General features: G+C 71.5%; 91 protein-coding genes and 4 pseudogenes (2 of these 95 running past the window's edge). 54 read left to right on the top strand and 41 right to left on the bottom strand.

Annotation, left to right across the window (positions count from 1 at the left end; all coding sequences use genetic code 11):
• A protein-coding gene (locus tag ACMATS_RS01820; RefSeq protein WP_390780614.1) for a PAS domain S-box protein crosses the window boundary here: on the bottom strand, nt 1-312 show its 5' end (the start). It extends 1,602 nt beyond the left edge of the window; 312 of the gene's 1,914 nt are visible here — the first part of the coding sequence; it begins with the start codon at nt 310-312; its stop codon lies beyond the left edge, outside the window.
• A gap of 283 nt (nt 313-595) precedes the next feature.
• On the opposite strand from ACMATS_RS01820, the gene ACMATS_RS01815 reads away from it, so the two are divergent.
• Nucleotides 596-1,288: a CBS domain-containing protein gene (locus tag ACMATS_RS01815; protein ID WP_391151895.1), complete on the top strand. Its 693-nt coding sequence runs from the start codon at nt 596-598 to the stop codon at nt 1,286-1,288.
• A gap of 93 nt (nt 1,289-1,381) precedes the next feature.
• Nucleotides 1,382-2,269, top strand: coding sequence for a universal stress protein (locus tag ACMATS_RS01810; RefSeq protein ID WP_414166601.1), 888 nt, complete (start codon nt 1,382-1,384; stop codon nt 2,267-2,269).
• Between the two features lie 79 nt (nt 2,270-2,348).
• Here ACMATS_RS01810 and ACMATS_RS01805 read toward each other — a convergent pair whose 3' ends face one another.
• The 4 genes from ACMATS_RS01805 to ACMATS_RS01790 all read right to left on the bottom strand — a co-directional run bounded on the left by ACMATS_RS01805 (nt 2,349) and on the right by ACMATS_RS01790 (nt 5,993).
• Complete coding sequence (locus tag ACMATS_RS01805) at nt 2,349-2,780, bottom strand: hypothetical protein (RefSeq protein ID WP_414166600.1); 432 nt, start codon at nt 2,778-2,780, stop codon at nt 2,349-2,351.
• A gap of 27 nt (nt 2,781-2,807) precedes the next feature.
• Nucleotides 2,808-4,559, bottom strand: coding sequence for a cytochrome c oxidase subunit I (gene ctaD / locus ACMATS_RS01800; protein WP_414166599.1), 1,752 nt, complete (start codon nt 4,557-4,559; stop codon nt 2,808-2,810).
• 102 nt (nt 4,560-4,661) lie between these two features.
• A complete protein-coding gene (locus ACMATS_RS01795; protein WP_414166598.1) occupies nt 4,662-5,312 on the bottom strand; it encodes a vitamin K epoxide reductase family protein in 651 nt (216 codons plus the stop codon).
• Between the two features lie 75 nt (nt 5,313-5,387).
• Nucleotides 5,388-5,993, bottom strand: coding sequence for a hypothetical protein (locus ACMATS_RS01790; protein ID WP_414166597.1), 606 nt, complete (start codon nt 5,991-5,993; stop codon nt 5,388-5,390).
• Between the two features lie 395 nt (nt 5,994-6,388).
• Here ACMATS_RS01790 and ACMATS_RS01785 point away from each other — a divergent pair, with 395 nt between their 5' ends.
• Complete coding sequence (locus tag ACMATS_RS01785; protein WP_414166596.1) at nt 6,389-6,820, top strand: pyridoxamine 5'-phosphate oxidase family protein; 432 nt, start codon at nt 6,389-6,391, stop codon at nt 6,818-6,820.
• 28 nt (nt 6,821-6,848) lie between these two features.
• A complete protein-coding gene (ppk2, locus tag ACMATS_RS01780) occupies nt 6,849-7,670 on the top strand; it encodes a polyphosphate kinase 2 (protein WP_414166595.1) in 822 nt (273 codons plus the stop codon).
• Between the two features lie 34 nt (nt 7,671-7,704).
• Here ppk2 and ACMATS_RS01775 read toward each other — a convergent pair whose 3' ends face one another.
• Both ACMATS_RS01775 and ACMATS_RS01770 read right to left on the bottom strand, forming a co-directional pair.
• A complete protein-coding gene (locus tag ACMATS_RS01775) occupies nt 7,705-8,544 on the bottom strand; it encodes a universal stress protein (RefSeq protein WP_414166594.1) in 840 nt (279 codons plus the stop codon).
• Between the two features lie 124 nt (nt 8,545-8,668).
• On the bottom strand, nt 8,669-9,094 hold the full coding sequence (locus ACMATS_RS01770) for a cyclic nucleotide-binding domain-containing protein (protein WP_390780623.1): 426 nt from the start codon (nt 9,092-9,094) through the stop codon (nt 8,669-8,671).
• 256 nt (nt 9,095-9,350) lie between these two features.
• On the opposite strand from ACMATS_RS01770, the gene ACMATS_RS01765 reads away from it, so the two are divergent.
• The gene (locus tag ACMATS_RS01765) at nt 9,351-11,084 is read left to right on the top strand and encodes a GAF domain-containing protein (RefSeq protein ID WP_414166593.1); all 1,734 of its coding nucleotides are present in this window, start codon (nt 9,351-9,353) and stop codon (nt 11,082-11,084) included.
• Between the two features lie 241 nt (nt 11,085-11,325).
• Here ACMATS_RS01765 and ACMATS_RS01760 read toward each other — a convergent pair whose 3' ends face one another.
• On the bottom strand, nt 11,326-12,045 hold the full coding sequence (locus ACMATS_RS01760) for a response regulator (RefSeq protein ID WP_390780625.1): 720 nt from the start codon (nt 12,043-12,045) through the stop codon (nt 11,326-11,328).
• 218 nt (nt 12,046-12,263) lie between these two features.
• Between ACMATS_RS01760 and ACMATS_RS01755 the strand changes: the two genes are divergently transcribed.
• The 3 genes from ACMATS_RS01755 (at nt 12,264) to pflA (ending at nt 16,398) form a co-directional block, all read left to right on the top strand.
• Nucleotides 12,264-13,166, top strand: coding sequence for a universal stress protein (locus ACMATS_RS01755; protein ID WP_414166592.1), 903 nt, complete (start codon nt 12,264-12,266; stop codon nt 13,164-13,166).
• 191 nt (nt 13,167-13,357) lie between these two features.
• Nucleotides 13,358-15,619, top strand: coding sequence for a formate C-acetyltransferase (gene pflB / locus ACMATS_RS01750; RefSeq protein WP_414166591.1), 2,262 nt, complete (start codon nt 13,358-13,360; stop codon nt 15,617-15,619).
• The gene (pflA, locus tag ACMATS_RS01745) at nt 15,616-16,398 is read left to right on the top strand and encodes a pyruvate formate-lyase-activating protein (protein WP_414166590.1); all 783 of its coding nucleotides are present in this window, start codon (nt 15,616-15,618) and stop codon (nt 16,396-16,398) included. Before pflB ends, pflA begins: the two co-directional genes overlap by 4 nt.
• 27 nt (nt 16,399-16,425) lie before the next feature.
• Here the strand turns inward: pflA and ACMATS_RS01740 are convergent, their stop codons facing one another.
• On the bottom strand, nt 16,426-17,043 hold the full coding sequence (locus ACMATS_RS01740; RefSeq protein WP_414166589.1) for a CBS domain-containing protein: 618 nt from the start codon (nt 17,041-17,043) through the stop codon (nt 16,426-16,428).
• Between the two features lie 309 nt (nt 17,044-17,352).
• Here ACMATS_RS01740 and adhE point away from each other — a divergent pair, with 309 nt between their 5' ends.
• Nucleotides 17,353-20,007, top strand: a complete 2,655-nt coding sequence (gene adhE, locus ACMATS_RS01735; protein WP_414166588.1) for a bifunctional acetaldehyde-CoA/alcohol dehydrogenase — start codon at nt 17,353-17,355, stop codon at nt 20,005-20,007.
• Nucleotides 20,008-20,083: 76 nt separating this feature from the next.
• On the opposite strand, the gene ACMATS_RS01730 is transcribed toward adhE, so the two are convergent.
• Nucleotides 20,084-21,043 (bottom strand): Acg family FMN-binding oxidoreductase, encoded by a 960-nt coding sequence (locus ACMATS_RS01730; protein ID WP_414166587.1) that lies wholly within the window; start codon nt 21,041-21,043, stop codon nt 20,084-20,086.
• A gap of 254 nt (nt 21,044-21,297) precedes the next feature.
• Between ACMATS_RS01730 and ACMATS_RS01725 the strand changes: the two genes are divergently transcribed.
• The 5 genes from ACMATS_RS01725 to ACMATS_RS01705 all read left to right on the top strand — a co-directional run bounded on the left by ACMATS_RS01725 (nt 21,298) and on the right by ACMATS_RS01705 (nt 27,113).
• Nucleotides 21,298-22,023 (top strand): response regulator, encoded by a 726-nt coding sequence (locus tag ACMATS_RS01725; RefSeq protein ID WP_414166586.1) that lies wholly within the window; start codon nt 21,298-21,300, stop codon nt 22,021-22,023.
• Nucleotides 22,024-22,351: 328 nt separating this feature from the next.
• Nucleotides 22,352-23,575 carry an arginine deiminase gene (locus ACMATS_RS01720; RefSeq protein ID WP_414166585.1) on the top strand — a complete coding sequence of 408 codons (1,224 nt, stop codon included), beginning with the start codon at nt 22,352-22,354 and terminating at the stop codon, nt 23,573-23,575.
• Nucleotides 23,576-23,614: 39 nt separating this feature from the next.
• On the top strand, nt 23,615-24,616 hold the full coding sequence (gene argF, locus ACMATS_RS01715; protein WP_391151870.1) for an ornithine carbamoyltransferase: 1,002 nt from the start codon (nt 23,615-23,617) through the stop codon (nt 24,614-24,616).
• Nucleotides 24,617-24,639: 23 nt separating this feature from the next.
• Nucleotides 24,640-25,593, top strand: a complete 954-nt coding sequence (gene arcC, locus ACMATS_RS01710; protein ID WP_414166584.1) for a carbamate kinase — start codon at nt 24,640-24,642, stop codon at nt 25,591-25,593.
• Nucleotides 25,590-27,113: a YfcC family protein gene (locus ACMATS_RS01705; protein ID WP_390780636.1), complete on the top strand. Its 1,524-nt coding sequence runs from the start codon at nt 25,590-25,592 to the stop codon at nt 27,111-27,113. Before arcC ends, ACMATS_RS01705 begins: the two co-directional genes overlap by 4 nt.
• Before the next feature lie 64 nt (nt 27,114-27,177).
• On the opposite strand, the gene ACMATS_RS01700 is transcribed toward ACMATS_RS01705, so the two are convergent.
• The 5 genes from ACMATS_RS01700 to ACMATS_RS01680 all read right to left on the bottom strand — a co-directional run bounded on the left by ACMATS_RS01700 (nt 27,178) and on the right by ACMATS_RS01680 (nt 33,580).
• Nucleotides 27,178-27,897 carry a DsbA family protein gene (locus tag ACMATS_RS01700; protein WP_414166583.1) on the bottom strand — a complete coding sequence of 240 codons (720 nt, stop codon included), beginning with the start codon at nt 27,895-27,897 and terminating at the stop codon, nt 27,178-27,180.
• Complete coding sequence (hemG, locus tag ACMATS_RS01695; protein ID WP_414166582.1) at nt 27,894-29,282, bottom strand: protoporphyrinogen oxidase; 1,389 nt, start codon at nt 29,280-29,282, stop codon at nt 27,894-27,896. Before hemG ends, ACMATS_RS01700 begins: the two co-directional genes overlap by 4 nt.
• 62 nt (nt 29,283-29,344) lie before the next feature.
• Nucleotides 29,345-29,794 (bottom strand): hypothetical protein, encoded by a 450-nt coding sequence (locus ACMATS_RS01690; RefSeq protein ID WP_391151867.1) that lies wholly within the window; start codon nt 29,792-29,794, stop codon nt 29,345-29,347.
• Nucleotides 29,791-32,367 carry a multicopper oxidase domain-containing protein gene (locus ACMATS_RS01685; protein WP_414166581.1) on the bottom strand — a complete coding sequence of 859 codons (2,577 nt, stop codon included), beginning with the start codon at nt 32,365-32,367 and terminating at the stop codon, nt 29,791-29,793. Before ACMATS_RS01685 ends, ACMATS_RS01690 begins: the two co-directional genes overlap by 4 nt.
• A 16-nt stretch (nt 32,368-32,383) precedes the next feature.
• Nucleotides 32,384-33,580: a TIGR04053 family radical SAM/SPASM domain-containing protein gene (locus tag ACMATS_RS01680; protein WP_414166580.1), complete on the bottom strand. Its 1,197-nt coding sequence runs from the start codon at nt 33,578-33,580 to the stop codon at nt 32,384-32,386.
• Between the two features lie 330 nt (nt 33,581-33,910).
• Between ACMATS_RS01680 and ACMATS_RS01675 the strand changes: the two genes are divergently transcribed.
• The 5 genes from ACMATS_RS01675 to ACMATS_RS01655 all read left to right on the top strand — a co-directional run bounded on the left by ACMATS_RS01675 (nt 33,911) and on the right by ACMATS_RS01655 (nt 41,376).
• Nucleotides 33,911-37,618: a nitrate reductase subunit alpha gene (locus ACMATS_RS01675; protein WP_414166579.1), complete on the top strand. Its 3,708-nt coding sequence runs from the start codon at nt 33,911-33,913 to the stop codon at nt 37,616-37,618.
• A 1-nt stretch (nt 37,619) separates the two neighbouring features.
• Nucleotides 37,620-39,131 carry a nitrate reductase subunit beta gene (gene narH / locus ACMATS_RS01670; protein WP_414166578.1) on the top strand — a complete coding sequence of 504 codons (1,512 nt, stop codon included), beginning with the start codon at nt 37,620-37,622 and terminating at the stop codon, nt 39,129-39,131.
• Nucleotides 39,128-39,802 carry a nitrate reductase molybdenum cofactor assembly chaperone gene (narJ, locus tag ACMATS_RS01665; protein WP_414166577.1) on the top strand — a complete coding sequence of 225 codons (675 nt, stop codon included), beginning with the start codon at nt 39,128-39,130 and terminating at the stop codon, nt 39,800-39,802. Before narH (ACMATS_RS01670) ends, narJ (ACMATS_RS01665) begins: the two co-directional genes overlap by 4 nt.
• Nucleotides 39,799-40,491, top strand: coding sequence for a respiratory nitrate reductase subunit gamma (gene narI, locus ACMATS_RS01660; protein WP_414166576.1), 693 nt, complete (start codon nt 39,799-39,801; stop codon nt 40,489-40,491). Before narJ (ACMATS_RS01665) ends, narI (ACMATS_RS01660) begins: the two co-directional genes overlap by 4 nt.
• Before the next feature lie 126 nt (nt 40,492-40,617).
• Entirely contained in the window at nt 40,618-41,376 is a 759-nt protein-coding gene (locus ACMATS_RS01655; RefSeq protein ID WP_390780643.1) for an SDR family NAD(P)-dependent oxidoreductase, read from the top strand.
• A gap of 57 nt (nt 41,377-41,433) precedes the next feature.
• Here the strand turns inward: ACMATS_RS01655 and ACMATS_RS01650 are convergent, their stop codons facing one another.
• Genes ACMATS_RS01650 through ACMATS_RS01640 form a run of 3 tightly spaced genes read right to left on the bottom strand, consistent with a single transcriptional unit; the run spans nt 41,434 to nt 43,932 of the window.
• Entirely contained in the window at nt 41,434-41,748 is a 315-nt protein-coding gene (locus ACMATS_RS01650; protein ID WP_414166575.1) for a FeoC-like transcriptional regulator, read from the bottom strand.
• The gene (feoB, locus tag ACMATS_RS01645) at nt 41,742-43,703 is read right to left on the bottom strand and encodes a ferrous iron transport protein B (RefSeq protein ID WP_414166574.1); all 1,962 of its coding nucleotides are present in this window, start codon (nt 43,701-43,703) and stop codon (nt 41,742-41,744) included. Before feoB ends, ACMATS_RS01650 begins: the two co-directional genes overlap by 7 nt.
• A complete protein-coding gene (locus ACMATS_RS01640) occupies nt 43,696-43,932 on the bottom strand; it encodes a FeoA family protein (RefSeq protein ID WP_414166573.1) in 237 nt (78 codons plus the stop codon). Before ACMATS_RS01640 ends, feoB begins: the two co-directional genes overlap by 8 nt.
• 356 nt (nt 43,933-44,288) lie before the next feature.
• Here ACMATS_RS01640 and ACMATS_RS01635 point away from each other — a divergent pair, with 356 nt between their 5' ends.
• From ACMATS_RS01635 to narI (ACMATS_RS01615), 5 genes are all read left to right on the top strand, one after another.
• On the top strand, nt 44,289-45,473 hold the full coding sequence (locus ACMATS_RS01635; RefSeq protein WP_414170634.1) for an MFS transporter: 1,185 nt from the start codon (nt 44,289-44,291) through the stop codon (nt 45,471-45,473).
• A 153-nt stretch (nt 45,474-45,626) separates the two neighbouring features.
• The gene (locus ACMATS_RS01630; protein ID WP_414166572.1) at nt 45,627-49,334 is read left to right on the top strand and encodes a nitrate reductase subunit alpha; all 3,708 of its coding nucleotides are present in this window, start codon (nt 45,627-45,629) and stop codon (nt 49,332-49,334) included.
• Nucleotides 49,334-51,013, top strand: a complete 1,680-nt coding sequence (gene narH / locus ACMATS_RS01625; protein WP_414166571.1) for a nitrate reductase subunit beta — start codon at nt 49,334-49,336, stop codon at nt 51,011-51,013. Before ACMATS_RS01630 ends, narH (ACMATS_RS01625) begins: the two co-directional genes overlap by 1 nt.
• Nucleotides 51,010-51,636: a nitrate reductase molybdenum cofactor assembly chaperone gene (narJ, locus tag ACMATS_RS01620; protein ID WP_414166570.1), complete on the top strand. Its 627-nt coding sequence runs from the start codon at nt 51,010-51,012 to the stop codon at nt 51,634-51,636. Before narH (ACMATS_RS01625) ends, narJ (ACMATS_RS01620) begins: the two co-directional genes overlap by 4 nt.
• Nucleotides 51,636-52,376 carry a respiratory nitrate reductase subunit gamma gene (gene narI / locus ACMATS_RS01615; RefSeq protein ID WP_414166569.1) on the top strand — a complete coding sequence of 247 codons (741 nt, stop codon included), beginning with the start codon at nt 51,636-51,638 and terminating at the stop codon, nt 52,374-52,376. The genes narJ (ACMATS_RS01620) and narI (ACMATS_RS01615) overlap by 1 nt, the downstream gene beginning before the upstream one ends.
• A 22-nt stretch (nt 52,377-52,398) precedes the next feature.
• On the opposite strand, the gene ACMATS_RS01610 is transcribed toward narI (ACMATS_RS01615), so the two are convergent.
• Nucleotides 52,399-52,947, bottom strand: coding sequence for a hypothetical protein (locus ACMATS_RS01610; RefSeq protein ID WP_414166568.1), 549 nt, complete (start codon nt 52,945-52,947; stop codon nt 52,399-52,401).
• Between the two features lie 195 nt (nt 52,948-53,142).
• Here ACMATS_RS01610 and ACMATS_RS01605 point away from each other — a divergent pair, with 195 nt between their 5' ends.
• Genes ACMATS_RS01605 through ACMATS_RS01595 form a run of 3 tightly spaced genes read left to right on the top strand, consistent with a single transcriptional unit; the run spans nt 53,143 to nt 56,455 of the window.
• Entirely contained in the window at nt 53,143-54,543 is a 1,401-nt protein-coding gene (locus ACMATS_RS01605; protein WP_414166567.1) for a family 2B encapsulin nanocompartment shell protein, read from the top strand.
• Nucleotides 54,543-55,598 (top strand): family 2 encapsulin nanocompartment cargo protein terpene cyclase, encoded by a 1,056-nt coding sequence (locus tag ACMATS_RS01600; protein ID WP_414166566.1) that lies wholly within the window; start codon nt 54,543-54,545, stop codon nt 55,596-55,598. Before ACMATS_RS01605 ends, ACMATS_RS01600 begins: the two co-directional genes overlap by 1 nt.
• Complete coding sequence (locus tag ACMATS_RS01595) at nt 55,595-56,455, top strand: geranyl diphosphate 2-C-methyltransferase (RefSeq protein ID WP_390780652.1); 861 nt, start codon at nt 55,595-55,597, stop codon at nt 56,453-56,455. Before ACMATS_RS01600 ends, ACMATS_RS01595 begins: the two co-directional genes overlap by 4 nt.
• Nucleotides 56,456-56,481: 26 nt before the next feature.
• On the opposite strand, the gene ACMATS_RS01590 is transcribed toward ACMATS_RS01595, so the two are convergent.
• The 4 genes from ACMATS_RS01590 to ACMATS_RS01575 form a co-directional block, all read right to left on the bottom strand.
• Entirely contained in the window at nt 56,482-57,189 is a 708-nt protein-coding gene (locus tag ACMATS_RS01590; RefSeq protein WP_414166565.1) for a thioesterase II family protein, read from the bottom strand.
• 73 nt (nt 57,190-57,262) lie between these two features.
• Nucleotides 57,263-59,002, bottom strand: coding sequence for an amino acid adenylation domain-containing protein (locus ACMATS_RS01585; RefSeq protein WP_414166564.1), 1,740 nt, complete (start codon nt 59,000-59,002; stop codon nt 57,263-57,265).
• 22 nt (nt 59,003-59,024) lie between these two features.
• A complete protein-coding gene (locus ACMATS_RS01580; RefSeq protein WP_414166563.1) occupies nt 59,025-60,203 on the bottom strand; it encodes an FAD-dependent monooxygenase in 1,179 nt (392 codons plus the stop codon).
• The gene (locus ACMATS_RS01575; RefSeq protein ID WP_414166562.1) at nt 60,200-65,863 is read right to left on the bottom strand and encodes an amino acid adenylation domain-containing protein; all 5,664 of its coding nucleotides are present in this window, start codon (nt 65,861-65,863) and stop codon (nt 60,200-60,202) included. The genes ACMATS_RS01580 and ACMATS_RS01575 overlap by 4 nt, the downstream gene beginning before the upstream one ends.
• A 268-nt stretch (nt 65,864-66,131) precedes the next feature.
• Between ACMATS_RS01575 and ACMATS_RS01570 the strand changes: the two genes are divergently transcribed.
• The 5 genes from ACMATS_RS01570 (at nt 66,132) to ACMATS_RS01550 (ending at nt 71,518) form a co-directional block, all read left to right on the top strand.
• On the top strand, nt 66,132-66,878 hold the full coding sequence (locus tag ACMATS_RS01570; protein WP_414166561.1) for an HAD family hydrolase: 747 nt from the start codon (nt 66,132-66,134) through the stop codon (nt 66,876-66,878).
• The gene (locus ACMATS_RS01565) at nt 66,875-69,283 is read left to right on the top strand and encodes a glycoside hydrolase family 65 protein (RefSeq protein ID WP_391151852.1); all 2,409 of its coding nucleotides are present in this window, start codon (nt 66,875-66,877) and stop codon (nt 69,281-69,283) included. Before ACMATS_RS01570 ends, ACMATS_RS01565 begins: the two co-directional genes overlap by 4 nt.
• A 33-nt stretch (nt 69,284-69,316) precedes the next feature.
• The gene (locus ACMATS_RS01560; protein WP_414166560.1) at nt 69,317-70,531 is read left to right on the top strand and encodes a M20 metallopeptidase family protein; all 1,215 of its coding nucleotides are present in this window, start codon (nt 69,317-69,319) and stop codon (nt 70,529-70,531) included.
• 17 nt (nt 70,532-70,548) lie between these two features.
• A complete protein-coding gene (locus ACMATS_RS01555) occupies nt 70,549-71,061 on the top strand; it encodes an O-acetyl-ADP-ribose deacetylase (protein WP_414166559.1) in 513 nt (170 codons plus the stop codon).
• 157 nt (nt 71,062-71,218) lie between these two features.
• Nucleotides 71,219-71,518: a hypothetical protein gene (locus ACMATS_RS01550; RefSeq protein WP_414166558.1), complete on the top strand. Its 300-nt coding sequence runs from the start codon at nt 71,219-71,221 to the stop codon at nt 71,516-71,518.
• Nucleotides 71,519-71,527: 9 nt separating this feature from the next.
• Here ACMATS_RS01550 and ACMATS_RS01545 read toward each other — a convergent pair whose 3' ends face one another.
• Both ACMATS_RS01545 and ACMATS_RS01540 read right to left on the bottom strand, forming a co-directional pair.
• A complete protein-coding gene (locus ACMATS_RS01545; protein ID WP_414166557.1) occupies nt 71,528-72,643 on the bottom strand; it encodes a serine/threonine protein kinase in 1,116 nt (371 codons plus the stop codon).
• Between the two features lie 148 nt (nt 72,644-72,791).
• A pseudogene (locus ACMATS_RS01540) lies at nt 72,792-73,156 on the bottom strand (hypothetical protein); the annotation flags it as partial.
• On the opposite strand from ACMATS_RS01540, the pseudogene ACMATS_RS01535 reads away from it, so the two are divergent.
• Nucleotides 73,157-73,339: pseudogene (locus ACMATS_RS01535) on the top strand (glycoside hydrolase family 15 protein); the annotation flags it as partial.
• 25 nt (nt 73,340-73,364) lie between these two features.
• Here the strand turns inward: ACMATS_RS01535 and ACMATS_RS01530 are convergent.
• Together ACMATS_RS01530 and ACMATS_RS01525 are read right to left on the bottom strand one after the other, a co-directional pair.
• Nucleotides 73,365-73,520, bottom strand: coding sequence for a DUF6131 family protein (locus ACMATS_RS01530; protein WP_414166556.1), 156 nt, complete (start codon nt 73,518-73,520; stop codon nt 73,365-73,367).
• Nucleotides 73,521-73,665: 145 nt separating this feature from the next.
• On the bottom strand, nt 73,666-73,827 hold the full coding sequence (locus ACMATS_RS01525; RefSeq protein WP_391151849.1) for a CsbD family protein: 162 nt from the start codon (nt 73,825-73,827) through the stop codon (nt 73,666-73,668).
• Nucleotides 73,828-74,103: 276 nt separating this feature from the next.
• Between ACMATS_RS01525 and ACMATS_RS01520 the strand changes: the two genes are divergently transcribed.
• The gene (locus ACMATS_RS01520) at nt 74,104-74,910 is read left to right on the top strand and encodes a VOC family protein (RefSeq protein ID WP_414166555.1); all 807 of its coding nucleotides are present in this window, start codon (nt 74,104-74,106) and stop codon (nt 74,908-74,910) included.
• Between the two features lie 389 nt (nt 74,911-75,299).
• On the opposite strand, the pseudogene ACMATS_RS01515 reads toward ACMATS_RS01520, so the two are convergent.
• The 3 genes and pseudogenes from ACMATS_RS01515 to ACMATS_RS01505 all read right to left on the bottom strand — a co-directional run.
• Nucleotides 75,300-75,566, bottom strand: a pseudogene (locus ACMATS_RS01515) (thiamine pyrophosphate-dependent enzyme); the annotation flags it as partial.
• A 113-nt stretch (nt 75,567-75,679) separates the two neighbouring features.
• Nucleotides 75,680-76,006 (bottom strand): plasmid stabilization protein, encoded by a 327-nt coding sequence (locus ACMATS_RS01510; protein WP_390780666.1) that lies wholly within the window; start codon nt 76,004-76,006, stop codon nt 75,680-75,682.
• 122 nt (nt 76,007-76,128) lie between these two features.
• A pseudogene (locus ACMATS_RS01505) lies at nt 76,129-76,362 on the bottom strand (NADH-quinone oxidoreductase subunit D); the annotation flags it as partial.
• Between the two features lie 136 nt (nt 76,363-76,498).
• On the opposite strand from ACMATS_RS01505, the gene ACMATS_RS01500 reads away from it, so the two are divergent.
• Nucleotides 76,499-76,723: a DUF6458 family protein gene (locus ACMATS_RS01500; RefSeq protein WP_390780668.1), complete on the top strand. Its 225-nt coding sequence runs from the start codon at nt 76,499-76,501 to the stop codon at nt 76,721-76,723.
• A 34-nt stretch (nt 76,724-76,757) separates the two neighbouring features.
• Here the strand turns inward: ACMATS_RS01500 and ACMATS_RS01495 are convergent, their stop codons facing one another.
• Complete coding sequence (locus tag ACMATS_RS01495; protein ID WP_414170633.1) at nt 76,758-79,304, bottom strand: SpoIIE family protein phosphatase; 2,547 nt, start codon at nt 79,302-79,304, stop codon at nt 76,758-76,760.
• Between the two features lie 604 nt (nt 79,305-79,908).
• Here ACMATS_RS01495 and ACMATS_RS01490 point away from each other — a divergent pair.
• The 3 genes from ACMATS_RS01490 to ACMATS_RS01480 all read left to right on the top strand — a co-directional run bounded on the left by ACMATS_RS01490 (nt 79,909) and on the right by ACMATS_RS01480 (nt 84,139).
• Nucleotides 79,909-80,331: a hypothetical protein gene (locus ACMATS_RS01490; protein WP_390780669.1), complete on the top strand. Its 423-nt coding sequence runs from the start codon at nt 79,909-79,911 to the stop codon at nt 80,329-80,331.
• A gap of 112 nt (nt 80,332-80,443) precedes the next feature.
• A complete protein-coding gene (locus ACMATS_RS01485) occupies nt 80,444-81,802 on the top strand; it encodes a DUF2332 domain-containing protein (RefSeq protein WP_414166554.1) in 1,359 nt (452 codons plus the stop codon).
• A gap of 327 nt (nt 81,803-82,129) precedes the next feature.
• The gene (locus tag ACMATS_RS01480) at nt 82,130-84,139 is read left to right on the top strand and encodes a PIG-L family deacetylase (RefSeq protein ID WP_414166553.1); all 2,010 of its coding nucleotides are present in this window, start codon (nt 82,130-82,132) and stop codon (nt 84,137-84,139) included.
• A 14-nt stretch (nt 84,140-84,153) separates the two neighbouring features.
• Here ACMATS_RS01480 and ACMATS_RS01475 read toward each other — a convergent pair whose 3' ends face one another.
• Nucleotides 84,154-85,092: an NADP-dependent oxidoreductase gene (locus ACMATS_RS01475; protein WP_414166552.1), complete on the bottom strand. Its 939-nt coding sequence runs from the start codon at nt 85,090-85,092 to the stop codon at nt 84,154-84,156.
• A 159-nt stretch (nt 85,093-85,251) separates the two neighbouring features.
• On the opposite strand from ACMATS_RS01475, the gene ACMATS_RS01470 reads away from it, so the two are divergent.
• A complete protein-coding gene (locus tag ACMATS_RS01470) occupies nt 85,252-85,800 on the top strand; it encodes an RICIN domain-containing protein (protein ID WP_414166551.1) in 549 nt (182 codons plus the stop codon).
• A gap of 100 nt (nt 85,801-85,900) precedes the next feature.
• On the opposite strand, the gene ACMATS_RS01465 is transcribed toward ACMATS_RS01470, so the two are convergent.
• The 4 genes from ACMATS_RS01465 to ACMATS_RS01450 all read right to left on the bottom strand — a co-directional run bounded on the left by ACMATS_RS01465 (nt 85,901) and on the right by ACMATS_RS01450 (nt 91,754).
• The gene (locus ACMATS_RS01465; protein ID WP_414166550.1) at nt 85,901-88,768 is read right to left on the bottom strand and encodes a BTAD domain-containing putative transcriptional regulator; all 2,868 of its coding nucleotides are present in this window, start codon (nt 88,766-88,768) and stop codon (nt 85,901-85,903) included.
• A gap of 449 nt (nt 88,769-89,217) precedes the next feature.
• Entirely contained in the window at nt 89,218-90,060 is an 843-nt protein-coding gene (locus ACMATS_RS01460) for a hypothetical protein (RefSeq protein ID WP_414166549.1), read from the bottom strand.
• A 95-nt stretch (nt 90,061-90,155) separates the two neighbouring features.
• Entirely contained in the window at nt 90,156-90,557 is a 402-nt protein-coding gene (locus ACMATS_RS01455) for a hypothetical protein (RefSeq protein WP_390782169.1), read from the bottom strand.
• 237 nt (nt 90,558-90,794) lie between these two features.
• Nucleotides 90,795-91,754 (bottom strand): alpha/beta hydrolase family protein, encoded by a 960-nt coding sequence (locus ACMATS_RS01450; protein WP_414166548.1) that lies wholly within the window; start codon nt 91,752-91,754, stop codon nt 90,795-90,797.
• A 168-nt stretch (nt 91,755-91,922) separates the two neighbouring features.
• On the opposite strand from ACMATS_RS01450, the gene ACMATS_RS01445 reads away from it, so the two are divergent.
• On the top strand, nt 91,923-92,510 hold the full coding sequence (locus tag ACMATS_RS01445) for a TetR/AcrR family transcriptional regulator (protein WP_390782171.1): 588 nt from the start codon (nt 91,923-91,925) through the stop codon (nt 92,508-92,510).
• A gap of 65 nt (nt 92,511-92,575) precedes the next feature.
• Here the strand turns inward: ACMATS_RS01445 and ACMATS_RS01440 are convergent, their stop codons facing one another.
• Nucleotides 92,576-93,418 (bottom strand): SGNH/GDSL hydrolase family protein, encoded by an 843-nt coding sequence (locus tag ACMATS_RS01440; protein ID WP_414166547.1) that lies wholly within the window; start codon nt 93,416-93,418, stop codon nt 92,576-92,578.
• Between the two features lie 429 nt (nt 93,419-93,847).
• Between ACMATS_RS01440 and ACMATS_RS01435 the strand changes: the two genes are divergently transcribed.
• The 4 genes from ACMATS_RS01435 to ACMATS_RS01420 all read left to right on the top strand — a co-directional run bounded on the left by ACMATS_RS01435 (nt 93,848) and on the right by ACMATS_RS01420 (nt 98,990).
• Nucleotides 93,848-95,050, top strand: coding sequence for a hypothetical protein (locus ACMATS_RS01435; RefSeq protein WP_414166546.1), 1,203 nt, complete (start codon nt 93,848-93,850; stop codon nt 95,048-95,050).
• A 135-nt stretch (nt 95,051-95,185) separates the two neighbouring features.
• Complete coding sequence (locus tag ACMATS_RS01430; protein WP_414168012.1) at nt 95,186-96,868, top strand: IS1182 family transposase; 1,683 nt, start codon at nt 95,186-95,188, stop codon at nt 96,866-96,868.
• A gap of 199 nt (nt 96,869-97,067) precedes the next feature.
• Nucleotides 97,068-97,574, top strand: a complete 507-nt coding sequence (locus ACMATS_RS01425; protein ID WP_414166545.1) for an HD domain-containing protein — start codon at nt 97,068-97,070, stop codon at nt 97,572-97,574.
• Nucleotides 97,575-97,904: 330 nt separating this feature from the next.
• A complete protein-coding gene (locus tag ACMATS_RS01420) occupies nt 97,905-98,990 on the top strand; it encodes a hypothetical protein (protein WP_414166544.1) in 1,086 nt (361 codons plus the stop codon).
• Nucleotides 98,991-99,122: 132 nt separating this feature from the next.
• Here the strand turns inward: ACMATS_RS01420 and ACMATS_RS01415 are convergent, their stop codons facing one another.
• Complete coding sequence (locus tag ACMATS_RS01415; RefSeq protein ID WP_390782176.1) at nt 99,123-99,410, bottom strand: putative quinol monooxygenase; 288 nt, start codon at nt 99,408-99,410, stop codon at nt 99,123-99,125.
• Nucleotides 99,411-99,519: 109 nt separating this feature from the next.
• On the opposite strand from ACMATS_RS01415, the gene ACMATS_RS01410 reads away from it, so the two are divergent.
• Nucleotides 99,520-100,092 (top strand): TetR/AcrR family transcriptional regulator, encoded by a 573-nt coding sequence (locus tag ACMATS_RS01410; RefSeq protein WP_390782177.1) that lies wholly within the window; start codon nt 99,520-99,522, stop codon nt 100,090-100,092.
• Nucleotides 100,093-100,239: 147 nt separating this feature from the next.
• Here ACMATS_RS01410 and ACMATS_RS01405 read toward each other — a convergent pair whose 3' ends face one another.
• The gene (locus ACMATS_RS01405; protein WP_414166543.1) at nt 100,240-102,747 is read right to left on the bottom strand and encodes a collagenase; all 2,508 of its coding nucleotides are present in this window, start codon (nt 102,745-102,747) and stop codon (nt 100,240-100,242) included.
• Nucleotides 102,748-103,069: 322 nt separating this feature from the next.
• Complete coding sequence (locus tag ACMATS_RS01400) at nt 103,070-104,029, bottom strand: LysR family transcriptional regulator (protein WP_414166542.1); 960 nt, start codon at nt 104,027-104,029, stop codon at nt 103,070-103,072.
• A gap of 189 nt (nt 104,030-104,218) precedes the next feature.
• Between ACMATS_RS01400 and ACMATS_RS01395 the strand changes: the two genes are divergently transcribed.
• From ACMATS_RS01395 to ACMATS_RS01355, 9 genes are all read left to right on the top strand, one after another.
• Complete coding sequence (locus ACMATS_RS01395; RefSeq protein WP_414166541.1) at nt 104,219-105,592, top strand: aminopeptidase P family protein; 1,374 nt, start codon at nt 104,219-104,221, stop codon at nt 105,590-105,592.
• Between the two features lie 60 nt (nt 105,593-105,652).
• Nucleotides 105,653-106,795 (top strand): NAD(P)/FAD-dependent oxidoreductase, encoded by a 1,143-nt coding sequence (locus tag ACMATS_RS01390; RefSeq protein WP_414166540.1) that lies wholly within the window; start codon nt 105,653-105,655, stop codon nt 106,793-106,795.
• Nucleotides 106,796-106,856: 61 nt separating this feature from the next.
• Nucleotides 106,857-107,171: a (2Fe-2S)-binding protein gene (locus tag ACMATS_RS01385; RefSeq protein WP_390782182.1), complete on the top strand. Its 315-nt coding sequence runs from the start codon at nt 106,857-106,859 to the stop codon at nt 107,169-107,171.
• Complete coding sequence (locus ACMATS_RS01380) at nt 107,152-108,615, top strand: FAD-dependent oxidoreductase (RefSeq protein ID WP_414166539.1); 1,464 nt, start codon at nt 107,152-107,154, stop codon at nt 108,613-108,615. Before ACMATS_RS01385 ends, ACMATS_RS01380 begins: the two co-directional genes overlap by 20 nt.
• A 33-nt stretch (nt 108,616-108,648) precedes the next feature.
• Complete coding sequence (locus tag ACMATS_RS01375) at nt 108,649-109,557, top strand: dihydrodipicolinate synthase family protein (protein ID WP_414166538.1); 909 nt, start codon at nt 108,649-108,651, stop codon at nt 109,555-109,557.
• Nucleotides 109,558-109,593: 36 nt separating this feature from the next.
• A complete protein-coding gene (locus tag ACMATS_RS01370) occupies nt 109,594-110,598 on the top strand; it encodes a proline racemase family protein (protein WP_390782185.1) in 1,005 nt (334 codons plus the stop codon).
• Between the two features lie 2 nt (nt 110,599-110,600).
• Nucleotides 110,601-111,968: an aldehyde dehydrogenase family protein gene (locus tag ACMATS_RS01365; protein WP_390782186.1), complete on the top strand. Its 1,368-nt coding sequence runs from the start codon at nt 110,601-110,603 to the stop codon at nt 111,966-111,968.
• A 45-nt stretch (nt 111,969-112,013) separates the two neighbouring features.
• Nucleotides 112,014-112,688, top strand: coding sequence for a GntR family transcriptional regulator (locus ACMATS_RS01360; protein ID WP_391154936.1), 675 nt, complete (start codon nt 112,014-112,016; stop codon nt 112,686-112,688).
• A gap of 259 nt (nt 112,689-112,947) precedes the next feature.
• Complete coding sequence (locus tag ACMATS_RS01355; RefSeq protein ID WP_390782188.1) at nt 112,948-113,355, top strand: hypothetical protein; 408 nt, start codon at nt 112,948-112,950, stop codon at nt 113,353-113,355.
• 61 nt (nt 113,356-113,416) lie between these two features.
• Here ACMATS_RS01355 and ACMATS_RS01350 read toward each other — a convergent pair whose 3' ends face one another.
• Nucleotides 113,417-115,343, bottom strand: the 3' portion of a protein-coding gene (locus tag ACMATS_RS01350; protein ID WP_414166537.1) for an ABC transporter permease. The gene runs 614 nt beyond the window's last position; the window shows 1,927 of its 2,541 coding nt (coding positions 615-2,541); its start codon lies off the right edge, out of view; the stop codon is at nt 113,417-113,419.

Raw genomic sequence — 115,343 nt, 5'->3', positions numbered from 1 at the left:
GAACTCGTGTCCGTCCTTGCGCAGCCCGTAGAGTTCGAGTCCGGCTCCCATGGGCCGCACCTGCTTGTTGCCCGCGTAGTCCCGGCGGTGGGCCGAGTGCTGCCTCCGGAAGCGCGGGGGGACGAGGATCTCGACGGGCCGGCCGAGGAGTTCTTCGCGGCAGTAGCCGAAGACGGCCTCGGTCTGGGCGTTGACGAGCTGGATGGTTCCCGTGTCGTCCACGATGACCATGGCGTCCGGAGCCGACTCCAGCAGCCCCTGGAACCGGGCCTCGGCCGCCCCGTGTTCGTCGCGACCGCAGTTCTGTCGCATGGATGGACTCCCCTTCCGGTCAGGAGCCGATCACAGCACCGGTGCATGACCCTGGCGTATGCATGCTTGGAATCGCCTCTCGACGGTCGCGGTTGCCCGCTCTGTGGCCGAAGGAGAAGGAAGTTGAACGCGCTGTGCATGCTCTTGACCGGCTTGCGTGCCGGGCTTCGCACCGGGGCCGGGCAGTCCCCGGTGCAGGGCCCATCGGCACCTGGCCGGAACGGCCCGCCGGGACGAGCGTGAAGAGTGCCGGTGAACTCCGGCACCGCAGAGGGAGGCCGGGATGAAGGACACTCCGCGCACGGTCGGCGATGTGATGACGCAGACGGTCGTGGCGGTCAGCCGCAGCGCCGCCTACAAGGAGATCGTCAAGACGCTCGCGCAGTGGAAGGTGAGCGCCGTACCCGTGGTCGAGGGCGAAGGCCGTGTCGTCGGCATGGTCTCCGAGGCCGACCTGCTGCCCAAACAGCAGTACAAGGACCGCGACCCCTCCCGCATCGAGCAACTGCGCCACCTGGACGACCTGGTCAAGGCCGGGGCCGGGACGGCCGGGGAACTGATGAGCACCCCCGCCGTCACCCTTCGCGGGAGCGCGACCCTGGCGGAGGCCGCACGCCTGATGGCCCGCAAGGGCGTCAAACGGCTTCCCGTCGTGGACGAGGACGGGCGGCTGGCGGGCATCGTCAGCCGCAGCGACCTGCTCAGGGTCTACCTGCGCGACGACGAGGACATCGCCCGTGAGGTGCAGGACGAGATCGTGGACCACTTCTTCCGCAACTGCAGGCCCACGGCCGAGGTGACGGTGACGGAAGGGGTGGTCACCGTGTCCGGACGGCTGCCCGACGCGGCGATGGTGCCGGTCGTGGCCCGGCTGGTACGGGCCGTGGCAGGCGTCGTCGGCGTCGAACTGCGCCTCGAGGCACCCCCGGTCAAGCCCTGGGTCCCCGAACCCCCCGTCGTCGGACCGCAGTTCTGACGGCCGGTTCCGGGCCCGAAGGGCGGACGGACGGCCGTGTGCCCGGATCCCGCGTGCATCGATCGGAACGCTGCAGACCCGAAGGAGCGCACCATGCCCGAGACGGCCACTCCCCGGCAGGGCCGGGTCCTCGCCGGATACGACGGCTCCGAGCCCGCCCTGCGAGCCCTGGACCGTGCCGTCGACGAAGCCGTGCGCCGCGGCACCGGGCTGGAGATCCTGTGCGGCTGGCCCTGGGGCCGGTACCTGGTCCCCGAGTCCGTGATGCGGTGCGGTGACGGCCAGGTCCTCCACGACCAGGCCAGGTCCGCCATGAACCGGGCTGTGGTACGGGTCCACCGGCGTGCCCCCGGTCTGTCCGTGGTCCCCACCCTGACCACCGAGTCCCCCGCCCGTGCTCTCGTGCGCTCCGGGCAGTCCGCCGGCCTGACCGTGCTCGGCAGCCGCGGGTACGGCGGATTCGCCGGGCTCCTCCTGGGCTCGGTCACCCTGCGGGTGGCCGCGCACACCGCGAGCCCCCTGCTCGTCGTCCGCGACGACGTGCGGCGCATGCGGGGGACCGTGCTCGTCGGCGTCGAGTCGGACGCCGACACCGACGCCCTGCGCTTCGGCTTCGAGGAAGCGGTACGGCTCGGGGCCGACCTGCACGCGCTGCACGCCTGGCAGTACCCCGCCTCGCCCGGCAAGCAGACCCCGGGACCGCTCTTCCGCGACGACGTGCGCATCCTGGCGAAGACGGCCGAGGCCGTTCCGGAGTTCGCGGTCGCACCCCTGCGCGACGAGTACCCCGGGGTCGAGGTCCGCACCGAAGCCCTGTGCCTGGGGGCGGGCCACGCCCTGACCGAGGCGAGCAGGGAGGCGGACGTCCTCGTCATCGCCGCCCATCGCGCGAGCCGCCGCCTCGGCCTGCAACTGGGGCCGGTCACCCATGCGGTGCTGCACCACGCGCACTGCCCGGTGGCCCTCGTCCCGACCGGCTGAGACCGGCGGCGGCACGTGGTACCGAGGACGCGGGTGCCGGGACACCGGCACCCGCGATCCACCGGTGGAACACCGTTGCTCAGAGCAGGAGTTGCCGCACCAGGAACGGCGTTCCCGCAGCCGCCAGGGCCACCCCCGACAGCCCCCACGCCAGGGCGGCCCGGCGGAGCCGCCCGGACGCGGCGACCGGCGCCGCTCCGAGCAACTCCGCCCACTTCTCGGCCTCCTGCCGCTCGCCCCGCCGCAACGACCAGGCGCGCACGGAGAGGGACGACGCGGTCAGTGCCCCGACCGCGGCCACGGCCCCGACGACGCGCCACGGGGCCTGCGCGAGCAGGAGGAGCGCGAGGGCGGCGAGGGTGCCCCAGCCCGTCAGGCAGGCGAAGGCGGCGATGCGGCGGGCGGCCGGCCGGTCGTCGCCGGCCCGCAGGTCGGCCACGGCGGGCAGGTACCAGACGCAGCCGGCTGCGCCGATCACTGCGGCACTCAGGGCGAGGACGGTCCGGGACACGTGGTTCTCCTTGTTCCTCGGAGTTTCTCAGCGGGCCGACAGTTCGGTTGCGGTGACGTCCGGACGGTGCAGGTCCAGGGCCGGGGACTCGGAACGGATGCGCGGCAGGTCGGTGAAGTTGTGCCGCGGCGGCGGGCATGACGTGGCCCACTCCAGCGAACGGCCGTAACCCCAGGGGTCGTCGACCTCGACCTTCTTGCCGTACTTGGCGGTCTTCCAGATGTTGTAGAAGAACGGCAGGATCGACAGGCCCAGCAGGAAGGAGCCGATCGTGGAGATCGTGTTGAGTGCGGTGAAACCGTCCGAGGCGAGATAGTCGGCGTACCGGCGGGGCATGCCCTCGGCCCCCAGCCAGTGCTGGACGAGGAAGGTGGTGTGGAATCCCACCGTGAGCGTCCAGAACGTCACCTTCCCGAGCCGCTCGTCGAGCATTTTCCCGGTGAACTTCGGCCACCAGAAGTGGAATCCGGCGAACATCGCGTAGACCACGGTGCCGAACAGCGTGTAATGGAAGTGGGCGACGACGAAGTACGAGTCGGAGACGTGGAAGTCCATCGGCGGCGCGGCCAGGATGACGCCCGTCAGGCCGCCGAACACGAAGGTGATCAGGAATCCGGTGGCCCAGAGCATCGGGGTCTCGAAGGACAGCGAGCCCTTCCACATGGTGCCGATCCAGTTGAAGAACTTCACACCGGTCGGAACCGCGATCAGGAAGGTCATGAAGGAGAAGAACGGCAGCAGCACACCGCCCGTGACGTACATGTGGTGCGCCCACACGGTCACCGACAGACCCGCGATCGAGATGGTCGCCGCGATCAGGCCGATGTAACCGAACATCGGCTTGCGCGAGAAGACCGGGATGACCTCGGAAATGATACCGAAGAACGGCAGCGCGAGAACGTACACCTCCGGGTGCCCGAAGAACCAGAACAAGTGCTGCCACAGCAGCGCGCCGCCGTTGGCCGGGTCGAAGACGTGCGAGCCGAACTTGCGGTCCATCTCCAGCGCGAACAGCGCCGCGGCCAGCACCGGGAAGACCATCAGGATGAGCAGCGCGGTCAGCAGCACGTTCCACGTGAAGATCGGCATGCGGAACATCGTCATGCCCGGGGCCCGCATGCAGATGATGGTGGTGATGAAGTTGACGGCACCGAGGATGCTGCCGAAACCGGAGAGCGCCACGCCCATGATCCACATGTCGGCCCCGACGCCGGGGGAGTGCACGGAGTCCGACAGCGGCGCGTAGGCGAACCAGCCGAAGTCGGCGGCGCCCTGGGGCGTGAGGAAGCCGGCCGCCGCGATGAGCGACCCGAACAGGAACAGCCAGAAGGCCAGCATGTTCAGCCGGGGGAAGGCCACGTCCGGTGCGCCGATCTGCAACGGCATGAGCCAGTTGGCGAATCCGGTGAACAGCGGCATCGCGAAGAGCAGCAGCATGACCGACCCGTGCATCGTGAAAGCCTGGTTGAACTGCTCGTTCGACAGGATCTGCGTGCCGGGCCGCGCGAGTTCCGCGCGCATCAGCAGGGCCATGAGGCCGCCGATGATGAAGAAAACGAAAGCGGAGACGAGATACAGCGTGCCGATCTGCTTGTGATCGGTGGTCGTCAGCCATGCGACGGGTGTGCTGCGGGGCTTCCGCACGGCAGCCGGCCCGTTTTCCGGATGCCGCACCTCGGTCGCCTTGTCGTCTCTGTGCGTCCCGATACCGTCCACAGGCCACCAACTCCAGCTGTGCCAAAGAGAATTTCCGGGCCGGAAATCTCCGGCCCGGATCATGATCAATGGCGCGGTGCGGTCGCGGACAGGGCCGGGGGTCCCCGGCACAGGGCCGAACGGCCCGGATGTCGGCGACGAATTCCGCAGGAAAGGAACGGCGGTTCAGATCATCGACTGCCAGGCGGGCCGGAAGCGCATGGCGATGAGCAGCACGACGACCGCATACCACGTGACCGGTACCGTCCAGTGGAACTCCTGTACTCCGCGGACCCATGCGCGCGGAGCCGGAATGATGCGGTGTCCGAGACTGTGCACGAGGGAGTACCAGAACAGGGCGATGGTCACCGCCCACGTGAGGCAGCACCACAGGCACAGGGCCCCGATGGAATAGAGCGCCTGGCCCATCAGCCACATACAGAAGACGGCACCGGCGAACCCGCCCAGGTTCAGACCGATCCAGCACCAGCGGGGAAAACGGGCTCCGGCCAGCAGCGCAATGCCACCCGCGACCACGACCGCGTACGCGACCAGCCCGAACAGCGGGTTGGGCAGCCCGAACAGCGAAGCCTGATCGCTGCGCATCACGTCGGTACAGGACAGGACGGAGCCGACGTTGCAGGCGGGTTGGAACGCCGGGTCCTCGGCCAGCCTGATGCTGTCCGTCCAGATGACGGCCGAGGCGAGGAGCCCGAGGCCACCGGTGACGACCATGAGCCAGGAGAACCTCCGGCCCGCCCCGAAACGCGTCGACGGGAGCGTCCGGGGTTCTGCCGGCTGTCGGCTTCGGCTGTTGCCGGTCGTGATCCTGTTCATGGAGTCCGATCCTGCCCGCCCCGGCCCCGTCCGCCATGGGCCGAACGGACCCCGCAGGCGGAGACCGGCCCTCCGTCAGCCGCGCAACCGCCCTGACCACCGCGGCTCCACCGTCTCCCACGCCGCCTCCCAGCGGGCGTACCGCCGGCGGTTCAGCGTCCCGACGAGCGCCGCGCGGGCGCCGCAGTACGCCAGGGCCAGACCCGCGGCCGACAGGCAGGCGGCGAACCAGGCGGCCGTCAGTGCTTCGTCGCGCTGCATCGGCGGCTTCGCCGGCCTTCCCTCGCCGTCCACCCAGACCAATACCGTGTCGCCCTCGGCCGATCCTGCGGGGACGTCCGCCGTACCGGTCCGTATCGCGCTCGTCGCGTCCGTCCAGCGCACGGACGCCCGTTGCAGAGTGTCCCCGGCGGCGGAGGAGCCCTTCGCATCCGCGGTGACGTGCGCGGTGATCCGGTGCCGCTGCGCCGACTGCTCGTGCAGCGCGCGCATCTGGGAGGCGTAGACGTCCCGGGCGACCAGGGTCGGGATCGTCGGCAGAGCGAGGATCAGGAGCAGCAGGAGAGACGTGCCGAGCCACGATTGGCACCGGTCGGAACGCCGCCGCAGCGGGTTGGCCGCCCGTCGGCGGAAGCGGTGCGGAAGCGGCCGTCGTGTGCGGGGGACGCCTCGTACGTTCATCCTGTGCCTCCCTGAGCCGGACCGGACGGGCCTTGACGGGCGGGCGCGGGGTGCCGACGCGCTCTTGCGTCCGGCCGCCAGGGAGGACGGGGGAGCCGCAACCGGCGGCCGGACGCCGACCGGCCGGAGGGGCCGCACACCGTGCCTGCGCGGTCGGGTGGTTGAGGGATCGGCCGGGCGGACGCGGTTGCGGCCGTGAGCGGGAAACCTCCGGGTCGGTCGAAGCCAGCATGCCGTGCCGGACCCGGCACGAGCTGTGGCCGAGCGGCCCTTCTCCGGGACCATTGGGCCCTGGTCAGCCGGGCCTTCCCGGGCCGGCCGCCCGGGGGCCGGGTGCGAAGATCGGGGCCGGTCGGCCCTAGCCGGACCGGCGCCGACCGTGCCTGACTGGTGGCATGGCACGGATCTCCCTCCCGCACGATTCCCGGCCGGGTTCGCCGACCACGGCGGAGCTGCCCCGGCAGGAGGCGCTGAAGCTCCTCAAGGACGCACGGATCGGGCGCCTGGTCTTCAGCCACCAGGCCCTGCCCGCCATCCGGCCGGTCAACCATGTCCTCCTGGACGACCAGATCATCATCAGGACCCACACCGGCGCCGCCATGCTCGGCCCGGCCCGGGACGGGGCCGTGGTGGCGTACGAGGCCGACGAGTTCGACACCGAGACGTGCACCGGGTGGAGCGTCGTGGTCACCGGCGAGGCCCACCTGGTGCGGGACCCCGCGCTGCAGCAGCACTACCGGGCGGCGCTCGAGCCGTGGATCGGCGAGGAGATGGACCACGTGATCAGCATCAGCCTCGACATGGTCACCGGCTGCCGCATCACCTGACGCGGCGGTGGCGGAGGACGCACGGGAGGTGACGGCAGTGACCGGGGAGAAGCGGCCGGAGCGCCTGCCGCGTCCGGTCTACGAGCGCGAACTGCTGCGGCTCCAGGGCGAGCTGGTCACGCTCCAGGAGTGGGTGCGGGCCGAGGGGCGGCGGCTCGTCGTGGTCTTCGAGGGCCGCGACGCGGCGGGCAAGGGCGGTGCGATCCAGCGGGTCACCGAGCGTCTGAACCCGCGGATCGCCCGGATCGCCGCGTTGCCCGTGCCGACCGACCGGGAGCGCACGCAGTGGTACTTCCAGCGCTACACGGCCGAGCTGCCGGCCGCCGGGGAGATCGTGCTGTTCGACCGCAGCTGGTACAACCGTGCGGGCGTCGAGCGCGTCATGGGCTTCTGCACGGAGGAGGAGCACACGCGGTTCCTGCGCCAGTGCCCGGTCTTCGAGCGGCTTCTCGTCGAGGACGGGATCATGCTGCGCAAGTACTGGTTCTCGGTGAGCGATGCGGTGCAGGAGCAGCGGTTCCGCAGCAGGCTGGAGGATCCGACGCGGCGCTGGAAGCTGTCGGCGATGGACCTGGAGTCGGTCACCCGCTGGGAGGCCTACTCCCGGGCGAAGGACGAGATGTTCGCGCACACCGACATCCCCGAGGCGCCCTGGTACGTCGTCGAGGGCGACGACAAGCGTGCAGCCCGCATCAACATGATCGCTCACCTGCTCTCGACGGTTCCGTACCGGGAAGTCCCCCGGCCCGCCCTCGAACTCCCGCCTCGACCTCCCTCCACCGGGTACCGGCGGCCTTCCCGGGACCTGCAGACGCTCGTACCCGACCGGGCGGCCGAGCTGCTCCGGTGAGGCGAGCGGCACGGGAGCCGCCGGCCGCGAGGTCTCACCAGCGCGGGACGACGGCGACGGGGCAGTGCGCGTGCTGGAGCACCGTGCCGTTCACCATACCCAGCCGGGGTCCGGGGGAGCCGTGCGGGCGTGCGCCCAGCACGAGCAGGTCCGACTCCGCGGAGGCCCGGAGCAGGGCCGTGTGCGTGGGTCCCTCGACGGGGTACGTCAGCAGGGGCACGCCGGGGTGGGCCCCGGTCGCCGACCGCAGCGCCTCGTCGGCCGCGCGTTCGCGCCGCAGCCGGTCGTCGCCCCGCGGTTCACCGCTGTTGCCGGACCACGCGAACACCGTTTCCACCTCGCATCGCCGCAGTGCCGCCTCGGCGAAGGCGAAGGACACGGCCGTCTCTTCCGGATGCCGCCTGCCGAGACCCACGGTGATCCGGTGCTTCCGGCCGCGGATGTTGTCCTGGCGGCCGCGGACGACCACGGCCGGACAGTGCGCGTGGGACGCGACCGCCGTGGCCACCGGGCCCAGGAACAGCGAGCTCACACCTCCGCCCTGCCCGCGGTGTCCGACGACGGCGAGGGACGCGCTGTGCGAGGCCTCCAGCAGGGCCATGGCGGCTCCGCCCCACAGGGCTTCCGCCGTCACCTTGAGCTGGGAGGAGCGCAGTGCGGCGCGTTCGGCAGCGAGGGCGCAGACCTCCTCGGCCCGTGCCGGGGAACGTCCGGAGCGCGGACCGTCCGGGCTCGCGTGGACGATCCACAGGGACGACCCGCGGAGCACGGCTGCGTCCGCTGCCCAGTCCACCGCCTCCAGACTCGCGCGGGATCCGTCGGTCCCCACGACGACGGGAAGGTCCATTGCTGCCACCGCCTTCAGGTCTTGCACGTCCGGTTCGTTCCCACGATCCGCCGCGTCGTACGGGGATGCCAGGGACGAAGGGGCCTTGTCCCGGGGACCGTTGGCCGCCCTCCGGCCGCAACCGGTCCCGGGAGAGCGGGATATCCGTGCCTCAGCGGGCGAGCAGTCGTGTGCGGGCCGCCCGGAGACGACGGCCGATGACGGCGGCGACATGAGTCAGCAGAGCGTGGTCGAGCAGCGGGTCCTGCTCGCACAGGGCACGGATCGGAGCCGCCTCGAACTCCCAGGCCCGCACGGGGCTGGTGGCTTCGGCACCGAGGTGCCACTCGTGGGGCGGGCACAGCCACGACCAGCCGAGGAGCCCTCCAGGCCCGACGCTGTCGACGACGGCGGCCGGGCGGCCCGGCACCCGGAGGTCGAGGCGGACCGTGCCCGTGCGCACCACCCAGAACCGGTCCGCCGCGCCGTCCTCCTCGAAGATGCGCGTCCCCACGGGGAACGACACCTCGTGCGCGAGGGCCGTCAGCGCTCGCTCCTGGTCCGCCGAGAGATCGGCGAAAACCCCGGTCCTGGCCATCGTTGCGTCTCCTCCTGCCCGGTCGCCCCGCGACCACGTGCCCGGTGCCTCTCCGTCGGTCCCCAGACTCGGCCGGTGCCGGTGCCTGCGGGGAGGGCTGACCGGGCACGATGCGAGGGCGAACGGCCCTCGTCGGGTGCATCCCGGGCCCCGGTCCGCCCGCCGCCCCGCCGGGATTCGGAGATCTTGGGCATACCGGGGCGTTCCCTGCGCCGGGGCTCGGTACGGTTGCACCAGGGGGCCGTACAGGATCCGGATGCAGGTCGGAGGAGGCGCGTTGAAGAACGCCGGGCAGGAGCCGGTGCGGCTGCCGCAGCTCAAGCTGGACGAGCTGCTGGAGGAGCTGCAGGCACGGCTGAATGCGGCACGCGGTACCCGGGACCGGGTGCACAGTCTGCTGGAGGCCGTGCTCTCGGTGGGGCGCGAGCTGGACCTGGAACACGTGCTGCGGCGCATCGTGGAGGCGGCCGTGGCGCTGGTGGACGCCCAGTACGGGGCGCTGGGCGTGATCGGCCCCGACGGGCGCACGCTGTCGCAGTTCCTGACCGTGGGCCTGAGCGACGGGCAGATCAAGGCCATCGGCCCGTACCCGGAGGGGCACGGCATCCTCGGCGAGCTGATCCGGCACCCGGAACCGCTGCGTCTGCCCAAGCTCTCCGAGCACCCCTCCTCGTACGGTTTTCCGCCGAACCACCCGCCGATGCACAGCTTCCTGGGCGTGCCGATCCGGGTGCGCGACGAGGTCTTCGGCAACCTGTACCTCACCGAGAAGCGCGGCGGCGCGGACTTCGAGGACGAGGACGAGTCGGTGCTCTCGACGCTCGCCGTGGCCGCCGGCGTGGCGATCGACAACGCCCGGCTGTACGAGGAGTCCACGCGGCGCGAGCGGTGGCTGCGGGCGAGCGCCGAGGTGACCACGAGCCTGATGTCGGGCAGTCCGTCGGCGGACGTCATGGTCCTGATCGCGGAGCAGGCCATGGAGATCACGCGCGCGGAGCTGGCGACGTTCTCCCTGCCGCTGGACGACGGCTCCGCGCTGACCGTGGAGGTTGCCGTGGGCGCCAGAGCAGACGAGTTGCGCGGTCTGGTGCTGCCGGTCGACAGCTCGCTGGTGGGTGTTGCGTACAAGGCGGGGGAGCCGGCCCACAGCCGTGAGATCGGTGCGGACCCGCGCGCCGTCGCGGCGTCGCGGGTCCTCGCCGGGTTCGGCCCTGCGGTGGCCGTGCCGGTCATGTCGGGGGACACGGTGCGGGGTGTGCTCTTCCTGGTGCGCGGCAGCGGCCGGCCGGAGTTCCTGGAGCAGGAGACCGGGCCGCTGCTGACGTTCGCGGGGCAGGCGGCCCTGGCCCTGGAGCTGGCTGAGCGGCGGGCGGACGTCGAGCAGCTGGCGCTGCTGGAGGACCGTGACCGGATCGCGCGTGACCTGCACGATCTCGCCATTCAGCGACTCTTCGCCACGGGGATGACGCTGCAGAGCGCCGACCGGTTCATCGACCATGCCGAGGCGTCGGAGCGGGTCCAGCGGGCCGTCGACGACCTGGACGAGACGATCAAGATCATCAGGTCGGCGATCTTCGGCCTGCGCGCCCGGGAGGCCGCTCCCCAGCACGGCCTGCGCACCCGGGTCGTCCAGAAGACGGGAGAGGCCGGCCGGATCCTGGGCTTCGCCCCGAGCCTGCGGATGGAGGGCCTGCTGGACACGCAGGTGCCCCGTGCGGTCGCCGAGGACGCGGCCGCCGTGCTGGAGGAGGCCCTGGCCAACGTGGCCCGGCACGCGCACGCGACCTCCGTGGACGTGTCGGTCGTCAACGCCGACGGGCAGTTGGTGCTGACCGTCGCCGACAACGGTGTCGGTATACCCGGGAACGGACGGCGCAGCGGGCTGCGCAATCTCGCCGAGCGCGCCGAACAGCACGGCGGCGTGCTGGAGTTCGGCACACCGACCGGTGGCGGCACGGTCCTCACCTGGCGGATCCCGCTCACCGGCTGACCGCCCCGTAAGGGGCGTGGGGCTGTTTCTCCCCCAGCTACCTCCCCCAGCTACCGCTGGGGGTGCCCCCAGGGGGTGCCCCCAGCGGCTCCGCCGCGTGGGCGCGACCAGCCACCGTCGGCCTGCAGCCGACGCACCACCCCAGGGGTCCGGGGCGAAGCCCCGGGTGCTTCGACTGCGGGCGCGTCGTGGCCGTCGCGCCCACGCGGCGGAGCCGCATATCGAAACAGCCCCGCGCCCCTTACGGGGCGCTACCGCCCCGCCGGTGCCCGTCGCTGTCCGCCGCCCTGGCCGCTTCCGTGGCGATGACGGCTGCCTGGATACGCCGCTCCACGCCCAGTTTGGCGAGCAGCCGCGAGATGTGGTTCTTGACGGTCTTCTCCGAGAGGAAGAGCCGCTCACCGATCTGACGGTTCGTCAGCCCATCGCCGATCAGCGCGAGGATGTCGCGCTCGCGCGGGGACAGGTCGGCCAGCCGCTCGTCCTCCGGCTCGCTCTTGGCGGTCTGTTCGCCGCGCAGCGTGGTCATCAGGCGGGCCGTTGTGGCCGGATCGAGCATGGAGTGCCCGGCGGCGACCGTGCGGATGGCGGACACGAGGTCGGAGCCCTTGATCTGCTTGAGGACGTAACCGGCGGCCCCGGCCATGATGGCGTCGAGCAGTGCGTCGTCGTCGTCGAACGAGGTGAGCATCAGACAGGCCAGCTCGGGCATGCGCGACCGCAGCTCCCGGCAGACCGTGATGCCGTCGCCGTCCGGCAGCCGTACGTCCAGTACCGCGACGTCCGGCCGCAGGGCCGGACCCCGGGTGAGCGCCTGGGCGATGGTGCCCGCGTCGCCGACGACCGTGATGTCGTCCTCGGCGTCCAGCAGATCCTGGATGCCCCGCCGGACGACCTCGTGGTCGTCCAGCAGGAACACCCGGATCGGCTGCTCCGGCGAGAACGTCCTTGACTCGTCCAAGGCTCCCGGCTCCTGTCGGTTCGTTCCCGTGCCTGGTGCACGTCTCCTGCTTCCGAGGATGGGCCAAAGCAGTACAAGCCGCCATGGGCCGGTCGGCCCATCCGACGGTCCGCGCCGGCCCGCCATCGGCCCCTTCCGGCCCCTGTCGCACGTGGAGGGAGCGGCAGACGCTGCCACCGTCCCGCACCTGAAGTCCCGAGGACCCCGAGGAGACAGCCATGTCCGACGCGACCGCTTCCCGGAAGAGCCGGGTCCTGGTCGGCTTCGACGGCTCGGCACGCGCGCTGCCCGCACTGGACCGGGCGGCCGACGAGGCCGTGCGCCGCGGAACCGGGCTGGAGATCCTGTGCGGCTGGCCCTGGGGCAGACTCCCGGCTCCCGACGCGGCGACGGCACCCGGCGGGCCCTCGCTCCACCAGATGTCCCGCGCCTCCCTGGACCGGGCCGTCGCCCGGGTGCGCTCCCGCGCCGACGGCCTGTCCATCGTGCCGACGCTGACCACCGAGGCCGCCGCCCGGGCCCTGGTGCGCGCCGGGCGCACCGCCGCCCTGACCGTCGTCGGCACCCGCGGCCACGGAGGCTTCGGCGAACTGCTGCTGGGATCGGTCACCCTGCGGGTGGCGGCGCACAGCACCGGCCCCGTGCTCGTCGTCCGCGGTTCGGCGACGAACGAACGGAACTGCGTCCTGGTCGGCCTGGAGTCGGAGGCCGACCTCGGCGCGCTGCGCTTCGGCTTCGAGGAAGCCGTCCGCCGCGGCGCGACCCTGCGCGTGCTGCACGCCTGGCGCTATCCCGCGACCCCGAGCATGTGCCCTCCGGCACCGTTGGAGTGGGACGACGTGCAGCTGCTGGCGAAGTCCGCCGAGGCCGTCCCGCAGTACGCGGTCGCCGCCCTGCGCCCCGCATACCCCGGGGTCGTGGTCGACACGGTGGCCATGTGCCTGGGAGCCGGGCACGCGCTCACCGAGGCGAGCCGGACGGCCGACCTCGTCGTGGTCTCCGCCCACCGCCGCGCCCGCCGGCTCGGCCTCCAACTCGGGCCGGTCACCCACACCCTGCTGCACCACGCGCACTGCCCCGTGGCGCTCGTACCGGACGCCCCGCACAGCCCGACGGCGTGACCGGCGGGTCGAAGGTCCTTCCCGCCCCGGGACCTGCGACCCGCCGCCGGTGCTCCCGATGGGGGCCGGTCGGCGGGCTGCCGGACCCCGGCGGCCCTGTGCGCAAGACGGGGCGTGCGACGAGCATCGGCTGTGCGGACGCCGGCAACGATCGCCGCGCCCGGCGTCGCCGACGATTACGGAGACAGAAGATGACCGCAGTGGCCGAACCGACCGTGGACACCTCCGAGCAGCCCTGGCGCGGCTTCGCCGGGCAGCGCTGGCGCGAGCACGTCGACGTGCGCGACTTCATCCAGGCCAACTACACGCCCTACGAAGGCGACTCCGCCTTCCTGGCCGGCCCGACCGAGCGCACCCGGACCGTGTGGGGCAAGGTGACCGCGCTGTTTCCCGAGGAACGCCGCAAGGGCATCCTCGACGTCGACGCCGCCACGCCCTCCACCATCACCGCACACGCCCCCGGATACATCGACCGTGACCGCGAACTCGTCGTCGGTCTGCAGACCGACGCCCCGCTCAAGCGCGCGATCATGCCCAACGGCGGCCTGCGCACGGTGGAGAACGGCCTGCGCGCCTTCGGGTACGAGCCCGACCCGTTCGTCACCAAGGTCTTCGGCACCTACCGCAAGACCCACAACGACGGCGTCTTCGACGCCTACACGCCCGAGATGCGCCGGGCCCGCAAGGCCCACATCATCACCGGACTGCCCGACGCCTACGGCCGCGGCCGGATCATCGGCGACTACCGCCGCGTCGCGCTGTACGGCGTGGACCGGCTGATCGAGGCCAAGCGCGCCGAACGGGCGCTGCTCGACGGGCAGCCCTCCACCGAGTCCGTGATCCGCGACCGCGAGGAACTGGCGGAACAACTGCGCGCCCTGGACGAGCTCAAGCAGATGGCGGCCGGCTACGGCTGCGACGTCTCCCGTCCGGCCGCCACCGCCCACGAGGCCGTGCAATGGCTGTACCTGGGCTACCTCGCGGCGGTCAAGGAGCAGAACGGCGCCGCCATGTCGCTCGGCCGCACCTCGACCTTCCTCGACGTCTACCTCGAACGCGACCTGGCCGAAGGCCGGATCGACGAGGACCGCGCCCAGGAGCTCGTCGACGACTTCGTCATCAAGCTGCGCATCGTCCGCTTCCTGCGCACCCCCGAGTACGACGAGCTGTTCTCCGGCGACCCCACCTGGGTGACGGAGTCCATCGGCGGCATCGGAACCGACGGCCGCCCCCTGGTCACCCGCACCTCCTTCCGCTTCCTGCAGACCCTCTACAACCTGGGCCCGGCACCCGAGCCCAACCTCACCGTGTTCTGGTCGCCGCAGCTGCCCGACGGCTTCAAGCGCTACTGCGCCCGGGTCTCCATCGACACCAGCTCCATCCAGTACGAGTCCGACGAGCTGATGCGGCCGTGCACCGGCGACGACACCGCCATCGCCTGCTGCGTGTCGGCGATGGCGGTGGGCAAGCAGATGCAGTTCTTCGGAGCCCGCGTCAACCTCGCCAAGGCGCTGCTGTACGCGGTCAACGGCGGCCGGGACGAGATCTCGGGTGAACAAGTCGCCCCGCCCATGGCGCCGTTGGCGGGCGAGTACCTGGACTACGAAGAGCTCACGGAGGCGTACGGCCGCGTCCTCGACTGGCTTGCGGGCACGTACGTCGACGCCCTCAACGTCATCCACTTCATGCACGACAAGTACGCCTACGAACGCATCGAGATGGCGCTGCACGACCACCCGGTGCGGCGGACCATGGCCTGCGGCATCGCCGGGCTCTCCGTGGCGGCCGACAGCCTCTCGGCGGTCAAGTACGCGCGCGTGAAGGTGATCCGCGACGAGAGCGGGCTTGCGGTCGACTACGCGGTGGACGGCGACTACCCGGCGTACGGCAACAACGACGACCGGGCCGACGAATTGGCGGTCGGACTGGTCCGGTCCTTCATGGGGAAGATCCGCCGGCACCCCACCTACCGGGACGCCGAGCACACCCAGTCCGTCCTCACCATCACCTCCAACGTCGTCTACGGCAAGCACACCGGCAACACCCCCGACGGGCGGCGGACAGGGCAGCCGTTCGCCCCGGGCGCCAACCCCATGAACGGCCGGGACCGGCACGGCATGGCGGCCTCGGCCCTGTCGGTGGCCAAGCTCCCCTACGCGGCGGCCCGGGACGGCATCTCGCTGACCTCCACCATCACCCCGGCCGGCCTCGGGCGCAGCCCCGAGGACCGGGTGACGAACCTGGTGGGACTGCTGGACGGCTACATGGCCTCCGGGGGCTTCCACCTGAACGTCAACGTCCTCGACCGCGCCACCCTGGAGGACGCCATGGAACACCCGGAGAAGTACCCGGATCTGACCATCCGGGTCTCCGGATACGCCGTGAACTTCGTCCGGCTCACCCGCGAGCAGCAGCAGGACGTCATCAGCCGCACCTTCCACGGTGCCGCGTGAGCAACGTCCACGGTCACGGTCCGGTCCGGGCGACCACCGCCCGGACCGGACCGCCGGCGGGCAGGGTCCACTCCTGGGACCTGTCGACGGGCGTCGACGGTCCCGGCACCCGCTTCGTGCTGTTCACCAGCGGCTGCCCGCTGCGCTGCCTGTACTGCCAGAACCCCGACACCTGGCACATGCGCGACGGCCGACCCATGACCGCCGATGAGGTGATGGCGGAGATTGCCAAGTGCCGTGCCTTTCTGACCGCTTCGGGCGGGGGAGTGACCCTCAGCGGCGGCGAACCCCTGCTCCAGCCCGCCTTCACCGGCGAGATCCTGCGGCGGTGCAAGGAAGCCGGCCTGCACACGGCCCTGGACACCTCGGGGAACCTGGGAGCCCGCGCCGACGACGCCTTGCTCGCCGACACCGACCTCGTGCTGCTCGACATCAAGTCCTTCGACCGCACCCGCTACCGCAGGCTCACCGGCGGCAAGTTGGCACCGACCCTGCGCTTCGCTCGCCGGCTCGACGCGCTCGGGGTGCCGGTGTGGGTGCGGTACGTGCTCGTCCCCGGCCGGACCGACAAGGAGGCCGACGTCGACGGCCTGGCCGCCTTTGTGGCGGGGCTGTCCGTCGTCGAACGCGTCGACGTCCTGCCGTTCCACAAACTGGGCGCCGCCAAGTACGCGGCACTCGGCCTGCCCTTCCCCCTGCGCGACACCCCGACGCCGCAGCCGGCCCTGGTGGAGCGGGTGTGCGAGCAGTTCCGGGCGCACGGGCTCAGGGCGGACTGACGTAGACCGCGGGCGGGGAACGGGCGGTCAGCCCGCCATGCCCTCGGCGGGAACCAGCCGGTTCACCACGCCGATGACGCCGTCCACCCGCCAGGCGAGCCGGAGGGCGGCCCACACGTCCAGGCCGTGGTTCACGCGCCCGTCCAGCGTGACCACTCCGTCCGCGACGGAGACGGACACGGAGCCGGGCGGCAGGCCGAGGGCGCGGCCGAGCACCTCGTCCGTCACGTCCGCACGGATCTCCTCGTCCGTCCGCAGGAAGACCCGCAGCAGGTCGTGCCGGGTGATGATGCCGATCAGCCGGTCCTCCTCGTCCACCACGGGAAGGCGGTTGACGTGGTGGCGTTCCATGACCCGCGCGGCGTCCGAGACCCGTTGCTCGGGGTGGACGGTGACGGCGGGGGTGGACATCAGCCCCTCCACCGTCTCCGTGCCGGACCGACGACTCCCGCGCACACCGGTGGCCTGATGGCGGATCAGGTCCGCTTCGGAGACGACGCCGAGCACCTTGTCGTCGTCGTCCACCACCGGCACACCACTGACGCGACGCCCGTCGAGCAGGAGCATCAGATCCGCGAACGTGGTGTCGCGGCATGCGTGAGCGACCTCGCGCGTCATCACCTCACCGACTGTCCGGGGCTTCACGGCAGACCTTCCTTCTCGGCAATCCTCGTGCGCCGCGGCCACGCGGCGTCCCTTCCAGCTTCGCGCGCGAAGCCGGTGGACGCAGGGGCCGAGCGTCCCCGATCGGCGGACCGAAGCGCCGGGCCGGGTGGTCCACGGACGGTTGCAGGCGACGGACCACCGGGCCGTGACCGGGGACCTTCGGACCACCGGGTCCGGGGCGGGGGTGCGCAAGGCTGGGGGCGCGGGCGGTGATCGCCGAGGCGCACCGCCCGGAACAGCCGCGCCGGACGTTTCCGGTCGCGCACTTCCGACGACGGAGAGTCCCCCATGAAACGACAGGACGCCGCACGACGAGCCGCCGGCACCGCGCCCTCCGACACCGCGATCGCCGTGGACCGCCTGGTCACCAACGGGCTGAAGGCCCTGGCGGACTACGAGTCCCTCACCCAGGAGCAAGTGGACCGCATCGTCGCGAAGGCCTCGGTCGCGGCCCTCGACCAGCACACCGGTCTGGCCCGGCTGGCGGTCGAGGAGACCGGCCGGGGCGTCTTCGAGGACAAGGCCGCCAAGAACATGTTCGCCTGCGAGCACGTCACGGACAGCATGTCCCGCATGAAGACCGTGGGCGTCATCGCCCGCGACGACACCGACGGCATGATCGAGATCGCCGAACCGGTGGGCGTCGTGTGCGCGGTGACCCCGGTCACCAACCCCACCTCCACCACCGTCTTCAAGGCCCTCCTGGCGCTGAAGACCCGCAACCCCGTGGTCTTCGCCTTCCACCCCTCCGCCCAGCGCTGCAGCGCGGAGGCGGCCCGCGTCGTACGGGACGCGGCCGTTGCGGCGGGCGCACCCGAACACTGCGTGCAGTGGATCGAGACACCCTCCATCGAGGCGACCGGCGCACTCATGAACCACCCCGGCGTCGCGCTGATCCTGGCCACCGGAGGCAACAGCATGGTCAAGGCCGCCTACTCGGCGGGCAAGCCCGCCATCGGCGTCGGCGCCGGCAACGTCCCCGCCTACGTGCACCGCAGCGCCGACCTGCGCCGCGCCGTGAACGACCTGGTGCTCTCGAAGTCCTTCGACAACGGCATGATCTGCGCCTCCGAACAGGCCGTCATCCTGGACACGGAGATCTACGACAAGGCGCTCGCGGAGTTCCGCACGCTGCACGCCCACGTGGCCACCGCGGAGGAGAAGCGCAAGCTGGAGGCCTTCCTCTTCCCCGTCTCGCCGGCCGGCGCCGACGGCACCCGCGTCAACCCCGCCGTCGTGGGGCGGAGCCCGGCATGGATCGCCGAACAGGCGGGCTTCACCGTCCCCGCGGACACCTCCGTCATCCTCGCCGAGGCCGAACGCGTCGGCCCCGACGAGCCCCTCACCCGCGAGAAGCTCTGCCCGGTCCTGACCGTGCTGCGCGCAGGGTCGCAGCGCGAGGGCTTCGACCTGGCCGCCGACATGGTCGCCTTCCACGGGCAGGGCCACAGCGCGGTCATCCACACCGGCGACCCGGCCCTGGCGGAGGAGTACGGCCACCGCATGAAGACCGTGCGCGTCATCGTCAACGCCCCCTCCTCGCAAGGGGCGATCGGCGGCGTGTACAACCAGCTGCTGCCCTCGCTGACCCTGGGCTGCGGATCGTGGGGGCACACCTCGGTCTCCAACAACGTCTCCGCCGTGAACCTGCTGAACATCAAGCGGGTCAGCGCGCGGCAGAACAACCTGCAGTGGTTCAAGGTGCCGCCGAAGATCTACTTCGAGCCGCAGGCCATCCGCTACCTGGCGACCATGGCCGGCGTCCGCAGGGTCACCGTGGTCACCGACGCCACCATGACCCGCCTCGGCTACGTGGAGCGCATCAACCGTGTGCTGCAGCACCGGACCGAGCCGGTCACGGTACAGATCATCGACAACGTCGAGCCCGAGCCCAGCATCGACTCCGTCCAGCGCGGCGCCCGCCTGATGCGCGACTTCCGCCCGGACACCATCATCGCCCTGGGCGGCGGCTCGCCCATGGACGCCGCCAAGGTCATGTGGCTGCTCTACGAACAGCCGGACATCGACTTCTCCGACATGCGGCAGAAGTTCTCCGACATCCGCAAGCGCGCCTTCCGCTTCCCCGAACTCGGCAAGCGGGCACGGCTGGTGTGCATCCCCACCACCTCCGGCACCGGTGCGGAGGTCACCCCGTTCGCGGTCATCTCCGACCCGGCCACAGGCCGCAAGTACCCCCTCGCCGACTACGCGCTCACCCCGAGCGTCGCGATCGTCGACCCGCTGCTGACCAAGGACCTGCCCCCGGCCCTGGCCGCGGACAGCGGATTCGACGCCCTCACCCACGCCACCGAGGCGTATGTGTCGGTCTACGCCAACGACTTCACCGACGGCCTCGCCCTGCACGCCATCCGGCTCATCTTCGACAACCTCGAACAGGCCGTGAACGACCGGGAGGCACAGCCCACGGCGCGGGAGAAGGTGCACAACGCGAGCACCATCGCCGGCATGGCCTTCGGCAACGCCTTCCTCGGCATCGTCCACGCCATGGCCCACACCCTCGGCGCCACCTTCCACGTCGCGCACGGCCGCACCAACGCGATCCTGCTGCCGCACGTCATCCGTTACAACGGCACCGTGCCCGGCAAGCTCACCGGCTGGCCGAAGTACGAGAACTACCGGGCCCCGCAACGGTTCCAGGACATCGCCCGGATGCTGGGTCTCCCGTCGGACACCCCGGAGGAGGGGGTGGCGTCCTACGCCGCCGCGGTGGAACGGCTGCGGGACGCGGTCGGCATCGAGCCCTCCTTCCGCGCGGTCGGCATCGACGAGACCGTCTTCACCGGCGCACTGCCCCGGCAGGCCATGAACGCCTTCGAGGACCAGTGCGCCCCCGCCAACCCCCGCATGCCGATGCTCGACGACATGCAGGAGCTCATGCGGACCGCCTACTACGGAGCTCCCCGGGCGACGTCCGCGGAGTGAGACCGCCACCCTGACCGGCCGGTGGTGGCCGTCGTCCCGCACTCGACGACGGCCACCACCGGCCTTTCCCGCTCCGTCACACCGGCCTGACCCGTGCACGCGGCGTCCGCCCGCCCTCGGGCCCGTAACCGAAGCGCACCAGGAACTGCGGGTACCGGGAACGCCGCCGCATCAGGCACTCCCGGAGGTCGGGCCACTCCAGGGCCTGGTGCAGTGCGGAGGTCCGCACTCCGCGCGCGGTGGCCAGCAGGAGCATGCGTTCCAGGGCCTGCCCGGACCGGAGCCAGTCCACCGGCCGGTCGTCGGGCGTCCACAGCAGCGCCAGCTGGGCGTGGCGCTCGAAGCGCAGGGCGGGGAGGCGAGGGGTGCCGGCGGCCCCCGTGAAGTCGCGCATCGGCATCCGCCGCGCGGTGTCGCACGGGCCCAGTGCCGTGACCGGGACGCCGTAGGGCCCCGCCCCGGTCGGGACGACCCAGGCCCGGCTCTCCGCGATGCGCCACCGGTCGGCGTGGTTGCGCCGCTCGGCCTCGGCGGTCAGGCCCAGCATGGCCTTTGTCTCCACGATGCCCGGAAGGTGGACCTGGGTGCCCTCCGCACGCACGGCGGAGGCCATCTCCGCCACCACCGACTCCGCCACGGGACGGCCGGTGAACGGCATCCGGCTGGTGTGCCGCCGCGCGATGGCGTCGTACAGGGCCGGATGCCCGGAGCCGGTGCCCCGGGCGGCGGTCAGGCCTACGGTGGCGAGGAGTTCGGGGTCGTCCCCCTCCGGCAGCAGGTGCACGTCCGGTTCCCAGCCCAGGTGCGCGGCCGCCACCCGGAGGTTGAACACCGCGGCTCCCACGGAGAGGTGCAGGGCCCGCCGCACCGGGTCCGCCAGCGGCAGCGAACGCCGCAGTGCGGCACGGACCTCCACGGCGGGGGTGTCCGGATCCAGCCGGAACCGCCACGGCTGGGAATTGTGGATCGATGGCGCGGCCACCGCGGCGGAGATGAGCTTCTCGATGGCGGCGGCGTCGATGTCCGGGGCACGCATCGCGATCCTTCCTTTCTGGGCCGTGACGGCCGGTCCGGGTGCTGCTCCCCAGACTTGGCCGCCCGCGCGCGGCGGACCATGGCCCAGCGGGCCCCGGAGGCCGGGAGACCGGCCCTGATCTGCGAAGGGAGAGGGCAGGAAGGTCTCCTGGACCGGGTGCGGGGGCCGGTCGGCCCATGGTCGCGGGCCCGGCGGCGGGACAGGATGAAGCGGGTCCCGCCCCGGCGGGACGGTCAATGAGTACGGAGCACGTCATGACGGTCGACAGCACAGCAGGGACCGGCGCACAGGCGCCCGTCACGGTTTTCCTCCTCGACGACCACGAAGTGGTGCGACGAGGCATTCACGACCTGCTGTCCGCCGAGCCCGGTCTGACCGTGATCGGCGAGGCGTCCACGGCCGCGGACGCGCTCGCACGCATCCCCGCGCTGGCCCCCCGGGTCGCGGTGCTCGACGTCCGCCTGCCCGACGGCAACGGGGTGAGCGTCTGCCGTGAACTCCGTTCCCGGATGCCCGGCCTCGCCTGCCTGATCCTGACCTCCTTCGACGACGAGGAGGCCCTGCTGGACGCGATCCTGGCCGGGGCCTCCGGCTACGTCCTCAAGCAGATCAGCGGCAACGACCTCGTCGGCGCGGTCCGCGTCGTCGCCTCCGGCAAGTCCATGCTCGACCCCGGCACCACCAGCCGGCTGATGGCCCGGCTGCGCGGCGAGCACCGACGCGAGGACGAGGAACGGGACATTCCGGACCTCAGCGAGCGCGAACGGGAGATCCTGGCACTGGTGGGAGCGGGCCTGACCAACCGGGAGATCGGGCAACGGCTCTTCCTCGCCGAGAAGACGGTCAAGAACAACGTCTCCCGCCTGCTGGCCAAGCTGGGGGTGGAACGCCGGGTGCAGGCCGCCGTGATCGCCACCCGCTTGCCGGGGGCCTGCGGGAGACGGCCCGGGCATCCCGTGGTGCCCAGGCAGCGCGGCTGACACGGCGGCCGGATTCCCGGCCGCGGCTCGACGAAGAGGCGCCTCGTGCGCCTTTTCGTGCTGCTCCGTTGATGGGCCGTCACTTGTGCGGTGGGGTGCGGTCACTGGGCCGAAGGGTCCCGGCCACGTGGCTGAACAGGTCCCCCGATGGGTACCGGCCAGGCCCCCACCGGGGCCCGTTCGTCGCTCGGTTCGGGTGGTGCGGGTGTGACACGGTTCAAGTGTCAGCCGGAAACAGCCCCTTCAGGGGGCGGATTCCGGACTTCCGGAGGGCGAGCGCATCCGACGTACCGGAGCCGACGCCCGTCGCTCCCGTTCCAGGAGAGCCATGAACTTCCACGTCGATTCCGAAGCCGGCCGACTGCGTCAAGTGATCCTGCACCGGCCCGACTTGGAACTGAAGCGCCTGACCCCGACGAACAAGGACGACCTCCTCTTCGACGACGTGCTGTGGGTCAAGCGGGCCCGCGAGGAGCACGACGCATTCGCCGACACCCTGCGCGACCGCGGCGTCGAGGTCCACTACCTGGCCGATCTGCTCACCGAGACCCTGGCCGTACCGGCCGCACGCGACCTGGTCCTCGACCGCGTCTTCGACGAGCGGGACTTCGGCCCGCTGGCGACGGACCGCCTGCGCGCCGCCTTCGACGCCCTCGCGCCGGCCGAGATGGCGGCACACCTCATCGGCGGCATGACCAAGCGCGAAGCGGTGCACCGCCTCGGCGCCATCCGCAGCGTACGGCTGCACACCCTGGCACCGGACGACTTCGTCCTCGCCCCGCTGCCCAACCACCTCTTCACCCGCGACACCTCCTGCTGGGTGTACGACGGCGTGAGCGTGAACCCCATGAAGAAGCGCGCCCGCCGCCGCGAGACCGTGCACTTCGAGGCCATCTACCGGCACCACCCGCTCTTCGAGAAGCAGGAGCACCACCTGTGGTCCGGCGGCCAGGCCGACCACCCCTCCACGATCGAGGGCGGCGACGTCCTCGTCATCGGCAACGGCGCGGTCCTGGTCGGCATGAGCGAACGCACCACCCCGCAGGCCGTCGAGGCCCTGGCCCTGCGGATGTTCGCCGCCGGATCGGCACGGCGCGTCGTGGCCCTGGAGATGCCCAAGAAGCGCAGCTTCATGCACCTCGACACCGTGATGACCATGGTCAGCGGCGACACCTTCACCCAGTACGCGGGCCTGGGCATGCTGCCCTCCTGCACGATCGAGCCCGGAGCGGACGGCACCAAGCTGACCATCACCGACCACGCCCCGCAGGACATGCACCACGCCATCGCCGACGCCCTCGGACTGTCCTCGATCACCGTGCACACGGCGACCCAGGACATCCACTCCGCCGAGCGCGAGCAGTGGGACGACGGCTGCAACGTCCTCGCCGTCGAACCCGGCGTCGTCGTCGCCTACGAGCGCAACGTCACCTCCAACACCCACCTGCGCAGGAACGGCATCGAGGTCATCACCATCCGCGGCAGCGAACTCGGCCGCGGCCGCGGCGGACCGCGCTGCATGAGCTGCCCCATCGAGCGCGACGCCGTCTGAACGCCCGTTCACCGTACCGATTTTCAAGGAGAGATCACCATGGCCCTCAACCTCCGCCACCGCAGCTTCCTCAAGGAGACCGACTTCACGCCGGCCGAACTCCGCTTCCTTCTCGACCTGTCCGCCAAGCTGAAGGCCGCCCGCCACGCGGGCACCGAGCAGCAGCGGCTGCAGGGCAGGAACATCGCCCTGATCTTCGAGAAGACCTCCACCCGGACCCGCTGCGCCTTCGAGACCGCGGCCCACCAGCAGGGCGCCCACGTCACCTACCTGGAGCCGTCGGGCTCGCAGATCGGGCACAAGGAGTCCATCAAGGACACCGCACGCGTCCTCGGCCGGATGTACGACGGCATCGAATACCGCGGCAGCAGCCAGGACATCGTGGAGCAACTGGCCGACTACTCGGGCGTGCCGGTCTGGAACGGCCTGACCGACGAGTGGCACCCCACCCAGTCCCTGGCCGACGTCCTCACCATGTGGGAGCACACCGACAAGCCCCTGCACGACGTCTCCCTCGCCTACCTCGGCGACGCCCGCAACAACGTCGGCAACTCCCTGCTGATCGCAGGGGCCATGTTCGGCATGGACGTCCGCATGGTCGGCCCCGAGAGCCTGCGCAACGCACCCGACGTGGTCAAGGAGGCCCGGCGCATCGCGGAGAGCACCGGGGCCCGGATCACCCTCACCGAGAACCTCGAAGAAGGCGTCGCCGGCGCGGACTTCCTCTACACCGACGTGTGGGTGTCCATGGGCGAGCCCAAGGAGATCTGGGACGAGCGCATCACCCTGCTCAAGCCCTACCAGGTGACCTCGGAGGTGCTCGCCGCCACCGGCAACCCCCGGGTGAAGTTCCTCCACTGCCTCCCGGCCTTCCACGACGCGGAGACCACCGTCGGCGCCGAAGTCCTGGCCCGCACCGGCATGACGGCACTCGAAGTCACCGACGAGGTCTTCGAGTCCTCGCACTCCATCGTCTTCGACCAGGCCGAGAACCGCGTGCACACCATCAAGGCCGTCCTCGTCGCCACCCTCGGCCACTGACCCCCCGCACCCAGGAGAGAACCATGCGCGTCGTCGTCGCCCTCGGCGGTAATGCCCTGCTCCGCAGGGGGGAATGCCCGGACGCAGCCGTGCAGCACGCCAACGTCAGGGCGGCCGTGGCCGCCCTGGCCCCCCTGGCCCGCAAGCACGAGCTCGTCATCACCCACGGCAACGGCCCCCAGGTCGGCCTGCTCGCCCTGCAGAGCGCGGCCGACCGCTCCCTCACCTCCCCCTACCCCTTCGACGTCCTCGGCGCCGAGACCCAGGGCATGATCGGCTACTGGCTGCTGCAGTCCCTGCAGAACGCCCTCCCCGGCCGCCAGGTCTGCGCCCTGCTCAACCAGACCCTCGTCTCCGCCGCCGACCCCGCCTTCGCCGCCCCCACCAAGTTCGTCGGCCCCGTCTACGAGCGCGAGGAGGCCGAACGCCTCGCCGCCGAACGCGGCTGGACGGTCAGGGCCGACGGCCCGCACTGGCGCCGGGTCGTACCGTCCCCCGACCCGCAACGCGTCGTCGAGACACGACTGATCCGCCTCCTGCTCTCCTCCGGAGCCGTGGCCGTCTGCGCCGGCGGCGGAGGCGTCCCCGTCATCCGCGACGAACAGGGTCGACTGACCGGCGTGGAAGCCGTGGTGGACAAGGACCTCACCGCCTCCCTGCTCGCCGAGGCGCTCGACGCCGACGCGCTGCTCCTGCTGACCGACGTGCCCCAGGTCGTCCGCGGCTACGGCACCCCGGACGCGGAACCCATCGGCCACACGACGCCGGCCCGGCTGCGGGCTGAGCAGTTCCCGGCCGGATCCATGGGACCCAAGGTGGAGGCGGTATGCCGGTTCGTGGAACTCACTGGCGGCTTTGCCGCCATCGGCGCCCTCGCCGACGCACCGGCCATGCTCGACGGCACCGCCGGCACCCTTGTCACGCCCAGCGGCCGCTACCCCGAGGACGGCAACGACGATGCGGAGGGCCGGTCATGACCACCACCGCCTCTGCACCGGCCCCCGCGAGCCCGGACAGGGAACCCGAACCCGGCCCGCCACGGCGCGGGTTCCGCTTCCCCTCGGCCTACACCGTCCTCGTCGCGGTCACCGTCGTGGTCTGGGGCCTGACCTTCGTCATCCCCCCGGGCCGCTACGACACCAAGGACGGCGCACCGGTCCCCGGCACCTACCACTCCGTGGAGCTGACCCAGGGCTTCGGGAGCCGGCTCAAGGACCTCTTCCTCTCACCCGTCAACGGCCTGTACGGCGTCACCGACGCACACTCCGGACTCACCGCACCGGGCGGCAGCGGCCAGTTCTTCGGCGCGGCAGGGGTGTTCCTGTTCGTCCTCGCCGTCGGCGCCTTCATCACCGTCACCCTGCGGACCGGCGCCCTCACCAGCGGCGTGGCCCGGCTCGCCGCCCGGCTGCGCCGCCACCGGACCCTGCTGCTCGTGGTGCTGCTGGCCCTCTTCTCGCTCGGCGGCACCACCTACGGCATGGCCGAGGAGACGCTCGGCTTCTACGGGCTGATGATCCCGCTCATGCTCAAGCTCGGCTACGACCGGATGGTCGGCGCCACCGTCATCATGGTCGGCGCCGGGGTGGGCACACTCGCCTCCACCGTGAACCCCTTCGCCACCGGCGTGGCATCCGACAGCGCCGGCATCGGCACCGGGGACGGCATCGTGCTGCGCCTGCTGATGTGGGCCGTCCTGACCGCCGTGGCCGCGGTGTACCTCGTGCGCTACGCCGACCGCGTGCTCGCCGACCCCTCGCGCTCCCTCGTCGCACCGATACCCGAGGACGAGGAACTCAAGTCGGCGGGCGGCACCGAGGGCCCGCTCCCGGCACGCCAGCGGCTCGTGCTCGCGGTCTTCGGGGCCACGTTCCTCTTCATGATCTTCGCGGTGATCCCCTGGGCCGACCTGCACGTCACCTTCCTGCCCACCCTGGGCTGGTACTTCCCCGAACTCGCCGCCCTGTTCATCGTCGCCGCCGTCGCCGTCGGCCTCATCGCCGGGCTCGGCGAGAAGGGCACCGCGAACGCCATCGTCGCGGGCGCAGGGGACTTCATCGGCGCGGCCCTCATCATCATGCTGGCGCGCGGCGTCACCGTCATCATGAACAACGCCAGCGTCACCGACTCCATCCTCAACGCGCTGCACAGCGTGGTCTCGGGCACGTCGTCGGGCTTCTTCGCCGTGCTGATGTTCCTGGTGAACATGCCGCTGGCCTTCCTGGTCCCCTCCTCCTCGGGACACGCGGCCCTGGCCATGCCCATCCTCGCCCCGCTCGCCGACTTCGCCGGCGTGAGCCGCTCCCTGGTCGTCACCGCGTACCAGTCGGCCTCAGGGTGGGTCAACCTCGTCACCCCGACGTCCGCGGTCGTGATGGGCGGTCTGGCCCTGTCGAAGGTGCGTTACGACCGGTACCTGCGCTTCGTGGCACCGCTGATGGGCATCCTGCTCGTCGCGGTGACGGGGTTCATGGTTCTCGGCGCGGTCGTCATGTGACGGGAGTGCCGGACACGCCGACGGCCCGCGGGATCACCACCCGCGGGCCGTGAGCACCTTCCGGTCAGGAGGCTTTCCCGACCAGCTCCGTGAAGTCCGCAGGCGTGACGGAGGAAGTGCCGTCGCCGGACAGCACGTTCAGGGGCCGCCCGTCCAGCTTGACGACGGGCGTGCCCTTCTCGCCGCTCTTGTAGAAGGCCGACGACACCTTCTCCACCCACGGCATGTACGTGAGTTCCTTGACCGCCTTGTTGAAGGCGGGCGTGCGCAGCCCGTCGACCTGGCCGGCCAGCTCCAACAGGGTCGCGGTCGAACCGAACTTGTCGTCCTTCTCGTCGTCCGGGTGGTGGGCGAACAGGACATCGGCGTACGCCATGAACTTCTCGGGGCTCTCGTTCGCCGCTGCACCGAGCGCGTTGAGGGCGCGCTTCGATCCTTTGCCGCCGAGAGCGCCGTCCAGAAACGTCGCGAAGTGGTACTCGATCCGGAACGCCTTCTTGTCGGCGAGTTCCCTGAAGGTCTTTCCGAGTCCCTTCTCGACGACGGCGCAGTACGGACAGCGCGGGTCGAGCCAGACGGAAAGGGTGTGCCCGGCGTCGGCCTCGCCGTAGGAGATGACGGTGCCGTCCTTGCCGGAAGTGTGCGCGGGGACGGCGGCGGGCCGTTCGGCGGCCGCGGGCCTCTCTGCCGTGCGGCCCAGATACCAGCCGGTACCTGCCGCCAGCACGAGCGCGGCAACGGAAGCACCGCCGAACCGTGCGTATCCGCGGGCCTTCCCGTTCATCGGCCGCCCCGCCCGGAGTTCCCCAGTGTGCGCAGGGCGGCGTCCCGCGCGCCCGCGACACAGGCGGCGACGCCCACGCCCTCGTACGAGGCCCCGCACACCTCCAGGCCGGGCAGCCCGGCCACGGCGCTGCGGATCGTGCGCACCCTGTCGAGGTGCCCCACGGAGTACTGCGGAAGCCCCCGTGCCCACCGCGAGACGTGGAAGTCGACCGGCCGGCCCAACGGGCCCAGGACATCGGACAGTTCCGCGAGGCAGACGGCGGCCAGCTCGCCGTCGTCCCGGCCGAGCAGCGACTCCTCGCCCAGCCGGCCGACGGAGGCGCGCAGGACGAACGTTCCGGGGGCGGCCTCGGCGAGCCAGCGCCACTTGTTGGACAGGAAGGTGGCGGCCTTGACGGCCCTGCCCTCGACGGGCGGGACGAGGAAGCCGTTGCCGCGGGGCACACCGGCCGGCATCTGCGCGCGCTCGAAGGCCAGGGTCACCAGCGCCATGCTCGCGTGCTCGACCGCGCTCAACTCGCGGGCCGCCACGGGCGCGTGCGGCCGCAGCAGTGGGGCGGCCGCGTAGGCCGGGGCGGCCAGGATCACGGTGTCGGCCTCCAGGCTGCGGGGTGCGGAGCCGGAGAGGACCACCCGCCAGCCGTCGGGGGTGCGGTGCAGCTCCCGCACCCGGGTCCGGGTGAGCACCCGTGCCCCACAGGTGTCGGCGATGGTGCGGGGCAGCCGGGCGAGGCCGCCGCGCAGCCCCTGCATCACGGCGGGAGGGGCTCCCTTCCGTGCCGGTCCACCGGAGCGCAGGGCGGTGAGCAGGGAACCGCCGCGGGCGGCGATGTTCGCGACCCCGGGCAGTGCGGCGCGCAGCGAGATCCGGTCCGCCCGCCCCGCGTAGATCCCGCCGAGCAGCGGTTCGACGAGCCGGTCCACCACCTCCTGGCCGAGCCGGTCCGCGAGATACGCCCCGACGCTCGTGTCGCCGTCCAGGGGCGCGGAGGGAAGCTCCTCCTCGCGCCCGAGCCGGGCCAGTCCCTCGGGCGACAGCAGGCCGGTGTCCCGGAGCGCGGTGAGGTCCGTGGGTATCCCCATGACGTGGCCCGCGGGCATGGCGCGCAGGGTGCCCCGGGTCCACATGGTGATGGGGGCCTGCTCGGGGGAGACCAGGTCGCCTCCTAGTCCGACGGCCTTGGCGAGGTCCACCGCCTCCGGGCGCAGGGCGAGCATCGCCTCCGCGCCGTCGTCGACGGGGACGCCGGCGACGGTGCCGGTGCGCAGGATGCCGCCGGGCTGCGGGCCGGACTCCACGACGGTGACCTCGGCCTCGCCCTTGAGGTACCACGCCGCGGTCAGGCCGCTGATGCCGCCGCCGATGATGATCACTGATTGCACGAGGGCCTCCTGGCCGGTCGGGGTCGGGTGACGGTGGTGGGGGGATTCGCCCGCCACGTGTTTCAGGTGGACGGCAGCCCGGTGGCGAGGAGGACCACGCCCAGGGAGCCGACCAGGGAGGCGACCGCGAGCGCCCGGGCGGTCCCGGTCCGGCCGCGGGAGTACGCCCGGCCGTGGGCGGCGGCTGCCGCCAACACCACGAGGAACAGGGCGAGTTTGGCCGCCAGCGTGCGGCCGTAGCCCGGTTCGGCGAGCGTGGCGAAGGTGATGCCCTTGTGCCGGGCCATGGCCCAGCCGGTCGCGGCCTGCACCGGCAGGAACACCGCGCCGGTGAGGATCCCGAACCGTCTGCCCGCCGCCGAGGCGAACCGTGCGCGGTCCTCCTCGGGCAGCATGCGGCGCGCCAGGGGAAGGACCACCCAGGACAGGGCCAGCTGGCCGCCGACCCACAGGACTGCTCCGGTCACGTGGACGAAGCGGACCAGTGTCCAGAGTCCGATGGCGCTTGTCATGTGACCTCCACCGTGCCGTGGGCGCCGGCCTCGGCGCGCCGCATGTCGTGGTCGACGAAGGAGTAGTGGCCCGCGGCGGGCAGCACGGCCTCGACGAAGCCGCCCTGGGCGGGGGCCAGATCCAGCACCTGGGAGCCGCCCGGGTCCTGGGGCCGCAGCAGATAGGCCCCTTCCTTGTAGGAGGTGTCGAAGACGGTGCCGACGACGTGGAAGGCGATGCCGTCCGAGGGGCCTGCGGCGACGACCCAGAACCGGACCCGTTCACCGGCGCGGGCGGTCAGCGGCGCCTTGGCGTACTGGGCGGCGACGCCGTTGAAGACCCAGGCGTCGGGCGCGTTACGGCGCATCTTGTCCAACTGCCCGGGGCTTCCCGGGTCGCCCAGGTACAGCTGGGAGGAGACCAGCAGGTACTCGTGGTCCACGGCGGGGAGGTCCGGCGGGTCGACGACGATCGCGCCGTACATCCCGTTGGCGATGTGCTGGAGCATCGGGGCCGTGCTGCAGTGGTAGAGCCAGGCTCCCGCGCGGGTGGCGGTGAAGCGGTAGACCAGGCGTTCACCGGGCCGGATCGTGCGCATGGGCTCGTCGGGGGCGAGCACGCCGGGGTGGAAGTCGATGCCGTGGCCCATCTCGTCGTCGTTGACGAGGGTCACCTCGAAGGTGTCGCCCACCTTGCCCCGCAGGGTGGGGCCCGGTGCCGTGCCGCCGAAGGTCCACCTCCGCTGGACGACTCCGGGGGCCACCTCCACATCGGCCTGGGTGGCGTGGAGTTCGCTCCTGTGCACGGTCCCGGCGGGGGCGGGCGGCAGCTCCGCAGGGCGGGGCTGCCAGCCGGAGGAGAAGCCGGCGCCGAGGTCGAGGGCGCTGCCGCCTCCGTCCATGGAGTGTCCCGCATGCCCGTCGGCCGTGCCCTTGACGGCGATGGCGAGGGTCATTCCGGCGGCCCGGTGGCCCGGGACCGTGCACCAGGCGCTCCGGTTGCCGGTGACGGGACCGAGGTCCAAGGTCTGCGTCGCCCCCTTGCCCAGCAACGCCGTGGCCGGGCCGCCCTCGACCCGCAGGTCGTGGCGCTGGGCGTCCTCGTTGGTGACGCGCAGCCGCAGCGCGGTGCCGTGGGGGACCTCGATGCGGGCCGGGCTGATGCGCATGTTCCGCAGGGCCACCTCGACCGTGCGGGTGCCGGTGCCTCCGGAGGCACCGGCCTGTACGCCGCCGGGGGCCGTGCCGCCGGATGCGGCCAGTACGGCCAGCACGGTGACGGCCGCACCGACGGCCGTGCCCGCGACGAGCGGCCACCGCGAGGCAGTCGGTGCCGCGGTCTCCCCGTGGGCGCGGCGGGCGAGTACGGCGACGACCAGGCCCAGAAAGCCGATGGCCGACGCACCGGCGAGGAACGCTCCCGCGGTCGCGGCCGGTTCCGGCAGGGGCAGGGCGAGCAGGGCGACGGCGAGGTTGAGCGCGAAGAAGCGGGCACGGCCTGCTCGTTCGAGGACGGCCTGTGCTGCCGCCCGCTGCTTCGGGCCCCGGCAGAGCACGACGGGAAGGAGATAGGTCAGCGCGCCGAACAGCACCTGACCGGTGAACCCGACGAGCAGTACGGGCAGCAGTGCGTCCAGACCGGCGGCGGCGTCGGCCGGTGCCCGGGTCGCTGTCAGCCACAGGTCCGCCGCCACGGCCGCCGTCAGCCAGCCGCAGGCGGCGGCCGGCATCCAGGCCGCCTGGGTGCACACGCGCCGCCCGCTGCGCGGAGTACGGGCGAAGAGCAGCACGGCCAGAGCGACGCCCCCGGCGTAGAGAGCGAGCCCTGCGACCGTCGGCCACCGGCTTCCGGCCGCAAGGCCACCGACCGCCGCCGCCAGGCCGCCGCCGGCCAGGGCTAGGACCTGCCGCGCGGTGCGCGTGGTGCGCTCGTGCATGCGCACGCCCAGCACTGTCGGCCACAGCATGAACAGGGTGCCCAGGACCGGCAGGGCGATCCAGCCCAGCACGGTGAGGTGCACGTGGGCCGAGCACAGTCCCGCGTGCCAGCGGGGACCGCCCACGCCGCCGAACAGCAACAGCCCCAGCACCACACCTGCGAACAACGCTCCTGTGGCCGCACGGTAGTAGGCGACGACGGGCTTCAGACGCCCGCCCAGTGCTCCGCGGCCCAGTCGGCAGAGCACCAGGCCGTGGGCCGCGACGGCGGCGAGCAGAACGGCAGAGGAGGCGGCGACCAGCCACGTCGACTGTGCAGGCACTCCGAGGAGCACACCGGCCGCCGCGGCGTTCGCCGACGCCAGCCGGACCGTGCTCCACCGCTCGTCCGGCTGCCGGGTGTGCAGCAGGGCGACGGTGAAGTGCTCGCTCCACACCAGCACGGCGGTGGTGGCGGCGCCGAGCAGGAGCAGGTGCGGGCCCAGCCACCGGCCCGCGGGGAGCCGGTCGCCGACGGCGGTGGCGAGCACGGCCGCCGTGAGCCAGGCGGCCACGAGGAGGTGGGCCCGTAGATGCCGGGCTCGCAGCACTGAACGGCCGGGCCGTTCAGTGGCGTTGGGGGACGGCATGCTTCTGTCGTCTCGTGGTGCAGTCATGGTGCGTGTTCCCGGCTCACCGCGCCGCGAGCAGCAGCTGTGCCACTTCTCGCTGGTGGGGAAAGGAACCGGGGCGGTAACCGCACCAGGGCTCCTGGGCGAACGGGTCGCCGGTCGCGGCGTAGGCGCGTGATCGTGATCCCCCGCAGACCGTGCGGAATTCGCACCGGCCGCACCGGCCGCCGAGCCGGTCGGGGTCGCGCAGTCCGGTGAACAGGCCGGAGGTGCGGTAGATCTCGGTCAGCGGCCGGGCGCGCACGTTGCCCGCGGCGAGCGGCAGGAAGCCGCTCGGGTGCACCGTGCCGGTGTGGGAGACGAAGACGAATCCCCGGCCGACGTTGATGTCCAGCGGTGGGCGCCGGGTGCGCCGCTCGGCGACGTCCAGCCCGAGTTCGGCGGCGCGCTCGTGCAGCTTCTCGTACAGCGGACCGAGCCCCAGGGCCGCGACGTGGTCCTCGCCCCTGGCCGCCAGCACCGTGCGCTGGAGGGCGACGCGGCGGAAGTGGTGTGCCTCGGTGGTCTTGGCGGGCACCGTCAGCCCCACGTCGTGGACGAAGTTCAGGACGTCCTCCGCCTCGCCGGGCGTGAGCGCGTCCAGCAGCCGGCCGCGTCCGGTGGGCACCAGGAAGAACGCGCTCCACAGCGCTGCCCCGTGCTCGCGCACCAGGGCCACGATGTTCGGCAGGTCGAGCAGGTTGTGGCGGGTGACCGTGGTGTTGATCTGTACCTTGAGCCCCAGCCGGCGGGCCGCGTCCCAGGCGTCCAGCGTCCAGTCGTACACGCCGGACACGCCCCGGAAGGTGTCGTGCAGTGCTGCGGTGGACCCGTCCAGGCTCAGCGAGAGACGGGCCGCCCCGGCGTTGCGCACGGCACGCAGGTTTTCGGCGGTGAGGGTGGGCGTGCCGGAGGGGGCGACGGCCACGTGCAGTCCGGAGAGGGTGCCGTAGGCGATCAGCTCCAGGAGGTCGGGCCGCTGGAAGGGGTCGCCGCCGGTGATCACGAACAGGGGTGCGGGGCGGCCGAACGCGGCGACCTGGTCCAGCAGTTCCTTGGCGGCGGCGGTGCCGAGTTCACCGGGGTCCCGGTCGGGGACCGCCTCGGCCCGGCAGTGCCGGCAGGCGAGCGGGCAGGCCCGGGTGGACTCCCAGATGACGATGAACGGCCGGTCCGTCACGTCATGTCGCGCGGTGCGCACCGCGCGGCGGGCGCTCATCGCGGCCACCGGCCGTGACCGGCCGCCCGGGAGTCGGCATGGCCCGGGCGAACCGGACGGCGACCGACGGGAGGTGCCGCGTGCGGTGCCCGCCCGGGCGGGTGTGAAGGGGAGTGGCCGGGCCGGCGCTGCCTGCGGTCGTACACGAGTACCTCCGTATCGGTTGCCGCCCAGCATGCGGCGTCCGGCTGCCCGCGGGCGGCGGCCGAGCGGCCCCTCCCGCGGGCCGTTGGTCCCGCGCCGGACGCCGTTTCCCGGGCCGTGCGGCCACCCGGACAGGGACCTTTCACCCCGCCTTGTCCGCTTCGCCCTCGCCTAGCGTTCGACCCCATGGACAACGATGAAACCGCCGGTAACTCCGGTGCCCGCGAGGACCGGAGCGGGCCCCTCGCCTCCCGGCGGCTGCTTACCCGGCTGCCCCGGCGCGAGACCTCGGCCGACGGGCGCGCCGTGTTCGCCTCCGGCGACACGCAGTGGGAGGGCTTCTACCGCAACCGCTGGGCCCACGACAAGGTCGTGCGCTCCACGCACGGCGTCAACTGCACCGGCTCCTGCTCCTGGATGGTCCACGTCAAGCAGGGCATCATCACGTGGGAGCACCAGGCCACCGACTACCCCTCCATCGGCACCGGCTGCCCCGAGTACGAGCCGCGCGGCTGCCCGCGGGGCGCCTCGTTCTCCTGGTACACCTACTCGCCCAGCAGGGTCCGATACCCGTACGTGCGCGGCACGTTGCTCGAGATGTGGCGCGAGGCCCGAGGCCGGCTGGGCGACCCGGTGGCGGCCTGGGCCGAGATCACCGGGGACCCGGCCAAGGCCCGCGCCTACAAGAGGGCCCGCGGCAAGGGCGGCCTGGTGCGCGCCGACTGGGACGAGGTCTCCGAACTCGTCGCCGCCGCCCACGTCCACACCGTCAAGACCTACGGGCCCGACCGGGTGGCCGGCTTCTCCCCGATCCCCGCGATGTCCATGGCCTCCTTCGCGGCCGGTTCGCGGTTCATGTCGCTGATCGGCGGCACCCTGCTGTCCTTCTACGACTGGTACGCCGACCTTCCCATCGCCTCCCCGCAGGTCTTCGGCGACCAGACCGACGTGCCCGAGGCGGCGGACTGGTGGAACACCGGCTACCTGGTCATGTGGGGCTCCAACATCCCCGTCACCCGCACCCCCGACGCCCACTTCCTCACCGAGACCCGCTACAACGGCACCAAGGTCGTCGCCGTCAGCCCCGACTACGCCGACAACGTCAAGCACGCCGACGAGTGGCTCGCCCCGCACCCCGGCACCGACGGGGCGCTCGCGATGGCCATGGGCCATGTGGTCCTGCGCGAGTTCCTCGTCGACCGGCACACCCCGTACTTCGAGGACTACCTGCGCCGGTTCACCGACGCACCCTTCCTGGTCGCCCTCCGCGCCCACGACGACGGACGCTACGTCCCGGACCGCTTCCTGACCGCAGCCGACCTCGGCCGCCAGGAGGAGAACGCCGAGTTCAAGACCGTCCTGCTCGACCGCGACGGCGGCGAGCCGGTCGTCCCCAACGGCTCCCTCGGCTTCCGCTGGGGCGAGAGCGGCGAGGGGCGCTGGAACCTCGAACTCGGCGACACCGTCCCCGAACTGACCCTGCTGGAGCGTGCCGAGGAGAACGTCGAGCTCGCCCTGCCCCGGTTCGACGAGGGCCCCACCGAAGGCGGCTCCGCCATGGTGCGCGGCGTGCCCGCCCGCCGGGTGGGCGGCCGTCTCGTCACCACCGTCTTCGACCTCATGCTCGCCCAGTACGGGGTGCACCGGGCCGGACTCCCGGGCGACTGGCCCGACTCCTACGACGACGCAAGTCAGCCCTGCACCCCCGCCTGGCAGGAAACCCTCACCTCCGTCCCCGCGGAACAGGCCGCACGCATCGCCCGGGAGTTCGCCCGCAACGCCGAACGCACCCGCGGCCGTTCGATGATCGCGATGGGGGCCGGCACCAACCACTGGTTCCACTCCGACACCGTCTACCGGGCCTTCCTCGCGCTCACCACCATGACCGGATGCCAGGGCGTCAACGGCGGCGGCTGGGCGCACTACGTCGGGCAGGAGAAGGTCCGTCCCGTCACCGGCTTCCAGCACCTGGCCTTCGCCTTCGACTGGCAGCGGCCCACCCGGCACATGGCGGGCACCTCGTTCTGGTACCTCAACACCGACCAGTGGCGCTACGAGGCGTTCGGCCCCGCGGAACTGGCCTCGCCGCTCGGCGAAGGCCGCTTCGAGGGCCGCACGTTCGCCGACTGCCTGGCCCAGGCCGTCCGCAACGGCTGGACACCCGGCCACCCCGGCTTCAACCGCAACCCCCTCGACCTCGCCGACGAGGCCGCTGCCGCGCACCGCCCCGCCGCCGACCACATCGCCGACGAACTCGCCTCCGGACGGCTGAAGTTCGCGGCCGAGGACCCCGACGAGCCGGCCAACTTCCCCCGTGTCCTGACCGTCTGGCGCGCCAACCTGCTGGGCTCCTCCGGCAAGGGCAGCGAGTACTTCCAGCGCCACCTGCTCGGCGCCGACGCCGCCGTGCGCTCCGAACAGTCGCTCCCCGGCGCGCGGCCGACGGACGTGACGTGGCACGAGGAGGCCCCCGAGGGCAAGCTCGACCTGCTGGTCACCCTCGACTTCCGCTTGACCTCCACCGGGCTGTACTCGGACGTGGTGCTGCCCGCGGCCACCTGGTACGAGAAGGACGACCTGTCCAGCACGGACATGCACCCCTTCGTCCACGCCTTCACCCCCGCCATCCCGCCGCCCTGGCAGGCGCGCACCGACTACGACACCTTCCTGACCCTCGCCGACCGCTTCAGCGAACTCGCCGCCGAGCACCTGGGCACCCGCACCGACGTCCTCGCCGTGCCCCTGCAGCACGACACCCCCGACGAACTCGCCCAGCCCCGCGGGGTCGTCGGCGACTGGCGGACCGGCACCTGCGCGCCCGTACCCGGCCGGACCATGCCGAAGCTCGTCACCGTCGAACGCGACTACGCGGCCGTCGCCCAGAAGATGCGCGCGATCGGCCCGCTGCTGGACGACCTCGGCACCACCACCAAGGGCGTCACCGTCCACGTCGGCCCCGAACTGGACGAACTGCGCCGCCGGTGCGGCACCGTGCGCGACGGCATCGCCGCCGGACGGCCCTCGCTGGCCACCGCCTCCGAGATGTGCGAGGCCGTCCTCGCGCTGTCCGGCACCACCAACGGCCGCATCGCCACCGCAGGCTTCCGCGCCCTCGAACAGCGCACCGGCACCGAACTGGCCCACCTCGCCACCGAACGGGAAGGAGAACGCATCACCTTCGCCGACACCCGCACCCAGCCGCGCGCCGTCATGACCTCCTACGAGTGGTCCGGCAGCGAGACCGGCGGACGCCGCTACTCCCCGTTCGTCATCAACGTCGAGCACCGCAAGCCCTGGCACACCCTCACCGGACGCCAGCACTTCTTCGTCGACCACGCCTGGATGGCCGAACTCGGCGAACAGCTCCCGGTCTTCCGCCCGCCCCTGGACACCCGCCGCCACTACGGAGACGAGCACCTGCACGAGGACGGCCGCGCGGAGGTCACGGTGCGCTACCTCACCCCGCACTCCAAGTGGTCCATCCACTCCACCTACCAGGACAACGCCCACATGCTCGCCCTGTCCCGCGGCGGGCCGGTGATCTGGATGAGCACGGCCGACGCCGCGCGCATCGGCGCCCGGGACAACGACTGGGTCGAGGCCTACAACCGCAACGGCGTCGTCGCCGCCCGCGCCGTCGTCACCCACCGCATGCCCGAGGGGACCGTGTACATGTACCACGCCAAGGACCGCACCGTGAACGTGCCGAAGACCGAGGTCAGCGGCAAGCGCGGCGGCATCCACAACGCCCTCACCCGGCTGCTGATCAAGCCCACGCATCTGGCAGGCGGGTACGCCCAGTTCACCTACGCCTTCAACTACCACGGACCGACCGGCAACCAGCGCGACGAGGTCACCGTGATCCGCCGCCGTTCGCAGAACGTGGAGTACTGACGTGCGTGTGATGGCACAGGTCGCCATGGTCATGAACCTCGACAAGTGCATCGGCTGCCACACCTGCTCGGTCACCTGCAAGCAGACGTGGACCCACCGCACCGGTGTGGAGTACGCCTGGTTCAACAACGTCGAGACCAAGCCCGGGGTGGGCTACCCCCGCCGCTACGAGGACCAGGAACGCTGGAAGGGCGGCTGGGTCCTCGACCGCAAAGGCCGCCTGGCCCTGCGCTCCGGCGGTCGTCTCAAGCGGCTGTCCTCCCTGTTCTCCAACCCCGACCTGCCCACGATCGACGACTACGCCGAGCCCGTCACCTACGACTACGACACCCTCGTCAGCGCGCCCGCCGGCCAGGACGTCCCCGTCGCGCGCCCGCGCTCGGCGCTCACCGGCCGCCCCACCACGATCACGTGGGGCGCCAACTGGGAGGACGGGCTGGGCGGTACGCCCGAGCACGGTGCCGGGGACCCCAACCTCGGCGGCGGCCTGGCGGAGAAGGTCCGGTTCGAGTTCGAGCAGACCTTCATGTTCCACCTGCCCAGACTGTGCGAACACTGCCTCAACCCCGCCTGCGTCGCCGCCTGCCCCTCCGGCGCCCTCTCCAAGCGCACCGAGGACGGCATCGTGCTCGTCGACCAGGACCGCTGCCGCGGCTGGCGCATGTGCGTCTCCGCCTGCCCCTACAAGAAGGTCTACGTCAACCACGCCACCGGCAAGGCCGAGAAGTGCACCTTCTGCTTCCCGCGCATCGAGGCCGGACAGCCCACCGTCTGCTCCGAGACCTGCGTCGGCCGGCTGCGCTACCTCGGCGTCGTCCTCTACGACGCGGACCGCGTGGGCCGAGCGGCCGCCGTCCCCGAGGAGACGGACCTGCTCGACGCCCAGCGCGACCTCCTCCTCGACCCCGACGACCCCGAAGTGGCCGCCGCAGCCCGCGCGAACGGCATCCCCGAGGACTGGATCGCCGCCGCCCGGCGCTCCCCGGTACGGGCCCTCATCAGCGAGTACCGGGTGGCCCTGCCGCTGCACCCGGAGTACCGCACCCTGCCGATGGTCTGGTACGTGCCCCCGCTGTCCCCGGTCCTGGACGCGGTCGGCGCGGCGGGCGGCAGCTCCGACGACCCCGACCACGTCTTCGCCGCCGTCACCCGGCTGCGCATCCCGCTGGAATACCTGGCCGCCCTCTTCACCGCCGGCGACACCGACGCCGTCGCCGGCGTCCTGATGAAACTGACCGCTCTACGCAGCCACATGCGCGCCCGCGCCCTCGGCGACCCCGCCGACCGGAGCCTGCTCGACGCCGTGGGACTCACCCCCGAGCAGGCCGAGGACCTGCACCGGCTGCTCGCCGTCGCCAAGTACGCCGACCGCTTCGTCGTGCCTGCAGCGCACAAGGAAGCGGCCACCGGGGATCCGGGTGCAGCCGGCTTCCGCTGCCCGGTCGATGCGGGGGAGGGCCCCACCATGCTCGGCATGCCCACCCGGCGCCGCACGAACGGGAGCACCCCGTGAACCTGTTCACCCGCATCCGGCCCGCCCGCACCGTCACCCCCGAACAGGCCGCAGACCGCGCCCGGTCGATGCGCCTGCTGTCCCTGCTGCTCCAGTACCCGGACGCCGAACTGGCCGCCGCGGCACCGGAACTGGCCGCGGCCGTCGCACAGCTGCCGCCCTCGCCCGCCGCGGAACACCTGGCCCGGTTCACCGACTGGTTCGTCCGACAACCGGCGCACCAACGGGAGATGCACTACGTCGACGTCTTCGACCTGCGCCGCAGGAGCGGACTGCACCTCACCTACTACCTGCACGGCGACACCCGCCGCCGGGGCACCGCCCTGCTCGCCCTCGCCCAGTCCTACCGAGCCCACGGCTGGGAGGTCGCCGACGGCGAACTGCCCGACCACCTGCCGGTCGCCCTGGAGTTCGCGGCCCTCGTGGGACCGGGACCGGGCGAAGCACCCTTGCGCCGCCACCGGCGCGGGCTGCAGCTGATCCACCACGCACTGGACGACCTGGAATCCCCCTACCGCCACCTCCTCGCGGCCCTCCTCGCCCTGCTCCCGCCACCGACGGCCGCCGACCGGGAAGCGGTGCGCCGCCTCGCGGCCGAAGGCCCGCCCGCCGAACAGGTGGGCCTGCACCCCTACGGAATCACTCCCACGAACCCGGAAGACCCCCGATGATCCACCTCGCCTCGCAGCCCCTCCTGTGGGTCGCGTTCCCCTACATCTGCCTGACGGTGTGCGTCACGGGCCACATATGGCGATACCGGCGGGACCGGTTCGGCTGGACGTGCCGCACCACCCAGCTGCTGGAACACCGCTGGCTGCGCTTCGGCAGCCCGCTGTTCCACCTGGGCGCCTTCGCCGTCGTCGCCGGACACGTCGTCGGCCTGGCCGTGCCCGCCTCGTGGACGGAAGCCGTCGGGATCGGCGAACACGCCTACCACGTCACGGCCGTCGGGCTCGGCTCGGTCGCCGGGGCGGCGATGGTGGCCGGGCTGGCCATGCTGTGCGCCCGGCGGCTGTTCGCGCCGCGCGTGCGCAGGACCACGGACCGCACCGACAGGATCCTCTTCCCGGTGCTGTTCGTGACTGTCCTGCTGGGTGTCTCGGCCACGGCCGTGCACAACGTGGCCGGAGGCGGCTACGACTACCGCGCCACGATCTCGGTCTGGTTCCGCGGGCTGTTCACCCTGCAGCCGCACCCCGAGGCCATGGCCTCGGCACCCCTGCTGTTCCAACTCCACATCCTGAGCGCCTTCCTGCTCTTCGCCGTGTGGCCCTTCACCCGCCTCGTGCACGTGTGGAGCGCGCCTGTCGGCTACCTCAGGCGCCCGGCGCTGGTGTACCGGAGCCGGAAGAGCGGATGACCGGGCGCAACGTGAAGTCCGATATCCGCCGGACTCGGCTGCCGTCGTACTGCAGTCTGACGGAGGTGGTCGTGCTCCGAGCTCGGCCGACCCCACTGGTGCCACTTCTCCCCGAAAGGCTTCTCCATGTCTTCCCGTCTGGACTCCAAGGTCTTCGTCGTCACCGGCGGCTCCTCCGGTATCGGCCTCGCCGTCGCGCGGCGACTCGCGTCGGAAGGCGCCGCCGTCGTCATCGGCGCCCGTCGCAAGGACATCGGTGAAGGGGCTGCCGAGAGCATCCGGGCCACGGGCGGCCGGGCGCTCTTCGTCCCCGCCGATGTCTCCGTCGAGGCCGACGCCGCTGCGCTGGTCACGGCGGCGCTCTCCGAATTCGGCAGCCTGGACGGGGCGTTCAACAACGCCGGCTCTGTCAACGCTTCCGGCCCGGTGTCCAGTATCGACGGCGCTGCCTGGAACGCCGAGATCTCACAGAACGTCACCAGCGTCTTCAACTGCCTCAAGCATCAGATACCGGAGGTGCTCAAGACTCGTGGGGCGATTGTCAACAATGCCTCCAACATGGGGGTCGTCGCACTGCCCGGCGTCGCCCCGTACGTCGCGGCCAAGCACGCGGTCGTGGGCCTGACCCGGGCCGCCGCGCTCGAAGTGGCCGAACAGGGCGTGCGCGTCAACGCCATCACCACCGGCGGCGTCGACACGCCGCTGGCACGCACCTCGATGCTGACCAGCGACGAGGCCGTCGCGCAGATCTCGGCAATGCACCCGGTGAACCGCATCGCCCGGCCCGAGGAGATCGCCCCACTCGTGGCGTTCCTGCTGAGCGACGACGCCTCGTTCATCACCGGCGCAGCCCTCGCGATCGACGGTGGATTCACAGCCCGCTGACCGCTGTCGGCTGTCGAGCCCCCGGCCGCTGGCGGCTCGTCCCCACGCTCCGGGCTGTCATCCCGTGCTGTCATCGCCGGACCGCGCCGGTCGGATGACATGCAGGGCGGAGGGTGCGGTTCCGCCCTCCGCCCTGCGGGCCGTGGAACAAGCGGTCGCCAGCGCGCATCTCCCGCAACCGGCCGGTGCACGGCTGCCGTTGACCGCCTCGCGGGTCAGCACCCCGCGGTCGATCCAGAACTCGACCATCGAGGCGGCCTCGTCCGGGGCGACCCCCGCCCGGGCCGCGATCTCCTCCAGGCGCAGACCGCCCTGCGCCTGGAGGATCTGCTGCAGAACGTGCCGTAGCGGGCTGACCGGCCGGTTCACCACCACAGGGATCCGATCTGGAAGACCGCGACCGCCAGCAGCCAGGCGACGGCCAGTTGGAGGCCTGTGGCGAGGAGCGTCATACGTCGCCCGATCTCCTGCCACTGCGCGGCGATCGTGGTCATGCACGGTGTGTAGGCCAGCACGAAGACCAGGAAGGCCAGCACCGCAGGCAACGGGTGCCCGCCCGACGCCCGGCCGAAGGTGGCATGCAGCTCCGCGCTCAACTCCCTTTGGCGGCCCGCATCGTCAGCACCGTAGGTCTGCGCGAGCGTGGACACCACCGCCTCCTTCGCCACGAACCCCGTGCCCAGCGCGGCCGCCGCGTGCCAGTCGCCGAACCCGGCGGGCGCGAAGGCGGGCGCCGCGGTCCGCGAGGCGGCGCCGAGGACGCTGTGCTCGACCGGGGTGGCACCGAACCCCGTGCCGGGCGCGGCGCCCAGCGGGACGGCGGAGCACAGCCACACCGCGGTGACGGCCGCGACGACGACCCCGCCCGCGGTGCGCAGGAAGGCGACGAGCCGCTGCCAGGTCTGGGCGCCCACGACGCGCACGGCCGGCAGGCGGTAGGGCGGCAGCTCCAGCACGAGGGCCTCGCCGCGCAGTTCACGGAAGAGCGTGTGCCGGAGCAGCATGCCGACGCCGATGACGAGCAGCACCGACAGGACGTACATCGCAAACACCACGGTGCCCGCCGCGTTGCCGAAGAACGTGCTCGCCAGGAGGACGTAGACCGTCAGGCGGGCGCTGCAGGACACGTACGGGATGATCATGCCGACGAGCATGCGCTGCCGCCGGTCCGCGAGGACACGCACCGCGGAAAGGGCGGGCACGTTGCAGCCGAAGCCCACGATGACGGGCAGAAAGGCCCGGCCCGGCAGGCCCAGACACCTCATCAGCCGGTCGACGACGAAGGCCGCCCGGGCCATGTACCCGGAGTCCTCCAGGACGGCCATCAGGACGAACATGACGACCATCAGCGGTATGAAGGACAGGAGTTGGCCGACGCCCGCGCCCAGCCCGTCGACGACCAGGCCGGACAGCCACGCGGGGGCGTGCACCGCGTCGAGCGCCCCAGCGCCGCCTCCGGTCACCGGCCCGTCGAAGAGCGCGGCCAGTCCGTCCTGCAGCGGCTTCGCGACGGTCGTGGTGGCCGTGAAGACCAGCCACATGACGGCGAGGAAGAGCGGACCGCCGAACCTGCCGGAGGTCAGGACCCGGTCGACCCGGTCCGAGAGGGTCGGCCGGAACGCGTCCTCCTGGGTCCGCACCTGTGCCAGCACCCGGTGCGCCCAGGCGTAGCGCGCCTCGGCCCGCGCGATGCCGGCTTCCCCGTCGTCGTCCCCGTCCGGCGCGTGCGCGGGTGTCTCCACCGGGTCCTGCGGCCGGGTCCCGTCATCGGCGAGCGCGCGGCTCACGGCGTCGCCGAGTTCGGCCAGCCCCCGCCGTCGGCGGGGGAGGACCGGTACGACGGGCAAGCCGAGCAGCGCGGCCAGCGCTCCGGCGTCGATTTCGGTTCCGCGCGTCCCGGCCACGTCCGTCATCGTGAGGGCGACGGCGCAGGGCACCCCCGTCCCCAGTACTTCGGCGATCAGGCAGAGGCTGCCGGCGAGGTTGGCGGCGTCGGCGGTGACGACGACGAGGTCGGGGCGGTCCGTCCCGTCCGGGTCGAGCAGCAGGCTGCGGGTGAGGGCCTCGTCGGGGGAGCGCGGGACGAGGCTGCGGGTGCCGGGGAGATCGAGCAGTTCGATCTCGGTGCCGCTGTCCGGCCGCCATGTGCCCCGGGCCACGTGCACCGTCGTGCCCGGCCAGTTGCCGACACGCCCCCGTGCACCGGTCAGTGCGTTGAAGAGGGTGGACTTGCCGACGTTGGGGGCGCCGACGAGCGCGACGACCGGGGCGGCGCCGTCGCACCGACGGCCGGGTCCGCGGTCGGCCGCGGCGCATGCCCTAGACACGGGAGTCCGCGAGGGCGGTCACCCGTATCCCGCGCGCGGTGTCCGCGTCGACGGCGTACCGGGCGTCCCCGAGGGCCACCACCAGGCCCCCAGCCGCACCCCGCCCGACGACCCGGATCTCGTGGCCGGGCAGGAACCCCAGCTCGGAGAGCCTGAGGCGGTCGGGCCCGGGCAGGCAGAGCCGGCCCAGCCGTACGCGCACCCCCGGGGCGCAGTCGTGCAGTGTCATGCGTACCTCCGTGTCGATCACGGCAAAGGTAAGGCTTGCCTTGGCGTAAAAGAGCCCGGAACGCAGGGCCGTGGGTGATTCGGCGCGGATCGGGGACCTTCGGTCCCGGGCGACGGGTCCGGCCGGCCCCGGGGGAGGGGCCGACCGGCGGAGCCTGCGGTCCGGGCAGTCGGCCGTCCGGCCGGGGGAAGGGGCCCGTTCAGCCCTGTCTGTCCCGATGTGTTCTCACTGACCCTGATTGCGGGGGGTGCCGCACATCCGATGAGAGGGACGCCATGCGCGCTCCGCAGCACCTGACCGACGACGTACGACCCGGCGACGCGGGCCGGGCCTCCCCGGCCGCCCGCCCGGGAGCGATGCTGGCTCTCGCCACGGTCGGTTTCGCGGTCAACTTCTGGGCGTGGGCGCTGCTCAGCCCGCTCGGCCCGCGGTTCAAGGACATCCTGGAGCTGAGCTCGTTCGAACAGTCCCTGCTGGTCGCCGTGCCGGTGGTGGTGGGTTCTCTGGGCCGCATCCCGGTGGGGGCGCTCACCGACCGGTTCGGCGGGCGCGTGATGTTCCCCCTGGTGTCGGCCGCCACCGTCGTGCCCGTGCTGTACCTGGGGCTGGCGGGCCATTCCTCGCTGTGGGGCCTGCTCGTCGGAGGGTTCTTCCTCGGCATCGGCGGCACGTCGTTCGCGGTGGGCGTGCCCTTCGTCGGCGCCTGGTTCCCGCCCGAGCGGCGCGGACTGGCGATCGGCCTCTTCGGCGCCGGCATGGGCGGCACGGCCATCAGCGCGCTGACCACGGTGCGGCTCGTCGACGCGCACGGCACGGCGTACCCCTTCCTGATCACCGCCGGCGTCCTGGCCGCGTACGCGGTCCTGTCCTTCGCCCTGCTCAGGGACGCCCCCGGCCGCACGGTGCCCACCGAGCCGCTCGCGCTGCGCCTGGCCGCCACCGCCCGGCTCGGCGTCACCTGGCAGGCGTCCGCCCTGTACGCCGTGACCTTCGGCGGCTACGTGGCCTTCTCCGTCTACCTGCCCACGTACCTCAAGACCGGCTACGGCCTCGCCCAGGCCGACGCGGCCAACCGGATGGCGGGATTCGTGCTGCTCGCGGTCGCGATGCGGCCCGTGGGCGGCTGGCTGTCGGACCGGTTCGGGCCGGCGCGGGTGCTGGCCGCGTCGCTGGCGGTGGTCGCCGTCGGCGCGGCCGTCCAGGCGGGTACACCGCCCCTGATGCCCGTGGGCACGATCGCGTTCCTCGCGATGGCCGCCGCGCTGGGCGCCGGCAGCGGAGCCACCTTCGCGCTGGTCGCCCTGCTGACGCCGACGAACCAGGTCGGCTCGGTCACGGGCGTCGTCGGCGCCGCCGGCGGCCTGGGCGGCTTCGTCCCGCCGCTGCTCATGGGAACCCTCTACGGGACCTACGGCTCGTACGCCCTGGGACTCGCCCTCCTCTGTGTCATCGCGGCGGCCGCACTCGCCTTCACCCTCACCAGGGTGCGCAAGGACGCGGTCCGCGCGGTGGCGGGAGACATGACGGCCGCGTCCGGCTGAGCATGGCGTCCGGCCGGGCAAACGGAGGTCCGAAGGCGCGTCGTACGTTCCCGGAACGGGGGCGTTGCGGCATGGTGACGCGTGAGGTTCGCACGTCACCATGCCGCGAACCGCGGACGACATGGGCCGCGAGGCCCGGAGGAGGACGAGGCCGTGGCCGCCGAGCCGCACACGGAACGGGCCCGTCTGGACGACGAGTTGACCGAGGCCCTCGTGCGGGCCCGCCGGTTCCTCACCCGGGCCGACATCTCCGACGATCTGCGCACCGTGCACCGGACCGGCGGGCGCCGGGCGGACGACTTCTACCGGGACCGCTGGTCGCACGACAAGGTGGTGCGCTCCACGCACGGGGTGAACTGCACCGGATCGTGCTCGTGGAAGGTGTACGTCAAGGACGGCATCATCACCTGGGAGTCCCAGCAGACCGACTACCCCAGCGTCGGCCCGGACCGCCCCGAGTACGAGCCCCGGGGCTGCCCCCGCGGTGCCGCCTTCTCCTGGTACACCTACTCGCCGACCCGCGTCCGCTACCCCTACGTACGCGGCGTCCTGCTGCAGATGTACCGCGAGGCCAAGGCCCGGCTCGGCGACCCGGTGCTCGCGTGGGCGGACATCGTCTCCGACCCGGAGCGCTCCCGCCGCTACAAGGCGGCGCGCGGCCGGGGCGGTCTGGTCCGGGCGGGCTGGGACGAGGCGGCCGAGATGGCGGCCGCGGCCCATGTGCACACCATCAAGGAGTACGGGCCGGACCGGCTGGCCGGATTCTCGCCGATCCCGGCGATGTCGATGGTCTCGCACGCCGCCGGAGCCCGGTTCTACTCGCTGCTGGGCGGGGTGATGCTGTCGTTCTACGACTGGTACGCGGACCTGCCCGTCGCCTCGCCGCAGGTCTTCGGCGACCAGACGGACGTACCGGAGTCCGGTGACTGGTGGGACGCCGGCTACCTGATCATGTGGGGATCCAATCTGCCGGTGACCCGTACGCCGGACGCGCACTGGATGGCCGAGGCCCGCTACCGCGGCCAGAAGGTCGTCGCCGTCTCACCGGACTACGCCGACAACGTGAAGTTCGCCGACGAATGGCTGGCCGCCCACCCCGGCACCGACGGCGCCCTGGCGATGGCCATGGGACACGTTGTCCTCAAGGAGTTCTTCACCGACCGGCAGTGCGAATACTTCGACGGCTACGTCAAGCAGTACACCGACCTGCCGTTCCTCGTCACGCTGGAAGAGAGCAGCCAAGGAGCCTACGTTCCAGGCAAGTTCCTCACCGCCGAGGACCTCGGCGGTGAGGCGGCCCGTGCGGAGCACGCCGCCTTCCGCACCGTGCTGCTGGACTCCGCCACCGGTCAACCCGTCGTGCCCAACGGTACGTTGGGCGACCGGTTCGGCGAGTCAGGGGCCGGGCGCTGGAACCTCGACCTCGGCGGCGTCGACCCGATGCTGTCGGCGGCCGGGGGAGCGGAGGGCGCGGTGACGGTGAAACTGCCGCGCTTCGACGCTGCCGACGGCACAGCAGCCGGCCTGCTGCGCGGCGTCCCTGTGCGCCGGGTCGACGGCCGCCTGGTGACCACCGTCTTCGACCTGCTCCTGGCCCAGTACGGCGTGGCCCGGGACGGACTGCCCGGCGTGTGGCCCACCGGCTACGACGACCCGGACCAGCCGTACACCCCGGCCTGGCAGGAGGCGATCACCGGCGTCCCCGCCGCCACGGCCGCCCGCATCGCCCGGGAGTTCGCTGCGAACGCCGAGGAGTCCCAAGGGCGTTCGATGATCATCATGGGCGCGGGCACCAACCACTGGTTCCACTCCGACACCATCTACCGCGCCTTCCTCACCCTCACCACCCTCACCGGCTGTCAGGGCGTCAACGGCGGCGGCTGGGCCCACTACGTCGGCCAGGAGAAGGTCCGCCCCATCACCGGCTACTCCATGCTGGCCACGGCATCCGACTGGAACCGGCCCGCCCGGCAGATGATCCAGACCGCCTACTGGTACCTGCACACCGACCAGTTCCGCTACGACCACTTCGGCGCCGACACCCTCGCCGCAGCCGGTCCGGGCTCCGCCTTCGCCGGCCTGTCCACCGCCGACGTGATCGCCGCGTCCGCCCGCATGGGCTGGATGCCCTCCTACCCGACCTTCGACCGCAACCCCCTCGACCTCGCCGACGAGGCCACGGCGGCCGGGCGCAGCCCCGCCGACCACGTCGTCGCCGAACTCACCGCAGGAAAGCTGCGGTTCGCGGGCGAGGACCCCGACGACCCGCGCAACTTCCCCCGCGTCCTGACCGTGTGGCGCGCCAACCTCCTGGGCTCCTCCGCCAAGGGCAACGAGTACTTCCTCAAGCACCTCCTGGGCGCGGACTCGTCCGTCCGGGCCACCGAGGCCCCGCCCGGTGCCCGTCCCCGGGACGTGGTCTGGCGGGACGAGGCCCCCACCGGCAAACTCGACCTGCTGCTCACTCTGGACTTCCGGATGACCAGCACCACTGTCCACTCGGACATCGTGCTCCCCGCCGCCACCTGGTACGAGAAGCACGACCTCAGCACCACGGACATGCACCCCTTCGTCCACTCCTTCAACCCGGCCATCGCCCCGCCCTGGCAGACCCGCACCGACTGGGACATCTTCCACACCCTCGCCCGCACCTTCAGCCGCCTCGCGGCCACCCACCTGGGCACCCGGCAGGACCTGCTCGCCGCACCCCTGACGCACGACACCCCCGACGCCCTGGCCACCCCGCACGGCCGCGTCCGCGACTGGAAGGCCGGGCAGTGCGATCCCGTGCCCGGCCGCACCATGCCGAAACTCCTGGTCGTCGAGCGCGACTACGCCGCCGTCGCCGAGAAGATGGCCGCCCTCGGCCCGCTGCCGGACACCCAGGGACTGACGACCAAGGGCATCACCTACCGGGTGGAGGCCGAACTCGACCACCTGCGCCACAAGAACGGCACCGTGCGCGGCGGAGTCGCCGACGGGCGCCCGTCCCTCGCCCGCGACGTGCACGCCTGCGAGGCGATCCTGGCCCTGTCCGGCACCACCAACGGCCGCCTCGCGACCCAGGGATTCCACACCCTTCAGGCCCGCACCGGCACGCGGCTGGCCGATCTCGCCGCCGAACACGAGGGGAAGCGGATCGCGTTCGCCGACACCCAGGCCGCTCCCGTCCCCGTCATCACCTCGCCCGAATGGTCCGGCTCCGAGGCCGGGGGACGCCGCTACGCGCCCTTCACCGTCAACGTCGAACGCCTCAAACCCTGGCATACCCTCACCGGACGCCAGCACTTCTACCTCGACCACGACTGGATCACCGCACTCGGCGAACAACTGCCCGTCTACCGGCCGCCGCTGAACATGCACGCCCTCTTCGGCGAACCGCAGATCGGCGACAACGGCGAACGCGGCCTCACCGTGCGCTACCTGACCCCGCACAACAAGTGGTCCATCCACTCCGAATACCAGGACAACCTCTTCATGCTGTCCCTCTCCCGGGGCGGCCCGACCATCTGGATGAGCGCACAGGACGCCGCGAAGACGGGCATCCACGACAACGACTGGATCGAGGCGGTCAACCGCAACGGCGTCGTCGTCGCCCGCGCCGTCGTCTCGCACCGGATGCCCGAGGGAACCGTCTACATGCACCACGCCCAGGACCGCCTGATCGACGTCCCCCGCACCGAGACCACCGGCCGCCGCGGCGGCATCCACAACTCCCTGACCCGGCTGCTGATCAAACCCACCCACCTCATCGGCGGCTACGCCCAGCTCTCCTACGCCTTCAACTACCTGGGACCGACCGGCAACCAGCGCGACGAGGTCACCGTGATCCGCCGCCGCTCGCAGGAGGTGACGTACTGATGAGGGTGATGGCCCAGATGGCCATGGTGATGAACCTCGACAAGTGCATCGGCTGCCACACCTGCTCGGTCACCTGCAAACAGGCGTGGACCAACCGCACGGGTGTGGAGTACGTGTGGTTCAACAACGTCGAGACCCGGCCCGGCCAGGGCTACCCCCGCCGCTACGAGGACCAGCGGACCTGGCGTGGTGGATGGGAGCTGAACAGGAGAAACCGCCTCGTCCTCAAGGGCGGAGGGCGGCTGAGGAAACTGCTGACGATCTTCTCCAACCCCAAGCTGCCCACGCTCGACGACTACTACGAACCCTGGACCTACGATTACGCGACCCTGACCGACGCCCCGTTGCAGGAGCACACGCCCGTCGCCCGGCCCAAGTCGCTGATCTCGGGCAAGGACACCAAGATCTCCTGGTCGGCCAACTGGGACGACGACCTCGGAGGGTCGGCCGACCACGGGGACAAGGACGTCCTGCTGAAGAACCTCTCGGAGAAGGTCCGGTTCGAGTTCGAGCAGACGTTCATGTTCTACCTGCCGCGCATCTGCGAACACTGCCTCAACCCGTCCTGCGCCGCCTCCTGCCCGTCCGGCGCGATCTACAAGCGGGAGGAGGACGGCATCGTCCTCGTCGACCAGGACCGCTGCCGCGGCTGGCGCATGTGCGTGACGGGCTGCCCGTACAAGAAGGTCTACTTCAACCACCGCACCGGCAAGGCCGAGAAGTGCACCTTCTGCTTCCCCCGCGTCGAAGTCGGCCTGCCCACCGTGTGCTCGGAGACGTGCGTCGGCCGGCTGCGGTACATCGGACTCGTCCTCTACGACGCCGACCGGGTCCTCGCCGCCGCCTCCACCCCCGACGCCACCGGGCTCTACGAGGCCCAGCGTTCGGTCCTCCTCGACCCCGCCGATCCGCAGGTCGTCCGCGAGGCCGAACGCGCCGGGATCCCGCGCGACTGGATCGACGCCGCACAGCGTTCCCCGGTCCACTCACTGATCAACACGTACAGGGTGGCGCTGCCGCTGCACCCGGAGTACCGCACCCTGCCCATGGTCTGGTACATCCCGCCGCTCTCCCCGGTGGCCGACGCCCTGCGCGAGACCGGTCACGACGCCGAGGACCGGAGCAACCTCTTCGCCGCCGTCGACGCCCTGCGCATTCCCGTCGACTACTTCGCGCAACTCTTCACCGCCGGAGACCCCGCCCCCGTCGAGGCGGTGCTCGGGCGGCTGGCCGCCATGCGCTCGTACATGAGGGACATCAACCTCGGCAGGATCCCCGACGAGACCATTCCGCAGTCCGTCGGCATGAGCGGCGAACAGCTCTACGACATGTACCGGCTGCTGGCCCTGGCCAAGTACGACGAGCGGTACGTGATCCCGCCCGCACACGCCGAACAGGCCCACGCGCTGGAGGAGTCGGTCACCGAGTGCGCCCTGGACTACGAGGGCGGCCCCGGCATGGGAGGCTCCGGCCCGTTCGGAGAGTCCTCCGGCGGCCCCGCGCCGGTCGCCGTCGAGAACTTCCGGGCGCTGCACGAACGCCAGACCTCCGACGCCCCCACCACGCCCACCGGCCGGGCGGACCGCGTCAACCTCCTCAACTGGGACGGCAAAGGGCGCCCCGCCGGCCTCTTCCCGCCCGCCACCGCGGAGGACGACGAGAGCGGACCCCGGTCGTGACCCCCTCCGACGCATGGATGCCGCGCGCCTGGCAGACGCAGTCCCTGCTGCTGGCCTACCCCGACGAGCGCTTCCGGCACCACCACCTGCCCCTGGCCCGCCGGGCCGCCGCCACCCTGCCGGACCGGGCCGGCGCGCCCCTGCTGACCTTCGCCGAGCACCTCGACGGTCAAACACAAGAAGACGTCACCGCCGACTACGTCGCCACCTTCGACCACCGCAAACACTGCTGCCTGTTCCTGACCTACTACGCCCACGGCGACACCCGCAGACGAGGCCTCGCCCTGCTGCGCCTGAAACGGACCTACGCCGCCGCGGGATGGCGCCTGACGGACGAGGAACTGCCCGACCACCTCGCCGTCGTCCTGGAGTTCGCCGCCGCCGTCGGTCCCCGCGACGGCAGACGCCTGCTGTGCGACCACCGCGCCGGCATCGAACTCCTGCGCCTGGCCCTGCGCGAGACCGGCTCGCCCTGGACCCGCGTGCTCGACTCCGTCCGCGCCACGCTGCCCCCGCTGACCGGCGACGAACACACCGCCGTCGCCCGCCTCGCCGCCGAGGGACCCCCGGAGGAAGAGGTGGGCCTGGCCCCCTTCGCGCCCGAACCCGCAAGAGGTCTCTGATGCACCACGGACCGACCACCTGGCAGACCCTCCTGTGGGTGGTCCTGCCCTACCTCGTCCTCGTGGTCTTCGTCCTCGGCCACGTCTGGCGCTACCGCTACGACAAGTTCGGATGGACCACCCGGTCCTCCCAGCTCCACGAGAACCGCCTGCTGCGCATCGGCAGCCCCGTCTTCCACTTCGGCGTCCTGCTCGTCCTGCTCGGCCACATCGGCGGCCTGATCGTCCCCAAGAGCTGGACTGAGGCCGCCGGCATCGCCGAACACACCTACCATGTCACGGCCGTCGCCCTCGGCACGGCCGCCGGGGTGTGCACCCTGGGCGGCCTCGCCGTCCTCGTCTACCGCCGCCGCACCGTCGGCCCGGTCTTCTCCGCCACCACACGCAACGACAAGGCCATGTACCTCTCGCTCACCACGACGATCGCACTCGGCCTGTCCGCCACCGTCGTCGCCAACCTGGTGGGCGGGGGATACGACTACCGGAGCACCATCTCGCCCTGGTTCCGCTCCCTGTTCGTCCTGCACCCCGACCCGGCGCTGATGAGCGGGGCGCCCGTGCTCTTCCAACTGCACGCCATCAGCGCCCTGTTGCTGTTCGCCTTCTGGCCCTTCACCCGGCTCGTCCACATGCTGACGGCGCCCGTGGGCTACCTGTGGCGCCCCTACATCGTCTACCGCAGCCGCGAGCCCGGGCTGGGCACCCGGGCCCCGCGGCACGGATGGGAACGCGTCGGATAGCCCACCTTCTCCGGGCCTCCCGTCAGCGACCGCGTTTCGCCAGGCCGAGACCGTCACTCCGGTGCGCCCACAGCGTGGCCCCCGGGTCCACATACGGCAGCCCGCCCGTCGTCTGCGTGCGATCGTGCCCGCACCGCAGGCTGACGCCCGCGTCCGCGGTACTGGTGAACGCACCCTGGAGACTCACGGTGGCCACGTACGTGCCCGTGCCGGCGCTGCCCGCACCGGGGTCGCCGACCATCGCGGTCGCCCCGCCGACGATCGTGTCGCCCACGTACAGATTGCACCGGGTGTAGTCACTCGGGGCCCAGCTCACCAGCGAGGCGTTGGCGGACAGCACCCACGATCCCGCGGGCAGCGACTGGTAGATCACCGCCGTCGGGACCCCGCCCGTGGCGCTGAGCTGCACCACGGACGAGCTCTGTCTGACGACGTCCTGCGAGGTCGCCAGTTCCGGTGAGGTCACCACGGGTCTCGCGGCTCCCGCGGAGGTCGAGCCCGTCAGCAGGACGGTGCTCGCCAGGAGCCCGCTGGCGCCCAGCACCGTCATCAACCGTGTCGATTTCTTCATCTTCCTGGCCTCCTTCAGATGGAGCGGGTGAATCCTTGCGGGGCTCAGGATGCTGTCCGGGGCGTGGGCCGGACAGGTGCAGTCCGGCCAACCCGGAGCGTCCCCCGAATGGCACAGCCCGGCTGGCCGGTCGGCCGGGGTGCTCATTGACTGGGGACGGTTCCCTCTGCCGACCGAAGGGAAGCAGACGCCGTCATGCCGGAGTTCATACCGTCGTCGCGGTCGAGTCTGGGTACGGACGCTGCGCGCAATCTCGTCCACACGGCCAAGTCCGTGCCGCAGATGCAGAGCATCTCCTCGCGCTGGCTGCTGAGGATCCTGCCCTGGGTGCAGGTGGCGGGCGGCACCTACCGGGTGAACCGGCGCCTGACGTGCACGCTCGGCGACGGACGGGTCGAATTCGAGACGATCGGCTCCCGCATACAGGTGGTCCCGCAGGAGTTGCGGGAGATCCCGCTGCTGCGGGACTTCACCGACAACGAGGTGCTCACCGCACTGTCCGGCGCCTTCGACCAGCGCGAGGCGGCCGCCGGAGAAGTGATCGCCCACGCGGGACAGCAGCGCGACCAGGTGGTCCTGGTCGCGCACGGCAAGGTGGACAGGACCGGGACCGGAGACTACGACACCCCCGTCTCCCACGGCATGCTCACCGACGGCGACTACTTCGGCGAACAGAGCCTGGCGGGCGCGGCGCCATGGGAGTTCACGTTCACCGCGGCGACCCCCTGCACCCTGCTGGTGCTCGAACGCGGCGCCTTCGAGCAGATCGCCGCCCGCGCCCCGCACCTGCGCACGCACATCGAGGAGTCCGCCGCCCGCCCACGGCCGCGGACGAACCGGCGCGGGGAGGCGGACATCGAGATCGCCTCCGGACACCACGGTGAATCCGTGGTGCCCAGCACGTTCGTCGACTACGAAGCGAGCCCCAGGGAGTATCCGCTCCACGTCGCCCAGAGCGTGCTGCGCATCCACACCCGCGTCGCCGACCTCTACAACGGGCCGATGGACCAGACCGAACAGCAGCTGCGGCTGACCGTCGAGGCCCTGCGCGAGCGCCAGGAACACGAGATGATCAACCATCCCGAGTTCGGGCTCCTGCCCAACGCCGACCGCACGCAGCGCATCTCCACCCGGACCGGTCCCCCCACCCCCGACGACATGGACGAACTGCTGTCCATGCGGCGGCAGACGAAGTTCTTCCTCGCCCACCGGCGCACCATCGCCGCCTTCGCCCGCGAGTGCACCCGGGCGGGCATCACCGAGCCGGGCACCGAGTTCGACGGCCACCACGTCTTCGCCTGGCGCGGGGTGCCGTTCCTGCCCTGCAACAAGATCCCCATATCCGAGCACCTCACCAGCTCGGTCATCGCCCTGCGCACGGGGGAGGACAACGGCGGCGTGATCGGCCTGCACCAGACGGGGATCCCGGACGAGTACGAGCCCAGCCTGTCGGTGCGCTTCATGGGCATCGACGACAAGGCCGTCATCTCCTACCTGGCCAGCGCCTATTACTCGGTGGCCGTGCTGCTGCCCAGCGCACTGGGCGTCCTGGAGAACGCCGAGGTCGGCCACTACGACGGCGCCGGGGACCGGTGATGCCCCGCCTCCCCGGCGGCCCGACCGGACTGGGCACCTCGGCCGCACACCTGCGCCCCGCGGGCGACGGCATCGTGATCCCGCCGTTGCACTGCCCGCGTCCGCTGCGCGACGACCGGGGCCTGGGCGATGAGCTCGACGAACGGCTCGTCGAGTGGGCGGGCCAGGTCGGCATCTACCCGGGACGGCTCGACGAACTCCGCGCCACCGGCTTCGGCCGCCTGGTCATGCTCTGCCACCCCGGGACCGACCAGGTCGAGCGCCTCCTGATCCCGGCCCGCTGCACCCTCGCCGCCTGGGCGGTGGACGACCACTACTGCGACGACCCCGGCCTCGGAGCCGTCCCCGAACTCACCGGATCCCGCCTGGGGATCACCGCCGCCACCGTGGACCGCGTCCGACTGCCGGACCCCTTCGCCGCCGGGTTCGAACAGGCCGTCCGGGACGATCCGGCGCTGCGTGCGGTGCGTTCCGCGGTCGAGCACCTGGCCCGCCTGGCCACCCCCGTCCAGACCGCCCGCGCCCGCCACATCTACACCGCGCTGCTCACGGCACTGGGGCAGGAGGCCTCCTGGCGTGCCGCCTCCCGGACCCCTCCGGTGTGGGAGTACCTGATCAACCGGCAGGCCAACAGCTTCCAGCCGTGCCTGGCGGTCATCGACGTGGTCGGCGGCTACGAGCTCGCCCCGCAGGTGTGGGCCGACCACCGCGTGCAGCACGCCTTCGCGACCGCGGCCCTGGCTGCATCCCTGGTCAACGACCTGTACTCGGTGGCCCGGGAAGGCCGCAGTGCGATCGGGGACTTCAACCTGGCTCTCGCCGTCGCGGCGGAGGACGGCTGCACGCTCCAGGAAGCCGTCGACCGAAGCGCCGCCCTCCACGACGACCTGATGCGCCGCTTCGAGACGCAGGCCGCCGAGCTGAGCCTGACCGGCCCGCCCGAACTGTGCCGCTTCCTGGCCGGAATCACCGCCTGGTGCGGCGGCAACCACGCCTGGCACCAGGGCAGCCCCCGCTATGCGAGCCGCCCCACCCCTGCGAGGAGCCCCGCATGAACACCACGCCCGCCCACAACGAGGTGCTGCGCACCGACTATCAGCGCGCCGTCGCCGCCTACTGGGACACCCACCGGAACGACAGCGTCAACCTGGTGCTCGGCGACATCGACGGGATCTACCACCACCACTACGGCATCGGCCCTTACGACTCCACCGTGCTCGACGACGCCGCGCCCGACCGCGACCGGCGGATCGTCCACGAGCTGCACCGGATGGAGAACGCACAGGCCGACCTGCTGCTGGACCACCTCGAGCCGCTCACGCGGGACTCCCGCGTCCTGGACGCCGGTTCCGGCCGCGGCGGCACCGGACTCATGGCGCACCGGCGCTTCGGCTGCCGCGTCGACGGTGTGACCATCTCCGAGTACCAGGTGGGCTTCGCCAACCGGCAGGCGGAACGGCACGGCGTCGCCGAGCAGGTGCGGTTCCACTTCCGCAACATGCTCGACACCGGCTTCTCCACCGGCTCCCGGGACGCGGTGTGGACCGACGAGACGACCATGTACGTGGACCTGGACGAGGCATTCGCCGAGTTCGCCCGCCTGCTGGCTCCCGGCGGGCGCTACGTCTGCATCACCGGGTGCTCCAACGACGCAACCGGCTACCGCTCCCGGGCCGTCAGCCGGATCGACAGCCACTACACCTGCACCATCCATCCCAGGAGCGCCTATTTCAAGGCCCTCGCCGCCCATGGACTCGTCCCGATCACCGTGCTCGACCTGACCGCGCAGACTCTTCTCTACTGGGGGCTGCGCGCCAGGTCCTCCCTGGCGACCGGCATCGAAGAGGCGTTCCTGACCGCCTACCGCGAAGGCAGCTTCCACTATCTCCTCATCGCCGCCGACCGCGTCTGACCCCGGCCCGCCGTGCGCGGCGCCGTTCAGGCGGCGGAACGGGCGAACACCGCGTCGAGTTCGGCGAGCAGCGGCTTCGGGTCCAGGGAGAAGTACATGTGGTCGCCGGGCAGCTCGATCAGTTCGGTGGGCCGCGAGGCGGCCTTCGCCCACAGCTCCACGTCCTGCCGGGACACCAACCGGTCGTCGGATCCGCGCAGCACGGTGAGGGGGACCGGCAGCGGGTCGGTGGAGCCGGGCGCGTACCGGTCGTTGATGCTCAGGTCCGCCCGCAGAGACGGCAGCAGCAGCCCGCGCAACTCGGCGTCGTGCAGCGCGGGATGGTCGTAGCCCACGACGTCGCGGACCCGCGCGACGAACTGGTCGTCGCTCAGCGAGTCGGCGTCCGTGACCGGCCTGGGCAGCCAGGGTGCGGCCGCGCCGCTCACGATCAGGCGTTTGGGCAGGCGCAGTCCCTCGGCGGCCAGGCGCTGTGCCGTCTCGTAGGCGACGAGCGCGCCGAAGCTGTGTCCGAAGAGTGCGAACGGTGCGTCCCGGGGCAGCTCCCGTATGTGTCCGGCACACAGGTCGACGAGTTCGGTCATGCTGCTGCAGGGGCCGTCGGCGAACAGTTCCTCCCTGCCGGGCAGTTGGACCGCCGCCACGTCCACGTGCTGGAAGGGGTGGCGTTTCCACCGGCGGAAGAGACTGGCGCCGGCTCCGGCATACGGGATGCACAAAAGTGTGACAGGCATGGGTGCTTACCTTTCCGCGGTGGGGTGAACGGGCCGCCGCCGGCAGCGCGGCGGCAGCCCGTGATCGTTGTGTTCAGGCCGCGTCCGCGCGTGACCGGATGAGCCTGGCCATGTCCTGCAAGGTGGCTGTGAGATACAGGTCGCGCAGCGACACGTGGCCCAGGCCCGCCTCCCGGATCTCCGTGGCGAGACGGGCGAACAGCAGGGAGTTGCCGCCCAGTTCGAAGAAGTTGTCCTCCGGGCCGACGGGTTCCTCCAGCAGGCGCTGCCATATGCCGGTCAGTTGCGAGGTCACGGGATCCGCCGCCTCGGTGTCCACCGGAACAGCGGCCCCGTGGGTGCGGGGGGCGGGAAGCCGATCGGTGTCGATCTTGCCGTTGGGCGTCAGCGGGAACGCGTCGACCGCGGTGATCGTGGCGGGCACCAGGTAGGCGGGCAACTGCTGCGCCAGCCGCTCCCGGAGCGCCGGCACGCCGTCGGGCCGGTCGGTCACCACGTAGGCGTCCACACAGGCATTCGCCGGATCGGCGGTGTCCCGCACCACCGCGGCGGCGGCCCGGACGTGCGGGTCCTCCAGCAGCGCGCCGCGGATCTCGCCGAGCTCGATCCGGTGGCCACGGATCTTGACCTGGTCGTCGAGCCGGCCGAGGTGCTCCAGCTCCCCGTTCTCCAGCACGCGCCCGCGGTCACCGCTGCGGTACAGCAGGCCGCCACCGCCGGTGATCGTGTCGGGGAGGAACCGCTGCGCCGTCAGCTCGGGCCGGTTCAGGTAGCCGTCGGCCACCCCGGCGCCGCCGACGTGGATCTCGCCGGGCACCCCCGGGCCGGTCTGCCGCCCCTGCTCGTCCAGGACGTACAGGGCCCAGCCCGGCAGCGCGCGCCCGACCGAGCGGATGCCCTGCCGGGCGTCCTGCAGGGTGAGCGTGCGCCGGGTGCAGTGCACGGTGGTCTCGGTGATGCCGTACATGTTCTCCACCCGCGCGTCCGGATAGCGCTCGAACCACGGGACCAGCACACGGGTGTCGAGAGGCTCACCGCCGAAGACCAGCAGCCGCACGCGTAGTTCGCCGTTGCCGAACCCGGACGTGCGCAGCAGCGGGGTGAAGGCCGAGGGCGTCTGGCTCAGCACGGTCACCCCCTCGGCCGCCAGCAGGGCGTGGAACGCCTCCGGATCGCGCGCGGTCCAGTGCGGCACGACCACCAGGCGCCCGCCGGTGAGCAGACACCCCCAGATCTCCCACACCGAGTAGTCGAAGGCGAAGGAGTGGAAGAGCGTCCACACGTCGTCCTGGCCGAAGCCGAACTCCCCGGCCGTGGCCGCCAGCAGCGCGGCCACGTTCCGGTGCGGCACCAGGACGCCCTTGGGCCGCCCGGTGGAGCCCGACGTGTGGATGACGTACGCCACGGCGTCGGGCTCCGGCAGCGGCAGCGCCCCGGCCGGGCGGCCGGCGGCGGCGGTCACGGGAACCGACGTCAGGCCGGGGACCTGCGTGTCGGTGACCGCCACCGTCAGCCCGGTGTCCTCCGCCACGAACGCCAGCCGCTGCGGCGGGTATCCGGGATCCAGCGGCACGTACGCGGCACCCGCCTTGAGCACCGCGAGCAGGGCGACGACGAGGTCGATGCCGCGGGCCAGGCACACACCGACGCGGTCGCCCGGGCGCACACCGTGTTCCCGCAGCGCGGCGGCGAGGCCGGTGGACCGTGCGTCGAGAGCCGCGTAGGTGATCGTCTCCTCGCCGCAGGTCACCGCGGGCCGGTCGGGGATGCGCCGCGCCTGCCGGCCGAACAGCCCGGGAATCGTGGCGGTCATGTCCGGCCTCCCGGACACGGTCTCAGACATGGTCCACCGCCGGGACCGGCGGGAAGGTGAGCACGGCGGTGTCCCCGGCCACCAGACTCCGGCGCGGAGCGCAGCGCAGCCGGAGGTCCCGGACGGTGCGGCGCAACGGGTTCTCCAGGTGCTGGGCATCGCTGGCCGCCCGCGAGGCCACCACCAGCTGCCGGGTCCGCTCGCGGCGCACGTCCTCGTACCGGCGCAGGCCCCGGACGGGGTCGGACGCCTCCTTCAGGCAGGTGGCCAGCACGACCGCGTCCTCGATCGCCACGGCGGCGCCCTGGCCGAGGGCGGTCAGCATCGGGTGCGCGGCGTCGCCGAGCAGGGTGACCGGGCCCTCGCCCCAGCGCTCCAGGAACGGCCGGTCCTGCGCGGGGACCGCGATGATGGCCTCCTCCGGCGTGATCCGGACGACCTCCTGCACCTCGTCGGCCCAGCCCGCGTAGGCGCGCAGGATCTCCTCCTTGCCGCCGCGCCAGTGGTGCGAGGCCTCGGGGGGCATGTTCCTGGTTCCCCACCAGTACGCCCGGCCGTGGCCGATGTCGATCAGCCCGAACCGCTGGCCGTTGCCCCAGTAGTGGCCCACGTAGCCACCGGGGAAGCGGCTGTGGGAGAAGGGGACGATCCCCAGCCAGCACACGTAGCCGCCGTCGCGGGCGTCGTCGAGCCCGGCCAGCTGTCCCCGGACGGCGGAGTGGAAGCCGTCCGCGCCGATCAGGACGTCACCGTGCGCCACCCGCCCGTCCGCGAACCGGACCTCGGCACCGGCGTCGGAGTGCCGGAACCCGGTGACCGTCGCGCCCAGTTCGATCCGGCAGTCGCCGGCCTGGGCGAGCAGCGCCTTCTGGAGGTCCGGGCGGCCGATGCAGAAGCTCGGTGCGCCCAGGTCGCGGCAGACGTCGGGGAAGGGCCTGGTCCTGATCAGCCGGCCGCGGCCGGTCCTGATCTGGAACAGCTCGATCTGCCGGCCGTACTTCTCCAGGTGCAGGTCGATGCCCAGGCTCGCCAGTGCGTTGACCGCGTTGGTCATCACCGAGAGCGCGGAGCCCCTGGGCCGCAGCTCGGCGGCCCGCTCGTACACCTCGACCTCGATGCCGACCCGGCGCAGGGCGACGGCGGTGGTCAGGCCGCCGATGCCCGCGCCGACGACGATCGCCTTGAGCGGACCCCGGCTCACCGGGCACCGCCGGCGGCCTCGTCGACCATCCGCATGATCTTCGCGGCCATCACGGGAACGTACGGCTCCTCCATGATCAGCAGGTGGTCGCCGGGGACCTCGACCACGGTGAGTTCACCGGTGGTGCGATCGCCCCAGCCGTTGGCGGGCTCCCGGTGCAGGGTGCCCGCGGTGGTGTGCATGTCCAGCAGGACCTGCGGCAGCGGCTGCGTGGCGCGCATCAGGGTGAAGTCCAGGTCGAACGTCTCCTTGCTGTAGTCCAGGGCCGCCTGCCAGTTGGCCGCGTACACACCGAAGAGCCGGCGCACGATCGCCGCCGAGCTGCCGGGCGGCAGAACGCCCAGCTCCACGCCGCGCTGCGCGATGAACTCGAACTTCTCGGCCAGGGTGTCCAGTTCCTGCGGGATGAGCGCCGCCGGCGACTCGCCGCCCAGCTCCAGGAACAGCAGCTCCCAGAAGAACCAGGTCAGCAGGGCGTCGTCGTCGATGGTGGTGAGCTTGCCGGGCGTCAGTGCGACCGTGTCCAGCAGGAACACGTTCGAGGTCCGCTCGCCCTCCTGCTGGAGCTGCCGAGCCATCTCCAGCGCCACGAAGCCGCCGAAGGACCAGCCGCCCAGCGCGTACGGGCCCTCCGGCTGCACCTTCCGGATCGCCTTCAGATAGCTGCTCGCCAGTTCCTGCACCGACCGCAGCGGCTCGCTGCCCAGTTCGGTACCGGCCGCCTGGAGGCCGTAGAACGGCTGGTCGGCCGGGAGGTGCCGGTTCAGCTGCGTGAAGCACAGCACGTTGCCGCCCGCCGGGTGCACGAAGAACAGCGGGGGACGGGTGCCTTCGGTGCGGAAGGGCACGAGCGGGTCGAACGTGGCCGACGCCCCGCCGGAGCGCAGGAGTTCGGCCAGGCCGCCGACCGTGGGCGTGGTGACGAACCGCGACATGGGGATGTCCACCCCGTACCGCTGCTTGATCAGCACGATCAGGCGCATCGCGGTCAGGGACGTGCCGCCCAGATCGAAGAAGTCGCTGTGCACCCCGACCCCGGACACCTGGAGCAGTTCGGCCAGGATCTCCGCCAGCGTCCGCTCGTACGCGTCGCGCGGCGCGGCGCTCTCGTCGGGCGTCCCGGTCTCCAGGGGGATGCGGCGCAACGCCGCGTCGTCCCGCTTGCCGCTCGGAGTGAGCGGCAGGGCGGGCAGCCACTGGAGGTGCGAGGGCACCAGGTGCTCGGGCAGGGTGCGGCGCAGCTCGGCACGGATCTGCTCCAGGTCGGCCGGGGCCGTCCCGCCGGTGTCACGGACCAGGAAGGCGGCGAGGAAGGCGTCCGTGCCCTCCCGTCGGCGGGCCACCACCGCGACCTCGCCGATGCCCGGGAAGCGGTCCGGGCGGCCGGTGATGGTGAGTTCGACCTCGGCGGGCTCCACGCGGAAACCGCGCACCTTCACCTGCGAGTCCGCCCGGCCGAGGCAGACGATGTCGCCGCCGGGCAGCACCCGGCCGAGGTCGCCGGTGCGGTACAGGCGGCCCTCGCCGGCGAACGGGTGCGGCAGGAAGCGCTCCTCGGTCAGTTCCGGCCTGCCGGTGTAGCCGTCGGCCAGGCAGGCACCGTCCAGATAGATCTCGCCCCGGCTCCCGACCGGCACCGGTCGCAGTTGCTCGTCCAGCACGTGCACGGCACAGCCCGCGATCGGCCTGCCGATGGGCGGCAGTCGGGGGAACGCGCTCGCCGGCTCGGCCATGCTGAAGCTGGTGACCACGTGCGACTCGGTGGGGCCGTACTGGTTCTCCAGGATCACCCCGGGCAGCGCCGCGCACAGCTGCCGGATCTCCTCGGTCACCCGCAGCTGCTCGCCCGAGGAGATGATGACCCGCAGGTGGCCCGGCACCAGGCCGAGGGCGTGCGAGACCTCGGCGAGCTGCTGGAGCGCGACGTAGGGCAGGAAGACCCGTTCCACCCCGGCGGTGTCGACGAGTTCGAGCAGGGCCCGGGCGTCCCGGCGCTGTGCCTCGGAGATCAGCCGGAGCGTGCCGCCGGAGGTCAGGGTGGAGAAGATCTCCTGGAAGGAGACGTCGAAGCTCAGCGGCGCGAACTGCAGCGTCGTGCCGCCGGGTGCTCCGCCGGGCGCGTTGTTCTGCCAGGCGATCAGGTTCGCCAGCGAACGGTGCGGCATCTGCACGCCCTTGGGCTCCCCGGTGGAGCCGGAGGTGAACAGCACGTAGGCGATGTCCTGGGGGGAGACGGCCACCGGGGGCAGGTCCTGCCCGCCGGGGTGGTCCCGGCCGGTGACGGCCTCCACCGGCAGCAGGGTTTCCGGGGTGTCGACGAGGTGGGCGTGCTCGTGGCCGGCGATGACGCGGACGGGGCGGGCCTGCGCCAGCATCAGGCGAAGGCGCTCCACCGGGTAGCTCGTGTCCAGCGGGACACAGGCCGCACCTGCCCGGGCGATGCCCAGGACCACCGCGATCAGCTCCGGCGACCTGTCCAGGGCGACGGCGACCCGGTCGCCGGTGCCGGTTCCGGCGGCCCGCAGGTGACCGGTGACCCGGTCCGCGGCCTGCTGCAGCTCCCGGTAGGTCCACCGGCCGCCGTCGAAGGCCACCGCGGTGGCGTCCGGCGTGCGCGCGGCCTGCTCGGCGAAGAGGGTGACCACGTCCGGACGCGCCTCGGCGACGCGGGGCACAGCGGCCGGTCCGGGCGCCAGGAACCCGAAGTCCACCGTCTCCTGGGGGTGTTCGGTCATCCGCTGCAGCACCCGGACATAGGTGTCGACGAACAGCTCGGCGTGGTCGGGGGTGAAGACGGTCCCGTCGAAGTCGGCGCGCAGCCGGATGTTCTCGTCGACCGGATCGACGTAGGCGTTGACCAGGATCTTGAAGTTGGTCTCCTCCCACGTCCGGAAGTCCAGCAGCCGCACCTGGGGCAGCCGCAGCACCGAGGCCAGCTGGCGGAAGTGGACGTAGTTGAAGGCGGACTCCAGGGTGAACTCCCCGCCGTCGTCGCCCTGGATCGCGCTCAGCGGATAGCGCCGGTGGGGGTGGCTGTCCTGCTCCTGGGCGAACAGCGTGCGCACGGTCTCCAGCCAGGTCAGCCCGGAGGTGTTCACCCGTACCGGCATGCTGTTGAGGAACAGGCCGACGATCCGCTCCGCGTCGGGCAGCTCGGGCCGCCCGTGCGTGACCAGGCCGGTGACGTAGTCCTCCGCGGAGAAGTGCGACCCCAGCGCGAGGCAGTGGGCGGCGAACAGCACCGACTTGACCGGGAGTTCGTACTCTTCGGCGAACCGGCGGACCGACTCCTGCACGGCCTCCGGCAACTCGACGTTGTGCACGACCAGTTCCGCACGGCCGGGGCCCCGGGACAGGCGGAAGCCGTCCAGCTGCGGCACCGCCACGCCGTCCAGGGCCTTGCGCCAGTACTCCCGGCTGTCCGCCGACGCCAGGGCGAGCAGCTCGTCGCGGACGTGGTTGGCCGGCGAGGGCAGTTCACCGTCCGGGACCGCCGCGACGTCCGCACCGATGCCGTGCGCGTAGTCCTGGAACAGCTCCGTGATCAGGTTCGCCACGCTGCCGCCGTCGAGGATCGCGTGGTGGAAGCTGAACACCAGCTCGACCGCGTCGTCGCGGACGTGGGCCTGGAACAGGTACAGGGGCGCCTGCTCGAACTCGTACCGGACGAAGCGCCGTTCCCCGACGTGCGACCGGATGGCGGCGGCGGCTTCGGCCTCGGGCAGGGCGCGCAGGTCCACGACGTTCAGCCCGTCCTGCACCTGGTGGTGCACGAGCTGCAGCGGCTGGGAGTAGGAGGCCAGGTCGAACGAGGACCGCAGGACCGGATGGCGCCGGACCAGCCTGGCGAAGGCCGCCCGGAACTCCTCCTCGTCCCAGGCCACGGCGACCGAGTACTGGAACACGTCGTTGTACATGGCCGAGTTCTCGTGCCTGCGGCTGTGGTAGAGCAGCCCGAGCTGCGCCCGGGACAGTGGGAAGGCGTCCTCGAAGGCGCCGAGCCGTCCGCGGTCCACGGCCGGAACCAGCTCCAGCGGCGCCACGGTGGGCGTCTCCGGCGCGTCCTCGGAGTGCAGGACCGCCCGTGCGGCCAGCTCCGCCACCGTCGGGCCCGTGATGATGTCGGTGACGGAGAAGCGGATGCCCCTGCGCTCGCCCCCGGCGCGGATCTTCAGCATCGTGATCGAATCGCCGCCGAGCACGAAGTAGTTGTCGTGGATGCCGACCGAGGGCAGGTCCAGCACTTCCGCCCAGACCGCGGCGAGCTCGGCCTCCATCGTGGTGCGCGGGGTGCCGTCTCCGGAGTCACCGGACTCCGGCAGGCGCTCCTCGGCCGCCTGTACACCGGTGTGCGGCGCGATCCGTACGCCGGCCAGCGCGGGCAGCGTGCCGACCGGGGCGTCCGGCAGGTCGACTCCCTGCCTGATCAGCGCCTGCACCGCCTGGACGACCTCGGCCATGGGGAAGTCGTCGTCGAAGACATCGGCGGCGTACACCAGGTCGACCTTCACCTCGCCGGCGCCCTCACCGGCGTGGACGACGATCGCGAGCGCATTGCCGTCGAGGAGCTCCAACGCCATGTGCGTGTCCACCGACAGACCCGGCACACGCGGCGGCTCCGGGAAGTGCAGATAGCTGATCGTCACGTCGAACAGCGCACCGGAACGCCCGGACGACCGCCAGTCGCGCAACACGTCCGAGAGCGGGAGCCGCTGGTGCTCCTGGAGCCCGCGCACCGACGTCCGCACCTGATCGGCCACTTCGGACATCGACCGACTGCCGCCGGCCGGAACACGCAGCGGCAGTACATTGGCGAACAAGCCGAGCGCCTGCCGCTCCTCGGCGGAGTGCCGGTTCAGCACGGCCACGCCCAGCGTCACCTCGTCGGCCTGGTGCGCCCGCGCGAGGCAGGCGCCGAAGGCCGCTGCGATGACGGAGAACGGTGAGTTGCCGTCCGCCAGGATCCGGTCGATCACCTTGCCTTCGATGACGAAGGAGGTGCGGTGGCCGAGCGGCGCGGTGGGCTTCTTCCGGGCGAAGAGCCGGGGTTCGGCGCCGGACAGGGCGGAGGCGAGGAACTGCCGGTCCTGTGCGAAGGACTCGGAGGCGCGATAGCGGGTGTCCGCGTTGATGCAGTCCACGAACGACGGCACGGCGGGGCCCGCGCCCGCCTCGCCCCGAACCGTCTCCGTGTAGCGGTCCCGGACCTGCTTCCTGGTCTCGCTCAGCGACCAGCCGTCCGAGATCAGGTGATGGGCCGTGAGCTGGAAATACACCTCGGTGTCGCTCGCACGCAACAGGACGGCGTCGTAGAGCCGCTCGCCCGGGACCGGCAGCCGCACCGTCCTGCGCTCGTCGGCCCAGGCCAGGCAGGCCGCCTCCGGGTCGCTCTCGGCCCGGAAATCCAGCACCGCCAGCTCCGGCTCCCCGGGATCCAGCCACTGGTGGGGCTCCCCGTCGGCACTGTCGATGCGGATCCGGAACGCATCGTTGTGCGCCAGCACGTACTCGACAGCAGCCTTCAGGGCCTCCAGGTCGAGGTCCCCGGAGAACTTCTCGCGCAGCACGATCGAGTACTGCGGCGAATCCGGTATCAGGGCGTCCGAGAACCAGATGTCCCGTTGGTGGGCGCTGAGCGGGTACAGCGGGCGAGCGTGCATGTGATTCGTCCTCAACTGGCTGAAAAACTACGTCACTTGTTGCTGTATGCACGAAAACGCTAACGGCGAAGAAGGGAGGAGATGAGACTTTGGCGCCAAAACTAGTGAAAGGACTAGAGATCAGGGCGTACGTGTCAACAGGCCATAAGGACCGGGTGCAGACGGGCGCCCCGGTCCGGGTCCGTCACGGCATCGCGGAAACCGCTGAACGAGTGATTCGCCCCCGTCGAGGGAAGGCACTCGACCATCCCTGGAAAGGGGAAGAAGCGTGACCACGACCCTAGGCCTGCCCGAACCCGTCCGCGCCTGCCTCTTCGACCTCGACGGAGTGCTCACCCAGACCGCCACGGTGCACGCCGCCGCCTGGAAGGAGACCTTCGACGCCTTCCTCGCCCGGCGCGACGGCCCCGGCTTCCGGCCGTTCGACGCCGTCGCCGACTACGACGAGTACGTCGACGGCAGGCCGAGAGCCGACGGCGTGCGCTCCTTCCTCGCCTCGCGCGGCATCTCGCTCCCCGAGGGCGGTGACGACGATCCTCCCGAGCGCGACACCGTCCACGGCATCGGCAACCGCAAGAACGCCCTCGTCCTGCAGAAGATCAAGGAGATGGGCGTCGACGCCTACCCCGGATCGGTCCGCTACGTCCACGCCGCACGGGACGCCGGGCTGCGGCGCGCCGTGGTCTCCTCCAGCGCCAACTGCCACGACGTGCTGATCGCGGCCGGCATCGACGACCTCTTCGAGGTGCGGATCGACGGCGTCGTGGCGGCCGAACGGCACCTGCCGGGCAAGCCCCGCCCCGACACCTTCCTCGCCGCCGCCCGGGAGCTGGGGGTCGCCCCGGCCGAGGCCGCCGTCTTCGAGGACGCCCTGGCCGGCATGGAGGCCGGCCGCTCCGGGAACTTCGGCTTCGTCGTCGGCGTCGACCGCGCCGGCCAGGCCGACGCCCTGCGCCGGCACGGCGCCGACACCGTCGTGCAGGACCTCGCCGAACTGCTGGGAGAGACCGCGTGATCACCCACCCCGCCTACCTCGTCGAACCGTGGAGCCTGCGCGAGACCGAGCTCAACCTCGACGTGCTCTCGCAGAGCGAATCGGTCTTCGCCCTCGCCAACGGGCACGTCGGCTGGCGCGGCAACCTCGACGAGGGGGAGCCCCACGGCCTGCCGGGCTCCTACCTCAACGGCGTCTTCGAGTTCCACCCGCTGCCCTACGCGGAGGCTGGCTACGGCTATCCCGAGTCCGGGCAGACCGTCATCAACGTCACCAACGGCAAGGTGATCCGGCTCCTCGTCGACGACGAGCCCTTCGACCTGCGCTACGGGAAGCTTAACCATCACGAGCGGATCCTGGACTTCCGCACCGGCCTGCTGCACCGCACCGCCGAATGGACCTCGCCCAGCGGCCGCAGCGTCCGGGTGCGCTCGACCCGGCTCGTCTCCTTCACCCAGCGTGCCGTCGGGGCCATCGCCTACGAGGTGGAACCGCTCGACGGGGACGTGCGCATCGTCATCCAGTCGGAACTGGTCGCCAACGAGGCGCTGCCCGAGAACGGGGCGGACCCCCGCACGGCCGCTCTGATGAAGGATCCGCTGGTGCCCGAGCAGCACGCCGCAAGCGGCTCACGGATGCGGCTGCTGCACTGCACGGCCCGCAGCGGCCTCAAGATCGCGGTGTCCGCCGACCATGTGGTGGACGGACCCGAGAAGACCGAGCTGTCCGCCGAGGCCGAGCCCGGTGGCAACCTCGTCCGGCTCACCGTCACCTCGCAGCTGGGCTCCGGACAGCGGCTGCGCGTGGAGAAGTTCGTCGCCCACGGCTGGTCGGCCGCCCGCTCGGTGTCCGCCGTGCACGACCAGGTGGACGCCGCCCTCGCCGGGGCCAAGAGCACCGGCTGGGCGGGGCTGCTCGACGAACAGCGCCGGTTCCTCGACGACTTCTGGTCCCGCGCCGACGTCGAGGTCGCCGGCGACGCCGAGATCCAGCAGGCCGTGCGCTTCGCCCTCTTCCACGTCCTCCAGGCCGGCGCCCGCGGCGAGGCCCGTGCCCTGCCGGCCAAGGGGCTCACCGGACCCGGCTACGACGGCCACTGCTTCTGGGACACCGAGTCCTTCGTCCTGCCCGTCCTCACCTACACCGCACCCCAGGCGGTGGAACAGGCCCTGCGCTGGCGCCACAGCACCCTGCCCGCAGCACAGGAACGCGCCCGCCAACTGGGCCTGAAGGGCGCCGCGTTCCCCTGGCGCACCATCAACGGCGACGAATGCTCCGCCTACTGGCCCGCAGGAACCGCCGCCTTCCACATCAACGCCGACATCGCCGACGCCGTCGTGCGCTACACCGCCGCCACCGGCGACCAGACCTTCGAGAAGGAGGTCGGCCTTCCCCTGCTCGTGCAGACCGCACGGCTGTGGCGGTCACTGGGCCACCACGACCACCACGGCGACTTCCACGTCGACGGCGTCACCGGCCCGGACGAGTACAGCGCCATCGCCGACGACAACCTCTACACGAACCTGATGGCCCAGAACAATCTGCGGGCCGCCGCGGACGCCGCCGAGCGCCACCCGGACATCGCGGACACCCTGGGCGTCGACGACGAGGAGACCGCCGCCTGGCGCGACGCCGCCGAGCGCATGACCCTGCCCTACAACGCCGAACTCGGCGTCCACGAACAGTCCAACGGCTTCACCGGGCACAAGGTGTGGGACTTCGCGCACACCCACGAGGACCAGTACCCGCTCATGCTCAACTTCCCCTACTTCGACCTCTACCGCAAACAGGTCGTCAAACAGGCCGACCTCGTCCTCGCCATGGTGCTCCGGGGCCACGCCTTCACCCAGGAGCAGAAGGAGCGCAACTTCGCCTACTACGAGCAGCTGACGGTCCGCGACTCGTCGCTGTCCGCCTGCAGCCAGGCGGCGATGGCGGCCGAAGTCGGCCATATGCGCCTCGCCTACGACTACTTGGGCGAAGCGGCGATGATGGACCTCTTCGACCTGGAGGGCAACACCCGCGACGGACTCCACATCGCCTCCCTCGCCGGCACCTGGTTCGCCCTCGTCATGGGCTTCGGCGGCATGCGCGACCACTACGGCGGCGACCTCGCCTTCGCTCCCCGGCTCCCCGAGCAGCTGGGCCGTCTCGCCTTCGTCGTCCAGGTCAGGGGACGACGGCTGCGCGTGGAGATCACCGGGACGACAGCGACGTACACCCTGCTCGACGGGGAGGCCCTGACCATCCGGCACTGCGACGAGACGCTCACCGTGCCGCCCGGTGAGCCGCAGTCCCGCCGGGTGCCGGCCCTGACCCCCGGCCCCGCCCCCGAACAGCCGCCCGGCCGGGTCCCGGTCCGCCGGGGAGCGGCCTGGTCGACCACGGACCTCCAGCCCGGGAGCGACGCCCGCGACCATGGGTGACACGGACCGCCGCCATAGGGGACCATGACGAGCATGCGGACACCGGGTATCGAACTGGCGGCCGAGGCACGGAAGTTGCTGCCGGAGATCGTGGCGCTACGGCGACGCATCCACCGCGCACCGGAAGTGGGCACGCACCTGCCGCGCACCCAGCAGACGGTGCTGGGCGCACTTGACGGTCTGGACCTGACGGTGAGCGTCGGCAAGAAGCTCAGCTCCGTGGTGGCCGTCCTCGAAGGACACCGCCCCGGACGGACCGTCCTGCTGCGCGCCGACATGGACGCACTGCCCCAACAGGAGGACACCGGACTCGACTTCGCCTCCGAACTCCCCGGCGTCATGCACGCGTGCGGCCACGACACGCACACCGCCATGCTCATCGGCGCGGCACGGCTGCTCGCGGCCCGCCGCGACCGGCTGCCGGGCCGCGTGGTCTTCATGTTCCAGCCGGCCGAGGAACTCGGCGGCGGCGCCCTCCCGATGATCGAGGAGGGAGTCCTGAACGGCCCGGACGGCCGACCGGTCGACGCCGCCTTCGCCCTGCACATCAACGCCCGCAACGAGACGGGAACGCTCCACCTCCGCCCCGGCGCCCAGTACGCCGCCGCCGACACCGTACGCATCACCGTCCGCGGCAGAAGCGGACACGCGGCCGGCCCGCACAAGGTGCTCGACCCCGTCCCCGTCGCCTGCGAAATCGTCCAGGCCCTGCAGACGATGGTCACCCGGACCGTCCCCGTCTTCGACCCCGCCGTCCTCACCATCACCACGATCACGGCGGGACGGGCCTCCAACGTCATCCCCGAGACCGCCGAACTCACCGGCACCTACCGCACCCTCACCGGGACGGGCCGCCGCGCCGTGCGCGAAGGAATCACCAGGGTGGCCCACGGCGTGGCCGCGGCCCACGGCATGACCGCCGACGTCGACCTCCCCGAGGGCTACCCCCCGGTGCACAACGACCCCGCCTTCACCGCCACCGTGCGCCGCGCCGTCACCGACACCCTCGGCCCGTCGGCGATCCACGACCTCCCGCACCCCACCATGGGCGGCGAGGACTTCGCGTACGTCCTGCAACGCGTCCCCGGCGCCATGGCGTTCCTGGGCGCCTGCCCGCCGGACAGCACACCGGGGACGGCTCCCGACAACCACTCCGACAAGGTGGTGTACGACGAGAACGCGTTGGCGGTCGGCGTCGCGGTGCACTGCGCGGTGGCCGGGACGTACCTCCACGAGACCGTGTCATGACAGGGCATCATGACCCCATGGCCACCACCATCACCCTCGTGCAGGGCGACATCACCGAACAGCACGTCGACGTCATCGTCAACGCCGCGAACTCCTCGCTCCTCGGCGGAGGCGGCGTCGACGGCGCCATCCACCGCAAGGGCGGCCCCGACATCCTCGCCGCCTGCCGCGAACTGCGCGCAGCGCAGTACGGCAAGGGCCTGCCCACGGGCCGGGCGGTGGCGACGACGGCGGGCCGGCTTCCGGCGCGATGGGTGATCCATACGGTGGGGCCGGTGTGGTCGGCGTCGGAGGACCGGTCGGAACTGCTGGCGTCCTGCCACCGCGAGTCCCTGCGGGTGGCGGACGAACTGGGTGCGAAGACGGTGGCCATACCCGCGATCTCGACGGGCATCTACGGCTGGCCGATGGAGGATGCGGCCCGCATCGCGGTCGAGGCGGTGCAGCAGGCGGAGACGCGGGTGGAGGAGGTCCGCTTCGTGCTCTTCGACGAGCGGGCGTACGAGGCCTTTGCCGCGCAGGTGAGGTGACTCAACTGCCTCTCTGCCAATGACCGTTGCCGTCGGCGGAGGCGGCTCGCGCGGAGGCGTGTCTCTTCCGAACTTCGGAGGTTGGTGCAAGCGGACCACGCAGGGCGGTCCGCTCAACTCGGAACTCGGGGACACTCAGCGGAAAGGGGTGGTCACCATGACTCGTGGTGCCAGGATCCTGGCCGCGCCGGCCATTTCGGCGATCACCGTGTGCGGAGGAGGAAGTGCGGCCTACGCCCACGCGGGCAAGGGCAAGGGCGGTGAGGACATTGCGGGCAGTGTCCTGTCGGTGCTGGGCAGCAGCACCAGTACGGGCCACGCCAATCAGTGCGGCGGGCTGCTGTCCAACGTCGCCGCCTGGAACGCGACCGGGCACAGCAACAACTGCGGCAACCCCAACGTCGCGGTATTGAGCGACACCACCTGCATCACCGAGGACATCCACCACGGGCACTGACTCCCGGTCTCAGAATCGGCCGGACCGCCTGGGGAAATAGTCCTCGAGTACGCCTTCGCGGTGTACGTCGAGCGTGGCACAGTGCAGTCCGCCGCCGAAGGGAGCCACGTCCCAGAACGGTACCGGGACGACCTCGAAGCCCAGCCGGTCGAGCTGTTCCATCTGAGCGGTCTCGCTCGCTTCCACGCAGACCGTTCCGGGGTCCAGGACCAGCACGTTCATCGACAGCCAGCGGCTGCACGCGGACAGTGGCGGCGGATCCGTGCGCCCGGGGGTGGCGGCCGGGACGACCTGCCAGTCGTTGACCTTGAGGTGGTGCAACAGCTCCTCCTCGGCCGGCCGCTCGGCGCAGTGCAGGACGAGTCCGGGGCGCAACGGCACCCAGGTGGCGTCGATGTGCATGGGGTGCGTGTTCCCGAACGTCACCCCGTGCACGCGGTGCTCCGGCAGGTGCTGCCGGAGCCAGCGGATCCCTGCAGCGTTGGTGGCGAGGGACTGCTGGACGAACAGGTCCTTGCCGCAGCGGGCGATGTCGGCGGCGTCGAAGAGCGGCTCGGCCTCGGTCAGCAGCAGCTCCCCGGCCCTGACCCGGGCGATCTGCTCCTCGAACGGCAGGGCCCCGAACTCCTCCCAGAAGTCCGGCCGGTACGACGCGTCGGTCAGCCGGGGCTTGGGAGCCGCCTCCCAGCGCATGTCCGGGTCGGCGCGGAACCAGGCCTCGATCAACGGCCGGTGGGCCAGGTACTCGAACCAGCGGCTGCGGAACGACATCGTCGCCTCCAGCAGCTCGTTCCCGATCACCACCAGGACGTCGCGGACCGGCATGGCACCGAACATGCTCTGCTGTGCCCACTCAGGAGTGGCGGTCGGCTGACCGAAGTCCAGCGTCCGGGGCCGGTCGACCCGGATGCCGCGTGCTTCGAGGACTCGGGCGAAGGCGTCCAGCTGCTCGTTGGCCGCGGACGTCATCTCCTCGGGCAACGGTCCGTGCGTTCCGCGGGGAAAGCCGTGTTCGGGCCAGTCCCGGACAACCGCCGGCTCGGGGGCCTGCACCATGGTGCCGTCGGCCCGGCCGACGACGACGTGCTTCAGCGGATCCCACTCGTTCCAGGAACCGACCTTCACCGATCCTCCCCTTGGGTACGCCGTGCAGGGCCCGCTCTCCGAAAACGGGGAGCGGCGAGGGGCCACAGTCTGGCGCCTCGCCGAGCGCAGCACGAGGGGCAAGTCCGGGGCGCGTGAGGTGACGAGGGAGTGCCCGGCGCGGTAGGGGCAGGCCTGCTACGGCCACCGGTCTCAGTGGTCTGCAGCCGAAGAGGCGGCTGACGCCCGGAGTCTCGATGAGGGCGGCCGGCGCAGCGGCGGAGCCGAGGGCGGTGCCTCGGACCAGGCGGCTGTGCCGTCTTCCGTCAGGGTCTGGGCGAGCTGGGCGTCGACCACGCCGCACAGCGCCATGGTGCTCGTGCGCCGGGCGGAGCCGGGCGTGATGGCGCCGAACAGTCAGGCGGTCGTCGCACCGAGCGCGGTGATCTCGCCCCGACGCCGGATCTGCCGGACCAACGGCTCCTCCAGACCTGCGAGGCCCGCCGACGGGGGCTCTTCGTCCTGGGCCGGCTGGGCGTCGTCCCGTGGGGTGACCGGGAGGTGGAGGTGTTCCGCTGGTTCGAGCGGAACCGTGCCGCGTGCGGCCCGGCCGGGCTGTACTCCGAGGAGTACGACATCGCCCAGCGCCAGATGCGCGGCAACCTTCCGCAGGCCTTCGTCCACGCGCTGACGCCGGAGTGCACTGCCCGCCTTGCCGCGCCGTGGTCCGAGGCGTGAGCACCACCTCGTCTGCTACCGCCTGCTACCAATAGTGACGTCGACCGCCGACAGCGTGACCGACAGCCCCAAGTACCCACAGAACGAGGCCTATGACGACCAGAATGATGCCGATCGTCCACAGTATATGGATCCCCACCAGGAATCCGACGATGAGCAAGACGATCCCGAGGATGATCATGGTGATCTCCTGAGCTTCGTGGTCTGCGCCATCAGGCCAGCATCGCGATCCTTCAAGGGAAGGCCTCTGCGGCGGTTCACCCGCGCAGCACCTGATGACGGTTTTCGTCACCACTGTGGTGACGAGAGCTGCGCATCATCTCCCGCTACTTGCCGAGCTTCTTGACCTTGGAGGCTGCTTCCTGCGCCTTTCCGGCGAGCTTTTCGGCGTGCCCCCGGGCCTCTCGCTTCGGGTCACCTGTGACGCGCCCGGCGGTTTCCTGCATGGTGCCCTTGAGCTGTTTGGCCTTGGCCTTCGCCTTGCCCATGATCGTCATCTCCTGGAGCGCGGAGTTGCTTCCCTACCCAGCTCACGCTCTTTTGCCCGGGCTTGCAACCGGGGCCCGCAGCTCCTGTCGCAGCAGTGCCGACCGCCGCCTTCCGCAATGGGCCGGCTCAACTGAGCGGCACCGGGACAGGATTCGGGTTGCGGTTGTCCGATACGGGGCGTGAGCTGGAGATGTAGCGCAAAGTAGAGCGTCGGCTCCCGCGGAAACCTCGTCGGAATCGGCACAACCGCGTGTTCAAATCCCCGAGAGGACACCGTGGAGGAGAACGCCGTGCCCAGCACCAGAACCGCCTGCCTGCCAGGTGTGCCTTCGTGGGTCAGTCTGACGACAAGGAGCATCGACGCGGCAATGGAATTCTACGGACCGCTGCTGGGCTGGCATTTCGAGCCTGCCCAGGGGCGGTGGGGCAACTGTGCCAGGGCCCTGGCCGGGGAGACCGTCATTGCCGGCATCAGCGCCGTGGCGCCCGAATGGGAGTTGCCTGTCACATGGACCACGTACTTCGGCATCGAAAGCGCCGATACAGCAACGGCCCGTGTCCAGGAGCGGGGCGGTACCGTGGCGGTGGGCCCCCTCGAATCCGAGGCCGGGCGCCTGGCCCTGGCGGCGGATCCTGCCGGGGCCGCCTTCGGCCTGTGGGAATGCCGCACGACAACCTGCGACAAGCCTTCTCCGCTGGTGGGCGGCACTGCTGTGTGGGTGGAACTGCGCACCAGGGATGCCTTCGATGCGGCATTCTTCTACGACGGCGTCCTCGACTGGGACCGGCGTCGCTCGCCCATGTATGCCATCCGCTGGGAGGAGGACCGTGTCGTCCTCGAATTTCAAGGATCAACGGTGGCAACGATGTACGGAGGGGCCGTGGAGGCAACGGCCGATCCTCGTTTGAGGCCGCGCTGGACCGTCTTCTTCTCCGTGCCGGACACGGAGGCCGCGCTGGAGACGGCTGAAAAATTGGGCGGACAAGCCATCGACGAACCGAGCCTCACCGCTTTCGGGCGCATGGTGACTCTGCGAGATCCTGAAGGCGGTGTGTTCTGTGTCGTCAGCGGCCATTCCTGAACGATGGCAACTGGCCGGTCGCCCGGAACCGTTGCTCCTGGGCGCCCACGCCGTCCTCGGTGTACGTGCGGAAGTCGGACGGGTGGAAGCGGGGCGTGTACCCGGCGAAGCGCCGCATGCCGTCGATGAGTTCGTGGTCGAAGCGGGTGTCATCGCGGGGGAGCAGCCAGGCCGAGGCGTTGGGGCCCGTACCCGGCGCAGCGGGGAGGCGCTTCGGCGCAGGGTGACCGCCGCCCCGGCCCTGGCCGCTCCCGGACCCGGCCGGCGCGGGGGTCGCCGGCCGGGGGTCCTCATGTCGTCGTCGGCGTCGCCCTGTTGGCAGTGAGGCACCTCCCAGGGTTCGCGCCGGTCCAGGCCCAGGCGCAGGTAGCCGCGCGGGTAGGCCGGTCCGCCTGGGAGGGCAGGAACTGCGGGGCGCCGGACATGGCCCGCATCTCCCAGGTGACCTGGTTGAGGTCCTGGTTGTTGAGCACGGCCACGACCAGCCGGGGATCCTGCCACTCCCGGTAGTACTTCGCCGCGGTGATCAGTTCGGCGAGTCCGTTCATCTGCATCGCCCCGTCCCCCACGAGCGCGACGGCCGGCCGGTCGGGATGGGCGAACTTGGCGCCGATCGCGTACGGCACGCCCGGCCCCATCGTCGCCGGCGTGCCGGACCTGACCGGTGGCGGGCCGGGGAAACGCGGTTTCCCGGTTTTCCGCTCGTACCGGACAGATGGGCTGCTCCCTGAGCTGAGGGGACCGGTCGGCCGGCCGCGACGGGACCGGCTCAGTCGCGGCCCAGAGCCCGCTTCAGTTCGGCCTTGTTCATGTGGGAGCGGCCTTCGACGTTCTTCTGCTTCGCCTCGTTGTAGAGCTGTTCCTTGGTGGGGCCCTGGGCGCCGGAGTGCGAGCGCTGTCCGCCGCGCCGGGAGGAGGGCATGTCCTGCAGGGAGGTGCGGCTGGCGGACTCGGACTCGCCTGCGCGGGCGCGTTCCTTGTTGACGGTGCGCGCGGCGATCTCCTCGGCGCGCCGGGTGCTCTCGCCGCGCTGCTTCGCACTCTCCTTGATGTGCTCGTACTGTCGCTCGCGCTTGGGGCTTGCTCCTCGGGGCATCGCACTGTCTCCTCTGCCTGGTGCGGGGGTGTCGTTCACGACTCACCGTGACACCCGCTGCCGGACACCGCAGGGCGTGGGCCGCCGATCGTGGGGCCGGCGGCTCAGCCGACGGGCCACAGTACGAGCGCGGACAACACGAAGAGCACGGGAAGCCGGCCCGACCGTTCCTCGGCCAGCGCCTTGCCCAGCGCCGTTCCGAACGGCGGCAGTCCGGCGAGCGCCAAGCCCCCGACGGCGAAGAGCACCCCGACACCCCGCATGTCCCGCCCCCGGCCGTGGAGTTCGCGTTCATCGACGCTGCCGTGCCGGTCGAGGAGCACTCCGGTGGACGCGAAGAGCGCGGCCTTGGCGCCGGGAATGCGGATTCGGACCTCGTCCGCGCTGTGAACCGTCGCTCCGGTGCGATCGCGAGGTCGTGCGGCACCCGGTGGTTGGCCGCCTGGGAGGGGGGTACGCGCTCCTGAGCCAACCAGGAAGGAGGTGCGGGCCATGGGCATGGGAGGGTGCATCGGCCTGATAGCCGCGGGCGCGATCCTCGCTTTCGCTGTGGACTGGCACGTGAAGGGTGTGAATCTCACCGTCGTTGGCCTGATTCTGATGGCGGTCGGCGTCATCGGCACGTCCGCCTACGTCAGCGTGTTCAAACGGCGGCGCACCCAGCCGCCGCCTCCGGCCGCGCCGGTCATTGAAGAGGACCACCGCTTCACCCGTTGAGTCACGCACACCACCGATGGGAAGAGGACCGGGCTCACTCCGCCGTCGGCAGGGGCTGGTCGGTCCAGATGGTCTTGCCGGTGGGGGTGTACCGGGTGCCCCAGCGCTGGGTGATCTGGGCGATGATGAACAGGCCCCGGCCGCCCTCGTCGTCGACGGCGGCGTGGCGCAGGTGGGGGGAGGTGTGGCCGGTGTCGGAGACCTCGCAGACGAGGCTGCTGTCACGGATCAGGCGGACGTGGACCGGTCCGCCGGCGGCGTAGCGGATGGCGTTGGTGACCAGTTCGCTGACGATCAGTTCGGTCGTGAACACCAGCTCGTCGAGCCCCCACTCCCTCAGGCGGCGGGTCGTGGCGGCCCGGGCGTCGGCGACGGCCTCCGGCTCGGCGTCCAGTTCCCAGACCGCCACCTGGTGCTCGCCGAGCCGCCGGGTGCGGACCAGGAGGAGGGCGGCGTCGTCGTCCACCGGGCCGGGCAGCAGGGCGGCGACGGTGCGGTCGCAGAGCTCCTCCAGGGGGTGGCGGTTGTGGGTGAGGACGCCGCTCAGCAGGCCGAGTCCGGTCTCGGTGTCGTGGTCCGGGGTCTGGACGAGCCCGTCGGTGAACAGGGCGAGCAGGGTGCCGGCGGGCAGCTGGAGTTCCGTGCTCTGGAAAGGCGGGCCGTTGAGGCCCAGGGGCAGACCCTCCGGGAGGTCCGGGTAGCCGACGGCGCCGCCCTCGGGGTCGACGACGGCGGGTGGCGAGTGTCCCGCGCTGGCCATGCTGCACTGCCCGGTCACCGGGTCGTAGACCGCGTACAGGCAGGTGACCCCGAGTGCCTCGTCGCGGTCGGTGCCCGGTCCGTCCCGGCCGTGGCCGTGCGACCGTTCCCCGGCGGCCCGTTCCTCGTCGTTCTGGCCGGCCACGTCGTCCAGGCAGGCGAGCAGTTCGTCCGGTGGGAGGTCGAGCCGGGCCAGGACGCGCACGCTCGTGCGCAGTCGGCCCATGGTGGCGGCGGCGCTCAGCCCGTGGCCGATGACGTCCCCGACCACCAGGCCGACCCGGGTGCTCGACAGGGGGATGACGTCGAACCAGTCGCCGCCCACCCCGGAGCGGCTGTCGGCGGGCACGTAGCGGCTGGCCGTCTCGACGCCGGTCAGCGCCGGGAGGCGGTGGGGCAGCAGGCCGCGCTGGAGGGTGAGGGCGGCGGTGTGCTCCCGGGTGATGACCAGCATCAGGACGACACCGATGAGCAGGGCGCCGAGGCCCACGACGCTTACCCCGCCGACCCGTCCGATGACCGGCAGGTCGAAGGAGGTCGCGCCGTAGCCCGGGTCGGCGTAGACGACGAAGGCGGCATAGCAGAACAGGCAGAGCATCATGAGTCCGCCGAGGCCCGGGAGCAGCCCTTTGTACAGCAGGTCGCGGGGGCTGCGGGTGAGCACCGCGCGGTAGTACCAGACGCAGGCGAAGCCGGTGAGGCCGTAGTAGAACGCGATCGCGAGGCCGACGGCCTTGATGGAGTCGGCGAGCACGTCGCGGCTGATCACGGTCAGTAGGGCGAAGAAACCGATGGAGACGATGCCGACGCCGACAGTCGACCAGGTCGGGGTGAGGTACCGGCGGTGGATCCGGGCGAAGCGCGAGGGCACGGCCTTGTGGGCGGCCATGGAGAAGACCGTGCGGGCCAGGGGCAGGATCGTGGTCTGGGTGGACGCGACCGCCGAGGTCAGCACGGTGAAGATGAGCAGCTTGGTGAGGAACCAGCCGGTGCCCCGGCTGCCGAAGACGGCGCCGCCCAGGCCGGAGAGCACGTCCCCGGCGTTGGCCCTGTTGCCCAGGCCGGTGCCCGCGGCGCCGATCCCGGCGAACGCCTGCGCCGAGGTCGCCACCAGGGCGTAGACGGCGAGGAGGAGCACGGTGGAGACGACCGCCGCCCGTCCGGGGGTGTTCCTGCTGTCGGCGGTCTCCTCGTTGACCGCGACCGCGGTGTCCCAGCCCCAGTAGATGAACACCGCGGCGACGATGCCCTCGGTCAGGGCCTTGGCGGAGGGCACGTGGAGGGGGTTGAACCAGGAGGCGGAGACGGGGACCGACGTCGGTGGGGCGCCGGTGCTGTAGACCCTGACCAGGGCGGTGACCGCGAACAGGGCCAGCACCACGACCTCGATGCACACCATCCAGCGCTGGAGGACCGCCGACACCTGGATGCCCACGTAGCAGACCGCGGTCGTCACGGTGATCCAGGCGACCCCGGCGACGGTGGTCCACAGCCGGCTCCCGGCGAGCGAGTCGTACCCCAGCAGCCGGAAGCCGTAGATGCCGGCGATCTCCGCGAGGTTCGCCATGGCGATGATGTCGGCGACGATGATGCCCCAGCCGCCCATCCAGCCGACGCGCGGGCCGAAGGCGCGGGAGGCCCAGGTGAAGGTGGTCCCGCAGTCGGCGTCGGTGGCGTTGAGCTCCCGGAAGGCGTACGCGATCAGCAGCATCGGGACGAAGGCCAGCATGGTGATGACCGGTGCCTGGAGGCCGACGCCGGCCACGATCAGGCCGAGCGTGGCCGCCAGGCTGTACGCCGGGGCGGTGGACGCCATGCCCATGGCGACCGAGGAGAACAGCCCCAGAGCACCGGCCCTCAGCCCCTTGGCGCCGGCTCCGGGGCCGGTCGCGAGCGGCGCGGCGGACTCGACCGGACCGTCGAAGAGCTTCACACCCGCATCCAACTCCGCATCTCGCCGGGAGAGGCCACGACGCCGAGGGAACTCGTGATCACCATTTTCCCCGGGGTCGATCGGGTCCGCCAGGCGAGCGCGCCGGGCGGAGGCCGGGGCCGCGCCGTCGGCGGGCGCCCCAAGCGCCCGCCGCCGCGGTCGGGGAACCGGCCCGTGGCGCGGCGGGCATCGCGGGGCGCAGCAAGTGGGCCGCCGGGCTTCTCGCCCACCTGCTGCCCTGCCTCCGGGGAGCACCGTTGAGATGCAACCCCTGCACCTCCGGCAGTCCCGCAGCGGGTGAACGCCCAGCACCCGGCGATCGCGGCCGACGAGCGCGCGTACGAGGTGTTCGCCTCGCAAGTGCGCTGACGTCCTGCCGGACATCGGCATGCGAACGGAGAGCAAAGACTGTCCGATTGCTCGTTTCGGACCCGCACGAACCGGTCACGCTGATAGTCCGACGCCGGCCACGCTATGTGACGGGGGGCTTGGTATGACCGCCGTACGCGGGCCTCTGGGAAAGTTCGTCAGGGCACTGAGCGTCGCGACGCTCACGGTCACCTACGCCGGGAGTCTCTGGCTGACCTACCGTCAACTCCGCGCCAAAACACCCCTCGAAGGCGCTCTCGGGGCCCCGGGCTGGACGCACGCGGTCCTCGTCATGGGGCTGGTGGTGGGCGGCGGGCTGGGAGTGGCCGCCGCCATCGTCGATGCGCGCAGGGAGCAGTCGTCTTGGCTGATCACCGTGGTGGGCACGGCCGCCGCGCTCGTCTGGAGCCTGTGGGTCTCCGACAGTGAGGGCCTGACCATCGGACGCACGGTGTTCGCGGCCGCGCCGCCCTTCGTCGCCCTGCTCGTACTCACCGAACTGATGCGGCAGTTGCGGGGTGCGGTGCGGGGCAGGAAGGAGGCGTAGGGCGTGCCCGATGGGTTATCCCTGTGGCGGGCCCGCATCTAGGATCGTCGGGTTGCCGGGACCGACTGCAGGAGGAGCCGTACCAGTGGGCAGGGCCCGCACTCTCGCTCAGGTGTACCGGCACTTCGGTGAGGTCGACGCCGCCGGAGTGTCGCCGCTGTACCAGCACGTCGCCGTCGCCCTGAGCGAGTCCGACGAGGCGCTGCGCGCCATCGAGGCGGCCCCGGCGCGCAAGCGGCACCCCACGGTGATCCTCGCCGCGCTGCACGGCCTCGCCCTCGCCGGACGTGCCCCGGAACTTGCCGCGGCCTACGCCGCTGCCGACGGCGACGCCGCCGCCGGCGCGGCGATCGACACGCTGCTGCGCATGACCGACTCGGTCGTGGCCGTCGCCGTGCGCCGGCAGACGCGGACCGACGAGACCGGGCGCTGCGCCGTGCTGTATCCGGCCGTTGCCGAGGCGGCGCGCCGGGTGGGCGCGAAGGCGGTGGGGTTGATCGACGTGGGCTGTTCGGCAGGGCTCAATCTCCATGTCGATCGCGTCGGCATCACGTACGGCAACGGACAATCGCTGGGCGACCCGTCATCTCCCGTCCAGTTCTCGTCTTCGATCGTGGGAGACCGGGCTGTCCCGACACGGGCGGTACCCGAGGTCGTCGCACGGGTCGGCGTCGACCGCGATCCGGTCGACGTGACCGACGCGGATGACGCCCGATGGTTGCGCGCCTGCCTGCAGCCGGATCGGCCGGAGCAAGTCGCCAGGCTCGAAGCGGAGATGGCGTTGGCGGCGACGGACCCTCCACTGCTGCTGCAAGGCGATGCCGTCGAGGTGCTGCCCGCCGCCTTCGCCCGTGTGCCCGCGGACGCCCTGCCCGTCGTCACCACGACGTGGGCGCTGTCGCGCTTCCCGCTCGAGAGCCGCCTGCGCTTCCTGCACCGCCTCGACGAGGCGGCGGCCGGCCGGACGGTGGCGTGGGTGTCGGTGGAGGGGGTCGGAGTCGCGCCGACGATACCGACACTCGGCGATCGCCGTGCCTCCGGCCACAGCATCATCGGCCTGGCGGTGTTCGACCAGTCGTCCCTGCGCGCCGAGGCCCTAGGGCGTGTCCGATGGGTCAGTGCGGGCCCCGCGGCGCCCGGCACGGCACCTCGCCGCGTTGTCGCATCACCCGAGTACGCCCAGTACGCGGGTAATGCTCCGCCTTGCGATGTACCGCACCTGGGGGTACCCCCAGCGGTAGCTGGGGGAGCCGCGGGGCCCGCACTGACCCATCGGACACGCCCTAGGCCGCTGCTGGTCGCGGGGGCGCTTGATGGCGTGGCTGGCAGATTCCTGAGGCGCGTCCGACGGGTCGCGTGGCCGAGCCGAGCGCCGCACTCCAGGCCATGCGCGAGGACCCGGACCGCACCTGGTCCACAGCCCCTCGCACCGCCTCATGAGGAACAGCGCCTGAGCTTGTTCTCCGCGTGAACACGATGCGGAGAAAAATCACGATACTGCGGAACCAGGTACCCCTCGATCCCCTCTTCTTGATCGAGATCCCCTGGCTCAGGTTCGTCACCCTGACGCACGTCAACTGCCGACGCGCGTCAGGAATTGTCCAACTGCCGGCGGACCAGTGGCCGGTGAGACTTCCGACCACGAGTCACTCACGAAAGCTGCACCATGCACCCCTCGCTCCATAGCGTCCACTCCGCCGTCCGGCGGCTGCGCAGTGCCGTCTTTCCCCCTCCCGCACGGCCGGCGCTCCGGTTTTCCGGACCGCAGGGCCGGGGGGTGGAGACCAGTGGTTCCGCCTTGGGCACGCACGTGCAGATCGTGGCCCACCCGGACGACGATCTCTTCTTCATGGCGCCCGACCTCTTCCACGCCGTCGCCGCCGGGGCGGAAGTCGTCAATGTGTATCTCGTCGCGGGCGAGGCCGACGGCCGCAATGCCGCCCACGGAGCGAAGAACCGTGACCGGCTGGCAGTGGATTACGAGGGGTACGTGGCCGCCCGCCAGCGCGGACTGCGCGCGGTGTACGCGGACGCCGCGCTGAACGACGCCTCGGCCCCCTGGACCCGCGAGGTGTACCGCACTTCAGGCGGCTTCCACGTCGAACGGGCGACCTTGGCGGGGTCCTTGGAGGACCGCGCGCCGGTCACGCTCTATTTCTTCAACCTCGCGATGACGGGCGGCCGGCCGCCCATGCGTCTGCAGACGCTGTGGACGGAAGAAATCGAGCAGCAGCGGACCCGGCGCCCCACCGGTTCACCTCTCCCGGACACACCCGATGGCGCCCTCACCCGTGAAGGCCTCATCGGCGCTCTCGTCGAGCTGTTGGCCGAACACCGGCCCACCACGGTGCGCACGCTCGACCCGGACCCCGACCACGCCACGTACGACAACGGCAGGGTCACCTATCACGACCACCAAGAACACACGGCAGCAGCACTGTTCGCCTTCGAGGCCCTGCACCGGTACGGCGAACGGGCGGCGGAGCGGGCACCCGTGGTCGAGAGCTACCGGGGATACGGCAACAAGGTCTGGCCCGGAAACCTCAGCCGGCAGGTGTTTCACGACAAGACCCGCCGCCTCGACATCTACGGAGGGACGGACGGTCGCCGGCGCAAGGACGGCATCGACCCCGGAGACTTCCAACTCGGCGACCGCGCACACCGCAAGGCATACAGCCGGAGCACTTACGCACGCTATTCCCACGCTTCGACCTGGCTGCAGCGAGACGGTGACGGAGCGCTCACGGCATTCACCGTCCTCAACGGCCGTCCCGTCCAATGGCGGGATACCGACGGGGAGTTCGCGCCGAGACCGCTGGGCACCGATGTCCCGGAGGGCGGATTCTTCTCACCGCAGCTGCATGCTGTCGCCACCGATGACGGACTGCTGCATGTGTTCGGTGTCCACATGTCGCTCGCGGCGGGCCGATACGAGCACCGCCGCGACGTCATGCTCGTCTCCCAGCAAGAACCGGGGGGCCGCTTCGGCGCCTGGCAGAACCTCGGGAATCCGTACAACGCCGAGGGCCTCAACCCCGTCAAGCGCAGGGAGATCGGCCAACCGGAACCGGTCGCCCTGCCCGGCGGCGGACTCGAATTCGTCGTGCGCAACTTCGGCCGGGCGCTGAGCCACCGCCGCCTCGAGCCCACCGGCACCTGGAGCCCCTGGCGCGACCTGGGAGGCACCGTCCAGGAGGGCGTCGCCTGGGGAACCCTCCCCGACGGGACGGTCGAGCTGTACGCCCCTGCCCCGGACCAGGTCGTCCAATGGAACCGGGACAAGCCGTCGTCCTCCTTCAGCGGCTCCCGTCCGCTGCCTCTCCCCGCCCCGGCCGGGCCCGTCACCCACGTGACGACAGAACAGGGCCGCGCGCTGCTGCTCATGCGCCGTCCCGGCACCGGCGAGATCCTCTGCCACCACCGGCCGGGCCCGCAGGAACCCTGGCAGGCCGAGCCGCAGTCACTGGGCGGACACGGCGGCACCGGTCCCATCACGGCCACCAGGACCCGTGACGGCCGGATCGCCCTGGCCACCCGCAACGATCACGGCACCCTCAGCTTCGCCCGGCTCCCGGAACCGGAGGAGGAGCCGCCCGTCTGGACCGCGTCGGGCCCGCTGTCGGTCCACGCGCCCTCGTCGACCCTGGACGCGGACGGGTGCGTTGTGACCGCGGTCCTCGGCGTGGACGCACGCCTGCACCTGGCTCGTTGGGAGCCGGGGACCCCCGAGCCCGTATGGACGACGCCTGCACGAGCGCAGGCGGCACACCACCTCTGCCGGCCCTCGCGCACCGTGCAGACCGTCTGAACGGACCCGCACCGTCAGAACCGGAGGATCAACCGCCCCCGGACGCCGCCCGCTTCCAGAAGGCGGTGGGCCTCGGAGGCCTGCTCCGCCGGCAGGATCCGGGCGACGCGCAGCGTCAGATGACCGTCTTCGGCCTGCTGCCGAAGGCGGTCGAGCTTCGCCTGTTCGCGGGCGTAGTCGGTGACCATGACCGGGTGGAAGGTGATACCGCGTTCGCCCGGCTCGGAGAAGTTGCGCAGTGTCGCGATCCGGCCGCCGTCCCGGACCGCGGGGAGCGCGCGCCGGTCGAAGAGCGCGCCGTCGACGAGCCCGTCGACGCCCTCGGGTACGGCCGCACGGACCCGCCAGGGGAAGTCGTCCCCGCGCTCCAGCACGACGTCGGCGCCCAGCTCCTTGACGAGCTGTTCGTCGCGCGGGGCCGCGTCGGCGATCACGTGGAGGCCTTCTGCCTTGGCCAGCTGGATGGCATAGCCGCCGGTCGCGCCGGCAGCGCCGGTGACCGCGACGGTCCGACCCGGGGCGAGGCCGAGCACATCGAGTGCCAGACGCGCGGTCAGGCCGTTCATCGGCAGGGACGCGGCCTCGGCATCGGTCGCTCCGGCGGGGACCCTGGCCACGGATGCGGCAGGGACGACGATCCGTTCCGCGTAGGCACCATGGGCGGCGTCCGGCACCACGACGGCCATCACGTGCTCACCGATCCGCAGGTCGGTCGAGACACCCTCGCCGATCTGGTCGAGCACCCCGGCGGCGTCCATGCCCGGCACGTACGGTGGTGGCACATCCTTGTAGCGGGCGGCCGATGTGCCGCTGCGCCGGAGCGTGTCGGTCGGGTTGACCGCCGCTGCACGGACCCGGATGCGCACCTGCCCCGGCCCGGCCTCGGGTTCCGGAAGGTCCAGGACGCGCAGTACCTCGGGTCCGCCGAATTCCTCGAATCCCACAGCTCTCATGTCGAGTTCAACGGTCCCATCGGACAGGGGTATTCCCCGCGGGGCATGGGCGGATCCGGTATGCCCGATGCTGAGTACATGTCAGATGTCTGAGTAGAATCTCGGTTCATAAGGGCACTCCAGGGGAGCGAGTGCCAACTGACCGAATTGAGCAGTTAAGTGAAGTTCACCTCGAAGTGTGCCGCCGCTGTGGCGGCCGGCGCCGCTGTTGTGCTGATGGCCGCCCCGGCGAGCCAGGCGGATTCGATTGCTCCGATCACCCCGACCTCCGTCGTCAACAACAACAGCAAGCTGTGCCTGGTCGTCGAGAACGGCAGTACGGCCAACGGTGCCCACGCCGTGCAGGGCCAGTGCGGGTCCGGGGAATGGCAGATCAGCCTCGACGGCGTCCAGACCTTGGCCGGGGATCCGTCCGGGGCCGTCCCGGGGTTCACCGACTTCCGGATCGTCAACGCCAGGAGCGGCAAGTGCCTGGAGATCGCCGACTCCCGCAAGGACGACGGTGCCCCGGCCCAGCAGTGGGACTGCCGCGACGGCCTGAAGACCCAGATATGGCAGCTCGACGGCTCGCCCGGCTACATCGTCAACAAGAACAGCGGCAAGGTCCTGGAGATCGAGAACTCCGGCCTCAAGGCCGGTGCGCGCGCCCAGCAGTGGTCGAAGGCGAAGACCGCACCCGGCCAGGTGTGGCGCTGGACCCTCGGATAACACATACCGCGCCACCGAACACCGCAGTGAGCCCGGCGAGTTCGCCGGGCTCACCGGATTCGCGACCGGACAGACATCTCCGATCAGGGACATGATCACCTCACGGCGACGACGGCCGCGCCGGAGATGTCGTCTGGTTGATGTCGCCGATCGTCTGCCACAGCCGCAGCGCCCGCCCACGGTGCTCGTGTGCCAGATGGTGAACGCCGGCGGCGGCGTCCAGGTCGCCGATCAGCTGCCAGCACGTGGCCTCGTCCTGACGGTCGCCGTGCCGGTGGAACAGGTCCGCCGCGCGCTCCAACGCCGGGCTCGCCCGTTCCCGGTCGCGCTGACCTGCGTACACGCGGCCGACCTCCAGCAGCGTGTACGCGGCGCACCGCTCGTCGGCCAGCTTCTCGAAGGTGGCCAACGCCTGCCGCAGACAGCGCAGTGCCTCGTCCGGATCACCGCGCCGATCGTGCAGCCGGCTGAACCGCCGCAGCACGACGGCCACGCGATGCCCGTCGTCGAGCGCCCTGGCCTGGCTCAAGGCCCCGTCGAACCAGAGCTCCGCCTCGTCGAGTCTGCCCTGCATGAGCTTCATCACGGCCATGGAGCAGGACAGCTGCGCTTCGATGTGCCGGTCGCCCTCTCCGGATGCGATGGCCAGCGCGTGCTCGACACGTTCGAGTGCTTCGTCGTCACGGCCCTGTACCCGGCTGACCGTGCCCAGCATGGCCACCGACAGCGCCTCGCCGCGTTTGTCCCCGCCGTCCTGGCACAGCCCGAGGGAGGACTCCAGGGCCCGGGTGGCCCGATCGAACTCGTCTTGATAGATGTGCAGTTGGCCAAGACCGCGTAGCAGCACCGATGTGCCGCGCACGTTGCCGGCGGCCTCGGCCGCGTCCAGCGCGAGCCGGTGCCCGTGCTGCCAGTCCTGATAGAGACAACGGTGGTCGTAGTAGGTCGCCGTGCCGGCCGCCAGCTCCCAGGCCAGCTCGTCCAGGCCCCAGTCCACGGCCAGTTTCACCGCGCCGAGCAGGTTGTCGCGTTCCGCGTCGAACCAGCCGGCCGGGTCGGTCAGCAGCCGGTCCACGACCGCGTCGGGCAGCGGCCGGCGTGGTGCCGAACCGGGCGCGGCGGCCAGCAGCCCGGCCGCCGGCAACCGATCGGTGCCGCGCCCGATCAGCTCGAGCCAGGCGGACAGCACCCGGACGATCGCGTCCCGCTTGTCCTCCGCCGGCAGCGGGGCGGCGATCTCCATGGCACAGGTCCTGATCAGGTCGTGCAGCCGGTAGCGCGGCTGGCCGATGGCGTCGGTGGCGGTCAGCCGTACCAGGCTGGCGTCGACGAGGGTGTCCAGCACCTCCTCGGCGTCCGGGCGGTCCAGCAGCGGGCCGACCACCCAGCCGGGCAGGGTGTAGGCGCCGAGCAGACCCAGCAGGCTCAGGGCGCGCACCGCGTCGGCCGGCAGCAGCCGTAGGCTCAGTTCGACGCTGGCTCGTACGCTGAGGTCCCCGATCCTCAGCTCGGCCAGCCGCCGGGACTCGTCCTCGATCCGTTCCCGCAGCACCCGCAGCGACCAGGCCGGGCGGCCCGTGAGCTTGCCGCTGGCGATCCGGATCGCCAGCGGCAGGTTGCCGCAGCAGTCGAGGATCGCGTCGGCCTCCGCCGGTTCCCGCTCCACCCGCCGCCGCCCGACGATTCCGGTGAACAACTCCCGTGCCTCTGCCGGGCTCAGCACGTCCAGGTCGATGTGCCGGGCACCGGGAAGCTGCGTCAGCAGAGTGCGGCTGGTGATCAACACGGCACAGCCGTCGGCCGCGGGCAGCAAGGGCAGCACCTGATCGGCGTGACCGGCATCGTCCAGCACCACCAGCATGCGGCGGTCCACCAGCAACGACCGGTAGAGCGCGGCCCGCTCGGACAGGCCGTTCGGGATCGCGCTGCCGGTGATCGAGAGCGCGCGCAGCGCCTCTGCCAGCATCAGTCCCGGGTCCCGCGGCTCGTCCGACGTGGCGGCGAGGTTGAGGTAGAGCTGGCCGTCGGGGAAGGCGGCGCTCGCCAGCCGCGCGGCATGCGTCACCAGACAGGACTTGCCGACACCGGGACCGCCCACGATGACGGCGACCGGGGCCCGGTTCGGCGCCGTCCCGTCGAGCAGTCCGGCGATCTCGGCCAGCGCCTCGGCCCGGCCCACGAAGTCGGATACGTCGAGGGGAAGTTGACGCACGGGCATCGCCATGGCCGGCCCGGCGGCCGCCGCGTCAGGGCTCTCCGGTGGCACGTCCAGCGGCATGTCCAAGGGTCTGCTTGCCGGGACCGGAGTCGTCAGGGCGGGATCCGCGGTGAGGATGCGCTGATGCAGCGCCTGGAGCGGCGGGGTGGGGTCGACGCCGAGTTCGTCGGCCAGTGTCCGGCGCAGCCGCTCGTACACCTGCAGCGCCTCGCCTTGTCGCCGACACCGGTAGAGAGCGACTATCAGGTGTTCGGCGACATGCTCGTCGTAGGGGTGCTCGCGGAGCAGAGCGGTCAGCTCGGCAACGACCTCTCGATGACGCCCCAGGTCGAGTTCGATGGCCAGACACTCTGTGAGCGTGGCCGCGCGTTCCTCGTTCAGCCGTGCCGCATCGATCTCCAGGACCCGGCTGGAGACGTCGACCAGGGCGTTCCCGCGCCAGCAGGCCAGTGCCCGGCGCAGCGCGGCGGCCGTCTCGAACGGGACCGTCTGCCGTTCGGCGAGGTACCGCTCGTGGCCGAACTCCAGCAGGTCGAACTGATCCGGGCCCAGGTGGATCTCGTAGCCGCCGCGCCGGGTGCTGATCAGGGAGTCGGGTGCCCCGCAGGCGACGAGGTTGCGGCGCAGTCCGGAGACGGCGTCCTGGACCTGACGGACCGCAGTGGCGGGCGCGCTCCCGTCCCACATCACGGCGACGAGCCGTTCCATGGCGACGATGCTGTTGGCGTCGACCAGAAGCGCTGCCAGCATCTTCGCCTGCCGCGGTCCGTTGAACCGGACCTCGCGTCCGGTGATCCGGGCGTGTAACGGCCCCAGTATGCCGAACCTCATGTTTCCCCCGGCACGTGACGATGAGCGCCGTTCCCCTGGCTGACCTCGCACTAGGACGAATCTAGGACGGCCGAAGGATCCGTGTCCATAGCGGCCCCGGTGTCCCCAGCGTCCCCGTGGCACGGCGTACCGAAGACGGGTAGGCAGGCAAGGGGTGTGATGCCGTGATCAAACGTGCCGATCCGGGTCCCTCGGCAGGGGGGATCCGGCAGGAAGCGATCGTGGCACGCGGGAAACTCGTCGGCGAGCAGTGGAAGTTGGCCCCCGCCGTTCCTGTCGGCTCGTACGGTGGTTGGCTGCGGCGCTTCACCGGACGGCCGGGCGGGGCGACCGGCCGAGCCGGATTCAGGTCGCGAGGGACGGGCGCCTCAACTGTTCCGGTTCAAGTACTGGAGGAATACGGACACATACGTCCGATCGGCGGCTTGCGAGCAGGGAAATGTCGCCACGGCGGCATCGAGTTCCGCTTGATGGAACTTCTGCCACGCAGGATTCCGAGCGGCCAGCGCCGCCAGTTGGTCCTGGGGAAGCACTCGGTCCTCGCCCTGAATTCCGGCCATCACGGACGTGTATTCCTTGCGCAGGTCCGTGATGAGCGCGAGACGGGACTGCGCGGGATGACCGGCTGCCGCCGCACAGGCTTTCCACGTCTCCAGTGCCGATCGGTAGCGTCTGTCGTGTTGCACCTCACCGTCCACCCGGGCCCACTCGGAGTTCGCCTCCGGGATTCCATATTCCTTCTCGGTCGTATGTTGCGAGCTGTCGACGCAACCGGGAAGGGCTGCATCGTAAGCTTTGAGGGAAGCCGCTGAAAGGGTCTTCATGTACTTCTTGGCTGCCGTGGCCTCAGGGGCGAAATGCGGAAACACCGATATTCCGAACCCGTGCTTGCGCGCGTAGTCAAGGCTCGAAAAATCTGATGCATCCTCGACATCAACCACGCTGTGCGGGTTCTTGGGAAGGTACTGGAAGCCGTGCGACTTCATGCATGTGGATGTCAGGGCCTCCGTGCGAGCGGCAACCTCGAGGTCGAATTTTGCCGACTCCGAGGGGCTGGAAACACCTGCCAGGATCAGCACGAATCGGCGGGTGTCGGCCGTCGCCCGGGCTGTCCGGCCCTTGCCGGACGGAAAGTACGCGAACCCCGCCGCGACCATCGCGGCAATGATCACGGCCACCGGGACCGCAAGGGTCTTGTGTTTGCCCAGCATCGTCCGGGCCTCCTCCTTCGGCTGGTGTGCCTGGTGTGCCCTGGTGCGCTCCGCAAGGGGCGCACCAGGGCTCCTGCTACCTGCTCAGGCATCTGTCACCAGTTGCTCAGGTCGACGCCCACCTGGTCGAAACCCCGGTTGTAGGTGCCGTTGCCGGTGCAGTCGTAGTGCGAGGAGTTCGTACCGTGGCGCGCGACGATCGAGGACTCGTACCAGTTTCCACCGCCGTTGCCCCGGAGGCAGTGGGCCATGTCCTTGCCGCCGTCCTGCCCGGATACCCAGACGAACGACTGCTGGTAGCGTTGATAGCGGCTGTCCCAATTGTTCGCCACGAACTGGTAGTTGCCCGTTCTGCCGTAGTCGTTGTACGAACCGGATTGCGTGACGTTGCCGGTCTTTATTTGCGTCTGTGCCTCAGCGGTTCCCGTGGTGAGGCCGATCGTGGCGCAGCAACCTGCGACGACGAGTGCGCCGAACGTCTTCCAGTTGCGAGGCATGGCTGATCAGTGCTCCTTCTGTCGTTTTGCCGATCCGAAGTGGTGCGGCGGTGCGTAGGGAGCTGTGCACCGGATGCTGCCGAGACACCCGGCGAAGGCACGCGTCGCACGCATTGCCCAGCACGCTCGCCTTCGGTGAGCCGTGCTACGAGGACCCTACGGACAGGGATCCGCTGACCGGCCTAGATTCGTCCTACGGCCGCTTCAGGAGGTCGTTGACCCAGATCATCGAGGCACCTACTTGGATTCGACGTGGCCTACTGGGTCGGGTCCGGTCGTCAGTGCCTCGCAGGTGGTCTGCCAGGCAGGGGCGCCGGGGTGGAGTCGGGTGTGGAGGTAGGCCGCGGTGAGCCGGGCAAGTGCGGCGACTCGCTCGGGGTTCTCGTCGGTGGTCTCGGCGGCGTCGTAGCCGGCGATGCCGCCGAGTCCGTGTTCCGCGTCGAACAGGGTGAGCAGGGTTTTGGGGCCGGGGGAGAGGGTGTAGGGGTCGGTGTGCCAGTCCGGTCCCATGTCGGTGAAGTGCCGGGAGTCGTCCTTGTCGCCGGCGACGACCAGCGCGGGTGCGGTCATGGTGGAGAAGTCGACGGCTCCGATGATCGGCCACTGCTCGGCCATGGGCCCGTTGAGGACGTCACCGCCCCTGCCGGGCGCGGCGAGGAGCACGCCCGCCTTGATCCGGGGCTCGACGAGGTGCACCAGGTTCCCGGTGCCGGGGTCGGTGAGCCCGGCGCCCAGCAGGAGGGCGGCGGTGAAGCCGCCGAGCGAGTGCCCGGCGAGCGCGATCTTGGTGTGGTCGATCCGTCCGGCAAGCTGCGGCATGGCGTTCTCGATCACGTCGAGCTGGTCGAGGATGTGAACCATGTCCTCGGCGCGGGAGCGCCAGAAGTCGGGTGCGCCGGGGGCGTCGGCGACCAGGTGGGTGAGTGTCCGGGAGGTGAGGTGGGTGGGTTGGACGACGACGAATCCGTGGGCGGCCCAGAAGGTGGCGAGCGGCGCGTAGCCGTTGAGCGAGGAGAGGTTGTTCGAGGGGCCGTGGCCGTGGGAGAGGAGGATGACGGGGAGGCCGGTTCCGGTCGCGGGTGCGGAGACGCGTACCTGGAGATCCACGGGACGTCCGGGCACGGACAGGACTACGGGGCTGAGGGACAGCACCGGCACGGGCGCGCCCAGGGCGTCGGTGGTGGGGGAGGTGCTCACGGTGTGGGTTCCCTTTCGGTGGCGCCTGCCGCCCGCCGGTCTCCTGCGGCCGGCGGGTGGACAGGGCGGTAGGGGCGGTCCGTTTCGGCTAGGCTGAAACGGAACGTTGCTCCATTTAGTATCCGGAGCGCCGCTCCGCTTTGTCAATCGGTGTCGAAGGAGAACGAGATGGCCGCCGAGGGTCCTGCAGGGGATGCGCCGCCCCGAAGCAAACGGGCCGACGCCCAGCGCAACCGGGAGACCGTGCTCACGGCCGCAGCCGAGGTGTTCGTCACCTCCGGCGTCGACGCGCCGATCCGCCGGATCGCGGCCCGGGCGGGCGTCGGGATGGCCACGATCTACCGCCACTTCCCGACCAGGGCGGACCTCGTCACCGCCGTGTACCAGCACCAGATCGAGGCATGCGCCGAAGCCGGCCCGCACCTGTTGGCCGGCGCCGACTCGCCGCTCGACGCACTGCACCAATGGATCGACCTCTTCGTCGACTTCCTCGTCACCAAGCACGGCCTTGCCGACGCCCTGCAGTCCGACAGCGACCGCTTCGCCGCGCTGCACGCCTACTTCCTCGACCGCCTGCTGCCCGTCTGCGCCCAACTGCTCGACGCCGCGGTCGAGACCGGCGACATCAGGCCCGGCACTCAGCCCTACGAACTGATGCGCGGCATCGGCAACCTGTGCATCGGACGCGACAACGACCCCCGATACGACCCCCGACGCCTGATCGCCCTCCTCCTCCGGGGACTCCAGCGACCGTAGGCGTCCTGATGCCGACGAGCGGCAAACATCGCGACCATCCGGATCGCAACCCCGGTTGCCCAGGATCAGGAACCGCTTCCGGCCTCGGCCTCCAGGGCCGGCAGGTATCCCTCACGCTGGCCCTCGGCGTTGGGGTGGTAGGCGCTGTCCAGGGTGAACAGGGAGGGGGAGATGATCCAGGGGTCGTCCGAGCAGAGCTCGTGACCGGTGAACGCGTGGGTGACGTCGGCGAAGACGAATCCGTGAGCCTGGGCGCTGTTGCGGGTGACCGTGTTGAGGCGGTCGGCGGCGTCGTTGAGTGCGGCCTGCCCCCGCGGGCTGACCGGCTGACCGCTGCAGGCCTCGGCGGAGAACAGATGGGGGTAGCCGAAGACCACCACACGGGCCTGCGGGGCTTTCTCCCGTACCGTCGTGTCCAGGGCATCCAGCCGCCCGGGGAGCGTGCGGTCGATGTCGTTCCTGGCCTGCCCGACGCGTTGCAGGCAGGCCTGCTCGCCCTGCGTGGTGCAGACATTCAGGGCATCGGCGAACCCCACATCGTTGGCTCCCGCGGTCACACTGACCATCCTCACACCGCTATCGAGGTCGGCCATCTGGGTGGAGGCAACGTCGGAGGTCTTCGCTCCCGAGCACGCCGCGAAGCGGAACTCGGCCACGTGATGCTCCGCGGCCCACAGAGCAGGGTGCGCGTTGGCGCTGCGGCTGCATCTGCCACTGGACGCCTCGTAGTTGCCGGCACCGAGTCCGGACGCGATCGAATCGCCGAGCGCTGCGTATCTCAACTCGTGCCCGGCACGGGCAGCGGTGCTGTCGGCGTGTGCGGGTGACGCAACGGCGACCGGCGCAACGGTCAACGGGCACACCAGCACCGTCAGGAGACGACGGCGCCACCACGAAGCTCGCCTCATGGCCGTCATCATGCCCCGCAGGCAGCGCAGCAAGTGCCCCTGCGCAGGCGGGATGCAGGCTTACCGCTGCAACCACCGGCTCACGCCGCACAGGAACAGCGCACATCAACGACAGCGCGCCCGTCAAGGACGGCACCAGTGCACCGGGCAGGTGGCAGCGGCTCAGGAGTGCCTGCCGGTCGGACACCCCGGGTAACTCCCCAGCCAAGGAATACGCGACTCACGATGACGCGAGGTCGCTACCCCCTTCACAGACGAATCCCGCACAGGCATTCGGATTCGGCTGCGGGTCGCGCCCCACGTCGTGAAGACTGAGTGAAGTTCCTGTGCGGCGAGCAGTGTTGCCCACGGGAACTCTCCGTGCGCGACGTGACACAGCACCACCACAGTGCCATTCCGGGGAAGTCCACGAGACGAGGAACGCACGTCATGAGCATCGGTATCAGAGCCCTGCGGTCCGCGGGCGCCGCCACCATCGCCCTGGCCACCGTCTGTACCCTCACGCTGGCCACGGCCGGCAGCGCGTCGGCCGACACCGGCGCGTCGGCCGACGTGGGCGCCGACCTGCCTCTCCCGCCCGGCGCCACCTCGAGCTATGCCGCCGCGATCAACGACAACGGGGTGATCGTCGGCTACACCGACGGCCCCAACAACCGGATGTCTCCGGTCCGTTGGAACGCGGACCTCACCCCCGCGACACTCCCCCCGCTGCTGCCCGGGGACCCGACAGGCTACGTCGAGGCCGTCAGCGACGACGGCACCGCCGCCGGCTACTCGGGGGGCCGCCCGGCGCGCTGGGCGCCCGACGGCACGGTCACCCAGCTGCAGCCGCTGCCCGGCGACACCTCGACCGTCTTCCGCGCGATGAGCCGCACCGGCATCGCGGTGGGAGAGTCCGAGCTCGGGGGGACCTACCACGCGGTGAAATGGCGCCCGGACGGCCAGGCCGTCCAGCTCGCTCCGCTCAAGGGTGACACCGCCGCCTTGGCCCTCTCGGTCAACAGCTCGGGCACGGTCGCCGGTGTGTCCTACTCGGTCGACACCGTCTACCACCCCGTGAAGTGGAACCCGGACGGGACTCCCGTCCCGCTCGACCCGGCCTCGGCCTACTCCACCGCGTGGGTCGTCCAGATCAACGACGCCGGCACCGTGCTCGCTTGGGGGGCCGTGCCGACCGGTGGCACGATCGACCAGTCCCGCTCCGTGACCTGGGGCGCCAATGGCACCGTCACGGACCTGGGCCCGCACTCCGGCGCGAACGCCATCAACGCTTCGGGCACCGTCGTCGGTCGACAGCTCGGAGCGGACAACATCGACTACACCGCCACGAGTTGGAGCCCCGACGGCACTGCCACGGCGATCGGCTCCGCCTACGAGTACACCACGGCCGTCGCCGTCAACGACACCGGTGTCGCCATCGGGCACACCGGGGCCAAGAACTCGATGGATACTCTGCACCGCTTCGCCCTCCGCTACGAGGCCGACGGGAGCCTGACCGAACTGAACGTGACACCGGACGGCAGCAACTCCTACGCCACGTCCATCAACAACTCCGGCGTGGCCGTCGGCGTCCGAATCACCGTCCCGACGCCGGGAAGCTCCACGCGCACCGCGGTGATCTGGCGGCCGTAGCCCCTCCCGCCCACCCGGGGCCCGCCCATGCGGACGCTGTTGGTCTATTCGGTCTCTCGCGTGACGTCGGTCCTCATAACCCGGTTGTGGTCGTGGGGACCGACGTTTTTGCGCACGGGGGGGGGGTGGGTGTCGATGTCGATGCAGCCGAAGGGTCCGGGGGAGATTCCGGCAGAGACGGTGCGGGTGGCTCGCGCCGCGTTCCCGAAGGGGAGCCTGGCAATCCGGGTGCGGGACGAGCTCGGGGTGCTGTTCCGTGACGAGGACTTCGCGGATCTGTTTGCTGTGCGTGGCCGGCCTGCCTGGTCTCCCGCCAGGCTGGCTCTGGTGTCGGTGCTGCAGTTCGTTGAGGGGCTGACCGACCGCCAGGCCGCGGAGGCGGTTCGGGCGCGGATCGACTACAAGTACGCGCTCGGGCTTCAACTCGACGATCCAGGCTTCGATTTCTCGGTGCTGTCGGAGTTCCGGGACCGGCTGGCCGCCTCGGACGGCGGGCGTCGGGTGCTGGATGGTGTGCTGGCCGCGGCCCGGGAGAAGGGGCTGCTCAAGAGCGCGGGCCGGGCCCGGACGGACTCCTCGCACGTGCTGTCGTCGGCACGTGACCTGCGTCGGCTGGAACTGGTGGCGGAGACGTTGCGGGCGGCGCTGAACGCTCTTGCGCAGACCGCTGGCGACTGGCTGGTGCAGGTCGCGGGGCCGGACTGGTTCCGCCACTACGCCACGCGGGCCGAGGACTCCCGGTTTCCCAAAGCCAGCGCGAAGCGAGACGAAGTGGGAGCCCGAATCGGCCGGGACGGCATGCACCTGCTCCAGGCGGTCCGCGCCGCCGATGCCCCGGCGGGACTGCACGAGCTTCAGGAAGTAGAGGCCCTGCGCCGAGTGTGGGTGCAGGAGTTCTCGGTGGTGGAGGGGGAGGTGAGGTGCAGGGACCCAAAAGACCGGCCGCCGGGCGCGATGCGCCTGGTCACCCCCTATGACCTGGACGCTCGGGTCGGTGTCAAGCGGGACACCAAGTGGGACGGGTACAAAGTCCATCTCACCGAGACCTGTGGTGAGGACGTGCCGAACCTGGTCACCAACGTGGCGACCACCGTGGCCACGGTCGCGGACAGCATGATGAACGACGAGATCCACACGTCCCTCGCGGCCAGAAATTGCCTGCCCAGCGAGCACTGGGTGGACGCCGGCTATCCCACCGCCGCCCGCGTCCTCGCCGCCCGCAACGATCACGGCGTCGAACTGCACGGGCCGCTGACCGGCAACACCTCGGCCCAGGCCAACGGCGCCTTCGGGCTGGACGCGTTCACCATCGACTGGGAACGCAGGCAGGCCACCTGCCCCAGCGGGGCCACCGCCACGCAGTGGTATCCCCGCACCGATTCAAAGGGCCTGCCGGTGATCCGTGTGCGGTTTCCCGACAGCCGCTGCGGCCCCTGCCCCGACCGGCGTTCATGCATCAAGTCGGCCTCCAGCCGCGGTCGGGAGATCATGCTGCGGCAGCACCGGGCCGAACACGACGCCATCCGCAGCATCCGCGCCGAGCAGCAGACCGACGCCTGGAAAGAGCGCTACAAGATCCGCGCCGGTGTCGAGGGCACCATCTCGCAGGCCGTCGGGCGCTGCGGCCTGCGCAGATCCCGTTACCGGGGTTTGGCGAAGACCAGTCTCCAGCACCAGTTCACCGCAGCAGCCCTCAACCTCACCCGCATCGACGCCCATCTCACCGGCACACCACGAGCCCGCACCCGCACCAGCCACTTCGCGCGACTTTGCCCCGTCGAGCTGATGCTCGACGGGGCAAAGCAGGGGCCGAATTAGCCAGCAGCGTCCACGCGGGCGGGCCCCGCAGCCCGGCCAGTCCGAGCAACGGACGGCCCGGCACAGCCCGCGTCCCGACCCGCACGCACCAGTGCTCGACGAACTCCGCGTCGTCATCGTGCACAGGGCGGCGGGGCCGCCGCCATGGTCGGGGTCCTGGTCCGGCTACCGTGCACCCCACGCGACGAAGGAGCACAGCATGAAGTCGGTCCGCGAGGTCGAGGCCCTGGTGCATGACGCGCACACCGGGCAGGTCGACAAGACCGGCGTGCCGTACGTCGAGCACGTGCGTGCGGTTGCCGCGGGGCTCGCACCCTTCGGTGACGAGCTCGTCATGGCCGGACTGCTGCACGACGTCATCGAGGACACCGACTGGACCGCCGAGCGTCTGCGTGCCGTCGGCGTCCCCTCCCGGGCCGTCCAGATCGTCGAGGCGGTGACCAACGAGACGGGCCTGACCTACGCCGAGAAGATCCGGCGGATCACCGGCGACGCGCAGGCGACACTCGTGAAGATCGCCGACAACGCGCACAACTCCCGCCCCGAACGGGCCGCCCGGCTGCCGCGGGAGAAGCGGGAGCGCCTCGCGGCGAAGTACCGCGCCGCGCGTACAGTGCTGTGGCCGGCCGCGCACCGGGACGACATCGAGACCATCGTGCGCATCGTCAATCCCTCGCTGCTCACGGAGCTGGACGAGCACCATTGATCCGGGGCGACTGGGGGTCCGGCATGCAACCCTGTGAGCCGGTCGTCGAGAGCACCGGGCCTTCCGCTCCGTCTTCGGCGTGTCCGGGCGCTGCCGGCAGGCGCGGGAAGCGGCGCGGCGGACGTCGTCCGAGACCTCGCCCGGTACGAGCCGGTACGAGCCGGTACGAGGGTGCCTGCCCGGCACGGGGCTGAGGCCGGACTGCGCCCGTACGCAGTCACCTCATGACGGCAAAACGGCAAAGGAGTCAACTTTCCGGGACTGCAAGGCGATCGCCGCCCCTGCGATCGTTCTCCCTGTTCGCCCGGTCATCCCCATGGAGGCTCCCGCTTGTACCAGACGGTGCCGAAACCCACCCGGCCCCCGCGGTCGACGCCGGTCGGTGAAGTCCGGACGAGCCCGGCCCGGACGGCCGAACCCGCCGTCCCCCGCGGCGGGACCACGTGGCCGCGTCCGGCCGACGACGGTGCGGCCTTTGCCGCCTCGCTCATCGGCCGCACCGGCCAGGAACTGGACCAGCTGGCCGACCAGTTGGCGCACGGCCAGGAGGACGGCCGGCTGCGGGCCGTGCTGCACAGCCGGGCCCAGCAGGCCGCGGCCCGCGCGGCGGATCCGGTCGCCGAGATCGACGGCTTCCACCGGCGGGCCGCAGGGCTGCGTGCGGAACTGGCGGACGTGGAGGAAGCCGAGCAGTGGCTGGCACGCAAGCGTGCCAAGCGGCGGCCTCCGGTCGTCCGTTGGCTCTACGACTGGATCTATTCCGCCGGGGACCTCGCGGACCTCCAGGCACAGGCCGGGGCGCTCCGTCCGCGGCTGGCCCGTGCCGAGGCGGAGCTGGAGGGAGTCGACTCTCCCGAGGGGCGCAGGGCGATCAGCGCACTGCACATCGCGCAGCGGTGTTCTCCGGACCGGGACACCTCATGGATCGCCACCGTGCGACAGGACCAACTCGGGCGCACCGAACAGTTCCTGACCGACCGCATCACCGGGCTGACCGGCACTGGCCACGCGACGGACGCGCTCGAGCGCGCACGCTCCGACGTGCAGGACGCCGGGCGTGCGCTGGCGGTGTACTCCCGTATCGCCCGGCAGGGCACGGACGGGCTGCAGCACGACCGGCAGACCATGGAGGAGATGCTCGGCCGGCTCCGGCGCACCCGGAGCGCCCTGGAGAAGGCCTGCGCCAAACGGCATTGGGGCGGCCTGCCGTCCTGGCTCGGCGGGAACGGGAAGCAGCAGGACGCCCTGCGCACCTCCCTGGACAAGACGCGGGAGAACATCGCCACCGTCGAGGGACGGCTGGCGGAACTGGACCGCTGCGCCCGCATCGCCGCCGACGAACGCTACGCGCCACTGATGGCCCGCGCCGGCCATGTCCATTCCCTGCTCGCCCTGACCGGCCGGGGAGCGGTCTGACGGCCATGCACCCAGCGCTTCGCACCACTTCCCGAGCGCCACTTCCCGAGCACCACTGCCCGAGGGGGATGCGGCGAAGCCGAGTGCCGGCCCTTCGCGGCGTTTCTACCGCGACTACCGCTACTACCGTGACTACCGCGACACGAGGAAGTGGACCTCGCGGGGCCTGATCTCCAGGTCGCTCAGGCCGTCGGGCGTCGCGCCCATCTCGCGGGCGAGACCGGCCGTCGCCCGGAAGGCCTCCTCGGACTCGAACGCGGCGTTGGTGACGACGGCCTCGCCGTCCGGGGTGACCCAGACCCCGACGGACAGGCAGCCCGGCTGCTGCCGCAGCGCCTCGGCGACTTTGTGGCACTCGCCGACGAACTCGTCGACGTGTTCGGGGGCCGGGTAGTGGAAGGCAACGAAACCGAATGACATGACGGTGGCCTCTCTCGAGCTTGTACGATGCCGTACAACGCGAGGTTAGACCTGTTGTACGGATCCGTACAACAGGTCTGACGGTCTGACAGGGTGAGGTGAGCCACAGATGGGCGCATTGCGCACACCACGCGAGAAGTGGGTCGAGGAGGGACTGCGGGCGCTGGCCGCGGGCGGTGCGGAGGCGGTGCGGGTCGAGGCGCTCGCCAAGGCGTTGGGGGTGACCAAGGGCGGCTTCTACGGGTACTTCGCCGACCGCGACGCGCTGCTGGCCGAGATGCTGGACACCTGGGAGCGCGAGAGCGTGGACGACGTGATCGACCAGGTCGAGCGGGAGGGCGGCGACGTGCGGGACAAGGCCCGCCGGGCCGGTCAGCTCACCTTCTCCAGCGACCGTCTGCTGCCCATCGACCTGGCCGTCCGCGACTGGGCCCGCCGCGACCGCACCGTCGCCGAGCGCCTGCGCCGCGTGGACAACAAGCGCATTCAGTTGCTGCGCGACGCCATCGGCACCTTCTGCGACGACCCCGACGAGGTCGAGGCCCGCGCCCTGCTCGCCTTCTGCACGGCCATCGGCAGCCACTTCCTCGCCGCCGACCACCCCGGCACCACCCGTGCTCCGGTCATCGCCCGCGCCGGCGACATCATCCTCGGCATCCCGCACGGCAACTCCGGCGGATGAGCACCACCCGGGAAGTGCGCTGCTGAACCTCGCTGTTCGGCCTGGCCGAGGCCCGGTCCGGCCAAGGCCGCCGTCTTTGTCTGCACGGCCCGCGGCGGGCACCCCGCAGGGCACCCGCCGTGGTCGATCGTGCTCAGCGTTCAGCCGTCAGTACCGCGTCGTGACCGTGACCCCGCTGAACGAGGTCTTGGCGTACAGGCTGATGTACCGGTAGCCCGCCGTCGTGTTCGTGACGGTGATGGTCTGGGCGGTGCCGGACTTGGTGGACGACGTCGTATAGGCCTTGTCCGTCGCCCAGTTGCCGGGGTTGTAGTAGAGGTAGGCGTCGCCCGTGCCGCCGGTCGTGGCGACGGTCAGGGTCGTCGTGCCGGCCGGGAGGTAGAGGTACAGGTAGTCCAGGTTGCCCGCCGTGGCCGAGCGGCCGGTGCGGGAGCAGTTCCTGCCCAGGACGCGGGTGTCCCGGTCCGTGCACGCGGTCACGTCGCCGCCCACCGTGACCTGCTTGCGGGCGGTGGAGGTGCGCCCGCTGTCGTCGGTCACGGTGAGAGCCACGGTGTACGTGCCCGCGGAGGCGTACGTCTTGCTCGGGTTGGACTCCCCGGACGAGGTCCCGTCGCCGAAGTCCCAGGACCGTGCGGCGATACGGCCGTTGCCGGAGGCGGCGGACTTGTCGGTCAGGTCGACGGTCAGGCCCGAGACCTTCGTGTCGAAGTCCGCCGTCGGTCCCGCCTTGGCGGCGCAGGCGCCGGATGCGCAGGCGGTGAGCCAGCTGTCGAAGTCGGCGTCGTAGCGGGTGCTGATGCCGGTGTTGTAGACGGCGTAGCCGCCGGTGTAGTCGCCGGTCCGGAAGTTGGCGAGCATGGCGTCGAGGTCGGCCGGGTGCTTCTCGGCCATGTAGCGGACCGCGAGGTATCCCCACGGGTAGGTGCGGGTCACGTCGCTGTTCGCGTAGGTGTTCTGGAACAGGGTGCTCAGCCGGTAGGTGTGCTTCCCGGCCTCGGCGACCGCCCCGTCGTCCGTGATGCCGCGGTAGCCGTAGGAGACGTACTCGGCGAGGCCCTCGATCCACCAGACGTCGGGGACGGCCGTCTGCTGGGTGAAGTCGCCCTTCATGTCGTAGCGGGCGTCGAGGTAGTGCGTGTACTCGTGGTTGAGGTTCCAGATCCGGGCCGTGAAGCCGTCGTCCTGGGCCTTCTGGTACATGATGGACGTGGGCCGGTTGTCGGCCCTCGTCGGGTCCCCGGTCAGTGTGATGCCGCCGTTGTCGGTGCCGACGCCGAAGATCGCACCGGCATAGGTCTGGTAGTCGGTGCGGCTGCCGAACACGACGAGCCGGATGGTGGATTCGTACTGGCCCGGTATCGCGCCGCTGTCCTTCACGAGGCTGTGGAAGTACGGGTCCTGGCCCAGGACGCTGGCGCAGGTGGCGGCGAGCTCGTCGGAGGTCAGCGCCTGCGCGCTGATGGTGTGCGCCGAGTCGCAGGAATGGGTGACGGGCAGTGCGGCCTTGGTCAGCCGGTCCGGGAGGTTGCAGGTGCCGAAGTAGCCGCAGTTGGTCTGGTCGTAGTAGTCGGCCTGGGAGGCGACGGTGACCCACAGCGGGGCGGTCGGGCCGGTGATCTTCGCGGCGTCCAGCAACTGTTTCGCCAGCGGCCGGACCTTGTCCCGCAGGGCGGGGTGCTCAAGGTAACGGGCGACGTTCATCCCGGCGTTGGAGTCCAGGTAGGAACGGTCGGTGCCCAGCAGCCCCAGGTGGTTGACCGCGAACGTCTTGAGCGTGTCGACGATGCTCGGGTCGGCCGTGACCGCGTTGACGTAGGCCGTGTTCCAGTTGCCGCGCCAGAGGGGCGTGTAGACGTCGTTGACGGCTGTCAGCATGCTGGGGATCGCATCGTAGGAGCTGTCGTACCCGTCGAGCACCTGCTTGTAGACGTTCAAGTAGCGGGCCTGTTCGCCGGCGCTGTCCGTCAGGATGAGGACTTCGCCCAGGGTGTCGCCGTTCGCCGAAGTGACGTCCCTCGAATGATCGTTGGCGAAGAAGGCGTCCAGGCCGGCCTCGGCCGCCTTCGCCAGGTCCGGGCCGTAGGAGCCGACGTCGGAGGCGTGGTTGAACTGCACGTAATAGCCCGCGCGCAGGAAGAGCGTCAGCTGCAGCGCGCCGGTCGAGCCGTCTCCGGAATACGCCTCCGCCGCGCTCTCGAAGGCCTCGGCCACCGTCACCATCTGGGCTTCGCGGAAGATGTTGTGCGCATCCGCGCCCGTGACGGCGAACAGCGTGTTGACGCAGTCCTTGGACGAGGCCTTCACGAACTCGGCCAGGTCGGATCCGGACCGGCTGCCGAAGTCGGCCGGGGTGCAGGAGGCTGCGGCGGGCTTGCCGGAGGCGTGCGGTTTCTGCGTCGCCGCCGTTGTCCGGGCCGGTCTGAGCGGCGGGAGTTGGCCGACGGACAGCCGTCGGCGTTGCACGGTGTCCCGGTCGTTGGCGTCGGCCGTCGATCCGGTCGGCGGTACGGGGGAAGCCGCCGGCCGCGCCCCGGCTGCGGCGACGGACGGGGGTGCTGCCGCAAGTGCCGGGGTCGCCAGCAGACCGGCGACCGTGACACAGGCGGCCAGGCCGCCGGACACGCATCTGGGCAGGGTGAAGCGCTGGAGCATCCAGACTCCTTCGGGGGAGGTTCGTGGGGGGGCGTGGGGGGTGCGCCTCGGGTGAAGGTGACTGAGGCGTATGCGGCACCGTCCCACCGCGTGAACGCCCGGGCAATGGGGTGTGACATAGCACATTGCATGCGCACGTCATAACGTCGAGACGTCCGAGCCGCCCCGCGCCCCGGGGTCATGCGGAGTGAGTGACTCCGACAGCGGAAACCCCGAATTTCCGGACGCAGGACCGAGGGTTTCCGCTGTCGGAAGCAGCTGCTCCGGCCCAGGACGGCGCGGGGCCCGCACCGGCCCATCGGACAGGCCCTGGACTCGCGCCCTAGATCCGGGCCACGCTCCACGTCCGCGACGCCCACGCCCGGAAGTGCGCCGAGTGCGCGATGAGTTCGCGGTACGCCGCGGTGGCGGAGCCGAAGAGGGTGTCCGCGACCTCGTCGGCCAGGCCTTCCCGGCGCCAGGCCAGGACGTAGCGGCACCACAGCGGGGTGCCGGCCAGCGGCTTGACCAGGACGTCGGAGACCGGCCGGTGCGTCGCCTGGACGACGGACACCCCGAGCCCCTCGGCGATCATGTCCTGCAACTCGACCCGGTCGCCCAGGAACTCGTGCACCGCCACCGGCGTGAACCCGGCCGAGCCGCAGGCCGCGTAGAACACCCCGGGCCAGCCGGCCCCGTCGTCGGGCGTCAGGAACCACGCGTCGTCGGCCAGGTCGGCGAGCGCGACCTCCGGGCAGTGCCGCAGCCGGTGGTGCGCGGGCAGGGCGACGAAGGACGGCTCCGTGACGATCCCGCGGTGCGCCACCGCGGGGGAGTGGCGCAACTCCCGCCCGGGGTAGTCGGCCGCGATCGCCGCGTCCACCTCGCCGTGCTCCAGGAGTTCGACGATCTCCGAGGACGCGTACACGCTGCTGACCGTGACGTCGAGGCCGGGCAGCAGCGTCCGGAGCCGCATGACCATGCCGGACAGCACCGGCGAGTTGGTCGCGGCCAGGCGCAAGGACCGGCGCGCCCTCGCGGTGCCCCCGGCCGGCCGGCGGCCGATCGCCGCCGCGCGGGCCAGGACGTCACGGGCCTGGGCCACCACCTCCACGCCGTACCGCGTCAGCTCGACACCCGACGTCCTGCGCACGAACAGCGGCTCGCCGAAGAACCGCTCGATCCGCCGGAGTTGTGTGCTCATGGCCGGCTGGGAGTACCCCAGGCCCGTCGCGGCCCGGCCGACGCTCCCGGCGTCGGCGATCGCACACAGCACTCGTAAGTGCCGAAGCTCCAGGTCCATGCCGCGGATGGTAGGGAGTGGCGGGGCGTTCGGACAGGGGTGCGCCTCCACGGTCTTCTGTGAAATGTCACACGGCCGGCACGGCTGGCATGGGTGGCGTGTGACCGGTAACACAGTAATGTGAAATTGCATTGACGGGATCCCGGCAAGCCCCCCCCACCCTCACCCACCCTGTGTCCGAGGAGCGTCATGCCCAAATCGGCGTCACCCGCCACCACTTCCCCGATCTGCACGGTCAGTCACGACCTCCCCGTCTCGCCCGAGCTCGCGTCCTTCATGGCGTCCGGGTGGGAGGCCGCCCCGCCGGCCGACGACGTCCGGCTGCCCGTCGCCGCCCTCACCCCGGCCCGCCGCGCCCGGCTCTCCGCGCGCTTCCCCGGGGAGCGGATCCTCGTCCCGGCGGGGGAGTTGACGGTGCGCTCCAACGACTGCGACCACCGCTTCCGCCCGCACAGCGCCTACACCTGGCTCACCGGCCTGGCCGGCGAGGAGCAGGCGGGACACGTGCTGGTCCTCGAACCCGACGGGCCACATGGTCACGAAGCGGTGCTGCACGTGCGGCCGCGCTCCCCGCGCACGGACGAGGGCTTCTACCGGGACCGCCGCTACGGGGAGTTCTGGGTGGGGCGCCGCCCCGGCCTCGTGGAGGCGGAGCGGATGACCGGCATTCGCTGCGTCGCCCTCGACGGGCTCCCGCCGGGCCGGAGCGCGGCCGCCGACGCCGAAATCGCCTGCGTGCTCAGCGAACTGAGACTGGTGAAGGACGCGTGGGAAGTGGCCGAGCTGCAGCGGGCGGTGGACCACACCACCGCAGGGTTCGAGGACGTGGTACGTGCCCTGCCGCGTGCCCTCGCGCATCCGCGCGGCGAGCGCTGGATCGAGGGCGTCTTCGGCCTGCGCGCCCGCGCCGAGGGGAACGGCACCGGCTACGAGACCATCGCTGCCTCCGGCGCCCATGCCTGCGTCCTGCACTGGATACGCAACGACGGTCCGCTCGACCCGCGGGAGCTGCTGCTCCTGGACGCGGGCGTGGAGACCGACAGCCTCTACACCGCCGACATCACCCGCACCCTTCCGCTCTCCGGCCGCTTCTCGCCGGTCCAGCGGCAGGTCTACGAACTCGTGCTGGCCGCCCAGGAGGCGGGCATCGCCGCGCTGCGGCCGGGTGCGAGCTTCCGTGACTTCCACCGGGCCGGGATGCGCGTCATCGCCGAGGGCCTCGCCGCATGGGGAGTGCTGAAGAGCGCCGAAGGCGACTTCCACCGCCGCTACACGCTGTGCAGCAGCGGCCACATGCTCGGCCTGGACGTCCACGACTGCGCCCAGGCACGCGCCGAGGCCTACCTGGACGGGGTGCTGAAGGAGGGGCAGGTGCTCACCGTCGAGCCCGGGCTCTACCTCCAGCCCGACGACGAGACCCTGCCGCCCGAGCTGCGCGGCATCGGGGTGCGCATCGAGGACGACCTGGTGATCACCGCCGAGGGGGCCCGGCTGCTGTCCGGTGGCCTGCCGAGGACGCCGGACGCCGTCGAGGAGTGGATGGGCCAACTGCTCGGCGGCTGAGGGGAACGCGGGGCGAGCGGGCCCCTTGGCAACCTCAGTGCAATGTGAAATATTACTGGCGTGCCAACGGGAAACCTCTCGGACGTCATCGTCGTCGGCGCCGGCATGGTCGGAGCCGCATGCGCCCACTACGCCGCCCGCGCCGGCCTCCGCGTCACCGTGATCGACCGCGGCTCCGTCGCGGGCGGCACCACCGGGGCCGGTGAAGGCAACCTCCTGGTCTCCGACAAGGAACCGGGCCCCGAGCTGGAACTCGCCCGGCTCTCCGCCCGGTTGTGGACCGAACTGGCCGCATCGCTGCCGGAGCGGATCGAGTACGAACCCAAGGGCGGCCTCGTCGTCGCCGCGGACGAAGCCGAAGCAGCCGCCCTGCGCACCTTCGCGGACCGGCAGCGCGCCGCGGGCGTCACCGCCGAGGAGATCCCGGCGGACCGGCTCCACGACCTGGAACCCCACCTCGCCCCCGGCCTGGCGGGCGGCGTCCACTACCCCCAGGACGCCCAGGTCATGCCGGCCCTCGCCACCGCCCACCTGCTGCGCGCGGCCGGCGAGCGGATCCGCCTGCGGCTCGGCGAGGAGGTCACCGGCCTGCTCACCGGGACCGACGGCGCCCTGCGCGGCGTACGGACGCCGCGCGGGGACGTCCACGCGCCGTACGTCGTCAACGCCGCCGGCACCTGGGGCGGCGAACTCGCCCGGCTCGCGGGCGTGGAGCTCCCCGTCCTGCCCCGCCGCGGATTCGTCCTCGTCACCGAACCCCTGCCGCGCGTGGTGCGGCACAAGGTGTACGCCGCCGACTACGTCGCGGACGTGGCCAGCGACTCCGCCGCCCTGCAGACCTCGGCGGTCGTCGAGGGCACCCCGGCCGGCCCGGTCCTGATCGGCGCCAGCCGGGAACGCGTCGGCTTCGACCGGACCCTGTCGCCGCAGGCCCTGCAACGCCTCGCGGCCTGCGCCACCGCCCTCTTCCCGGTCCTCGGCACGGTACGGGCCATGCGCGCCTACACCGGCTTCCGCCCGTACCTGCCGGACCACCTGCCCGCGATCGGCCCCGACCCGCGCGTCCCCGGCCTGCTGCACGCGTGCGGCCACGAGGGCGCGGGCATCGGGCTCGCTCCGGCGACCGGGCTCGTCGTCGCACGCTGCCTCACCGGCGGCGAACCGTCGCTGGACATCGGCCCGTTCGACCCCGGCCGCTTCTGAACTCCCTGACTTCCTTCGTTCTCTGTCGTGCTCACCCGTGCTCACCGAGAGGAGGCCCCCGGTGGCCCGTACCCCCGCCGACCTCGTCGGGGCGCAGCCCGATCCGCCGTTCGAGATCACCTTCGACGGCCGCCGCGTCACCGCCGTGCCCGGACAGTCCATCGCCGCCGCACTGTGGGGAGCCGGGATCCTGGCCTGGCGCACCACCCGCGACGGCGGCCGCCCGCGCGGCGCCTTCTGCGGCATCGGCCAGTGCTTCGACTGCCTCGCCACCGTCAACGGCAGCCCCAACCGCCGGGCCTGCCTGGTCCCCGCCCGCCCCGGCGACGCGGTCACCACCCAGGAAGGACACGGTCATGACCGCCTCGGAGTCTGAACCGTGCGACCTGCGCGACCCGTACGACCTGGCGGTCGTCGGCGCGGGACCCGCCGGCCTCGCCGGTGCCGTCACCGCCGCCGAACTCGGCCTGCGCGTCGCCCTGCTGGACGCCTCCGCGCACACCGGCGGCCAGTTCTACCGGCACCCCGCACCCCAGACCCGCGCAGCACGGCCCGAGGCCCTGCACCACGACTGGCCCGCCTACGCCCAACTGCGCAGCCGGCTGGCGGAGAGCGCTGCGCAGCACCTGCCCGGGCACCACGTGTGGAGCATCACGAACGATAGCGATAGCGACAGCGATGATGCACCGGCCTGGTCGGTGCACTGCGCCACCGGCGCCGACGGCTGCGACGAGCAGCCGGTGCGGGTGCGGGCCCGCGCGGTGCTGCTGGCCACCGGTGCGTACGAACGTCAACTCCCCTTCCCCGGCTGGACCGTGCCCGGGGTGGTGAGCGCCGGGGGAGCACAGGCCATGCTCAAATCCGGCCTCGTGCTGCCCGGCCGCCGGATCGTGGTGGCCGGCAGCGGCCCCCTGCTGCTCGCGGTCGCCTCCTCGCTGGCCGCGGCCGGCGCGCAGGTGCCCGCCCTGGTCGAGGCATCCGGATACCTGGCGTACGCCCGGCACCCCCGGGCCCTCGCCGCCAACCCGCAGAAGGCCGCCGAGGCCCTCGTCCACGGCGCGGCGCTGCTGCGCCACCGGGTGCGGCTGCTGCCGCGCAGCGCGGTCACCGCAGTGCACGGAACCGACCGGGTGGAGGCCGTCACCGTGACCCGGCTCGACCGCACCTGGCGGCCCGTACAGGGGTCGGGCCGCCGGATCCGCTGCGACGCGCTGGCCGTCGGGCACGGCCTGGTCCCGCAGGTCGAACTGGCCACGGCGCTCGGCTGCACGACCCGCACGACGGCGGACGGCACCTCGGCGCTCGTCCTGGGCGGCTTCCAGGAGACCTCGGTGCGCGGTCTGTGGGCGGCGGGCGAGACCGGGGGAGTGGGCGGCGTCCGCCTGGCCCTGACGGAAGGCGAACTGGCGGGCATCGCCGTCGCCGCCCGGCTGGGCGCAGGCCGTGCCCGCGGCAGCCGGATCCGGGAACTCCGGCGCCGTCGCGACCGGATGCGCGCCTTCGCCGACGCCATGGCCGCCGCCCACGCCCCCGGCCCGGGATGGCGGCAGTGGCTGACCGACGACACCGACGTGTGCCGCTGCGAGGAGGTCACCGCCGGACGCATCCGCGAGGCGGTCGACGGGCTCGGGGCGCGGGACGCGCGGGCCGTCAAGCTCCTCACGCGGGCCGGCATGGGATGGTGCCAGGGACGGATGTGCGGTCCGGCCGTGGCCTGCCTCGCCGCACGCGACGGCGACCCCGAACCCCCGACCGAGCGGCGCCCGTTCGCCGTACCCGTACCGCTGTCGGCGCTCGCCGCCCTCGGTGACGATCAGTGACATCCCACCCTTGAACAGAGAGGCTGGATCGAGATGACCCCCACCGGCTGGAACAGCGCCCGCCCCTGGCGCGGCATCATGGTCGCCACCGCCCTGCCCCTGCGCGACGACCTGTCCGTCGACTACGACGCCTATGCCGAACACGTCCGTTGGCTGATCGCCAACGGCTGCGACGGCGTCGTCCCCAACGGCTCGCTCGGCGAGTACCAGACCCTCACCGACACGGAACGGGCCCGCGTCGTCGAGGTCGCCGTCGCCGCGGCCGGCGACGGGGCCCGCGTGATGCCCGGGGTCGCCGCCTACGGGAGCGCCGAGTCCCGGCGCTGGGCACAGCAGGCGGCCGAGGCGGGCTGCGGCTCGGTCCTGCTGCTGCCCCCGAACGCCTACCGGGCCGACGAACGGGCCGTACGCGCCCACTACGCCGAGGTCGCCGGGGCGGGAGTGCCGGTCGTCGCGTACAACAACCCCTTCGACACCAAGGTCGACCTCACCCCCGGCCTGCTCGCCCGGCTGCACCAGGACGGCACCATAGCCGCCGTCAAGGAGTTCAGCGGCGACGTGCGCCGGGCCTACGAACTCGCCGAACTGGCCCCGGAACTGGACCTGCTGATCGGTGCCGACGACGTCCTGCTCGAACTCGCCCTGGCCGGCGCCGTCGGCTGGGTCGCCGGCTACCCCAACGCCTTCCCCGCCGCCTGCTCCGAGCTGTACCGCGCGGCCGTCGCGGGCGACCTCGCCACCGCGCTCCCGCTCTACAAGTCCCTGCACCCGCTGCTGCGCTGGGACTCCCGTACCGAGTTCGTCCAGGCCGTCAAGCTCTCCATGGACATCGCCGGACGCCACGGCGGGCCCGTCCGCCCGCCGCGCTCCGCCCTGGCGGGGGAGACGCGGGCCGCGGTGCGGTCCGCCACCGGGAAGGCCGTCGCCGACGGCCACCGCTGACCTCCCTCCCGACCTTCTCCTCGCGAAAGGACGTCCATGCGGACGCGTCATGTCTTCCACGCCGTCGACTCCCACACCGAGGGCATGCCCACCCGCGTGATCACCGGCGGTGTCGGGGTGATCCCCGGCGCCACGATGGCCGAGCGGCGGCTGCACTTCATCGAGCACCTCGACCGCCTCCGCACGCTCCTGATGTACGAACCACGCGGCCACGCCGCCATGAGCGGCGCGATCCTCCAGCCGCCCACCCGGCCCGACGCCGACGTCGGCGTCCTCTACATCGAGGTCTCCGGGGTGCTCCCGATGTGCGGGCACGGCACCATCGGCGTCGCCACCGTCCTCGTCGAGACGGGCATGGTGGAGGTGACCGAACCGGTGACGACCGTGCGCCTGGACACCCCGGCCGGGCTGGTGGCCGTCGACGTCCGGGTGCAGGGCGGCGCGGCGAAGTCGGTCACGTTCACCAACGTGCCCGCGTTCTGCGTGGGCCTCGACCGCAAGGCCGAGGTGCCCGGGTACGGGACGGTGACCTACGACCTCGCCTTCGGCGGCAACTTCTACGCCTTCGTCGAACTCGACGCGCTGGGGCTGCCGTTCGACCGCGCCCGCAAGGACGACCTGCTGGCGGCCGGACTCGCCGTCATGGACGCGATCAACGCATCGCCCGACCGGCCCGTCCACCCCGAACAGCCCGCGATCACCGGGGTCAAACATGTCTACCTGGCCGCCCCCGGCTCCGACGAGGACCACTCGCGGCACGCGATGGCCATCCACCCCGGCTGGTTCGACCGCTCCCCGTGCGGCACCGGCACCTCGGCCCGGATGGCCCAGCTGCACGCACGCGGCCGGCTGCCCCTGGGGCGCGACTTCGTCAACGAGTCCTTCATCGGCACGCAGTTCACCGGCCGGCTCATCGGCGAGACGACGGTCGGCGGACTGCCGGCCGTGGTCCCCACCGTCACCGGACGCGCCTGGATCACCGGCACCGCCCAGTACTTCCTCGACCCGGACGACCCCTTCCCCGGAGGCTTCCTCCTATGACCATGACGCTCGACTCACGCAACCCCGCCGATCCCGCCGACGTGGTCCTCCGGTTCACCGCCCCCGGGCCCGCCGCTGTCGCGGACGCCGTAGCGCGGGCCCGCGCCGCCCAGCCCGGCTGGCCCGCCGCCGGCGCGGCCGCCCGCTCGGCCGCGCTCACCGCGGTGGCCGCCGGCATCGAGACCGCCGCGGACGAACTGGCCGCGCTGGCCGTGCGCGAGGTCGGCAAGCCGATCGCCGAGGCCCGCGCCGAAGTCGCCCGCACCGCCGCGATCTGGCGCTACTACGCCCAGGCCCCCTACGAACCCGCCGGTGCCGTCCACGAAACCGCCGCGGGCGCCGGACTGCTGCTCACCCGACGCCGCCCGCACGGGGTCGCCGGGCTCGTCACCCCCTGGAACTTCCCCTTCGCCATCCCCAGCTGGAAGGCCGCCCCCGCACTCGCCGCGGGCAACGCGGTCGTGCTCAAACCCGCCCCCGAGGCCACCGCCTGTGCCCTGAGGCTGGCCGCCATCGTGCAACAGGCCGTGCCCGAAGACGTCTTCACCGTGCTGCCCGGCGGTGCCGCCGAGGGCAACGCCCTGGTCTCCGCCGCCGACGTCGTCTCCTTCACCGGCTCGACGGCCGTCGGCCGGGCCGTGGCGGCACGGGCCACGGCCCGCGGGATCCCGGCGCAGGCCGAGATGGGCGGCCTCAACGCCGCCATCGTCCTGCCCGACGCCGACATCGCGCAGGCCGCCGCCCACATCGCCGCCGCCGTCGCCGGGTACGCGGGCCAGAAGTGCACCGCCACCGGCCGCGTCGTCGCGGTCGGCACCGCCCTCGCGCCGCTGCGCGAGGCGCTCGCCGAAGCACTGCGGGCGGTCCCCGTCGGCGACCCGGCCGATGCGGCCACCGTGTGCGGACCGCTCATCGGCGAACGGGCCCGCGACGACGTCGAGGAGGCCTGCCGCGGGTCGGTCGTGCTGGCCGGCGGCTCCGTGCCGGACGGCCCGGGCTGGTACGCGGCCCCCGTCCTGGTGGAGAAGGTGCCGCCCGGCCACCGGCTGCTGCACGAAGAGGTCTTCGGGCCCGTCGCGGCCCTGCTGCCCGCCGACGACCTGGCCGAAGCGGTGCGGATCAGCAACTCCGTTCCGTACGGCCTGGTCACCTCGGTCCACACCGCGGACCTGGACACCGCGCTGCACGGGCTCGACCGCCTCGACACCGGGATGATCCGCATCAACGCCCCGACCACCGGCGTCGACTTCCACCTGCCCTTCGGCGGCACCAAGTCCTCCGGCCACGGCCCCCGCGAACAGGGCCGCGCCGCCCTGGAGTTCTACGCCTCCAGCCGCACCTACACCCTGTCACCTGCAAGAACAACGTGACATTGTACAGTGATCACCCGCTGCGGCCGAAGGGATGACACTGCCATGGGGCATCTGAAACACCGCGACCTGAACGCCCATCGGGAACGGCTGCGCGACCAGGTCGCCCACGCCCTGCGGGCCGCCCTGATATCCGGTGAACTGCGCCCGGGCCAGATCTACTCGGCGCCCGGCCTCGCCGAGGACTTCGGCATCTCCGCCACCCCCGTGCGCGAGGCCATGCTCGACCTGGTCCGGGAGGGCCTGGTCGAGCCGGTCCGCAACAAGGGCTTCCGCGTCACCGAGGTCAACGAGCGCGACCTCGACCAGTACACCGAGATCCGCGCCCTGATCGAGATCCCCATGGTCGGCCGGGTCACCCGCACCGCCACCCGCGAACAGCTGGAGGCGCTGCGCCCGGTCGCCGAGGAGATCGTCCGTGCCGCCCGCGAGCACGACCTCATCGGCTACCTGGAGGCCGACCGCCAGTTCCACCTCTCGCTGCTGGCGCTCTCCGGCAACGAACGGCTCGTCGAGACCGTCAGCGACCTCCGCAAGCGCTCCCGCCTGTACGGGCTCACCGGCCTGGACGAGAACGGCGAGCTGATCCCCTCGGCCGAGGAGCACCTGGAGCTCCTCGACCTGATGCTGACGGGCGACGCGAAGAAGGCGGAGAAGTGCATGGCCCGCCACCTGGGGCACGTCCGCTCCCTGTGGGCCAAGGGCGACGAGGCCTCGTAGCGCGGGCTTCGTGCGGGAACGGGACCCCTCCGGGGCGGGTCGTGTACCTCGCCCGGAGGGGCAACTGATCAGTGCTGACCACACGTTCGCGGGAGCGCATGACAACTGCGCCGTCACACATGCCCTGTTGGTGACGTTTCTTCCCACGCGCTCCCCAAAACATCACCAACTTCCTCTAGAGGCGAAACCGCCCACGATGGCGTTGAAAGGGCGAGAACAATCTCGAACCCACCTCGACATCCATCACTCGGAGGAAAACGTGACGTTCCTGAGGAACGCCGCAGTTGCCGCAGCGGTCACCGTCACGGCGGTCGCCGGCCTCGCCGCAACAGCCGGTGCCGACCCGGCGCACAACGCAGCCGAAGCCCATGCGGTCGGCACCGACGGGCAGAGCAAGAACAGCACGGCCGGAGTGACGCAGGTCCCCCCGAACACCCCGGTTCAGCCTGCATCGAGCTCTGCCGATCGCGATGTGGCCGCGAAGTGCTGGAACGGCCGGACGGACGGCGGCCGCAAGGCCTTCACGACGTGCAACGGCACCTCGTACCGCGTGTACGTGGACTGCACGGACGGCCATCACCTGTTCCCCGAGACCTTCTCGGGACAGTGGGACTTCCGGCTGACCTGCCCCGAGGGAACGCACGCCGACTGGGGCGGCAACTGGTAGGACACACCGCATCGGCCGGGCGCCGCTTGTCGCGCCCGGCCGATGGCTGTTTTCGGGAGACCTACTGCGCCGACGTCGCGGCCGGAATGTCCACGCGGGCGGCCCTGCGGGCGGGCCAGAGCGAGGCGAGCAGCGCCCCCGCCAGGGCGATCAGGATGCCGAGGGCGAGCCGCCCCCACGGAATGACCAACGCATAGCCCTCGACGCTCTCTTGGAGGGTGCGGCCGAGCGCCCAGCCGAGGAAGACGCCCAGGACCGTGCCGACGCTCGCGCCGAGCGCGCCGACGAGCAGGGCCTCCAGGCGGACCATGCGGGTCACTCCGGCGCGGTCGAGGCCGAGGGCGCGCAGGGTGCCGAGCTCCTTGCGGCGTTCGAGGACGGACATCGCGAGGGTGTTGGCGATGCCGAGGGCGGCGATCACCAGGGCCATGCCCAGCAGGGCGTAGAAGACGTCGAGCTGGCCGCCGATGCCCCCGCTGTACTCGGCCTTGACGCCCTCCCGGTCGAGGACGGCCAGGGCCGGGTTGTCTCCGAGGGCGTGGACGACCGAGCGGCGCGCGGCCTGGCCGGGGCCGCCGTCCGGGGCGACGAGGATCGCCGCGGTGTGCGGGGTGCGGTCGTAGCGGGCGACGAGTGAGTCGGGCGCGGTGATGCTGGGCATCAGGTTGCTCTGCGGGTCCGCGCGGTAGATGGCACCGATGGTGACGCTGCCATGCCGGCCGTCGAGGCGCTCCAGGGGGAGGGTCTGGCCGAGGTGCCAGCCGGCCTCCTTGGCCTTGAAGTCGGCGACGGCGATGCGGCCTTGGGCGAGGCTGTCGAGCGAGCCCGCGATGACGTCGTAGCGCAGCAGCCGGCCGATCACCGCGGGGTCGACGCCTGTCAGCACGGAGCTGCTGCCCGCCAGGCGGTACTGGGTGGACTGGTTGAGCGGGCTGACCGCGGAGCGGGGCAGCTTCTTCGCGAGGTCCGCCGCCGTGCCGGGGGTCAGCTGCATGCCGCCGGAGGCGGCCTTGACCAGGTAGCCGGCGGTGAAGTCGTGCGTGGTCGCGCGGTCGAGGTACTGGGTGGCGGAGGCGCCGAGGACGGAGAGGCCCGAGGCGAGGGTGAGGGCGATCGCGAGGGCCGCGGCGGTGGCGCCGGTGCGGCGCGGGTCGCGCACGGTGTTGCGGGCGGCGAGGGTGCCGTGCACCGGCTGGAGGCGGGTGAGCAGCGGCTGGAGCAGGGCGACGAACGGCCGGGACAGCAGCGGGATGAGGACGATCGCGCCGGTCAGGGCGAGGACCGCACCGAGGCCGATGACGGTCCGGGCATCCTTCCCCGTGGTGAGGGCTCCGTACACGACGGCGGCCGTGCCGGTCAGCGCGAGCGCGGCGCCGAGGCCGGTGCGCAGGGAGCCGGCGCGAGCGGGAGCCGTGGGCTCGGCGGTGCCCAGCGCGGCGACGGGCGGGATGGCCATGGCCCGGCGGACCGGCAGCCACGCGGCGATCACGGTCAGAACTGTTCCGGCGAGGAGAGAGCCGATCACGGTGACGGGGGAGACGACCAGCGGTCCCGACGGGGAGTCGGCGGAGGCGAGGAAGGTCCGCAGCAGGGCGGCGACCGCGGTGCCGACGGCGAGGCCGACCGCGGAGGCGCCCGCGCCGATCAGGACGGACTCGGCCAGCAGGATGCTGCGCACCTGCTGGCGCGAGGCGCCGACGGCCCGCAGGAGGGCCAGCTCCCTGGTGCGGCGGCCGACGAGCATGGAGAAGGTGTTGGAGATGAGGAAGGCGGCGACGAACAGGGCGACCGCGGCGAAGCCGAGCAGGATCTGGCTCATGGTGTCGCTGTTGCTGGTGGCGAGGTTCTTCTGGATCTGGGCGAGCCGGGCCCCGGTGACGGCGCTCGTGCCCTTGGGCAGCTGTGGCTGGACGCGCTCGATGAGCTGCTGCGGGGAGGTGCCGGGGGCGGCGGTGAGCTCGATGCTGCGGAACGTGCCCGGTTCGAGG

The sequence above is a fragment of the Streptoverticillium reticulum genome, from assembly GCF_047456005.1.
In the GTDB taxonomy this organism is placed as follows: domain Bacteria; phylum Actinomycetota; class Actinomycetes; order Streptomycetales; family Streptomycetaceae; genus Streptomyces; species Streptomyces reticulum.
Note: the sequence above shows the minus strand (reverse complement) of the source record. Positions and strands in the feature narration are given on the sequence as shown.

What these genes read in the sequence shown, in the direction of transcription:
- ACMATS_RS01815 (WP_391151895.1), top strand. Translation starts at nt 596, where the DNA reads ATGAAGGACACTCCGCGCACGGTCGGCGATGTGATGACGCAGACGGTC.
- ACMATS_RS01810 (WP_414166601.1), top strand. Translation starts at nt 1,382, where the DNA reads ATGCCCGAGACGGCCACTCCCCGGCAGGGCCGGGTCCTCGCCGGATAC.
- ctaD (WP_414166599.1), bottom strand. Translation starts at nt 4,559, where the DNA reads ATGATCCGGGCCGGAGATTTCCGGCCCGGAAATTCTCTTTGGCACAGC.
- ACMATS_RS01795 (WP_414166598.1), bottom strand. Translation starts at nt 5,312, where the DNA reads ATGAACAGGATCACGACCGGCAACAGCCGAAGCCGACAGCCGGCAGAA.
- ACMATS_RS01790 (WP_414166597.1), bottom strand. Translation starts at nt 5,993, where the DNA reads ATGAACGTACGAGGCGTCCCCCGCACACGACGGCCGCTTCCGCACCGC.
- ACMATS_RS01785 (WP_414166596.1), top strand. Translation starts at nt 6,389, where the DNA reads ATGGCACGGATCTCCCTCCCGCACGATTCCCGGCCGGGTTCGCCGACC.
- ACMATS_RS01770 (WP_390780623.1), bottom strand. Translation starts at nt 9,094, where the DNA reads ATGGCCAGGACCGGGGTTTTCGCCGATCTCTCGGCGGACCAGGAGCGA.
- ACMATS_RS01765 (WP_414166593.1), top strand. Translation starts at nt 9,351, where the DNA reads ATGCAGGTCGGAGGAGGCGCGTTGAAGAACGCCGGGCAGGAGCCGGTG.
- ACMATS_RS01755 (WP_414166592.1), top strand. Translation starts at nt 12,264, where the DNA reads ATGTCCGACGCGACCGCTTCCCGGAAGAGCCGGGTCCTGGTCGGCTTC.
- pflB (WP_414166591.1), top strand. Translation starts at nt 13,358, where the DNA reads ATGACCGCAGTGGCCGAACCGACCGTGGACACCTCCGAGCAGCCCTGG.
- adhE (WP_414166588.1), top strand. Translation starts at nt 17,353, where the DNA reads ATGAAACGACAGGACGCCGCACGACGAGCCGCCGGCACCGCGCCCTCC.
- ACMATS_RS01730 (WP_414166587.1), bottom strand. Translation starts at nt 21,043, where the DNA reads ATGCGTGCCCCGGACATCGACGCCGCCGCCATCGAGAAGCTCATCTCC.
- ACMATS_RS01725 (WP_414166586.1), top strand. Translation starts at nt 21,298, where the DNA reads ATGACGGTCGACAGCACAGCAGGGACCGGCGCACAGGCGCCCGTCACG.
- ACMATS_RS01720 (WP_414166585.1), top strand. Translation starts at nt 22,352, where the DNA reads ATGAACTTCCACGTCGATTCCGAAGCCGGCCGACTGCGTCAAGTGATC.
- argF (WP_391151870.1), top strand. Translation starts at nt 23,615, where the DNA reads ATGGCCCTCAACCTCCGCCACCGCAGCTTCCTCAAGGAGACCGACTTC.
- arcC (WP_414166584.1), top strand. Translation starts at nt 24,640, where the DNA reads ATGCGCGTCGTCGTCGCCCTCGGCGGTAATGCCCTGCTCCGCAGGGGG.
- ACMATS_RS01705 (WP_390780636.1), top strand. Translation starts at nt 25,590, where the DNA reads ATGACCACCACCGCCTCTGCACCGGCCCCCGCGAGCCCGGACAGGGAA.
- ACMATS_RS01700 (WP_414166583.1), bottom strand. Translation starts at nt 27,897, where the DNA reads ATGAACGGGAAGGCCCGCGGATACGCACGGTTCGGCGGTGCTTCCGTT.
- ACMATS_RS01690 (WP_391151867.1), bottom strand. Translation starts at nt 29,794, where the DNA reads ATGACAAGCGCCATCGGACTCTGGACACTGGTCCGCTTCGTCCACGTG.
- ACMATS_RS01685 (WP_414166581.1), bottom strand. Translation starts at nt 32,367, where the DNA reads ATGACTGCACCACGAGACGACAGAAGCATGCCGTCCCCCAACGCCACT.
- ACMATS_RS01680 (WP_414166580.1), bottom strand. Translation starts at nt 33,580, where the DNA reads ATGAGCGCCCGCCGCGCGGTGCGCACCGCGCGACATGACGTGACGGAC.
- ACMATS_RS01675 (WP_414166579.1), top strand. Translation starts at nt 33,911, where the DNA reads ATGGACAACGATGAAACCGCCGGTAACTCCGGTGCCCGCGAGGACCGG.
- narI (WP_414166576.1), top strand. Translation starts at nt 39,799, where the DNA reads ATGATCCACCTCGCCTCGCAGCCCCTCCTGTGGGTCGCGTTCCCCTAC.
- ACMATS_RS01655 (WP_390780643.1), top strand. Translation starts at nt 40,618, where the DNA reads ATGTCTTCCCGTCTGGACTCCAAGGTCTTCGTCGTCACCGGCGGCTCC.
- ACMATS_RS01640 (WP_414166573.1), bottom strand. Translation starts at nt 43,932, where the DNA reads ATGACACTGCACGACTGCGCCCCGGGGGTGCGCGTACGGCTGGGCCGG.
- ACMATS_RS01635 (WP_414170634.1), top strand. Translation starts at nt 44,289, where the DNA reads ATGCTGGCTCTCGCCACGGTCGGTTTCGCGGTCAACTTCTGGGCGTGG.
- narH (WP_414166571.1), top strand. Translation starts at nt 49,334, where the DNA reads ATGAGGGTGATGGCCCAGATGGCCATGGTGATGAACCTCGACAAGTGC.
- narI (WP_414166569.1), top strand. Translation starts at nt 51,636, where the DNA reads ATGCACCACGGACCGACCACCTGGCAGACCCTCCTGTGGGTGGTCCTG.
- ACMATS_RS01610 (WP_414166568.1), bottom strand. Translation starts at nt 52,947, where the DNA reads ATGAAGAAATCGACACGGTTGATGACGGTGCTGGGCGCCAGCGGGCTC.
- ACMATS_RS01605 (WP_414166567.1), top strand. Translation starts at nt 53,143, where the DNA reads ATGCCGGAGTTCATACCGTCGTCGCGGTCGAGTCTGGGTACGGACGCT.
- ACMATS_RS01600 (WP_414166566.1), top strand. Translation starts at nt 54,543, where the DNA reads ATGCCCCGCCTCCCCGGCGGCCCGACCGGACTGGGCACCTCGGCCGCA.
- ACMATS_RS01595 (WP_390780652.1), top strand. Translation starts at nt 55,595, where the DNA reads ATGAACACCACGCCCGCCCACAACGAGGTGCTGCGCACCGACTATCAG.
- ACMATS_RS01590 (WP_414166565.1), bottom strand. Translation starts at nt 57,189, where the DNA reads ATGCCTGTCACACTTTTGTGCATCCCGTATGCCGGAGCCGGCGCCAGT.
- ACMATS_RS01585 (WP_414166564.1), bottom strand. Translation starts at nt 59,002, where the DNA reads ATGACCGCCACGATTCCCGGGCTGTTCGGCCGGCAGGCGCGGCGCATC.
- ACMATS_RS01575 (WP_414166562.1), bottom strand. Translation starts at nt 65,863, where the DNA reads ATGCACGCTCGCCCGCTGTACCCGCTCAGCGCCCACCAACGGGACATC.
- ACMATS_RS01560 (WP_414166560.1), top strand. Translation starts at nt 69,317, where the DNA reads ATGCGGACACCGGGTATCGAACTGGCGGCCGAGGCACGGAAGTTGCTG.
- ACMATS_RS01555 (WP_414166559.1), top strand. Translation starts at nt 70,549, where the DNA reads ATGGCCACCACCATCACCCTCGTGCAGGGCGACATCACCGAACAGCAC.
- ACMATS_RS01550 (WP_414166558.1), top strand. Translation starts at nt 71,219, where the DNA reads ATGACTCGTGGTGCCAGGATCCTGGCCGCGCCGGCCATTTCGGCGATC.
- ACMATS_RS01530 (WP_414166556.1), bottom strand. Translation starts at nt 73,520, where the DNA reads ATGATCATCCTCGGGATCGTCTTGCTCATCGTCGGATTCCTGGTGGGG.
- ACMATS_RS01525 (WP_391151849.1), bottom strand. Translation starts at nt 73,827, where the DNA reads ATGGGCAAGGCGAAGGCCAAGGCCAAACAGCTCAAGGGCACCATGCAG.
- ACMATS_RS01510 (WP_390780666.1), bottom strand. Translation starts at nt 76,006, where the DNA reads ATGCCCCGAGGAGCAAGCCCCAAGCGCGAGCGACAGTACGAGCACATC.
- ACMATS_RS01500 (WP_390780668.1), top strand. Translation starts at nt 76,499, where the DNA reads ATGGGCATGGGAGGGTGCATCGGCCTGATAGCCGCGGGCGCGATCCTC.
- ACMATS_RS01495 (WP_414170633.1), bottom strand. Translation starts at nt 79,304, where the DNA reads ATGGGCATGGCGTCCACCGCCCCGGCGTACAGCCTGGCGGCCACGCTC.
- ACMATS_RS01490 (WP_390780669.1), top strand. Translation starts at nt 79,909, where the DNA reads ATGACCGCCGTACGCGGGCCTCTGGGAAAGTTCGTCAGGGCACTGAGC.
- ACMATS_RS01475 (WP_414166552.1), bottom strand. Translation starts at nt 85,092, where the DNA reads ATGAGAGCTGTGGGATTCGAGGAATTCGGCGGACCCGAGGTACTGCGC.
- ACMATS_RS01465 (WP_414166550.1), bottom strand. Translation starts at nt 88,768, where the DNA reads ATGCTGGCAGCGCTTCTGGTCGACGCCAACAGCATCGTCGCCATGGAA.
- ACMATS_RS01460 (WP_414166549.1), bottom strand. Translation starts at nt 90,060, where the DNA reads ATGCTGGGCAAACACAAGACCCTTGCGGTCCCGGTGGCCGTGATCATT.
- ACMATS_RS01455 (WP_390782169.1), bottom strand. Translation starts at nt 90,557, where the DNA reads ATGCCTCGCAACTGGAAGACGTTCGGCGCACTCGTCGTCGCAGGTTGC.
- ACMATS_RS01445 (WP_390782171.1), top strand. Translation starts at nt 91,923, where the DNA reads ATGGCCGCCGAGGGTCCTGCAGGGGATGCGCCGCCCCGAAGCAAACGG.
- ACMATS_RS01440 (WP_414166547.1), bottom strand. Translation starts at nt 93,418, where the DNA reads ATGAGGCGAGCTTCGTGGTGGCGCCGTCGTCTCCTGACGGTGCTGGTG.
- ACMATS_RS01435 (WP_414166546.1), top strand. Translation starts at nt 93,848, where the DNA reads ATGAGCATCGGTATCAGAGCCCTGCGGTCCGCGGGCGCCGCCACCATC.
- ACMATS_RS01430 (WP_414168012.1), top strand. Translation starts at nt 95,186, where the DNA reads ATGTCGATGCAGCCGAAGGGTCCGGGGGAGATTCCGGCAGAGACGGTG.
- ACMATS_RS01425 (WP_414166545.1), top strand. Translation starts at nt 97,068, where the DNA reads ATGAAGTCGGTCCGCGAGGTCGAGGCCCTGGTGCATGACGCGCACACC.
- ACMATS_RS01415 (WP_390782176.1), bottom strand. Translation starts at nt 99,410, where the DNA reads ATGTCATTCGGTTTCGTTGCCTTCCACTACCCGGCCCCCGAACACGTC.
- ACMATS_RS01410 (WP_390782177.1), top strand. Translation starts at nt 99,520, where the DNA reads ATGGGCGCATTGCGCACACCACGCGAGAAGTGGGTCGAGGAGGGACTG.
- ACMATS_RS01405 (WP_414166543.1), bottom strand. Translation starts at nt 102,747, where the DNA reads ATGCTCCAGCGCTTCACCCTGCCCAGATGCGTGTCCGGCGGCCTGGCC.
- ACMATS_RS01400 (WP_414166542.1), bottom strand. Translation starts at nt 104,029, where the DNA reads ATGGACCTGGAGCTTCGGCACTTACGAGTGCTGTGTGCGATCGCCGAC.
- ACMATS_RS01395 (WP_414166541.1), top strand. Translation starts at nt 104,219, where the DNA reads ATGCCCAAATCGGCGTCACCCGCCACCACTTCCCCGATCTGCACGGTC.
- ACMATS_RS01380 (WP_414166539.1), top strand. Translation starts at nt 107,152, where the DNA reads ATGACCGCCTCGGAGTCTGAACCGTGCGACCTGCGCGACCCGTACGAC.
- ACMATS_RS01375 (WP_414166538.1), top strand. Translation starts at nt 108,649, where the DNA reads ATGACCCCCACCGGCTGGAACAGCGCCCGCCCCTGGCGCGGCATCATG.
- ACMATS_RS01370 (WP_390782185.1), top strand. Translation starts at nt 109,594, where the DNA reads ATGCGGACGCGTCATGTCTTCCACGCCGTCGACTCCCACACCGAGGGC.
- ACMATS_RS01365 (WP_390782186.1), top strand. Translation starts at nt 110,601, where the DNA reads ATGACGCTCGACTCACGCAACCCCGCCGATCCCGCCGACGTGGTCCTC.
- ACMATS_RS01360 (WP_391154936.1), top strand. Translation starts at nt 112,014, where the DNA reads ATGGGGCATCTGAAACACCGCGACCTGAACGCCCATCGGGAACGGCTG.